Source organism: Culturomica massiliensis, assembly GCF_900091655.1.
GTDB classification, from domain to species: Bacteria; Bacteroidota; Bacteroidia; order Bacteroidales; family Marinifilaceae; genus Culturomica; species Culturomica massiliensis.
Genome location: NZ_LT594621.1, coordinates 3,423,275 through 3,538,617, shown reverse-complemented (window position 1 = coordinate 3,538,617; position 115,343 = coordinate 3,423,275). Strand labels below are relative to the sequence as shown.

The following is a 115,343-nucleotide window of genomic DNA, read 5'->3' as shown; positions in this document are numbered from 1 at the left end:
CGGAGTAGCTTCATGCACAGCACTGCTGCTGATTTTATTCAATCCAAGTGCGGTTAAAGTGCCAACTTGACGTTTATCGCTACCGATTTTACTTTTTACCAATGTAACCTTAATCTTTGCCATAACTCTCATCAAATTAACCATTAAACACTTTATCCATGCTGACATTTCTCTGCCGGGCAACAGCACGCGCATCTCTCATTTCTTTCAATGCAGCAATTGTTGCTTTCACCAGGTTGTGCGGGTTCGATGAACCTTTACTTTTTGCCAGCACATCCCGAACACCGACACTTTCCAGAACGGCACGCATAGCACCTCCGGCCACAAGACCGGTACCGGAAGAAGCCGGTTTCATAAATACTTCGGCTCCGCCAAAACGAGCCACTTGCTCATGAGGAATCGTACCTTTTAAAACAGGCACTTTTATCAGATTTTTCTTAGCAGCTTCAACGCCTTTTGCAATAGCGGTAGTTACTTCATTGGCCTTTCCCAAGCCCCAGCCGACAATACCGTTTTCGTTTCCGACAACAACAATCGCAGCAAAGCTGAAGGTTCTACCTCCCTTAGTAACTTTAGTCACACGGTTAATAGCTACCAATCTGTCTTTCAATTCCAGGTCTGTATTATTTATTTTCTGTTCCATTCCTGCTTACTTTTAAAAATTAAGACCTCCGTTACGGGCAGCATCAGCCAAAGCTTTCACTCTTCCGTGGTATAAATAACCGTTTCTATCGAAAACGACATTTACAATTCCGGCAGTTTTTGCTTTTTCAGCAACAGCAGCACCAACATTGGCAGCTTGTTCCATTTTCGTTCCTTTTTTCTCGGCAATATCCTTACTCAATGAAGACACAGCTAAAATAGTTTTACCTGCGATATCGTCGATCAGCTGAACAGAAATCTGCGCATTTGAACGAAAAACGCTCATACGCGGTCTTTCAGCTGTTCCGGAGACAATCTTACGAATTCTCCTTTTTATTCTTAATCTTCTTTCTTCCTTAGTTAAAGCCATAACTTTTACTTACTTTAGGTGATTAAACTTTAGCTGATTTACCTGCTTTCCGGCGTACTTGTTCACCTACGAAGCGGATACCTTTACCCTTGTAAGGTTCCGGCTTACGGAATGAGCGGATTTTTGCAGCTACCTGACCGATTAATTGTTTATTACAACTTTCCAGTGTAATAATCGGGTTAGCACGTTTCTCTGTTACTGCAGATACTTTTACTTCTTCCGGCAACTGTAAGAAAATGGAGTGAGAATATCCCAGTCCCAATTCCAATACATTACCTTCAGCGTTTGCTCTGTAACCGACACCGACTAATTCCTGTTTAATCGTATAACCTTCAGAAACACCTACTACCATATTGTGAATCAAAGCACGATACAATCCATGCATTGATTTATGTTCCTTATCTTCAGTATGACGTGCTACATGCACATTGTTATCCTCTACTGTTACAGTAAGGTCTGTACTTACCTTCTGAGAAAGTTCTCCTTTCGGGCCCTTTACTGTGACGGTGTTATCCGGGCTTACGGCTACCGTAACCCCTTGTGGTATATGAATGGGTAATTTTCCTATTCGTGACATCTCTTCTTCTCTTTTAAATTAATACACATAACACAATACTTCACCGCCGACATTTTTCTGGCGAGCTTCTTTGTCAGTCATCAATCCCATAGAAGTAGACAAGATGGCTATACCCAAACCGTTCAATACACGAGGCATTTCCTCAACGTTGGTGTAGCGTCTTAAACCCGGTTTAGATACACGTACCAAAGACTTGATCGCTGATACTTTTGTTTCCGGGTTATATTTAAGAGCAATCTTGATATTGCTTTTAGCTCCGTCTTCTTCGAACTTGTAATTTAAAATATATCCTTTTTCTTTCAGGATTTTGGTCATTTCCCGTTTCATCTTGGAACCGGGAACATCTACTACTTTATGACCGGCACTTATCGCATTTCTCAAACGCGTAAGATAATCTGCTATTGGATCTGTCATCTTCGTTTCAATTTTTAATATTACCAACTAGCTTTTTTCACTCCCGGTATCAAACCTGCAGAAGCCATTTCACGGAACTGGATTCTACTGATACCAAATTGTCTCATGTAACCTTTCGGTCTGCCGGTCAACTTGCATCTGTTGTGCAAACGGATAGGATTGGAATTCTTCGGGAGAAGACTCAATCCGGCATAATCACCTTCCGCTTTTAATTTTGCTCGTTTTGCTGCGTACTTTTCTACCAATTTTGCACGCTTCACTTCACGAGCCTTCATTGATTCTTTTGCCATTTTCTCTGGTTTTAGTTCTTTTTAAATGGTAATCCAAATTCTCTCAGAAGAGCAAAACCTTCTTCGTCGGTATTAGCCGAAGTCACAAATGTTATATTCATACCCATGATTTTGTGTACGTTGTCGAGCACAATTTCAGGGAATATGATCTGCTCATCGAGACCTAATGTATAGTTGCCTCTTCCGTCCAGTTTACTGTTGATTCCTTTGAAGTCGCGGATACGCGGCAGAGCTGAAGTAATCAGTCTTTCCAGGAATTCATACATACGTTCTTGACGCAATGTAACCCGAACGCCGATCGGCATGCCTTTACGCAATTTAAAATTAGATACGTCTTTCACTGATTTACAGGTAACCGGTTTCTGTCCGGTAATCGCTGCAATTTCGTTCACCGAAAATTCAAGGATTTTCTTATCCTGGATCGAGGAACCTACGCCCTGATTGATTACTATCTTCTCCAACCGGGGTGCCTGCATAACTGACTTGTATCCGAACTCTTTCATCAAAGTCGGTACAATTTCTTCGTTATACTTTGTTTTTAAACTTGGTACGTATTTCATCTATTTAATCATTGTTTTGCTGTAATCGCACAGCGTTTGCACTTTGCGGCGGCAAAGCTACAAATTTAATTTTTAAGTTGCAAGCTACAGGTTAACAAGTTACAAGTTTCCATCTGCAAACCTGCAACCTGCACCTGTTCATGCCAACATTATTCTTATTTCAAGATTTCTCCTGATTTTTTAGCAAATCTAACCATGTTGCCTTTTTCGTCTTTCTTCCGTCCGATCTTGGTCGGTTTGCCGGTAGAAGGATCTACTACGTTCAGATTTGAAATATGAATCGGAGCTTCTTTCTTAATGATACCTCCCTGCGGATTTTTCGCATTCGGTTTCGTGTGTTTGCTTACCATATTGATGCCTTCGACAATTGCCCGTTCCTCTTCCGGCAGTACTTCGAGTACTTTACCCTGTTTCCCTTTGTCAACACCGGCATTTACGTAAACTAAATCACCTTTCTTTATATGAAACTTTCTGTTCATTACCTATAAAATTTTAGATTTTAGATTTTAGATTTCAGATTGATGAGCATAGAGCAATGTAATCATAAATCATAAATCTAAAACCGTAAATAATTAAAGAACTTCCGGGGCTAACGAAACAATTTTCGTATAACCTTCACGAACTTCACGGGCAACCGGTCCGAAAATACGGGTACCTCTCATTTCTCCGGCATTATTCAACAATACGCAAGCATTGTCATCAAAGCGGATATAAGAGCCGTCCGGACGACGATATTCCTTGGATGTACGCACAACGACTGCCTTACTAACCGTTCCTTTTTTCAAATCACCGCCAGGCAGTGCGCTTTTTACAGACACAACGATCTTATCGCCTACGCGTGCGTATCTTTTCCGGGTTCCTCCCAGAACGCGGATACAAAGCACCTCTTTAGCACCGCTGTTATCTGCTACTGTTAATCTACTTTCCTGTTGTATCATGATTACTTCGCTCTTTCAATGATTTCAACTAATCTCCATCTCTTCATTTTACTCAAGGGACGGGTTTCCATAATTCTCACTTTATCTCCGACGTTACATTCGTTCTTTTCGTCGTGAGCGGTGAACTTCTTGGTCTTGCTTACGAATTTTCCGTAAATCGGGTGTTTTTCTTTAAAATGAACGGCAACCGTGATGGATTTTTCCATCTTATTGCTCACCACGAGACCGATACGTTCTTTTCTAAGATTTCTTTCTTCCATTACTTTACTTCTTTACCGTTAATTCTCTCTTACGTAATTCCGTCATCATGCGAGCAATATCCTTTCTCTTGGCACGAATCTGCATTGTGTTTTCGAGCGGGGTAATCGTATGATTCATGGTCATCTTATTGAGGGCAGCTTTTTCTGCAGCTACTTTTTCTTTAAGATCCTCTGTGGTCATTTCTATAACTTCTGAATTTTTCATCTTTCTGTCAAATTAATTTGGTTTAACAATCAACAGTCGGACGACTATTCGGCATAGTCACGTCTAACCACAAACTTCGTCGTAATAGGTAATTTCTGAGCAGCAAGACGCAAAGCTTCTTTTGCAATTGCATACGGCACACCGTCTGCTTCGAAAAGAATACGTCCCGGAGTAACCGGAGCTACGAAACCTTCGGGAGAACCTTTACCTTTACCCATACGCACTTCAGCGGGCTTTTTGGTAATAGGTTTATCCGGAAATATACGTATCCATATCTGACCCTGACGTTGCATATAACGGGTAACGGCAACACGGGCTGCTTCAATCTGGCGTCCTTCGATCCATTTTTCTTCCAACGCCTTAATTCCAAAAGATCCGAATGCCAGTTGATGCCCTCTCTGAGCATTACCCTTCATTCTTCCTTTCTGACTTCTTCTGTATTTAGTCCTTTTTGGCTGTAACATAACTCACTACTTTTTTCTTTTTTTGAAATTCTTCTTGCCGGCGTTAGCATTGGCAGCGCTACGTGATTCATGTGAACCGAGTACTGAATTCGGTACCAATTCACGTTTTCCGTAAACTTCACCTTTGCAAATCCACACCTTAATACCCAGCAGACCGTAAGTCGTCAGGGCTTCTGCCTGTGCATAGTCAATATCTGCGCGGAAAGTGTGCAACGGAATCCGACCTTCCTTGAAGATTTCTGCACGTGCCATTTCAGCACCGTTCAAACGACCTGATATCAACACTTTGATACCTTCAGCCCCCATTCTCATGGTAGACTGAACAGCCATTTTGATCGCCCGGCGATATGCAACACGTCCTTCCAGCTGACGAGCTATGTTATTACCTACGATAACAGCATCCAATTCCGGACGTTTGATTTCGAAGATATTGATCTGAACTTCTTTATCGGTGATTTTCTTAAGCTCTTCCTTCAATTTATCCACTTCCTGACCACCTTTTCCGATGATAATTCCCGGACGGGCAGTATTGATGGTGATGGTAATCAGCTTAAGGGTCCTCTCGATAACAATTTTCGCGATTCCGGCTTTGGCCAAACGGGCGTTCAGGTATTTTCTGATCTTATAATCTTCTACCAGTTTATCGCCATAGTTTTTGCCGCCGAACCAGTTAGAATCCCATCCACGGATGATTCCTAATCTATTGCTTATTGGATTAACTTTTTGTCCCATGCTAATTATTCTTTTACATTTTCAACTGCAGTCTTGCTACCTAAGACGATAGTCACGTGATTTGATCTTTTGCGGATCCGGTGAGCCCGTCCCTGGGGAGCCGGTCTCAGACGCTTCAAAATACCGGCACCGTCAACGAAAATTTCCTTAACGAATAAAGAAGCATCTTCGATACGTTTACCGTCATTTTTAGCACTCCAGTTAGCAATAGCCGAAAGCAAAAGTTTTTCCACTTTACGGGCAGCTTCACGAGGACAAAATTTCAGTATATCCAAAGCTCTCTGTACGTCTTTTCCACGTACCAGGTCTGCCACCAATCTCATTTTCTGAGGTGACGAAGGACAACCGCGCAGGCTGGCAAAAGCCTTCTCCTTTTTGGCTTCCTTTATCTGATTTGCTCTTAATCTTTTTCTTGCACCCATTTTAATACATCTTCATTGGTTCAACTTTAATCACGCTTATTTCTTGTTAGCGTGACCTCTAAAGGTACGTGTCGGTGCAAATTCTCCCAGCTTATGTCCCACCATATTCTCGGTGATGTATACCGGGATAAATTTATTACCGTTATGTACTGCTACAGTATGGCCTACAAAATCCGGAGAGATCATAGAGTAGCGAGCCCAGGTTTTAACAACCGATTTTTTATTGGACTCATTCATCGCCAACACTTTTTTCTCCAGCTTCACATCTATAAAAGGGCCTTTTTTTAACGAACGACTCATAACATTAAACTATTAATCGGTTATTACTTCCTTCTTTCAACAATATACTTACTTGAAGCTTTCTTCGGAGCTCTTGTTTTATAGCCCTTAGCCAACAAGCCCTTGCGTGATCTCGGGTGACCTCCTGAAGCACGGCCTTCACCACCACCCATCGGGTGATCAACCGGGTTCATTACAACACCACGAACTCTCGGGCGACGGCCTAACCAACGAGAACGACCGGCTTTACCGGAACGTTCCAGTGCATGGTCGGTATTAGATACCGTTCCTACTGTAGCTTTACAAGTTACCAATACCATCCGGATTTCTCCTGAAGGTAATTTGATGGAAGCATATTTGCCATCTCTGGCCACCAATTGAGCATAAGAACCAGCACTACGGGCCATTACAGCTCCTTGTCCCGGTCTCAGTTCAATGTTATGTATGATTGTACCTAATGGAATCTCAGATAAGAAAAGAGCATTTCCAATTTCCGGAGCTACGCCTTGTCCGCTCATTACAGTCTGACCTGCCGTCAGTCCGATAGGAGCGATAATATAACGTTTTTCTCCGTCTGCATACACTAACAAAGCAATACGAGCTGTTCTATTCGGATCGTATTCAATAGAGGCTACTTTAGCCGGAATACTGTCTTTGTTCCGTTTAAAATCAATTACTCTGTATTTTTGCTTATGACCTCCACCTATATATCTCATTGTCATTTTACCGGCATTGTTACGGCCACCGGTTCTTTTGATAGGTCTCAACAATGATTTCTCAGGTCTATCTGTAGTCACCTGTTCAAAAGTATTTACTACTTTATGTCTTTGACCAGGAGTTACAGGATTTAATTTTCTTACAGCCATGTTATTTAAATATTGCTAAAAAAATCAATACTATCACCTTCTGCTAAAGTTACAATTGCTTTCTTGAACGAAGCGGTACGTCCGGTAATTACACCGGCCTTGGTATAACGGGATTTTACCGTTCCCTGGTAACGCTGCGTATTTACAGCCAATACCTTCACTCCGTACATTTCTTCAACTGCTTTCTTTATCTCTATCTTATTCGCATCTTTTGCTACAACAAAGGCCACCTTGTGTTCTTTGTCGGTCAACGCTGACATCTTTTCAGTCAGGACGGGCTTTAAAATAATTTCCATCTCTTCTTTAATTAGTTAAGATTGAACATTTCATTCAGGCCCTTCACAGAACTTTCAACAAGTACAAGATTTCTAGCCTTCATAATGTTGTAAGTTGCCAAATCATTGACTCTCATAATTTCAACATTCTGTAAGTTGCGAGCCGATAACACTATATTTTCGTTTACGTCACTCAAAACTACCAACAAATTGCCCTGATTAACTTTCAAATTATTAATCAATTCTACAAACTGTTTTGTTTTCGGTGCTTCAAAGCTGAAATCTTCAACTACCGTAACCGCATTTGCACTTGCTTTCACAGCCAGAGCCGATTTACGAGCCAGTCTTTTCAGTTTTTTATTCAATTTAAAACTGTAATCTCTGGGAACGGGACCAAATACACGGCCACCGCCTCTGAACAACGGGTTCTTGATACCACCGGCACGTGCACCTCCGGTACCTTTTTGCTTTTTCAGCTTTACAGTACTACCTGACACTTCGTTTCTCTGCTTTGACTTGTGCGTTCCCTGCCGGTTGTTGGCAAGATACTGCTTTACGTCAAGGTAGATTGCGTGTTCGTTAGGCTGAATTCCAAAGATAGCGTCATTTAACTCTATCTTTCTGCCTGTTTCTTTTCCGGCAATGTTTAATACACTTAACTCCATTACTTCTCAATAATTAAGTATGAACCTTTAGTTCCGGGAACAGATCCCTTCACCAACAACAAATTATTTTCAGGAATTACTTTCAAAACCTGCAAGTTAGCAACAGTAATCCTGTCTCCTCCCATTCTTCCGGCCATTCTCATACCTTTAAATACACGAGAAGGGGTAGAACAAGCTCCAATAGAACCCGGAGCTCTCTGGCGGTCATCCTGACCGTGAGTAGCTTCACCGACTCCACCGAATCCGTGACGTTTCACAACGCCCTGAAATCCTTTACCCTTGCTGGTTCCAACTACATCCACAAATGCAGTTCCTTCAAACAAGGTAACATCGATTACATCACCTAACTTGTGCTCGGTCTCAAATCCTGAAAACTCTACGAGTTTCCGTTTCGGAGTTGTGCCTGCCTTTTTAAAGTGTCCACTTAGCGGCTTCGTTGTGTGTTTTTCTTTCTTGTCATCAAAACCCAACTGAAGTGCTGCGTAACCATCGGTCTCATTCGTTTTAACCTGGGTTACAACACATGGACCGCACTCAATCACAGTGCATGGGATACTTTTCCCCTCGGCACTGAATACGGAAGTCATTCCGACTTTTTTTCCAATTAAACCTGGCATTTTCTTTTACTTTTTTTTAATAGGTTTACATTCTTAATAACGACATAAGGTTGTTCGCCGTTATCACACCTTAATCTCTACTTCAACACCACTCGGTAGCTCAAGCTTCATCAGAGCGTCGATAGTTCCAGCCGTTGAGCTGTAGATATCAATCAATCTTTTGAAGGTGCATACCAAAAATTGTTCACGACTCTTCTTGTTTACGAAAGTAGAGCGGTTCACAGTAAAAATTCCTTTGTGGGTCGGAAGCGGAATCGGACCGCTCACTACTGCACCGGTAGCTTTTACCGTTTTAACAATCTTCTCTGCCGACTTGTCTACTAAGTTGTGATCGTAAGATTTCAACTTAATTCTGATTTTTTGGCTCATGTTTTTTGATTATTGTAGATTGTAAATTGTAAATTTTAAATTGATTTCCCAACTTAAAATTTACAATCTAAAATTTTTAAATTAAATCTGCTCTTCCGTTTGCTTTTTCAACAACGTCCTTGGCAATATTCTTCGGAACCTCGGCATAGTGAGAGAATTCCATTGAAGAACTTGCACGTCCGGAAGATAATGTACGCAATACGGTTACATAACCGAACTGCTCAGACAAAGGTACCTTGGCCGTGATTACACGAGCTCCCGTACGAGAGTCCATGCTTTCAACCTGTCCGCGACGACGGTTCAAGTCAGCGATAATATCTCCCATGAAATCTTCCGGAGTAACAACTTCCAATTTCATAATCGGCTCAAGCAACACCGGTTTAGCTTTCTGTGCAGCTTCCTTATAACCGATTTTGGCAGCCATTTCGAAAGACAAAGCATCTGAGTCAACCGGGTGGAAAGAACCGTCAAGCAAAGTTATTTTCAAAGATTCCAATCCGTAACCGGCCAAAACACCGTTCTCCATGGCTTCTTTGAAACCTTTCTCAACAGAAGGAATAAATTCCTTCGGGATATTACCACCTTTCACTTCGTTTACAAAAGTCAGGCCTTCCTTACCTTCTTCTGCAGGTTCCATACGGAAAATAATATCAGCGAATTTACCGCGGCCACCGGTCTGTTTCTTAAATACATGACGATGTTCCACAGTTGCAGTAATAGCTTCTTTGTAAGAAACCTGAGGAGCGCCCTGATTACATTCTACCTTGAATTCACGACGCAGACGGTCGAGGATAATATCCAGGTGAAGTTCACCCATACCACTGATAACAGTCTGGCCGGAATCTTCATCTGTTTTCACACGGAAAGTCGGGTCTTCTTCCGCCAACTTAGCCAAAGCCATACCTAACTTATCAGTATCTTTCTGAGTCAGCGGTTCAACGGCAATACCGATTACCGGTTCCGGGAAAGTCATACTTTCCAGTACGATCGGTTTGTCTTCAGAACATAATGTATCTCCGGTACGGATATCTTTGAAACCTACGCAAGCGCAGATATCTCCGGCTTCCAGAACATCTTTCGGCTGCTGCTTGTTAGAATGCATCTGGAACAAACGGGAAATACGTTCTTTTTTATCGGTACGCGGGTTGTAAACATACGAACCGGCTTCGATTTTACCGGAATAAATACGGGTGTAGCACAAACGTCCTACAAACGGGTCGGTAGCGATCTTAAATGCCAAAGCCGACAGCGGTGCTTCCGGATCAACCGGGAAAAGAATTTCTTCTCCGCTTCTCGGGTCAGTACCTTTGCTGTTCGGAATATCCAATGGATTCGGCAAATAAGCAATAACAGCATCCAACAAATTCTGTACACCTTTATTCTTAAAGGAAGAGCCGCACATCACCGGACAGAAATCCATAGCAATCACAGCCTTACGGATAACAGCTTTCAATTCTTCAGCCGTAATGGAATCCGGATCTTCAAAGAAACGCTCCATCAAAGCTTCATCCTGAACAGCAGCAGCTTCCACTAATTTTTCCCTCCATTCCTGAGCTTCAGCCATCAAATCAGCCGGAATTTCCTTTACAGTTCCTTCCATCGCCCCGTTTTCCCATACATAAGCTTTCATTTCTACCAGGTCAATAACACCCTGATAGTTTTCTTCAGCTCCGATCGGTAATACAAGAGGTACAGGATTAGCACCTAATTTTTCCTTGATTTCACGAACTGCTTTGAAAAAGTCTGCACCAGAACGGTCCATTTTATTCACAAAAGCAATTCTCGGCACACCGTATTTATTTGCCTGACGCCATACGGTTTCAGACTGGGCTTCAACACCACCTACAGCACAAAACAGTGCAACAGCACCGTCCAATACACGCAAAGAACGCTCTACTTCAACCGTGAAGTCAACGTGTCCCGGGGTGTCAATAATATTAATTTTATACTCCTGATCCTGATACTTCCAGAAACAGGTGGTAGCAGCAGAAGTAATGGTAATACCTCTTTCCTGCTCCTGTACCATCCAGTCCATCGTAGCAGTACCATCATGGGTTTCACCGATCTTATGGTTTACTCCGGTAAAATACAGGATACGTTCAGTCGTCGTAGTTTTACCGGCATCGATGTGAGCCATGATACCGATATTTCGCGTATAGTGTAAATCTCTCTTTGCCATTTATCTATCTCTCCTAGTTAAAATCTGAAATGTGCAAAAGCACGGTTGGCTTCAGCCATACGGTGCGTATCTTCTTTCTTTTTGAAGGCAGCACCTTCTTCTTTGTATGCAGCCATAATTTCAGCCGCTAATTTTTCAGCCATGCTATGTCCGCTTCTCTTACGGGAAAACAGAATCATATTTTTTACAGAAATCGCTCTTTTCCGATTCGGATTGATCTCCATCGGTACCTGGAAAGTAGCACCACCTACACGGCGACTCTTTACTTCCACCTGGGGAGTAATGTTCTCCAATGCTTGTTTCCAAATGTCCAAAGCGTTTTTCTCTTCTTTTTTAGCCAATTTTTCATCAACGATGTCTAATGCATCATAAAAAATTTTGAACGCGATAGTTTTCTTTCCGTCAACCATCAGGTCATTCACAAATCTAGTCACCAGTACATCATTGAACTTCGGATCCGGTAACAGGATTCTCTTTTTCGGTTTAGTCTTTCTCATCTCTCTTAGTTTACGAATTGGTTCGATCAGCTGTCCTTTTTTGTCTTCAACGGTTTCACAACCATTTACTCAACTTTCGGGGAACGCTTCATAAACAATTCCTGTTAATCACTTTTTACTTTTTGCCTTTTGCTGCAGCCTGGCCCGGCTTCGGTCTTTTAGTACCGTACTTAGAACGACTTTGTTTCCGTTCTGCAACCCCGGCAGCATCCAATGTTCCGCGAACAAGGTGATAACGTACACCCGGAAGGTCTTTCACACGACCACCACGAATCATTACGATTGAGTGTTCCTGCAAATTGTGACCCTCTCCCGGAATGTAAGCATTCACTTCTTTTCCGTTGGTCAATCTTACACGAGCTACCTTTCTCATTGCTGAGTTCGGTTTTTTCGGAGTCGTTGTGTAAACACGTACACAAACCCCACGTCTTTGCGGACATGCATCCAAAGCCGGAGCCTTGCTCTTGTCCACAATTTTCGTTCTTCCTTTTCTTACTAACTGTTGAATAGTAGGCATTACAATAGTTTTAATTAGTATACTTTTATTCAAATTGGAGTGCAAATGTACGCACCTTTTTCCTAACTACCAAACCTTTATATCTTTTTTTCCAAAAAAAGCATAGATTTTCAAGCGATTATGAAATATACGGCTTCATCGCCCGGCTACGACAATATTTACCCCGTCCAAGCAAAAAGCCAGAATCGGAATCCTTCGTATAAATTGTAAATTTCAGATTGTAAATTTTAAATTATCCGGCAATCCGATTCGTTATCGGATGCTTTTCACCTAAAATTGTAAAAACACAACCCGGAATTCATATACATATTTAAAAGCCAACAATTACCCGGTACCTTGAGACCGAATCGTAAATCTAAAATCATAAATCTAAAATCATAAATCTAAAATCGTAAATCTAAAATTCATTTTATACCTATATATATTAGGTCACATATTTATAAAAACGCCACCACCATCCAATCGGAAAACAATCCCACTTTTTCGACTACATTTCATAATATTAATGGCAAATTGTCAGGAGAAACTGCTATTTTTGCAGAAAGGAATATTCAACTGGTCGAAAAGATGGAGGAATTACAGGCGATCAAGCAAAGATTCGAGATTATCGGGAATAATGAAGGCTTAAACCGGGCTATCGATGTCGCCCGACAAGTAGCACCGACAGATTTATCCGTGTTAATTACCGGCGAAAGCGGTGTTGGAAAAGAAATTTTTCCCCGCATCATTCACAGCTACAGTTCCCGGAAACATGCCCCATACATTGCCGTAAACTGCGGGGCTATTCCGGAGGGTACAATTGATTCCGAATTATTCGGACACGAAAAAGGAGCATTTACAGGAGCATTATCCGACCGGAAAGGCTATTTTGAAGTAACGGACGGAGGCACCCTGTTTTTGGATGAAGTGGGAGAACTCCCGCTCTCTACACAAGCCCGTCTGTTACGGATTCTGGAAACCGGTGAATTTATCCGGGTAGGCTCATCCAAAGTGCAGAAAACAAATGTACGGGTTATTGCAGCCACGAACCTCGATATGTCTACCGCCATTAAAAACGGAAAATTCCGGGAAGACCTTTATTACAGACTGAATACAATTCCGATCTCTATCCCTCCTTTGCGGGAACGGGACGGAGATATTCAACTGTTATTCCGGAAATTCGCGGCCGACTTTGCTGAAAAATACAGAATGCCGGCGATCCGGTTGACAGAAGACGCAATCCGGCTATTAGAAACCTATCGTTGGCCGGGGAATATCCGGCAATTGAAAAACATCACCGAACAAATATCCATTATTGAGCAAGAACGACTTGTCGATGCCATAACATTGAAAAAATATATTCCGGCAGATACTCCGATACTACCGGCGCTCACAGGTACACACGACAATTCTGAAAATAATTTCGCGTCAGAAAGGGAAATTCTATACAAAATTCTTTTTGACATGAAAAAAGACATGAACGACTTGAAACGGCTGGTGTACGGCATTATTGAAAAAGAGGATCTGCCGGAAACACCCGCAACTACCAATACATCTCTAATATTAAGAAATCAATATCCTCCTCAAACATCAGAACTGCTAAAGCATTCGGCCGTTCCGGTCAACACCAAACAAGCCGAAGATCAGATACAGGACACGGAAGCTTTTATCGAAGAGTCTTTTTCTATTGAAGAGAAAGAAAAGGAACTCATCAAAAAAGCATTGGAAAAAAACCACGGAAAGCGCAAACTGGCAGCCAAAGACCTGGGTATATCAGAACGTACACTCTACCGAAAGTTAAAAGAATACGACATCGAAAATTTCTAAAACTAATATTACTATATTTGTCAGAATAATCTCAATACACATGAAATACTTTAAGCCTCTCGTTTTCACGCTATTTATTATCCTCTGTTGCGATTCATGCAAATTAGCAAAGGTGAGTTACAACATGACAGGCGGTTCATTGAACCCTGATATCAAAACATTCTCCGTAGACTATTTCCCCAATAAAGCATTACTCGTAGTACCTTACCTGAGTACCCTATTTACGGAGAAACTACAAACTTACATGCGTACCAAAACGAGTCTCAAAGAGGTCACAGACAACAACGGCGACATCCGCTTTGAAGGTCAGATTGTCGGATATAACCAACGTCCTATAGACATCCAACGGGACGAGGTAGCAACCAACAACCGCCTGACTATTGAAATACAGGTAAAATATACCAATACGAAAGACGATAAATTCGACTTCAATACCCGCTTTTCCAATTACAAGGATTATGGTATTGACGAAGACTTCAATTCCATAGAAGAAAGTCTGATCAATGAAATCCTTGATAAAATCATTGACGATATATATAATAAAGCCATCGTAAACTGGTAACCTCCGGAAAAACATGAAAGCAGACAGGTTGATAGAACTGACATGCCACCCTGAAAAAATGGGGAGCGATGATTTACGGGAATTAGATACTCTCGTGAACCGCTATCCCTATTTCCAGGCCGGCAGAGTACTCTATCTCAAAGCCCTGCACATCTTTGCCAGTGTACGATTCCGCAATGAACTAAAAGCAGGAACCATTCACATTGCCGATCATAAGCAATTATACAAATACCTGAATAATTTATTAGAATTCGATTATCTACAACCGGAAAACAAAAAAGAAAACTCTTCTTTAAGTGATATCGTCACCGACCGGATAAAAGAGATCAACGGTTACATTCCGGTCAACACGGTCGGGATTCCGGCGCAAAAAACACCTCCGGATCGTCTCCAACAAACCGAAGACGAAACGTTGATTGATATCAATTATCAAGCGCAGCAAACGGTTTCACCTCCTGTCAGTACAGTATCCGGCAAGCCGGATACGGAAACCATCTCAAATCCGATCCTGCTGGATGGAATACCGGGGATTGTCAATGATTATGCCCAACCGGAAATTGTCGGACAAAACAAACCGGTATTTGAAAAAGTTGAGTCCCATGAGTATGAAGGTTATATTATCGAAGCCGTTCATCCCGATAAGCCGGTCCAACCGGAGACAAGTCCGGAGTCTGCCACTGATTCCGAAGCCGGAAAAATCACATACACTCCGATAGAATTGATCGAAGAAGAATTTTTCATCCCCGAAAAAGAAGAGCCGGTTGAAAAGGAAACGGTAAAAAACGTAGAGAAACACCGGCAACCGGCTATTACACCGAAAGAATTACCGGAAATAATGGGAGCTTATCTTCTATCTGACGACCCAGAGGAACAAGAAATTCCACTCGGGGAACTGGCAGGAGAATTAAAAAAGAAAAGGAAAAAACAGGAAAAAGAAAATCTGATTGACAAATTTATCAATGAAGAACCTTCCATTCCCAAAGGGCAATTGGATAGTGTAGACGACAAAGATCTATCGGAGGAAAGCAGCGCAGAAAAAGAAGATCTTTTCTCTGAAACACTTGCCAAAATATACATCAAACAAAAGCTATACGAAAAAGCCATAGCAACTTATATAAAATTAAGTTTGAAATTTCCGGAAAAAAGTGTTTACTTTGCAAACCGAATTGAGAAAATAAGGGAAAATATTAATAACAACGAATAATCATGTATACTGCAATTTCAGTTTTAATCGTAATAGTCTGCATTTTACTAATTTTAATCGTATTAGTACAAAATTCAAAAGGCGGTGGTTTAGCCTCTTCTTTTGCTGCCTCCAATCAAATTATGGGTGTAAGAAAAACAACCGATTTTTTGGAAAAGGCAACCTGGACATTAGCTGGTGCGATGTTGCTATTATGTGTAATAGCCGCTTTAGCTATTCCGAGAGACGAAGTAGGAGGTAAATCCGCTATTCAGGAACAAGTTCAAAATGCTCCGGCAAATCAGGTAATTCCTTCTTTTACCACTCAACCGCAAAACAATGATAACGGTACGACCTCCGGAGGTGAAACGACACCGACCGAAGAACCGCAACAATAATTTATAGTTGTCAATGAAAAATAAAAAATGTCAGTATGTCAGTCATACTGACATTTTTTATTTCCTCCCTGTCAGCCTTCTTCAAACCCCACCCCAACCCCATTATTACTCTCATATTAATTTTCAATAAGTTACATTTTTTATTTATTAATCATCCTCTCCTTTCTATTTTTTGGCACAGAATATGATTTAGAAGAGACAGTTGTAACATTACAGACGTTACAACCGTTTCAACGAATATTGGTGTTGGAACCTCTCAAAGAATTTTATATAATTTATAAACTAAAAAAATAGAATCATGACACTGAAGACTGTACTTAACAAAGTAATTGTTGAGCCTGCTGAAGCAGAAACGGTAACCAAAGGGGGAATCATCATTCCCGATACCGCATTGGAAAAACCACAAAAAGGTACGATTATCGCAACCGGCCAGGGTAAAGCAGACGAGCCTATGGAGCTAAAAGCTGGTGACACGGTATTATTCGGAAAATATTCCGGAACGGAAATTCATATCGATGACAAGAAATACCTGGTCATGAACCAATCTGACATCCTGGTAGTTCTATAAGTATAAATTGTAGATTGTAACTGTAAGTTAATCCAAAATTAAAATACATTGAACTCTATAATTTAAAATCTAAAATTTAAAATCTATAATTAAATTGTTATGGCAAAAGAAATAAAATTCAATATCGAAGCCCGGGACCTGATGAAAAAAGGTGTCGACGAATTAGCAGATGCAGTAAAAGTAACTCTCGGCCCGAAAGGACGCAACGTTGTGATTGAAAAAAAATTCGGAGCTCCGCATATCACTAAAGACGGCGTGACTGTTGCCAAAGAAATCGAGTTAGCTGATCCGTATGCAAATATCGGAGCCCAAATGGTAAAAGAAGTTGCCTCCAAAACCGGTGACGATGCCGGAGACGGTACGACAACAGCTACCATCCTGGCTCAATCCATCATCAATGTAGGATTGAAAAACGTTACAGCCGGAGCCAATCCGATGGAATTGAAAAGAGGTATAGAAAAAGCGGTTGCTGCTGTAGTTAAGCATTTGGAGAGCCAAAAAGAAGTTGTAGGCAACAATTTTGAGAAAATCCGTCAGGTAGGCCGTATTTCAGCCAATGGGGACGAAACCATCGGTAATTTAATCGCTGAAGCGATGGAAAAAGTAGGCATCGAAGGTGTTATCACCGTAGAGGAAGCCAAAGGTACCGAGACTGAAGTAAAAACCGTAGGGGGTATGCAATTCGACCGGGGCTATATTTCTCCGTATTTCGTAACCGACAGTGAAAAAATGACGGTTGAATTTGAAAATCCGTATATTTTACTTTACGATAAGAAAATCTCTTCCATGAAGGAATTGCTTCCTGTTCTGGAACCCGTTGCTCAATCCGGCCGTGCTTTATTGATCATCGCTGAAGATGTTGAAAGCGAAGCATTGGCAACCCTGGTTGTCAACCGTTTGAGAGGTTCTTTGAAAATCGCCGCAGTAAAAGCACCGGGATTCGGTGACCGCCGGAAAGAAATGCTGGAAGACATCGCTATTTTAACCGGTGGCGTTGTAACCTCTGAAGACAAAGGTTTAAAGCTGGAAAACCTGACAATAGACATGTTAGGACGTGCCGACAAAATTACAATCGACAAAGAAAATACGACTATCGTAAAAGGGGCCGGTAAAAAAGAATTCATTCAGGAAAGAATTGAACAAATCAAAAAATTGATTGAAAATTCAACTTCTGACTACGATAAAGAAAAACTGAAAGAACGTTTGGCTAAATTGTCAGGAGGTGTAGCCGTACTGTATGTAGGAGCTGCTTCTGAAGTGGAAATGAAAGAAAAGAAAGACCGCATTGACGATGCTTTACATGCCACCCGTGCTGCCAGCGAAGAAGGTATCGTACCGGGAGGTGGTGTAGCTTACATCCGCGCACAGGCTACTTTGGATGGTTTGAAAGGAGAAACGGAAGATGAGCAAACCGGTATTGAAATCATCAAACGTGCTATCGAAGAACCGTTACGCCAGATTGCTTACAATGCCGGAGTAGAAGGTGCTGTTGTCGTACAAAAAGTACGTGAAGGCAAAGGCGATTTCGGATACAACGCCCGCAAGGATGTATACGAAGATCTGAAAAAAGCCGGTGTGATCGATCCGAAGAAAGTAACCCGTGTGGCTTTGGAAAACGCTGCTTCTATCGCCGGAATGTTCCTGACAACGGAATGTGTACTGGTTGAAGAGAAAAAAGACGAACCCGCAGCACCTGCAATGGGTGGCGGAATGCCGGGGATGATGTAATCCTGAATTTTCTATAAATAAAGAGAGCCTCCGAAAAACGGAGGCTTTTTTTATTCCCGAAATTTTTTAAAGCCGCCTGCCGTAATTCCTGTATCTCAAACGGAATATGTTAAAAACATTTGATTTTTATATCAAAAAGTTTATGGTAATATTTTCGTAATTAAATCGAGTTATTTACTTTTACGTCGCGAAAAATCAAATCTAAAAACAGCTCCAATGGATTATGGAATCTTCGAATTGCTGAAGCTGATCGGATCATTAGCATTGTTCCTTTATGGAATGAAGTTGCTGAGCGAATCTCTCCAAAAGCTGGCTGGCAATAAAATGCGCCAGATTTTGACAGCAATGACTTCTAACCGTGTCACAGGTGTCCTTACCGGCTTAATTATCACGGCTCTTATCCAAAGTTCTTCGGCGACCACCGTAATGGTTGTTAGTTTTGTAAATGCCGGCTTGCTTGATTTAGTCGGTTCTATTGGTGTAATTTTAGGTGCGAATGTAGGGACGACCGTAACGAGCTGGATGGTAGCTATCCTGGGGTTGGGCAAATTCAGCATGAGTGATCTGGCATTACCGATTATCGGCTGTACACTGCCGCTGCTGTTTTCAAAGAAGCGCTCCCGAAAAAACTGGGGGGAAATGTTTATCGGCTTCGGTCTGTTATTTCTAGCTCTGCGCTTTTTACAGGAAAGTATGCCGTCGAATATCCACGATTATCCGGGTGTCGGTGAGTTTATCCAACAGATCAGTTTTCTGGGATTCCGGTCGTGGATGATCTTTCTGTTTATCGGAGCTGCCTTAACAACACTTTTCCAGTCCTCCTCTGCAACGGTTGCACTGACACTGGTTATCTGTTCCAAAGGGTGGATCGGGTACGAAGATGCTGCAGCCATGATTATGGGAGAAAATATCGGGACGACAATTACAGCCAATCTGGCGGCAACAGTGGCCAACGTCCAGGCTAAACGGGCAGCCCTCGCTCATTTTATAATCAATGTATTCGGAGTTGTCTGGCTCTTTGTCATTTTCACTCCTTTTCTCCACTTTATCGGCGATTTATGCGTTACCCTCCATATCTCAAAATACAACCCCATCTATTCCGATCCCCGGCTGCTGACCGAAGCATTCTCACCGGAAGCCCGAGCCGGAGTCACCGCCTCCATCAACATGGCTATGCCGCTTGTCCTCTCCCTTTTCAACACATTAGCCAAAGGAATCAATGTCGCTCTGTTAATCTGGTTCACCAAATTCATCGCCCGCCTAGTAAGCCGTATCATACCTCCGAAGACAGGAGAAGATACATTCAAGCTAAAACATATTAAAATCGGAATGCTTTCGACACCGGATGCGTCGTTATTCCAAGCCAAGCAGGAAATATGCCATTACGGACAAAACACCCTGGAAATGTTTCACAAAATGGTACGGGCATTCAGTATGTCCCGTAACGAATATGAAAAAGAATTCGATCAGTTGCTAAAACTGGAAGATGAAAGCGACCAGGTCGAGATCGAAATTGCCGATTACCTGACGATGGTATCGGAATCCAAGCTTTCGACAGAAAACTCACAACGTGTCCGGGCCATGTTCAAAATCGTATCCGAAATCGAAAGTGTGGCCGACTCTATATTAAATGTATCTAAAGCCATATACCGCCGCAATGAGCAAGGCGTTGTCTTTCCGGAGGACTTAAGCAACAAACTGAAGCATATGTTCTCCCTGGTCGATGAATCGATCGTTATCATGTGTCAGAATCTAACGACAGAATATACCCAGGTAAATGCCAAAAAAGCGTATGAAATTGAAGACGCGATCAATAGTTACCGCACAATTCTGAAACAGGAACATTTATTGGCCATCGAAGAAAAACGATACGATTACTCAACGGGTATCTTATATAATGACATGTTTTCCGAATGTGAAAAAATCGGGGATTACACAATAAATGTAACACAATCAATCAAAGAAATTGGGCACGAAGATTAAATCCCAATCTCCTAATTTTTAAATTTTCAAATAAATTATTTATGGATTACGGACTTTTCGATTTTTTAAAGCTAATTGGTTCACTGGGGGTATTCCTCTTTGGAATGAAATTGATGAGTGAGGCCCTACAGAAAGTAGCTGGTAATAAAATGCGCCAAATTCTATCGGCTATGACCTCTAACCGGGTAAAAGGAGTAATCACCGGTATACTGATTACAGCTATTATCCAGAGTAGCTCGGCCACCACTGTTATGGTTGTCAGCTTTGTAAATGCCGGATTATTGAGTTTGATCGAATCGATCGGAGTAATCATGGGTGCCAACGTAGGTACAACTGTAACGGCCTGGCTGATCTCCATTTTAGGTTTTAAAATCAGCATGGCAGAAATATCTTTACCCCTGATCGGTCTTTGCCTGCCTCTATTATTCTCCGGAAAGCGTTCCCGGAAAAGCTGGGGAGAGTTGATTATCGGCTTCGGCTTGCTATTCATCGGCTTGGAATTTTTAAAAAATGCCATGCCCGATCTGCATAAAAATCCGGAAATATTCACATTCTTAAAAGAATATACGGACATGGGCTACGCCTCTTATATTCTTTTCATGTTAATCGGTACGGTACTGACAATCCTGATACAATCTTCTTCCGCAACAATGGCACTGACTTTGGTCATGTGTGCCAATGGCTGGATTAGCTTTGAAATCGCAGCTTCGATGGTATTGGGAGAAAACATCGGTACCACAGTAACAGCTAATCTGGCAGCCGTCGTCGCCAATACGACGGCCAAACGGGCGGCACTTGCCCATTTTGTATTCAATTTCTTCGGAGTCCTTTGGGTATTGGCTATATTCCCCATTTTTTTGAATTGGATCGAACAATTGTGTATATTTCTGGGTATCGGTAACCCGGCCACGAATGCCAGTTCCGTCCCGATGGCACTCTCCCTGTTCCACACCGTATTCAACATCACCAATGTTTTGATTTTAATCTGGTTTACCCGATTTATCGCACGGATCGTAACCAAATTGATTCCCATACGGGAAACCACAGAAGATGCTTTCAGTCTGAAACACATCAAAATCGGATTACTTTCTACCCCGGATGCCTCTTTATTCCAGGCTAAAGAAGAAATCACACTTTACGGTAAAAACACCTTATCCATGTTTCGTAAAGTAATAGAATGTCTCGATCTTCCCGCCAAGGATTTCGCTAAACCATTCGAATATTTGGTAAAACTGGAAGACGAGAGCGATAACATTGAAGTTGAAATTGCCAATTATTTGACAAAAGTTTCCGAATCCAAGCTGACAACCGAAAACTCACAGCGTGTCCGGGCCATGTTTAAAATCGTATCCGAAATCGAAAGCATTGCCGACTCTTCTCTGAACGTAGCCAAAGCCATCAACCGCCGGAATGACCAAAAAGTGACTTTCCCGGAAGAACTGACAGTAAAACTGAAACACATGTTCAGCCTGGTAGATGAAACATTGGTAACCATGTGTAAAAACCTGGCGACGGAATACAGGGACGTAAATGCTAAAAAGGCTTACGAACTGGAACATGCCATCAATGACTACCGGACGATACTGCAACAGGAACATTTGCTTGCAATTGAAGAAAAACGCTATGATTATCCGACAGGGATACTTTACAACGACATTTTCGCCGAATGTGAAAAAATCGGGGATTATGCAATCAATGTTACCCAGGCAATCAAAGAAATCGGACATGAATAAATGGTGACCGAGGATTCAATGAATCTTCGATCGCATGCTTATTTCAGGTAATTATTTCTACTTTTGTAATTCAATTATATAGACTCATAATATTATGGCACAAGAAGACGTTTTTAAAAAATTAGTAGCCCACTGCAAGGAATATGGATTTGTATTTCCGTCATCGGATATTTACGACGGGCTGGGTGCTGTGTATGACTATGGCCAGTACGGTGTGGAACTGAAAAACAATATCAAACGGTATTGGTGGGAATCCATGGTCCGGTTACACGAAAACATTGTAGGAATCGATTCTGCCATTTTTATGCATCCGACAATCTGGAAAGCATCCGGACACGTAGATGCTTTTAATGATCCGTTGATCGACAATAAAGATTCGAAGAAAAGATACCGGGCCGATGTATTGATAGAAGATCAGATAGCCAAATACGAGGATAAAATTGAAAAAGACGTCGAAAAAGCACGGAAACGCTTCGGAGAAAAATTCGACGAAACATTATTCCGCCAAACCAATCCGCAAATATTGGAACATGCAAGGAAAAAAGAGGCACTACACGAGCGGATGGCTGATGCTTTAAATGCGAATGATTTGAATGAACTACGGCAGATCATCCTCGATGAAAAAATTGTCTGCCCGATTTCAGGCACCTGTAACTGGACGGAAGTACGCCAGTTCAACCTGATGTTCTCCACCGAAATGGGTTCGACAGCAGACGGTGCCAGCAAAATATATCTACGTCCGGAAACAGCGCAGGGTATTTTTGTAAATTTCCTGAATGTTCAGAAAACCGGCCGTATGAAAATACCTTTCGGTATTGCACAAATCGGTAAGGCTTTCCGGAATGAAATCGTCGCCCGTCAATTTATATTCCGGATGCGCGAATTCGAACAAATGGAAATGCAATTTTTCGTACGTCCGGGCTCGGAACTCGAATGGTTCAAAAAATGGAAGGAAACACGTATGAAATGGCACCAGCTACTCGGTTTCGGTGCAGAAAACTATCGTTTTCACGACCACGAAAAATTGGCACATTACGCCAATGCGGCTTCGGATATCGAATACCGTTTCCCGTTCGGATTCAAGGAAGTAGAGGGTATCCATTCCCGTACCGATTTCGACTTGTCCCAACATCAAAAATTTTCCGGTAAAAAGATTCAATACTTCGATACCGAACTGAATGAATCTTATGTACCTTACGTTGTCGAAACCTCCATCGGAGTAGACCGTATGTTCTTGCAAATTGTTTCTGCTGCATACTGCGAAGAAGACTTAAGCAAAGACGGCAAACAGGATTCGCGGGTCGTTATGCGCCTTCCGGCAGCTTTGGCACCGGTAAAAATGGCCATCATGCCATTGGTCAAAAAAGACGGTCTGCCGGAAAAGGCACAGCAAATCATGGACTTGTTGAAATACGACTTCAACTGCCAATACGATGAAAAAGACTCCATCGGCAAACGCTACCGCCGTCAGGATGCTATCGGTACGCCATTTTGTATTACCATCGACTACCAAACCGTAGAAGACAATACGGTAACCATCCGCAACCGCGATACCATGGAACAAGATCGTGTAACCATCGACAGCCTATTCGGTATTCTCAAAGAAAAGTGCGACATCCAAACGCTGCTGCGTAAAATCACAGACTAAACCAAACGACATACAAAACCCAAAGAGCCTGTCTATAGATTATTATTTAGACAGGCTCTTTTCATTCTGATTTTCTTTTCTTTCAAAGTCATCTTTTTCCCATCCACTGCAATAAAGATAGTCCGGGAGATATTTATCCCAGAGGAAAGCCGGAGAGGCTACGTATGAATATGACCATTCCGGCCATCTGTTAAAAGATTCGATTCCCGCAGGGCTTTGAAATTTAAGTATAATCTTTTAAATTTGACAGAACGGACGGAGGATTTGTCGGGATTGGAGGTGATCCGCTACGTATATGGCTACGACGGGCTGAAGAATAGAGCGATAAGCGGAGCCGGTATAGAATACGTCTATCTGGGTTCTTTGATATATATGGGCTTTGCGCAATCTCTGAATCCGGAAAGCATTGTTTTTCCGGAGGGTCGTATTGCTTTTTCCGGTCAGGTTCCGCAAACTTATTACCACCTGACGGACCATCTGGGGAGTGTGCGGGCGATTCTGTCTTCCGATGGCAGTGTCAGGGAACGAAACGACTACTACCCCTTCGGTGCCCGTCATTCCCGCAGCGATTATCCCCAACTGGCACAAAACCGCTACAAATACAACGGCAAAGAATCGCAGCAAAACTGGAAACGATAACAAAGAACCGTTGGTGCAATTTTGAGAACTGATTTAGAGGATGGTTATTACAATTATGCACAGATTTTGGAATTTGGAGTAACTTTCTTTGATATTCATGTAAAAGAAGCCAAATTAGAAAGTTTGGATATCTTATTCGAAAAACCAATTTTATTTATTGTAGAAGTATACAATGATATGATTACAAGGGGAAGATGGATAAAAGTCGGAAAATTACCCATCATTGATTTTGAAAACTATGCAAGGCGAGTAATCGGACTTCCTATTCGCCCATACGATTTAAATCACAGTAAAACAATAAGAACCAATTCTACAAAATGAAAACACATATTTATTTGACGCTAATTTATTTGAATATTTTTTTTAATTTAAATGCCCAAACAGGAATTGCAGGGAATGAACAATATAATTCTTATGAGCAATGCATTTATATTGATAATTTGGCACAAAAATTAACTCCTGACATCTTTGTTAGCCTATATTATTCTAAACTTAAAACATCTGATTTTAAAACTTCGCAAGTAATTGACACCATTCACCAAAAAAGAGAAGTGCATACCTACACTAAAAAAGCAAAAGACAGTTATTTATTTGTGAATAAAAGCATTATGGATAAAATTAAAGGTTTAGATTACGATTTGGACAAATTGAAAGTATCCTATGTGTATAACAATAAAGCTGTAACGACAAAGGAAGATGTAATGCGGATTATTAAGTTAAGAAAAAAACATACTCAGATTTTAAAAATTTTACAAGATAAACAGCCGGGAGTAATAACTGTATATATTTTCGACAAATAGTACCGATTGGCGTAAGTTTTCGAACTTGCGCCTCTTTCTTTTCAAAAACGTGATTTTGTGAAAGACTTTCGAAAAGAGAAGTAATCTTTCCTCCGCACTTAGCTATACGCCTTTTCCTACAACAGTCCCGGACGTTTTACGGACAGCCGTCGCTATACCCTGAAAAACGGATCGATGAGTCCGGACAATTATTTCTGTGAAAGGAAACTGACCTATGATTTAAACGCAAATCTATTGACATTGCAGCGTTTTTCCTCCTCAGCGCTTGCGGATAATCTAACGTATGCTTATGAAGGGAACCTTTTAAAGTCCCTGACTGAAAGCTGCAGCGATAGTCCGGGAGATATTTATCCCAGAGGAAAGGCCGGAGAGGCTACGTATGAATATGACCATTCCGGCCATCTGTTAAAAGATTCGATTCCCGCAGGGCTTTGAAATTTAAGTATAATCTTTTAAATTTGACAGAATAGGCGGAGGATTTGTCGGGATTGGAAGTGGTCCGCTACGTATATGGCTACGACGGGCTGAAGAATAGAGCGATAAGCGGAGCCGGTATAGAATACGTCTATCTGGGTTCTTTGACATATATGGGCTTCGCGCAATCTCTGAATCCGGAAAGCATTGTTTTTCCGGAGGGTCGTATTGCTTTTTCCGGTCAGGTTCCGCAAACTTATTACCACCTGACAGACCATCTGGGGAGTGTGCGGACGATTCTGTCTTCCGATGGCAGTGTCAGGGAACGAAACGACTACTACCCCTTCGGTGCCCGTCATTCCCGCAGCGATTATCCCCAACTGGCACAAAACCGCTACAAATACAACGGCAAAGAATCGCAGCAAAACTGGAAACGACAACAAAGAACCGTTGGTGCAATTTTAAGGATTGAGAAGAAGCGAACAGTGTAATATCAACAGTGAGACCCATATTTAATATTGAAAAAAGTACTAAACAATCCCCAAAGGTAAAAACCTGGTGGAATAAGATTCGCATAGAAAATTTTCGAACATTTAATGTAGCAGAAATAACACAATTTGATTAAAGAATTAATTAATCAGAAGTGAAATAATTAGAAAATATACAAGAGAACGAATTTGGTAAATTTTTATCTTAAAAGAGCAATGAAAGGATTAATATTAACAGCAGTAGCAATTTTAGGAGTTTTAGTAGCCTTTAAATTCAAAGGATTGTTTCATAAAATAATTTCCATTGGACTGGCAATTTCTTTTTTATTTAGTTGGTCAAGAAACAAGTATATGATTACAGGCAGCTTTATTGTATTTACTCTTCTATCTATTATAACTTTTATTTACGGACAGACAGTTAAAGAAATTGATATTTTGAAAAAAATTAGCATTATTACAATGGGATTCTTTTTGACTATTAGTTCAATTTCTAAACTGTTTCACTTTCCAGCAACAGAAGTAATAAAGTTTTCAATGATAATTCCAATTATTATTACACTCGTAGTTTTTTTTAGAGAAAGACAATTAACAAAAGAAATGAGTTTTATGATACTTTTTTCAATTTATGCTGTGTCAGAACTTTTATCACTATGGATTTAACAAGACAAAACGGATTAAGGATGAGTTTTAAATCTCAAGTAAATTTTCAGGCAAGAAAATCGTGATAAAACATATTTTTATTGTAATTTTCTTTTAAATTTTTCTGCAGCTTCTTTGTATTTAAAAAATTATCATCTTGTAGCTTCACCACTAAAAAATTTAAACGTATCTGGGGTGAATCATTGAATATTAAATCGTATTGCAAGTTTTTTCAGCCTATCAGAAATTTTTGAATAATCGTATGTATATAACAATAGAGCTATAACGACAAAAGAAGATGTAATGCGGACTATTAAGTTAAGAAAAAACATACCCAGATTTTAAAAATTTTACAAGATAAACAGCCGATAACCCTGAAAAACGGATCGATGAGTCCGGACAATTATTTCTGTGAAAAAATCTCACCTTATGGTTTAAAGTGTCAGACAGGTCTTCTTTATTTCCCATTATTTTTAAACGATAACAAAAACGGGAATATAACATTCAACGAATTTATTTAACACCTCACATCCAATCTTTTAAGTAGACCGACCGTATAACAGCTTGTAATAAATAAAAACACACAAGCTATGAGAAAAATTTTTGCACTGATTTTACTGACATTTATCGCTGTTGCTCTCTGCCGTCCGGTAAAAGCGCAGAAAATAAATGTAGCATCTATCTCTGAAAAAAAGGATCTGCATAATTTTTACAAAATGATGAAAGAAGCTTTTCCTTTAGCCTATAATGATCCGGCAGCTCCCCGTTTTATCTTTTTTGACAACGACAGACGTTTTGTTTTCGGTATTGGAGGTTATGTACAGGCAACCGGAGTATATGATTTCAACGGAGTGGAAGACTACAACTTTTTCACAACTTCGGCCATTGCCCCCAAAGGCCATCAGGCCGGTTCCAGTTTCGGCATGACCGTCAATCAATCCCGGATTTTCTTCAAATTAGTCGGCGATACAGACCGGGGACGTTTGGTGTCTTACATCGAAATGCAGTTTGAAGGACCGTCAAATACACCCAAATTAAACCAGGCCTTCGTTCAGTTTAAAGGTTTTTTGGTAGGGCAAGCCTGGAGTACTTTCTGTGACATGCCCGCCGTTCCGACCACGATCGACCAGGAAGGTCCCTCAAGCAGCATAGAAGTCAGACAACCCCAGGTCCGGTATACTCACAAATTCAACGATAAATGGCAGGCATCCCTGGCTCTGGAATACGCTGTCCCGGATTATACAAATCAGGCAGATAATTATACGGCCAATATACGCCAACGGATTCCGGATATCCCATTGGTAGCCAAATATACCTTCAAAAACGGAGGACATTTACAGGGAGGTGCTATTCTACGGAATATCTACTACAAAGACAATGTCCGGGACAAAGACAAAGTTGTCACCGGATGGGGTACAACTTTAAGCGGAGTCATTCCGATGTGCCAAAAAACAAGTTTTATGTTCCAGGGGGTATACGGTAAAGCCATAGCCAATTACATACAGGACATCAGCGACCTCGGTTACGACCTGATCCCGAATCCGGATAAAAACGGACGTCTGAAAGCGTCCGCCATGTGGGGATTTTTTGCCGCTGTACAACAAAACTGGACACCGGATTTATATTCGACATTGACCTACAGTTATGCACGCATGGAAAACATTGGCGACCTGGCTTCCACCAATTACAAATATGCCCAATATGCCGGCGTGAATTTACTTTGGAATTTTACAGAATACGGAACAACCGGTATCGAATATGTTTTCGGCCGCCGCAACAATTTCGACAAGAACTACGGTAATGCCAATCGTATCAATGCCATGTTGCAATACCGGTTCTAATAGATTCCATTCATAAAAAATGAAAGTCCATAAAACCGAATAGCCGGTCATATTTATACGGCCCCTTCAATTTTAGATTTATGATTCTTCCTTTTTACCGGAGAGGATTGTGTATTCAATCTAAAACCGTAAATCTAAAATCTACAATACAGATGAAGGATTTATTCGGTTTTATGGACTTTCAACCCTCATTTTTCAGCCTTAAAACGGCTTCTTTGTCTTTCTGCAACTGAAGTTGTAACTCGCCGGTATTTTCGAATTTCCGCTCTCCCCGGATCCGTTCCAATACAGTCACCGTAATACCGGCTCCGTAAATATCCCGGTCAAAATCAAAAATATGCACTTCCAGGCGGACAATACCCGAGGTGCTGACTGTCGGGCGGACACCGACATTAAGCATTCCTTCGTATGTTTCCCCGTCTATGTATACATGAGCCGCATATACACCTGCTGCGGGCAATAGTTTCCGATGGTCACTTACATTTATATTCGCTGTGGGGAAGCCCATCTGCCGTCCGATTTTATCACCGTGTACGACAATCCCGCTGATAGGATAGTCATAACCAAGCAAAGCCTTCACCAAACCGACATCCCCCAATTCCAAAGCCGTCCGGATCTTGGTGGAACTGATATTGACTTCCCGGGTAACACAAACCTCTTCCTGTTCTATGTGAAAATGATATTTTCCGGCTAAAATCTTCAATGCCTCAAAATCACCTTCCCGGTCCTTTCCGAAACGATGGTCGTATCCCACAACCAAACCGGCGATACCGATCTTATCCACCAATATATGTTTGACAAAATCATCATACGTCAAATTAGCCAGTTCTTCCGTGAATTTTAAAACGATCAAATGCTGAATGCCGTATTCGGACAATATCTTTATCTTTTCATCCAAGGTCGTCAAAATACCGGGACGCTTTTCTAAAGGGTAAAGAACTTCCCGGGGATGGGGATCAAAACTGATGATTACCGATTCACCCTGCAACTTCCGGGCACAACGTCTCAAACCCTCAATCACCTGCACATGCCCTTTATGTACCCCATCGAAACTTCCGATCGTCACAACCGGTTTCTCGATACGTATATTTTCTAATCCGTAATGAACTTGCATTCTATCCAAATAAAAATGAAAAGTGAAAATAGCTTTTCGGTTGAGGATACAAAAATACGAAATTGTTACAAGTTAACAAGTTGCCAAAGGACAAAGAAAAGAGGGATTTCACATTTCAGATTTATGATTTCTGATTTTCGATTCCTTCTTAATCCGACAGACAACCGTTTATTTAACTATGCATATCATATCCTGCAATTTACAGATCGTATTTCATAAAATTATACCTAAAACATACCCCCGAAGTTTTATCTGACTTCGGGGGTATTTCAGTTTTCATGAGTTGTTATACCTGTTACCCGCATTTAGAAGTTCCGCAGGTTTTACAAATCAGGCAACCTTCCTGATAAACAACAGGAGAGCCGCAATTCTCACAAACCTCTCCGGCAGCCTCCGTGCCATCCGGAACATATTTTTTCAAGGCTCTTTCAACACCGTTTTTCCAGGTATTGATATTCTCGTTATCGAATTCCATTGTACCGATCAGTGCAATAATCTGGTGTATCGGCATTCCATAACGCAATACCCCGGAAATCAATTTTGCATAATTCCAGTATTCTTTATTGAACTTATAAGAAAGTCCTTCAACGGTTGTCTTAAAACCTCTTTTGTTACAGAACTGGAAGTCGTAGCGGGAATTGCCTTCTTCGTCATAATGTTTCACGATTTTTCCGGTTACAACAGACTTCGGCAGCATAATGCCTTCCTCGTCATCGGCAATACCCGTAAATATTTCATAAGGACGTCCCTGATACAAACCGACAAAAGCAATCCATTTCTCTTTATTGTTCTGAAAACGTACCACCTCTGCATCCAATTCGGCCGGTCGTTTGGAAGGCATTTTGAATTCATCCGGTCCTTTTTTCTCTTTTGCAGAAACCAATACGCCGGAACGGGAACCGTCGCGATACACGGTACATCCTTTGCAACCGCTTTTCCAGGCTTCGATATACAACTGTCCGACCAGTTCTTCGGTTACATCAGACGGTAAATTTACAGTCACACTGATAGAATGGTCTACCCATTTTTGAATCATTCCCTGCATTCTGACTTTAGCCACCCAGTCAATATCATTGGAAGTCGCTTTATAATAAGGCGATTCAGCTACCAAACGGTCTATTTCCTCATCCGAATAATGCTTGGTCATATCATAACCGTTAACCTTCATCCACTCGGCAAATTTATGATGAAACACGATAAATTCCTCAAAAGAATCTCCGGATTCATCCACAAAATCCACATGCACATTCACATCATTCGGATTCACCTTTCTTCTTCTCTTATACACCGGCATAAATACAGGCTCTATTCCGGAAGTCGTCTGGGTCATCAAACTGGTCGTGCCCGTAGGTGCAATCGTCAGACAGGCTATATTACGACGTCCGTATTTCACCATCTCTTCGTACATATCCGGAGCGGCTTCCCGTAAACGTTGAATATACGGATTATTCTCTTCCCGCTTGGCATTGAAAATCTTAAAACTACCTCTGTCCTTAGCCAGATTTACCGACGAACGGTAAGCTTCTACAGCCAGGGTTTTCTGGATTTCTACCGCAAAATCAGTAGCTTCGTCACTACCGTAACGCAAACCCAAAGCTGCCAGCATGTCTCCTTCTGCCGTAATGCCGACTCCCGTACGTCTTCCCTCTTTAGCTTTCCGGCGGATTTTCTGCCACAAACGGATCTCGACACCTTTTACTTCCTCATCTTCCGGATCGGTGTCAATCTTTTCCAGAATTGTATCGATCTTCTCTAACTCCAGGTCGATAATATCATCCATGATCCGTTGTGCTATGGCTACATGCTTTTTAAACAAATCAAAGTCAAAGCTGGCATTCTTCGTAAACGGATTCTGCACGTAAGAATACAAATTGATGGCTAACAAACGACAGGAATCATAAGGACACAAAGGAATTTCTCCGCAAGGATTTGTCGATACAGTACGATATCCCAGATCCGCATAACAGTCGGGAACACTTTCCCGGATAATCGTATCCCAGAACAATATGCCCGGTTCTGCCGATTTCCATGCGTTATGGACAATTTTATTCCACAATTGCCGCGCATTGATGTCTTTTACATTTTTAGGCGTATCGGAATAGATCGGATATTTCTGCGTATACTCGTGATCATCAACCACTGCCTGCATAAACTTGTCATCAATTTTTACCGATACATTCGCTCCCGTCACTTTTCCTTCCGTCATCTTTGCATCAATAAAGCTTTCTGAATCCGGATGGTTAATAGACACACTCAGCATCAATGCTCCCCGGCGTCCATCCTGAGCAACTTCGCGGGTAGAATTGGAATAACGTTCCATAAAAGGTACAATACCCGTTGACGTCAAAGCTGAATTCTTTACAGGAGACCCTTTGGGCCGGATATGAGACAAATCATGACCGACTCCCCCCCGGCGTTTCATCAACTGTACCTGTTCCTGATCGATCTTCATAACACCGCCGTAAGAATCCGAAGGTCCGTCATGACCGATGACAAAACAATTGGATAAAGAAGCAATCTGAAAGTCATTACCGATTCCGGTCATCGGCCCCCCTTGCGGTACGATGTATTTAAAATCCCGCAAAACCTCAAAAATCTCATCTTCAGACATCGGATTTTCGTATGTCTTCTCAATACGAGAAATTTCTTTGGCCAATCTCCGATGCATATCATCCGGATTCTTTTCAAAAATATTACCAAAAGAATCTTTCAATGCATACTTATTTACCCAAACCCGAGCCGCAAGCTCGTCTCCTTTAAAGTATTCCAATGAACTTTGAAACGCCTCTTCCTGGGTGTAAGTCCCTTCTTTTACTGATACCTGCTCATTCATTTCTATATATTTTATCGTACTATTTTTTATTGAACTGAATGAAGCAAAGATATGGAAAAAAATCAAAAAAGGCACAACAAAACAGGTATCATTTTTTTAAAAGTTTTCCAATCAAAACAATCAAACAGTTATATATCAAATATATACCAATTTTCAAACACCAAAAAGTTTTCCAAAAAATATTTTATCACCAGAGAAACAATATCAAAAATATTATTTAAGACATTCTTAAAATAACTATAACCTGAAATCGTAGATCAGTCAATTCCAACGACCTATTCCAAGTTTCAGTAAACAATAAAGAAGATGATTTAATAAAGATCGATAATATCCCGGGGGATAGAAGTAATTATTTTTTTATCATCCCAACTTACCTCTTTTATATAATTTTCGGAAAGCGGTAAAAGGATTTCTTTTCCAAAAATATCGATCGAAAAGACAACATTACCGGAATAATCTGCGACATCGGTTATTTTCCCTGTTTCACCCGAAAGCACATCCTCCACGTCGAAACCGTTCAAATCAAAAATATCAAATTCTCCTTCCTCTTCTTCCTCCTCTTTCAATAATTTCTTTTCGAGCAGTATATCATTTCCAAGCAATCGCTCCGCCAAAACCAGGCTATCTACATAATCGAATTTCACGATATAAGAAGTATGATTTCTCGTGACCAATCCGTCCGGTGCTATAAAAAAAGGAACCGGTGCTCCGTCCAAAAGAACGAATACCGGTTCACTTACATACTTTTCAAGAAGATCATTATCGGTCGTTACGACAACCTGCCCATCTAAACTATGGGTTTTTGTTATTGTGCCGATTTTAATACAATCTTCTTTCGCTATCATTTCTGACTTATTCTGCGGCAGGTGTTTCTTCAACAGCAGGAGCAGCTTCTTCTGCAACCGGAGCTTCAGCAGCGGCAGCAGCTTCTTCTTCAGCTTTCTTCGCAGCTTCGGCAGCTTCTAATTCTGCACGTTTTTTAGCCACGATTTCTTCTTTTGCAGCCCGTACTTTTGCTTCAGCCTCTAAACGTGCTTTAGCAGCCTCATCACCTTCCTGAGCCAACTTGCCAATCTTCTCCTGAATCTTAGCATCTTTGGATTTCAACCAGGCTTCGAATTTGCTTTCAGCAGCAGCTTCATCAAAAGCTCCCTTTTTAACACCTTCCAAAAGATGCTTTTTCAACAATACACCTTTGTAAGACAGGATTCTCTTAGCCGTATCCGTAGGCTGCGCCCCGGTCATCAACCAATACAATGCTCTGTCAAAATTGAGATTGATAGTAGCAGGATTCGTATTCGGATCATACGTACCTACTTTTTCAATAAACCGACCATCACGTGGTGCTCTACTATCTGCTATCACTACATGATAGAATGGACGACCCTTGCGTCCGTGTCTCGCTAATCTGATTTTTGTAGCCATTCTTTTAATTTAAAAGATTAATATTTTCCTATACCCGATAGGAGCCGCAAAGATAGAAAAAGAATACGAGAAACAAAAAAAGAAAACACAAGAAATGAGTGAATTATAACAGTTTCCTTTAAAAGTTCCAGATCATGCTTCCCAATAGCATCAGATTCAATACCGTTACAATAATCCCCAAAGTATATAATATCCATTTCGTCGAAAGACGATTCTTGTATTTTCCCATCACTTTTTCAGAAGACGTAAGGTAAACTTGCAGGAAAATCGTAATCGGCAATTGAATACTCAGTATCATTTGAGAATAAATCAATCCCATGAAAGGATTGGATATCAACATAATAATCACCAATGCAATAATCAGGGACAACAAAACTCCCCAACGCGAATGGCTGTCTTTAATATCGTAAGGTTCTTTATAAATACCGGCAAAAATAGAACCGGCAGCCATACCGGAAGTGATGGTAGAAGCAATACCGGCAAACAACAAAGCTACAGCAAAAACGATAGCTGCATTATTACCCAAAAGCGGATGCAATAAAGCACTGGCATCCTGTAACTCGTTTACAGAAGTACCGCTTTTAAAAAAAGTAGCAGCTGCCAGCAAAATCATAGCACTATTGATCGCCCAGCCGATCATCATAGAAAGAAAAGTATCCCAGAATTCATAACGCAATTGCTTACGGATCACTTTATCATCTTCAAGATTCCATTGACGGCTCTGGATCACTTCTGAATGCAAAAAAAGATTATGAGGCATAACGACAGCTCCCAGCACACTCATAATCACCACCATCGAACCGCGGGGAAAAGAAGGGGTAATCCATGCACGCACAGCCTCTCCCCATTCGATATGCACCAACGACAATTCATAAATAAACGAAAGTCCGATAATCGATACAAAAGCGATAATCCAGCGTTCGATCACCCGATAGGAATTCGTAAAAAGCATAATAACGACAAAAACAGTCACCAGGACAGCCCCAATCCGGACCGGTACATCGAACAACATCTCCAAAGCAATAGCACCTCCGAGAATTTCAGCAAGAGAAGTCGACACGGAAGCCCCCATCGCGCTCCAAAGCATCGTTCTGGCATAAGGAGGCTTCAAATAAGTCATTGCTGCTTCCGACAAACAAAGTCCTGTTGCAATACCGAGGTGGGCGACATTATGCTGCAATACGATCAGCATAACCGTAGATAACGACACCATCCACAAAAGAGCATAACCATAGTCGGCACCGGCAGCAAGATTCGAAGCCCAGTTTCCCGGATCGATAAAACCGACAGTAACCAGTAAGCCGGGACCTATATATTTTAATATTTCCAAACCACCTAATTTCGGATGATGTTTGGCTGTTCTCAATGATTTACGAATAAAATCAAACATACCTTACAAATTGCAGATTTACAACTTTAGATTGAACCGACACGCCCCGGCCTGCAAAATTGGCAGTCATCAGTATCCGGGACATGTCTCAATTATTTTACAAAGATAAGTATTACTATCGAATTAAAGACAATAATACCCCACCACCACGAGAGCAACAGTTAAAAAGGTGACACCTTGATTTATTTTTACCGCCCGGCGATAATCACGGTGATTCAAATTCCGGTCATTATTCCCGATATAAGGCTTCTTAACTGATATCCCGTGGTAAATATGTGTTCCTCCGAAACGGCAATTCAAAATGCCGGCCATAGCAGCTTCCGGATAACCGGCATTAGGGCTGGCATGTTTCTGTCCGTATTTCCACACGAAACGCAGTAACCCCCGGCGATAACCGACAAAAACCATCAACAAGGCCGTCAGCCGAGCCGGAATATAATTCAATACATCATCCAGACGGGCAGCGCAACACCCGAAATCCCGGTAACGCTCATCCCGGTAGCCGATCATAGAATCGAGTGTATTCACCATTTTATATACCATCATAGCCGGAAATCCTCCCAAAGCATAATAAAACAAAGGCGCAACAACCCCATCACTCAAATTCTCCGCCATAGTTTCCAGCACGGCTGTATAAATCTGCTTCGGGCTCAAACGGGAAGTATCCCGTCCCACGATCCAGGACAACCGCCGTCGCCCCGCTTCCAATCCCTTTTCATCCAAAGTTCGGATAACAGCCCCTCCCTCCTGAATCAAACTACGGTTTGCCAAGCCGTAAAACACAAAAAGGGTCGCAATCATTCCATAACACCAATTCCCAAGCTCCAAAGCCCAATAAGCCATACCCCGGAAAAAAATACCCGTCAATACCGCCAATCCGACAGCAACGGCACACCCTTTCAATTTACGATGTTTTCCCCGGTTCAATCGTTTTTCCGCAAAAGCAATACTTTTTCCAAAAATGACGACCGGGTGAGGAATCCCTCTCGGATCTCCGAAAAGCCAATCCAAAAGATATCCGCCCGCCAGAGGCAAAGCTATCAAATAAAATTTATCCGGCATAACTCTTCAACGCATCGGTCAACAATCTATTTTTCGCCCCGGTAAGCGTATTAACCCGGAAATAAACAGGCTCAAGTCCCCTGAAATTAGAAGCATCCCGGATAAGAATACCATGCCGCTCCAATAAATAGCATTTCAAAGCACCTACCGGATAATCCGTTTTGACCAGAAAAAAAGAAGTTCCCGACAGTTGGGGATAATAACCGGCCACACGCGATAACTCCATCGAAAAACACCGCTGCCTTTCCAGTAAAGACATCGCATCCGGCAAGAGCTTTTCTCCATGCTCCAAAAGATATTTCCCGATTTCTATCGCCAAAGCATTTACCGTCCAGGGTTGTTTAAAACGGACAATCTTTCTTATCAGTTCAGGCTCTCCCAGCATGTACCCCAAGCGGAGTCCGGGGATGGCATAACTTTTCGTCATAGACCGGATTACCAGCAAATTAGAAAATTTCCCCAACCAGGAACAAACCGTTCGGGCAGCCGGAGCAAAATGAATAAAAGATTCATCCACAACCAAGATCATATCCGGATTAGCAGTCAACAGATTATTAATTTCCTTCTCCGTCCAGATTCTCCCATCCGGATTATTCGGATTACAGATAAACATCAGCCGGGAACCTTCCGGAATAGCCGAAACTTCAGAATGTCCGGGGAATGTCAACCGATGCCCATACAAAGCACATGCATCCTCATATTCGGTAAAAGAAGGAACTGGGATCACCGTAGATACTCCGGCAAAAGCATGGGCCACCAGATAAAACAATTCGGTAGCACCGTTTCCAACAACGACATGTTCCGGCGAAAGTCCGTGATAAGCCGCAACGACTTTCCGAAAAGAAGCCGCATCCGGTTCCGGATAATGCAAAACAACTTCCGCTTTTTCTTCCAACAGTTTCCGCAAAAGCCTTTCATCGGCTCCATACCATACATTAGTAGAAAAATTGGCTATTACCTTTGCCGTTAAATTGTATATATCATCTCCGTGTCCGTAAATCATAATAAAGAATCAAAACATTAAAACCACACCAGTTCAGACAACAATCGTTGAATAGATATAATCCATATCGACAGCCTTACGTACATGGCCGGCCAACAAATCGTATTGCTGCTGTTTAAACTCCGAAAAATTAAAACCAGATTTTTCCGGATTTCCGCAAGCGGCGGCCAAATCGTTTAACACCACCGGATTATCGAGGATTCCGTGCATATATGTTCCCCAACAATAGTCATTCAACCGGCAACCCTCCGTCGTACCGTCGACAAGCACATTCAATCCGGGGAAAAGTGCAGGCCCTTCCGGCCTGGTCTGTCCCATGTGAATCTGATATCCCTCACATATATCATCGTAATCTTTGTACCGGAAGCGGCTCTGACAAACAACTTTTTTATCCTGTATCACCGAAACCAAAGGCAGCAGTCCCAAACCCGCCATCTTTTCCTGTCTCCCTTCAATCCGACCGGGGTCCTCAACCCTTATCCCCAACATTTGATATCCCCCGCATATACCGATCACCCTTTTACCATTCCGATATGCCCGAACCACGGCCTCCGCTATACCGTTGGAATGAAGAATTTGTAAATCTTCGACGGTATTTTTAGTTCCGGGTAAAATAATAATATCCGCCCGCTGTATTTCCGACAGGCTGTCTGTAAAATACAAATGAAAACGCTTGTCATGTTCGAGCACATCAAAATCTGTAAAATTAGACATCCGCCGGAGTAATACCACAGCTACATTTATTTTATCTTCCACGGCAGTAGTAGCCCTTGTTTCCAATGCTACCGAATCTTCTTTTTCAATAAAAATATCCCTGAAATAAGGTATAACTCCGACGACCGGAACTCCGGTAAGTTTCCGAATCAGCTCTTTTCCATCCTCAAACAGAGAAGCATCTCCCCTGAACTTATTAATAATAATCCCTTTCAACAATTTTCGTTCATCTTCCGGCAAAAGCATCACCGAACCGTAAACCGAACCGAATACTCCACCCCGGTCGATATCAGCCACCAAATAAGTTGCAGCTCCGGCCTCCTGTGCCATCCGCATGTTTGTTATATCCCGGTCTCTTAAATTCAATTCAGAAATACTTCCGGCACCCTCCAGAACAATCGGTTCATACCGGGCTTCCAAACGCCGGAAAGCACGTACTACATCTCCCCATAATTCCCGTGTATTTCCCGTGCGGAAATATTCACGGGCAGACATACTCCCGACAGGCTTTCCATTGAGAATTACCTGGGACGTCTGATCGGAAGAAGGCTTCAGCAACACCGGATTCATATCCGTATGAGGCAATAAGCCACATGCTTCTGCTTGTACAGCCTGTGCCCGGCCAATCTCTCCCCCCTCGGGTGTCGCATACGAATTCAATGACATATTTTGAGCCTTAAAAGGAGCAGGCCGGTAACCGTCTTGCCGGAATATCCGGCAAAAAGCCGTATTTAACACACTTTTCCCGGCATCTGAACAGGTACCCACAAACATAATCGGACGAAGAGACATGATTTCAAATTAAATCCTTTAGACAAACTTTTACAATTGAAATCGGATAACCGAAGTATTCTTCATAATCGGCATATCCATCATTTCTGTTACTGTTTTCCCTTCCAGATAAGCAACAATAGCCCGGTCTATCGCCCCATGACCGACAGCCAGAACAACCTGATCCCGGTATTCGGCACACAGCCAGTCGATAAAAGCCCTGGCCCGCACCATCAAACTCTCCAGACTCTCACATCCTTCCGGCAGATGTTTCCAATCGATAGAAGACAAATGTCCCCCGGTATGTTTTCCCCAATCGATCTCCCGTAACAATATTGTTTGCCGGGGCTCCAATCCTTTCCGTTCGCCGACAATCTTTGCCGTATCGTAACTACGGGCCAAATCACTGGAGACAATCGCATCCACCTTCTCGTCTTCCAGCATACCGGCCAACTGTTCGGCCTGACGGATACCCAAAGGAGATAAGGTCCCGGGCATATGCCCCTGCATGATGTCCCTTTTATTTTCCAGCGTCTCACCGTGACGCGTCAATAACAATTCAATCATTTTTCTTCATTCTTAACGCCTGCAAAGTTAACAGAAAATGAATATACCCCGAATATTTCTTATTTCCCATTTCCCTTTCTATCTTTACCCATCGAAAAAACCGATTATGGAAAAAAGAATTATTCTGATCACCGGAGGACAACGTTCCGGTAAGAGTAGTTACGCACAAAGTCTGGCATTGCAATTATCAGACCATCCGGTATACCTGGCCACCTCCCGGATCTGGGACGAAGAATACCGGGAGCGTATCCGCCGCCACCAGCAAGACCGGGGGCCTCAATGGACAAATATCGAAGAAGAAAAACAACTGAGCCGTCATGCGTTGCAAGGCCGGGTTATTGTAATCGACTGCCTGACCCTATGGGCCACTAATTTCTTTTTTGACAACAACTCCGATGTCGGGCAATCATTACAGGAATTAAAACAGGAATTCGATAAATTTACCACTCCAAAGGCTACGTTTATTTTTGTGACCAATGAAATCGGTCTGGGAGGAGTATCCGAAAATCTTATTCAACGACGCTTTACCGACTTGCAAGGATGGATGAACCAATATGTTGCCGGGAAAGCAGATGAAGTCGTATTAATGGTATCGGGAATTGCAACGAAAATCAAACCGGTACAATTTTAAAACAGAAAACGTCCGAAAAGACAGAATGAAAGATAAAAATCAAACTTTTTAAAATAACAGCAACACCCCAGCATATCGGTTTATAACATAATAAAACATGTATACATTCAACATTAAAACTCCGGATAAAAAAATTATTCCGGCTTTGCAGGATAAAATCGACAACCTGACCAAACCCAAAGGCTCTTTAGGGCGCCTGGAGGAACTTGCCGTACAAATCGGTACCATCCAACAAACTCTCTGTCCGGTTTTGAAAAATCCCCAGAATATTGTTTTTGCCGCCGACCATGGCGTCATTGTCGAAGGGGTCAGCTTTTCCGCCCCGGAAGTAACGGCCCAACAAATCTATAATTTTCTGAAAGGCGGAGCCGGCATCAACATGTTCGCCCGGCAGCATCATTTCATGTTGAAAGTGGTCGACTGCGGGGTAAACGCAGATTTCGGACATTTACCCGGACTTTTCGACCGGAAAATCCGGAAAAGTACGACCAATTATCTCCACCAGGCAGCCATGACAAAGGCTGAGATGAACCGGGCCATCGAAATCGGAATAGAAATGGTGGATTTAGCCTGGCAAGACGGCACCAATATTATCAGCTTCGGCGAACTGGGCATGGCGAACACCTCTGCCTCTTCAATCTGGATGTCTTACTTTACAGGAATACCTTTAAAAGAATGCGTCGGTGCAGGCAGCGGCCTCGACAACAAAGGAATTGCTCACAAATACAATGTCCTGCGTCAGGCTATGGCAAACTACAAAGGAGACGGCAGCACGGAAGATATCTTACGCTGGTTCGGCGGTTTCGAAATGGTAGCGGCAGTAGGAGGCATGCTACGGGCAGCGGAACGGGGCATGATCATCATCATCGACGGTTTTATCATGACAAACTGTGTTTTAGCTGCCAGCAAACTATATCCGGAAGTTCTGGAATACTGCATTTTCGGACACCAGGGAGATGAAGCCGGCCATAAACTGGTTCTGGATGTATTGCAAGCCCGGCCTTTACTGAACTTAGGACTGCGGCTGGGCGAAGGCACCGGTGCCATTTGTGCTTATCCCATTATCGAATCGGCCGTACACATGATCAACGAAATCAACTCATTTCAAAAAGCGGCTATCACCAAATATTTCTAAATAAAACACAATGAGAGGATTCCTTGCTGCACTCATGACGCTGACCCGTCTTCCCTTATGGCGTGTCATCACCTTAGACAAAAAATACTTCTGTGATACGTTGCTATATTGGCCCTTAGTCGGCTTCATCACTGGCGGGACAACGGCAGGCGTATTTTGGGCTGCCTCCTATTTTATGCCGGGACTGCCGGCCTGCATACTCGCCATAATAGCCCGGCTTTTATTAACCGGTGCTATGCACGAAGACGGTTTAGCGGATTTTTTCGACGGATTCGGCGGAGGTAGCACAAAAGAAAAAATACTGGCGATCATGAAAGATTCACACATCGGCAGTTACGGAACAATCGGATTGATCGTCTATTTCCTGCTTTACGCCTCCTTTCTTTACAACATAGATCGTACAACCCTGCTACCGCTTATATTCCTGGCCGATGTATCTTCCAAGCTGTGCAGCTCTATTCTTATCAACAGCCTGCCTTATGCAAGAAAAGAAGAAGAAAGTAAAACAAAGTTGGTTTACAGGAAAAATCATTTTTTCAAAATTCTCACGATAAGCATTATCGCCCTTGTTCCCTTTTTGCATATTACAGAAATCATATATATCTTAGCCATCATTCCGGCAATATTGACCGCCATCCTACTCCGGTATTATTTAAAAAAGAAGATAGGCGGATATACCGGAGATTGCTGCGGCGCCTGCGTTCTAATCATCGAGCAGGTTATTTACTGCGGATACTGCATCATTTATTTTTTACCTTAGACGACGAAACACAATGGAGATTACGCTCATTCGCCATACCCGTGTCGCTATTCCGCCGGGTATCGTTTACGGGGCGACGGATGTCAACGTCGCTTCAACTTTTGAGGAAGAAGCACAAATCGTTGCTTCGCATATAAGAGACAAAAAATTCGATGCTGTATTCTGTAGTCCACTTACACGCTGCCGGAAATTAGCCGCATTTTGTGGCTATCCCGCCCCCATCATCGACGAGCGGCTTAAAGAATTAAATTTCGGGAAATGGGAAATGCAAGCCTGGAATAAAATAGAAGATCCGCTCATTGAGAAATGGTATGCCGACTGGGTTAATATCCCCGCCGGCGGGGGAGAATCTTTTCATCAGCAATATCTGCGTGTCGCCGGCTTTTTAAGCGAAATCAAACGGGAAACATTCGACAAGGTATGCCTGTTCGCTCACAGTGGAACAATCCGTTGTGCAAGGATCTATATCGGGAAAACCGATTTCAAAAGCGCCTTTTCCGACGAGATTCCTTTCGGCGATATATTGACAATACATATATAATCGCAGATTTACGATTTTAAATCAGGGGCACAATCACATCTCCCGCAAAAGAGAGAAGTCTAAAATCGTAAATATTAAGATTCCATAGCAGGCAGGACGAAAGACAGCCATTTTTCGATACGGGCATCCGTTTTACCCGTCTCGTTATCTTCATCCAGCGGTAATCCGGCAAACACCCCGTCTTTCACCGCCCTCGACATATTAAAAATATAACCGTCGGCCTCCGTTTTTCCGATTAAAACCCCGCCAAGTTCTTCTATCAAATCCGCCAAATCCGCCAAGCCGTCGACAAAATTATTCGGATATAACACATGATTTCCCAAACCTACTAATGCAACACGCCTGCCGTCTAAATCCAATTTTCTCAACTCAGGCAGAAAAGCAGCCCATTCATCCGTTTCATTATTATTCCATGCATCTTTCCCCAACGTAGAAGACACCAATATAATATTCCGGTAATTTAAAAACTGCTGTGGCCGGATATTCCGGATATACAACATATCAATTTTACGACCTTTCACCTTTTGTTTTATCCGTTTAGCAACTTTATGCACACTTCCCCCCGAAGGAGCATAAAACAATCCGATCGCTCTTTCTCCGACACTTTCCTTATCAATCAGATAATTACCTTCCAAATCTGCCGTAAGCTGAGGTTGTTCCTTATTTTCCATAAACCGTATTTTTTATATTGTATACCTCATTCATACGGCAAATAAAAGAAAAAGTTAAAGAAGGAAATATAAAAAGGATATCCACATCAAAACGGATAATCTGACAATACCGGCTTTTTTACGACCCGGTATTTTTTTCACCCATCCGGGCCCCGACCGCCAACAATACCCCCAACACCACTCCGAGTAAAGCGGCAAACAACACCCGCATATTTCCAGGCAGCAGGAAAGTAATCGTATGGGCAGGATACCAAAACAAAGGAATCGTCTTTTTAAAAACAAATCCCCACAATACCCCCCAATTCAGATTTATTAATATCTCACGTATATGTATCGGAGTAAAAAAACCGCGAAGAGTACCCCCCTGCGTTAAAATATGGATATCCGTTACCTTGTGTAAAGTCATAAATACCGGAGCAAACAGAGTGTTCATACTGACCGATACGGCGAAGGCAACACCGGCCTTTTTCCAGGATAGCGTTTCATGCATAACCTGTACCGCATCCTGCATTCCCAAATATTGCAACACCACCGGAGTACCGTTGGAAAAGATAATCATAGCGATATTGATTCCCATTCCCAAAACACCCCACACCAACATCCGGGGCAAAATACCGAACCCCCGGCGATTATATACCCCGGAACTGATACGCAATCCGATCATTTCTCCCAACGTTGACAAAACGGCAAATTTCAGAAAACTCATTATCATGCCATGGGAAGCATTAAAAGCATAATACCATTCGGACACCGGCTTGCAGATGAAGAAAGGGAGCAACAAAACGGTTACTCCCAAAATAAAAATCAAATCCTGTTTTTTCATTCGTACCAGCCTGAATTATTTCTCCTGAACGGTATCCGCCGGGGTGGAAAAGAAATGACTGAAACCATTGCGTACACCTTGATTAACCCGGCCAAAAGTCAATACAATCAATATGACCAAGACCCCGAGAACAATAATCATTCGTTTTTCCGAACCACTAAACTCATTCCATTTCTTCATAAACAAACATGAAATTAATTTCAGATTTACGATTTTAGATTTTAGATTAAACCAACGCTCCTCCCCTGTAAAAAAGAAAAATCGTAAATCTACAATTCAAAATCTTTCCAGCCCTTATTTTTCTATTCTGATACGGGCATCCACAGCGACCACATTTTCCTTATTTCCCAACAAGGGATTGAGGTCCATCTCAAAAATTTCCGGAGCAACTTTAACTAAAACAGATACCCGGGCAACAGCCTCCGCAAATTTAATTTCATTTACAGGCTCCTGTCCTCTTACACCCTGAATAATTTTATACGATTTCAAACCCTTTATCATGTCCAGAGCTTCATGACAGGACACAGGAGCCAATCCGGCTTTTACATCCTTCAACACTTCGATAAAAATACCGCCTAAACCGCACAGCACCATATGCCCGAATTTATCTTCCCGTTTAGCTCCGATAAATACTTCAGTTCCTTTTAACTGCTGAGCCAACATGACGGCATAGGTATCTTTGATTTGCATCATTCTGCGGAATTCCTTACGCACAGTTTCTTCGTCCGATACATTCAACACTACGCCCCCGACATCTGATTTATGAACAGGACCGACGACTTTCATAACCAAGGGATAGCCGATTTCATTTGCCAGAGACACGATCCGGTCCTCTGTATCTGCAACGCCTTCCTTAGCACGGGCAATTCCTGCAGCATCCAGCAATTCATGAATCTGCACAGGTGTCAGATAACCGTTCTCTGCTCCGTTGATAACTTTCCGGATCCGGGCCTCATCCACCGCGGGCAATTCCGGTTTTTCCGGCTGAGGCTGCGGTGTACTGCAAACCTTAACCAGTGCATTTCCGAAAATCACTTCATCCGGAAAATATACCCGCCCTTTGTTTACGAAATCAGCAATTTCCTCTTTAACAATCGTATAAGAAGGGAAGATCGGGAAAATCGGCTTATGCACTTCCCGCATTTTACGATCCAGCATGTCATAAACATCGAAAACGGGGAATAATCCGGGATTTCCAAAAATCACAGCAATACCATCGATTTTATCGAAATCTTTATCACAAGCATCCAAAATGAACCCCAAATGTTCAGCCGTACCGGTAGCCAGAAAATCAATCGGATTTCCGACCGATGAACCGTTAAACAGTTTCGCCAACAACTCCTCTGCCTTCGGTCCCTCCAAATGAGGTACTTCCATTCCCCCGTTTGACAACGCATCCGTCAGCATAACGGCAGGTCCGCCGGCATGAGTTACTACCGCCATATTTTTGCCTTTTAAAGCCGGATACATAAAAATACCGGCAACCGTCGCTAATTCATCCCGTCCATGACATCTTACTATACCCGCCTTCCGAAACAAAGCTTCCACTGCAATGTCGGGACTTGCCAAAGCTCCGGTATGCGAAGAAGCAGCCCGGCTTCCTGCCGCAGAACCTCCCGATTTGATCGCAGCAATCCGGCAACCTTTACGGATCAAAGAAGAAGCATGCTTCAATAATTTCGCCGGCTTCGCTATACTCTCTACATACAATAATTTCACCCGGGAACTTTTTTCGGGATCGAAAGATTCGTCCAAATATTCCAACACTTCTTCCACGCCCAATTGAGCCGAATTACCGACAGAAAAAACACTGGAAAATTTCACCCCCTTCTGCATGCCGGTATCCATAATAAACAAGGCCGTAGCCCCCGATCCGGAAATCAAATCCACCCCATGAGCATCCAACTCGGGTATCGGTGTCGTAAACACACCCTGATAATGAGTCGTCAACACGCCAATGCAATTCGGTCCGATCAATGCCCCGCCCACTTCATTCACTACATCTACAATCTGTTTCTCCAAAGCAGCCCCTTCCGCATTTTCTTCACTGAATCCAGCCGAAAGGATAATAAAAGCACGGGTTCCTTTCTGCCGTGCCAACACCTCTACTGCTGCCGGACAATATTTAGCCGCAATTGCCAAAATAGCACAATCAACTTGAGGCAATTGCTCTACCTGTTGAAAAGTTTCCACCCCCTGAACAGCCTCTGCTTTCGGATTTACAACATATAAATTCCCGGAAAACCGACCGTCAATCAGATTTTTCAACACCTTCCCTCCCGGTTTCTGAATATCGTCCGAACCTCCGACAACCACAATGCCGGATGGATTCAATAATTGATCGTTAATCATATTCTTGTTAGATAAGGTTTTATTTTATTAGAAAAAGCAAATATATAATTACGAATTATAATCTGCAAACGTTTGTTACTAAAAGAATGATAGATTTACTTGTAGCTTTACGAATTTTAATTTACACATTTACCGTTCCCCGAAAGAAAAGCACTTACCTGTCAGATAAATCTAACATAAAAAATGTCCGTAAAGACGGATCAAGAGGCAAAATACAACGTCTAAAATAATTTCCGTCGTTACTCCTTTCATCTGAAAAATACAATCGTCCGGTCGAATATACCCATTTTCCTTCCGGCTTATATCAGAATTTAAAAACTACGATCTGAAATTTACAATTTAATCCTTATTTTTGTCGGCAAATTTTGAACAATATGAACATTTTCAAGTTCGGTGGTGCTTCTGTATGTAATGCGGAAAGCATCAGAAATTTACTTAAGATTCTCAATACACAAAAGACGAATCTGATCATTGTCGTTTCCGCCATGGGAAAAATGACCGATGCACTGGAGCAGGTGTGCAATGATTATTTCCACAAAACCGAAAGTTTCGGACAGTCATTCGACAAGGTCAGAGTATTTCACCAAAACATCGTACACGATCTGTTCGGAGACAACGATGAGGAAGTAAACGGCAAAATCAATGCTCTATTCGAAGAATTGCAAGAAATTCTGGACAGCGAACCGTCTTTGTGTTACGATTATGAATACGACCGTATTGTATCTTTCGGAGAATTGCTTTCCACAACGATTGTATCCGCTTATCTGAATAAGCAAGGACGTAAAATTAAACTGATCGACATCCGGAAATGTCTGAAAACTGACGAAACCTACCGGGATGCCAACATAGATGTGGATTTATCGACACAACTGTGCCGGAAAATTTTCACGTTCCAGGATACATTTATGTATCTTACACAAGGCTTTATAGCCGGAACCCCGACCAACCAAACCACGACATTAGGCCGGGAAGGCTCGGATTATACGGCGGCAATTCTTGCTAATTTACTGGAAGCCGAAAATGTAACGATCTGGAAAGATGTTCCCGGTATTATGAGCGCCGATCCGAAATTATACGACGATCTGGAGATCATACCCAAACTATCCTATCGGGAAGCGATCGAATTATCGAATTTCGGGGCGAAAGTCATTCATCCCAAAACAATAAAACCGTTACAAAATAAAAGAATACCTTTATTTGTCAAGTCGTTCCTCCATCCGGAAGAACACGGGTCGGTCATCCGGGATCTGGAAGAAAAACTGAAACTACCGCCGATATACATCAATAAAGACAATCAGTTATTACTGACCCTGACACCCAGGGACTTCTCGTTTATTGCAGAAGCCAAGCTAAGCCAGATTTTCGGAACTTTGGCCAAATACCGCCTACGCCTCAATCTCATGCAGAATTCGGCAATCAGCTTTTCATTCTGTATCGACAACAACGAAGCGGTTTTTGACAGCTTCATTCTCGAAATGAAAGACGATTTCGAGGTATTATATAATAAAGATGTCCGTTTGATTACGATCCGTCATTATACGGAAGCAATCATCGACAAACTGATCGGAGACACCGAAGCTTTGGTCGAACAACGTAGCCGGCTAACGGCCAGGTTTGTCGTAAGAAAAAGCTAAGTCGTTATCTATCTTCAATTAAAAATCATATATTTGCACCTTAGTTTTTGAAAATAAAATATAACTTAGGTTTTAATTTTAGATTTACGATTTTAGATTGAAAGGATCTGATAACGAAGCAGATTGCCAAACAATTTAAAATTTAAAATCTAAAATTTACAATTTTAAAGTATTATAACAATGGACAAAAAATTCCCTGAATACAAAGGTTTAAATCTTTCACAAGTAAACAAAGACATTTTAAAAATCTGGGAAGAAAATAATACATTCGAGATGAGTCTGAAAACACGGGAAGGCCATCCTTCTTTTGTTTTTTATGAAGGCCCTCCCTCTGCCAATGGTATGCCTGGTATTCACCATGTCATGGCCAGAACTCTTAAAGATGTCATCTGCCGGTACAAAACGCTTCAGGGATTTTATGTCGAACGTAAAGCCGGTTGGGATACCCACGGACTTCCTGTCGAACTGGGTGTTGAAAAAAAATTAGGAATAACCAAAGAAGCCATCGGTAAAACAATCAGTGTTGTCGATTATAACAAAGAATGCCGGGCTGATGTGATGAAATTCACAAAAGAATGGGAAGACCTGACAAAAAAAATGGGGTATTGGGTGGATATGGAAAACCCATATATCACCTATGACAACCGTTATATCGAAACGTTATGGTATTTATTGAAAAAATTATACGATAAAGGTTTTTTATACAAGGGATATACGATTCAGCCGTATTCTCCTGCTGCCGGAACCGGACTGAGTACCCACGAGCTGAATCAGCCGGGATGCTACCGGGACGTAAAAGACACGACTTGTGTGGCGCAATTTAAAGTTATCCGGGACGAAAAATCGGAAAAACTATTTGCAAACAACGATGTCGTTTATTTCCTGGCCTGGACCACAACACCGTGGACATTGCCCTCGAATACGGCTTTAGCAGTCGGTCCCAACATATCTTATTATGTGGTTAAAACCTATAACCCTTATACCTATTTGCCGATAACCGTTGTATTGGCAAAGGACCGTTTCAACGCTTATTTCAATCCGAAAGCCGAAGGCCTGGCTTTAGAAGATTACAAAGAAGGCGATAAACTGATTCCTTACCAAAAGGTAGGTGAATTTAAAGGCGCCGAATTGGAAGGTATCCGTTACGAACAACTGATGCCCTGGATGCGCCCCGAAGGTGATGCTTTCCGGGTAATCACCGGTGATTTTGTAACGACCGAAGATGGTACCGGCATCGTGCATATCGCCCCGACCTTCGGTGCTGACGACGACCGGGTAGCCAAAACAGCGGGCATAGCACCGATGTTGCTTGTCGATAAGGACGGCAACAAACAGCCGATGGTCGACAAACGCGGCCGGCTTTTCGTGATCGGAGAAATCGATCCGCAATTTGTAGAAAACAATGTAAATACAGAATTATACGGCGAATATGCCGGCCGTTTTGTAAAAAACGCCTATGATCCGAGCCTAACCGAAAACGATGCGACACTGGACATTGACATTGCCGTCATGTTGAAAAAAGAAAACAAAGCGTTTAAAGTTGAAAAGCACGAACACAGTTACCCGCATTGCTGGCGCACCGACAAACCGGTATTGTACTATCCGCTGGATTCCTGGTTTATCAAGACAACAGCCGTACGCGAACGCATGATCGAACTGAATAAAACGATCAACTGGAAACCGGCCAGCACCGGAGAAGGACGTTTCGGAAAATGGTTGGAAAATCTGGTAGATTGGAACCTGTCCCGTTCCCGTTATTGGGGAACTCCGCTACCGATCTGGATCAGCGAAGACGGCAATGAACAAAAATGCATCGGTTCTGTCGAAGAATTAATCCAAGAGATCGAAGCTTCCATCAAAGCCGGATTCATGACTGAAAATCCCTACGCAGGATTCGTTGCAGGAGATAATTCCAAGGCAAACTATGACAAAATAGATTTACATCGTCCCTATGTAGACGACATTATCCTGGTGTCTTCCAGCGGTCAAAAAATGTTCCGTGAAAAAGACCTGATCGACGTATGGTTTGACTCGGGTGCCATGCCTTATGCTCAACTGCATTATCCGTTCGAACACAAAGAGGATATCGACAAGCATTTGCGCTTTCCGGCAGATTTCATTGCAGAAGGAGTCGATCAAACACGCGGCTGGTTCTTCACATTACATGCCATCGCTACAATGGCTTTCGACTCCGTTGCCTTTAAAAATATCATCTCGAACGGTTTGGTACTGGATGCCAAAGGCAACAAAATGTCTAAACGTCTGGGGAATGCAGTCGATCCGTTCGAAACCATCGAAACATTCGGTTCCGACCCATTGCGCTGGTATATGATCACAAACGCTCAGCCCTGGGATAATCTGAAATTTGATATAGCGGGAGTCGACGAAGTAAAACGTAAATTTTTCGGAACATTATACAACACCTACGGGTTCTTTGCTTTATACGCAAATGTCGATAAATTTTCATACAACGAACCGGAAGTACCGGTACAGGAACGACCGGAAATCGACCGGTGGATACTTTCTCTGCTCAATTCTTTGATAAAAGAAGTAACAGAAGCTTATGAGAAATATGAACCCACACGAGCAGGCCGGGCCATACAAGATTTCGTAATTGAAAATCTATCCAACTGGTATGTACGGTTATCCCGGAAAAGATATTGGGGCGGAGAATATTCCACCGACAAAATCTCTGCTTATCAGACATTGTACACATGTCTTGAAACAGTAGCACTTTTGGCCGCTCCGATCGCTCCGTTTTATACGGAACAAATATTCCACGATTTAAATACCGTTACCGGAAGATTTGCTGGCAGCGTACATTTAGCCAAATTCCCGACAGCAGATGAGACACTGATCAACAAGCAGCTGGAAGAACGTATGCAATTGGCTCAACAAATTTCATCCATGGTGTTGGGATTGAGACGCAAAGTGCAGATCAGGGTTCGCCAACCGTTATCTAAACTGATGATTCCGATCCTGAACGAAGACATGAAACTCCAACTGGAAGCGGTAAAAAATATCATATTATCGGAAGTCAATGTCAAAGAGATCGAATACATCACCGATACCACAGGCGTATTGATCAAAAAAATCAAGCCGAATTTCAAAACCCTGGGACCGAAATACGGTAAATACATGAAACAGATTTCAGCAACTGTCGCAGCAATGACTCAAAGCGATATCTTTGAATTTGAGAAAAAAAGCGAATATCGGTTGCAAATCGGCGACGAAATACTAACTTTGGGATTGGAAGATGTGGAAATTCTTTCAGAAGATATTCCCGGCTGGCTGGTGGCCAACGAAGGACGTGTTACAGTCGCTTTGGATATCAACATCACCAAAGAACTGAAAGAAGAAGGTATAGCACGTGAATTTATCAACCGGATCCAAAACTTACGCAAAGAGAGCGATTTCGATGTCACTGATAAAATCCGTTTATACATAAAGAAAAACGAACAGATCAACGAGGCTGTAGAAAATTTTTCAACTTATATTGCCAGTCAGGTTCTGGCCGAAAGCATTGAATTGGTTGATTCTATCCCGGGTGAAGCAAAAGAAGTTGAAATCGACGACATGAGCACAAGTATTAAGATCGAAAAAAATGTAACCTCCGAATAATAAGAAAAGTATAAGATCACATTTTAGACTACTTTTTTATTATCTTGGATAAAAATTAAAAGCTATGGCAGAAAAAACCAGATATTCGGACGCGGAGCTACAGGAATTCAAAGAAATTATTCTTGAAAAGCTCGAAAAAGCAAAGAGAGATTATGAGACTTTAAAAGCCGTTATCTCGGGAAGTGACGGGAATGATATTGCAGACACCTCACCTACGTTCAAAGTACTTGAGGAAGGGGCTTCTGTATTATCTAAAGAAGAAGCAGGCAGACTGGCGCAAAGACAGGCCAAATTTATTGCACACCTGGAAGCAGCCCTAATCAGAATTGAGAACAAGACATACGGCATTTGCCGGGTTACGGGCAAGTTGATTTCCAAGGAAAGACTGCGTGCCGTACCTCATGCCACTTTAAGTATTGAAGCAAAAGAAGGACAGGAGTCCTGATAAAAACGAAAAACTAAGGACCTGTAAAACGGTTCTTAGTTTTATTTTTCGATAATATACATGAGTCTGAAAAATAAGCTTTTCATTTTTGTAATCGCTTTGCTGGTCATAGATCAGGCCGCAAAAATATGGATAAAAACCCATTTTATGATCGGGGATGAATTCAATGTGCTGGGTGACTGGTTCAAAATTCATTTCATCGAAAATAACGGTATGGCTTTCGGCATGGCATCGGAAAGCGGGAAAACCGGCAAAACCATCCTCAGCCTTTTCCGCATTGTCGCTGTCGTTGGAATTGCCTGGTATACGTTGAGATTACTCAAAGAAAAAGCCCCCATAGGCGTTATCTTTTCTTTCGGGATGATTTTTTGCGGAGCTTTGGGAAACATCATCGACAGTATGTTTTACGGACTCATTTTCAACGATAGTTATAGCCAAGTAGCCACATTTTTACCGGAAAGCGGAGGTTATGCTCCGTTTCTACACGGGCGGGTGGTAGACATGCTCTACTTCCCTATTTATGAAGATTTCCTACCTTCCTGGATTCCGATCTGGGGCGGAGATTATCTGGTCTTCTTCCGGCCTGTATTCAATCTGGCGGATTCCTATATTACAATAGGAGTTTTAATATTGATCCTGTTCCACCGAAAATTTTTTTCCGGGAAAAACAACAAGAAAAATGAGGTAAAAACAGATAAAGGCAACACAGCTAAAGTATAAAACTTTTTATTTTCAAAATTCTACTTTCAATTTTCCATTATTTTTTCGTAGGTTTGCAGCCGAATTAAAATTTATAACTTCGGCACAGTCCATATGCAATTATTTTAAGTCCATCGACTTATTTAATGTTAGTTTCTTTTAGAGACTAGCAAAGTTTTTGTGTCATTAATTATTTTAGATTAGGTATATAAGGCATGATTGAGAATTTGGTTATAGTGGAGTCCCCGGCAAAAGCCAAAACCATAGAACGATTTTTAGGTAGTAATTATACGGTAAAATCCAGCTTCGGTCACATTAGAGACCTAGAGAAAAAAGATCTCGGAATTGACATTGAGCACAATTTCCAACCGAAATACGAAATATCAGCAGATAAAAAAGCTGTTGTAAAAGAATTAAAGGCATTGGCCAAAGAAGCGAAAACGGTATGGCTCGCTTCCGATGAGGACCGTGAAGGAGAAGCAATTGCCTGGCATCTTTTCGAAGTGTTGAAATTAAAACCGGAAAATACCAAGCGGATTGTTTTCCATGAAATTACAAAAGATGCCATTTTACATGCCATTCAAAATCCGCGGGATATAGACCGCAACCTGGTAAATGCCCAGCAAGCCAGAAGGGTATTGGATCGTTTAGTCGGTTTCGAGGTATCTCCTGTATTATGGAAAAAAGTAAAACCTTCACTTTCTGCCGGACGTGTACAATCTGTTGCAGTCAAACTGATCGTTGAACGGGAAAGGGAAATAAATGCCTTCCGGGAACAACGGTATTTCAAAATCACCGGAACCTTTGAAACCACAGAAAAAGCTGAACTGAAAGCTGAAGTATCGGAACGCTTTGAAACGCCCGAACTCACGGTTCAGTTTCTGGAAGCCTGCAAACAATCGGTATTTAAGGTCTCCGACATAGAAACCAAACCTTCTATCCGGAAGCCCGCACCTCCTTTCACGACATCGACATTGCAACAGGAAGCCTCCCGTAAACTCGGTTTCTCTGTTTCACAAACCATGGCCGTAGCCCAAAAGCTTTATGAACACGGATGGATCACCTATATGAGAACAGACTCAGTCAACCTATCCGATCTTGCTATTCGTAGTGCAAAAGCCGTCATTTGTCAAACTTTAGGAGAACGGTATTCCCACAGTAGAAAATACACCACCCACAGCAAAGGAGCACAGGAAGCGCATGAGGCTATTCGTCCGACCTATATGGACAAACCCCATATCGAGGGAGATCATAACGAGCAATCTCTATACGAATTGATATATAAAAGAACGATTGCTTCACAGATGGCTGACGCCGAACTGGAAAAAACCAATATTACGATCGAAGCTTCAGAAAGCAAAATTCCCTTTGTAGCTTCCGGGGAAGTCATCATATTCGACGGTTTTCTACGTGTTTACCGGGAGTCCAATGACGATGAACACGATGACGAAAAATCGGCACTCTTACCTCCGATTAACGAAGGTGACAAACTCGGCCGGAAACAAATTATCGCTACGGAACAATATACATTACATCCGCCCCGTTACACGGAAGCCAGCCTTGTAAAAAAGATGGAGGCTCTGGGAATCGGACGCCCGTCAACCTATGCACCGACCATAACAACCATACAAAACAGGGGATATATCATCAAAGAATCCCGGGAAGGAGCTGAAAGAGAAATTATCCAGTATGAGCTGAAAAAAGACGATATCACAACGACGAAATCCAAAAAGAATTTCGGGGCGGAAAAGAAAAAACTCTTTCCTTCCGACATGGGAATGGTGGTAACGGATTTTCTGGCTGCCAATTTCCCCAATATTATGAATTACAACTTCACCGCCCAGGCAGAAGAAGCCTTGGATAATATTGCAGAAGGAGATATTGAATGGCAAAAAATGATCGGACAATTTTACAGTCCTTTTCACGAAAATGTCGAAAAAACACTGAAAAATTCTGAACGGAACACCGGGGCCAGAGTATTGGGCAGCGACCCTACTACAGGGGAAACGGTCAGTGTGAGGATCGGCAGATTCGGACCGATGGCACAAATCGGAGAAGGTGATACAGTTCGTTATGCCGGTCTGCGCAAAGGACAGTTGATGGAAACCATTTCACTGGAAGAAGCCTTGGAACTTTTCAAATTTCCAAGGAAGCTCGGCAACTTTGAAGACAAAGAAATCAGTATCGGCATCGGCAGATTCGGACCCTATATCAAGCACAACAACAACTTTGTATCCCTGAAAAAAGGAGAAGACGATCCCGGAACCATCACATTGGATACGGCTATTCAACGCATCCTGGAAAAACGGGAGAGTGACAAAAACAAACAAATCAAGGTATTTGATAACGGTGTGATGATATTAAACGGAAGATTCGGACCCTATATCAACTACGAAAAGAAAAATTTCAAGATTCCCAAAAGTCGGAATGCGGCCGAATTAACACTGGAGGAATGTATGGAAATCATTGAAAAAGAAGGTTCAAAAAAAGCAACCGGAAAAAAGAGCACTGCAAAAAAAACTTCCGGAAGTACGAAAAAAACAAAGAAGTAACGACAAAATCATCACAAAATAAGCCGGAAGAGAGAGGAATACAAAAATCCGCCGGCACAGAGAATTTGGATTAAATATTTGCACAACAGTAGGCTTTTATCTATATTCGTAGCTTCAAAAAAACGAGATAAACGATAAGAAAATTTAAAAATTCGAAAATAAATGGCAACATTACAAAACATCAGAAATCGTGGTGGACTCCTTGTAAGTATTATCATCGGTCTGGCACTCGTTGCATTCATCGTCGGTGATGCTTTAAGCTCGGGCGCAAGTGTGTTCAACCGTTCCCGCAACCAAATCGGAGAAATTGCAGGAAAAGGTATTTCCATTCAGGAATACCAAAACAAAGTAACAAAGAATGAAGAGGTAGTGAAAATGATGAACGGTCTTACCGCTTTAAATGATGAACAACAAACCATGTTACGGGAAAATACCTGGCAACAGATGGTGATGCAGGACATCATGAACCGGGAATACGAAGAACTGGGAATCAATGTAAGCGGAGACGAACTGTACGACATGCTGTTGGGTGAAAATATTAGTCCGATCATCCGTCAGATGTTTACTGATCCGAATACCGGGATACTGGATTTAAATCAAGCCCGCACAGTCATTAAAAATTTGATTGATTCTCCGGGAAATTCACAACAGAAAGCGTATTGGCTGAACATAGAAGAACAAGTTTCAGATACCCGTAAACAATCAAAATACAACAATCTCCTGGCGAAAGCATTGTTTACAACAGATGCTCAGGCAGAGGAAGCAGTTGAAGGCAATGCCGTAAAATCGGACATCAGTTACATCGTAAAAAATTATTCCAGCATTGACGATTCCACAATACAGGTTTCTGACAGTGAAATCAAAGCTTATTACGATTCCAGAAAGAAACTGTTCGAACAGCCGGAATCCCGGAAAATCGTATATGTAAATTTTGATATCGAAGCTTCTTCTGACGACTATAATGAAACAGAAAAATTGGTTGCCGATCTCGTTGATGAATTTACAGAAGCTCAAAATCCGGCTGAATTCGTTAGCTTATCTTCCGATAAAAAGTTCGACGGAACCTATTACAAAAAAAGCGAAATCACCAATGATAGTCTGGCCGAATTCCTTTTCAAGAATCCGAAAGCCGTTTTCGGCCCCTATCTGGAAAACAATTCATTCCGGATCAGCCGCGTAGCAGACCGCCGGATGCTTCCGGACTCTGTCAGAGCACGCCACATCCTGATCACTCCCCAGAACAATGATTATGCTCATGCGAAGAATATGGCAGACAGCTTGGCTAATGTATTGAAAAAAGGAGGAGATTTTGAAACAATAGCACGCCAATATTCGACAGATCAGAATTCTGCAGTAAACGGAGGAGATTTGGGATGGTTTGGACAGAAAGATATGATACAGCCTTTCAGCGATACCGTATTTTTCGCTAAACCGAAAGATATAAAAGTCGTACTGACACAATACGGTGCTCATATCGTACAAGTTACAGCTCAAGCGAAGCCGGTGGAAAAAATCCAGATTGCAACCGTAGAAAAAGAAATTGTAGCTTCACCTAAAACAACGAACAAAATTTATAACGAAGCACGTAACTTTGCCAATGCTGTCAACACACTGGAAGACTTCAACAAAAAAGTAGAAGAAACAGGAATGACCAAACGTATCGCAACTTTGAGCAAAAATGACAAAGGCATTGCAGGTATGGAAAATGCCAGAGACTTGGTACGTCAGAGTTATTTGTCCGACAAATTAAACGGAGTTGTACTCACCGGAGAAGGTGCCAATATTTTCGAGTCGGACAATAAATTTACAATTGCTATTCTGACCGAAATCAATGAAGAAGGCATTGCTCCTCTTCAATCCGTTGCTTCTAATATAAAAAGAGAATTGATCCGCAAAAAGAAAGCGGAAATATTGTCAAAAGAATTAGCAAATGCGACCAGCGGAAGTGAAAGTTTATTGTCTGTAGCACAAAAAGCCGGACTTGAAGTAAAAGAGGCTCCGGAAGTTACTTTCAATTCATTCCAAATCGCGGGAGCCGGCATTGAACCCAAGGTTATCGCAACGGCAACCTTATTGGAACAAGGAAAAATCTCCGCTCCGATTGAAGGAAACCAGGGCGTATACGTAATCATGGTAAACAACCGCACCGAGGAAGAAGTAACTCCGGATATGGTTGAACAAACCAAAAACGGTTTGACACAGTCCAACATGTACCGTGCCAACTACCAGGCCATGCAGGCTTTGATCAAAAACGCTGAAGTAAAAGACACTCGTTACAAATTTTACTAATATCCCAACCCACAAACTTATGTTTGAACAGGAGGGTTAATTCCCTCCTGTTTTTTTTAACATAATCCTTGTGTAATTTGTATATCTAGTAATTTTGTAATACGTTTGTACAATCATTTGTTTGCCAAGGGCAAAAGCATCAAGGGGAAGATGAATTTTGTATGAAAAAACGTATTTTAGTTACAGGCGGTGCCGGATTTATAGGCTCTCATTTATGTAAAAGGCTTTTAGCTGAAAACAACAGAGTCATATGTCTGGACAATTTTTTTACGGGAAATAAAACGAACATCTCTCCGTTTTTATCCAATCCTGATTTCCAATTAATTGAACACGATATTACGGTTCCTTTCGAAGTCGAAGTCGACGAGATATACAATCTAGCCTGCCCAGCCTCTCCCATTCATTACCAATACGATCCGGTCAAGACCATAAAAGCTTCCGTTTTGGGAGCAAACAATGTACTGGAATTGGCCCAGCGCACCAAAGCAAAAGTACTCCAGGCTTCAACGAGTGAAGTTTACGGCGACCCCATCATACATCCGCAACAGGAAAACTATTGGGGTAATGTCAATCCCATCGGCCTCCGCTCATGCTATGACGAAGGAAAAAGATGTGCGGAGACCCTATTTATGGATTTTCACCGATATTACGGCGTAAATATTAAAATCATCCGCATTTTCAATACATACGGTCCCAACATGCAAAAACACGACGGACGCGTAATTTCGAACTTTATCGTACAGGCATTACAAGGCAGAGACATCACGATTTACGGTGTCGGAGGACAAACACGAAGCTTTCAATACATCAGCGATCTGCTGGACGGAATGATTAAAATGATGGCAACGGAATCTTCTTTTACCGGTCCGATAAATCTGGGAAACCCCTGTGAGATAACCATAACGGATATTGCCAAAACAATACTGAAACTCACCGGCTCTCAATCCCAGCTTATACATGCAGCGCTACCTCCCGATGATCCGGCACAACGGCGACCGGATATCTCTCTGGCCAAAACAAAATTGAATTGGGAACCCCACATTTCATTAGAAGAGGGCCTGAAGGAAACAATTGCCTATTTCCGGACAATTCTATAAATCGTCACTGATCAGCCAAAAACTGGAGGTACAAAAAAAGTTCCTCAAATAAGGGATAGCCACAATTACCTTTGATAACTTACGCGGTTTGAGCTTGAATTTCACTTCATAATGAGGATTTATAAAATAAAATTCCCGTTTGTGAATCTTATAATTAAAGCGGTTAATATACTTTTTACAGCCTTCAATCGTAAGTCCGCAATCTTTTATAGACAGTAATTCGTCTATTGTATTTTCAGCTTCGCCGAAAAGCTTCAACATCCCTTTATACATAAAACGAGGCAATAAATGATAAAAAGGCAGATGTGACAAAAATTTACTCTTACAAATCTGTTGGTGTCCGCCAAAAGGCATTTGCCAGGCCGGAAAAGCTAAAAATACCAACCCCTGCGGACGAAGAAATTCCCGGATCAACCGGAAAAACCGGACTTTATCCGGAATATGCTCAATGACATCATGCACAATAATCAAATCGAAACAGCCTTTCAAATGTTCTACGGTAAAAATATCCGCGCTGATCAGCTCAATACCGGGCCGGTGAGCGGCGTCCAACATGCGGGCAGCATTCTCTATACGGTCTTGGCCCAGATCGACTCCGGTCACCCGGCATCCTCTCTGTACAAAAGGCTGTAAATTTCCTCCCATTCCACATCCGATTTCCAATACCTGCATACCGGAAGTCACCTCCTTCACCGATTCAATAAAAGGAAGCAAATATTTTTCAGAAGTATATGCCAATTCATTGAAATAGCGTTCCCCGTCGGCATGTCTTTCTTGCATATTCTCAATTATTTTTCAATTCGTCATAAATTTCAAAAATATTCCGGGTCAAATTCGTCCAGGAAAATTTCTGTTTCAACTTCCGGGTCTCCGTACGATAACTCTCTGCCCGTTCATTCACATAAAAATCGATAATCGCATCGGCAATCGCCCGGCTTTGCGGCTCCACGACATATCCGGATTTTCCATCCGCGACAATCTCTGCCAGTCCACCCACATTACTGACCAACATCGGTTTATCAAAATGATAACCGACTTGAGTCACGCCGCTCTGAGTCGCAGAGCGATAAGGCTGTACAACCAGGTCTGCCCCACAAAAATAATCATTCATTACCTCGGATGGAATATAATCGGTATGCATAACCAACAAATCTTCTATCCCGTATTGTTCAATCAGCTTCTGATAAAAATCGGCATTTCCATAAAATTCTCCCGCCACAATCAATCTGATATGCTGCTCTCTGATCCGCTGATCCGCCATCGCCTCCAATAAAATATCCAGCCCTTTATATTCCCGGATGAAACCGAAAAACAATAAATAGCGGAATTTTGCATCCAGCTTGAGATGCGCCAGAGCAACCTCCCGGGGAATGATCTCGCCATAATGATCGTAAACCGGATGGGGGGCAAAACGCCGGACCGGATGAGGCACAAATTTTTCCAAATCTTTAAACACTTCCTGTGACATGGCGATAAATCCGTCAACTCCTTTCACAAAGTAAGAGGTAAAAGGGACGTCCCCGATCCGCTTTTCATGAGGAATGATATTGTCTGCAATACAGATAACTTTGGTATACTTATTCCGGCGGGCAATCCGGCAAACCGTTCCCAAAGCCGGTCCCATAAAAGGCAACCAAAAACGGACGATAATCAACTCCGGGCGTAAACGCCGCAATTCCCGCCCGACTTTCCACCAGTTAAGAGGGTTTACCGCATTGACCTTGCGAAGAATAGTAACATTTCGGGGAGCCGGATCATCCGTATACTGCGTTTTACCGGGAAAAAGGAACTTCGGATACTGCAAACTGAAATTGAATACCGTCACCTCATGCCCCTCTTTTATTAACTCTACTGCCAGACGATCATTCAAAGCTGCAATTCCTCCCCGATAAGGATGTGCCGGACCTAAAATTACAATTTTCATAAAATAGTCGATAAATCTTTCAAAATTATGAAATAATCCGGATTATCCATACCAAACCAGTCCTTAAGAATGCTATTTTTGTAAAGATAAAATATGCTGGAAATGAAAACACAAATTTCAATCATCGTCTGTACTTATAACCGGGACAAATACATATATAAAACCCTGGAACATATTGCACAAAATGATTTTCCCAAACAGCATTATGAAATCATTCTGGTCGATAACAACAGCACAGACCGGACCGTTCCGGAGTGTGCACGATTTCGCCAAAATTATCCGGACATTCCTTTTTTCTATTTTCTTGAAGCCAATCAAGGGCTTTCCTTTGCACGTAACCGGGGAATTGCAGAAGCCCGAGGGGATATTCTGGTCTTTTTAGACGACGATGCTTTTATGCATAAAAACTATTTACACAACCTGAAAAACAACCTGAAAAATCATCCGGCTTCGGCTTTCGGAGGAAAAATCATCCCGGAATACGAAACCGGACAACCACCCGTCTGGATGAGTAAATGGAGTTACATCTGGGTATCGGCTCTCGATAAAGGAGACAAAATATGTCTGTTCGAAGGCAAATCTTTCCCCATCGGTGCCAATATGGGATTCCGACGGACAGAAATACCTGCCGACGGATTTAACACCACCTTAGGGAGAAAAAAAGGCAATCTGATGGGAGGGGAAGAAAAAGATATTTTCAACCGGATGAAAGCCCGGGAAGCCAAAATATATTATTTTCCCGATGTCGAGGTACGGCATATTATCCCGGAAAAACGTACAACCCGGGCATACATCCGTCAGCTCGCTCTGGGAGTCGGCATGAGCGAACGCCTCAGAACCCGGAAAATATCCGGAACGGCTTACCTGAAACGTATCCTGTCTGAAATCATCAAATGGGGTGCTTCCTGTACATTATGCTTAGGCTATCTGTTAAAATGCACTCCGCAAAAAGGAACCATCCTGATTTATTTCCGGTGGTACGTCACCCGCGGACTATTATCTGCCGACAATAAAATTCCCCGTTAAATCCGGTATCCGGATATATCTTTCCTTATTTTACAGTCGTTTTCTTCCAATAACCGAAATAAAAGGCAACTCCCGCCAACAAAATCAACAGTACGGAAGAAATCAGGGAGATCATCATGGATGTCGATACCACCGAAGGCTCGAAACGGAACTCAACTTCATACCGGCCGGCCTTCAACGGCATGGCACGCAACAGATAGTTCGCCCGGAAATAGGGTACTTTCTGCCCGTTCACATAAGCATTCCAACCATCCTTATAATAAATTTCCGAAAATACGGCAACCTGATCACTTTGAGTATTTACATCATATACCAACCGGTTCGGGGCATAACTTTTTAAAAGAATCGTAGCTGTCGTATCCCGGTCCTGAATCGACGGGATTTCTGCAGCAAATTGCTTATCGGCAACAAATTCACGTTTAGTGTCGATCTCTCCCAACACTTGTATCTCCTCATCGGCATTATCGGCCAAACGATAGCTATCCACAAACCAGGCATTCCCATTCGCCTCAGGATTGACCAAAGGCTGGGCATTGGGATTATAAATCAGATATTTCATATTCAGCATATCCAAAACCCCCAACTGCTTCATCAAAGCAGGAAATTCCTCAAACTTTCCGTTTTTCAGACTTGCCAGCAACATCTGAATTTCCCCCTCCAGATGATAATCGATCAGCTCCTGATAACGGCTCAATTTAGCCGCATGATATCCCCCGATGCTTTTATGAAAATAAGCAGGACGGGCATCATTGAAAATATTCACGGTCGCATCCAATACCCGGTAATACGATTTATCGTTTAAAATATACTGATCGGCAGCAGAAGGCTGAACCTGTTGCCGGGTCTTTTTTTGTATTGTAAAATCCTTATCACTCAAATAACGTTTATTGATCGCCCACATATCCGCCAAAACCAAAACAAAGAGCAAAGCATAAACCATATTCAGTTTCAGTTTCGAAACCAGATACATCCAGAGTACACCGAATGTCAAAACGATAAAAATCAAAGACCGTAAGGCATCATGCCGCAACAAAGCCATACGGTCAGCCGGCAATGTATCCCTCAAAAAACTATACTCTCCTCCCAACTGACGATCGCTCTGCGCGACGAAACTACCGGATAAGGAAGGTACAATCCAAAACAACAAAGCCAGACCACCCGTAATATACAAAGCATACTTCAAACTCCTCTTCGCCTTCTCCCGACTCAATTCCGGATCGAAAAAAGCTTTCAACCCCAGCACTCCCAATAATCCCATACACAAACAGGTAGCCACTAAAATCATAGATACCGTCCGGAATTTATTGTACATCGGTACATAATCGATAAAGAAATCCGTCAAAGACATAAAATTATGTCCCCAAGCCAGCATCAATGTCAAAACGGTAACCGACACCAACCACCATTTCGTCCGTTTCTCCACCAAAAACAGGCCCAGCACAAAAAGGAAACAGACAATAGCCCCCAAATATACCGGTCCCGAAGTAAACGGTTGGGTACCCCAATATAATGGCAATTGAAAATCTTTCATCGTCTCCTCAATGTTGGGAACCCCCATCGCTTTCAATTTTTGCGCCGTCTCGCTATTTGCCGATAGAGTACCGCCACTGGCACCACCCTTAAAATCGGGAACCAAGAGGGTCATCGACTCGTCCACCCCATAACTCCAGGCCGTAATATAATCTTTATCCAAACCGTGTCCGGCTGCACTCTTATTTTCGTTTGACAAACCGTTGGATTCTCCGCGCATCGTCGCTTTACTGTACTGATACGTCGATGCCAGCCCCGGAGCATTCAATCCTACTGCAATCAATAGAGCACATATCCCCAGTCCCACCGAAGTCATATAATTCCGCAATTGTTTTCCCCGGATGGCATAAACCAATTCGATAAGGCCGAATATCAATACGATAAAAAGCGTATAATACAAAATCTGAACATGGTTGGCCATAATAGCCAACGCCAGAAAAAGAGCCGTCAGTATAGCACCGGCCCATTTATTGCCCCGGAAAAGCAAATATACACTCCCCACCAAAGGCATCATATAACCGATAACATTTGCTTTTGTGACATGCCCTGCCACCAGAATAATAAAATTATAAGACACGAAACCCAAAGCAACTGCCCCGATAGCCGCAATCCATTTATTGATCCGGAAACAAAGCAACAGGATGTAAGCACCCAGCAAATACATGAAAATCGTACTTACAGGAAAAGGGAAGGCCCCCAAAGCATTCCGCACATACGACAACACATTGTATTGTCCCATCGGAGCCGCAATCTGATAATTAGGCATTCCACCGAACATGCTGTTGGTCCAAAAAGTCTGACCTTCTCCCCTGGCATTATAATCCATGGTCTCTTTAGCCATATAATTCCAACTTTCCAGGTCATGGCCTAACAAAGTCTTGCCTTGCATAACCGGAGCACAATAGATAAATGCCAAAGCTAAAAAAGACAATACAATTATCACCTGTACACCGACAGCACGTTTATTCATCTTCATTTCCATAAAATACGTTGTGTTCTCATTTAACCTTGCAAAAATAATGTATTTTTGTGAAATTAAAGGCTGAAAGTCAAAACAAAACGGAATACAGTCAAAACCACTCAAATATATATTATGCAAGCAATCATATTGGCGGCAGGTATGGGAAAACGCCTGAAAGAACTCACCCGTGATAATACAAAGTGTATGATTAAAGTGAACGGTGTCACTCTGATCGAAAGAATGTTGCAACAAATCGACACCCATCACCTGGAACGCATTATCATTGTTGTCGGATATGAAGGAGAAAAATTAAAAGAATACATAAATACCTTATCCATAGCCACTCCGATTGTATTTGTAGAGAACCCGTATTTTGACCAAACCAACAATATCTATTCGTTATATTTAGCCAAAGACTATCTGACAGAAAAAGACACACTTCTATTCGAATCCGATTTGATTTTTGAAGATGCCGTTATCGACAGGCTGATCGAAAACCCTTACCCCAGTCTGGCGCTGGTTGCTAAATTCGAAAGCTGGATGGACGGAACTGTCGTTACATTGGATGAAAATAACAACATCAAACGTTTCATCTCACCGAAACAATTCTCGTTTGAAGAAATTCCGGGTTATTACAAAACAGTAAACATTTACAAATTCAGTAAAAAATTTTCTTCTTCACATTACGTTCCCTTCCTGGAAGCCTACTGCAAAGCATTGGGAAATAATGAATACTACGAACAGGTACTGCGTGTCATTACCTTACTGGAAAAACCGGAATTAAAGGCCCTGCCTCTCCGTCACGAGTTGTGGTACGAAATCGACGACATCCAGGACCTTGACATTGCAGAATCCATTTTTGCAGAAGACACAATAACCCCCATTGCTTCCCGCTATGGCGGTTATTGGCGTTACCCTCATATTTTGGATTATTGTTATCTGGTAAACCCTTACTTTCCTAATTCAAGACTATTAGCGGAAATAAAAGCCAACTTCGAACGTTTGATCTGTCAGTATCCTTCAGGGGTAAGGGTAAACAGCCTGCTGGCCGGAAAAAATTTCAATATAAAACCGGAATACGTTGTCGTGGGAAACGGTGCCGCCGAATTGATTAAAAGCATCATGGAAAATATGGAAGGAAAGATAGGCATTACCTTACCGACCTTCGAGGAATACCCCAATCGCCGGGACAAAACAACTGTCGTCTCATTTATCCCTTCCAATCCCGATTTTTCATACACGGCACAGGATTTAAAAACACATTTTGCCGATAAGGACATTTCCGCCTTATTACTGATCAATCCTGATAATCCTTCGGGAAATTTTATCGGTTTCAACGAGGTTCTGGATCTATGTGAATGGACACAAAAAAAAGGTATCCGGTTTATATTAGACGAATCATTCGTTGATTTTACAGATGAATCCGTCCACAACACGTTGTTAAGAAACGACATTTTGGAAAAATACAACCATCTGATCATTCTAAAGTCCATTTCCAAATCGTATGGTGTTCCGGGACTACGTTTAGGCATTCTGGCCACATCCGACCCGCTTGTTATCGGCCGGACGAAACAGGACATCGCCATCTGGAATATCAATTCCTTTGCTGAATTTTATATGCAGATATACGGTAAATACGAAACCGATTACCAAAAAGCATGTCTGCGTTTTATCGAAGAAAGGGACTATTTAAAAAAACAATTAGAAGCGATTCCATGGCTTCGGGTAATCCCTTCTCAAGCCAATTACTTCCTGTGCGAGATAACCTCAAAATATACGGCTACAGAATTAACGCAGGCCTTATTGAAACACAATATCTTAATCAAAGACTGTTCCCGTAAAGCAGCATTTAAAGGCAGAAATTACATCCGGATTGCCATACGGGATACGGCAGACAACAATCAACTCGTTCAAACCCTGAAACAATTATGAATACCTCCCCTCTGACCATTTGCATCTGCGGAGGCGGCAATCTCGGCCATACGGTTGCAGGATATGTCGCTGCCAAAAAACAATTTTCAGTGAATTTGCTGACCAGCCACCCCGAAAGATGGCAACGGGGAATCACCGTAAAAGATGGCAACGGACATACTTTTTGCGGGGAACTGGCCGTCATATCCAATCAAGCGGAACTGACCGTTCCTCAAAGTGATATTATTTTACTTTGTTTACCCGGCTTTGCCATACAGGATGAATTATTAAAAATCAAACCTTTTTTAAAAGAAGGACAGATTATCGGTTCTATTGTTTCAAGTACCGGTTTTTTCTTTATTGCCAAACAACTTCTTTCACCCGGGATAGGCTTATTCGGATTCCAGCGGGTTCCTTTTATCTCCCGGATAAATGAATACGGCCGGTCGGCCTCACTTCTGGGATATAAGAAACAATTGAAAATTGCCATTGAAAATTATCCGGAAAAAGAAAAATTGCAACAGATGCTGTTTCAATTATTGGATACTCCTATCGAGGTTGTGCCCCATTACCTTGAAGTGTCTTTATCCAATAGCAACCCACTATTACACACCAGCCGTCTATATAATTTATTTCAAAATTACCGGGAAGGGATTTATTACGAAAAAGTACCTCTTTTCTATGAAGACTGGACAGACGAAGATGCAGAATTACTTATCCGGTGCGACAATGAATTTTTCCGGATACTGGATCGATTACCGGTCAATATCCGGGAAATACAGCCCATACTCAAATATTATGAGAGCCGGGATGCCCACTCTCTGGCATTGAAAATCCGCAGTATAGAAGCCTTCAAAGGCCTGCCCAGCCCTATGAAAAAAATAGCAGAAAACAAATATATACCTGATTTTACAAACCGGTATTTTCAGGAGGATTTCTCATTCGGATTGTCGTTTATCAAAAATATCGGAGATCAATTGGAAGTCGACATGCCCCATATCACGAAAATTTACAACTGGGCTTCCCGGTTTATATCGATAAAACAACCCGACTTTAAAATCGAATTCTAAATCCTTAAACATGGTCAGACAATTTTTTATCTTATCGGCCGGCATCCTGCTGTTCCCTTTTGTCTTTCTACTTTACATCCTCATAGGCAGAAAGAAAAAATTGTGGATTTTCGGATCGTGGAGAGGACAAAAATATTCGGACAACAGCAAAGCCCTGTTTGAATATGTATTGCAAAACGAAAAAGATATAAAAGCAGTCTGGATAACGAAAAACAAAACGGTCTATCATGAATTAAAATCCAAACAGTTCCCGGTGGTGATGAATCATTCTCCCAAGGCCGTGTACTACATGCTCCGGGCAGGATTCTCCACAGGTTCGTTAAGTGCCACAACAGATACCTTTGGATCCAAATGGTTTCTCGCTTATAAAATCACTTGCCTGTATCTCACACATGGCATGCCATCCAAATACGCCGGATATGATGAACCCAAACTGGCACATAAAAAGAAACTCATCACAGAGAAAAAATCCATAGGACTCAAACTCTATTTTTCCGTATTTCCTCAAAAAAATCCCCGCAATCTATATTCTGTCAGTACATCCGATTTTTTTGTACCCTTTTTGGAATCTGCTTTACTGATTCCTTCAAACCGGATATTCGTTACAGGCACTCCCCGGTTAGACACATTATTCTCAACAAAAAAGAACGATTATATCACCGATATCCGGAAAAAATTTCCGACAGCCAAAATTATTATTTATATGCCCACCTTCCGGGCTTCCTTTGACGGCGGACCTTCATTCAAACCATTCGGGCAATTCGGATTCAATGCTGAAAAATTCATCCGGATTCTGGAAAAACACGACTATGTTTTCCTGAACAAAGGCCATTTTTGGGATGGAAGACTGTCAGAACGGGAATTTTCCGAACGTTTCATCAATGTCATCGATAACCCGCTGCTGGATGTCTATGATTTAATCAAAGACACAGACATACTCATGACAGATTATTCCAGTATTTATTTTGACTTCCTGCCCCTTTTGAAACCGGTTATCCTAACTCCTTTTGATTTTGATTCCTATACTCAAAATTACCGGGGACAATATTATGACTACCGGCAAGAACTACCCAGTATCAAAGCCTTCAACTGGAATGAAGTCTGTGATATACTGGAGAAAAAAAGCTATTTCCCCCTCACCGAAGCACAGACCCTAAAATACCACAAATACATCGACGGTAACAGTTCCGCCAGATTGACTGAAGAAATCCGGAAAATCCTGTCTATCTGACTTTATTCCGGGGCATATAAAACCAACGGAGAAAAAGAAAGAAACACCTCATCGGAAAAGAAATCCCGGACTTATGTTTCTGAAAATTCTGTAAAGCCTTTTGTAAGACGGTGCTATGTTTTATTCCACCCAAAATCCGGCAGGCATAACACAAAGATTTATAACGAATCTCCGGTAAAAAACTATAATACAATCTTTTTACAACCTCCCGGCTATAATCCGCCTCATACTTATCTGCATATTCAGGATATTGTTCAAAAAAACGAGCGACATACTCCAAATGGCCGATCATCGGTTGTAAACTTTTAAATTCATAACTGTGCTGTGTACTTTCGGGATATAATACATGGTACAAATAGACACCGGAAGAATAAACGACTTTCCGGGCATAATGATATGCATAAAGATTAAAACCCCGATCCTCCAAACTGATTTTCCGGGTATCCGCAAAAACCAGCCGATACGTCATCAAAAACTCCCGCCTGTACAAATGATTTAAAACAGAAAAATAAAAACCTTCTCCTTTCAAAAGCCCCGATAACATGGTATCCCGGGCCGATTTTACTGCCGTAGGAAAATAATTCTTCCTTTTCAACTCTCCATTGAAGGCCACCTGATACATATCGGAAAATACGATATCGGCATCGCTCCCGACAGCTATGTTATACAAAGCTTCATACATATTCTCCTCACAATAATCGTCGTGATCAGCAAAAGCGACATACTCCCCGCCGGCCACCGACAATCCGGCATTACGGCTCTCTCCCACATGACAATTTTCTTTATTGCGGATAATCATTATACGCCCGTCGGCCGCAGCATATTTCTCAGCCAATTGCCCGCTTCCGTCCGTCGGACAATCCAATACCAGAATAATCTCGATATCGGACAGCGTCTGGGCAATCAAAGATTCCATACGTTTTTCAAAATACGGACCGGCATTATAAACCGGGACAATAACAGACACCTTGGCCATAACCTATAATTATTTAATAATCAACTATTTTTAAGACAGAATAAACGTCCTTTAAAATTAGCCACTCCGTGATCTCCGGTTTTCGAAAACCGGAAAAGGTAATATTTTGAGACAGAATATTTTGTATATATAAATGATTGGCTACTTTTGCAGAAAAGAACAAAATAATACACTTAATTTTAAGGGACGATTTAATTGTAGATTTACAATTTTAGATTAAATGAATCTGCCAACCGCCAGCTTGTTAAATAATTTAAAATTTACGTAAACGATCAATTCAACAGTTACCGCAAATTTTATTCAGTACCGCAATATGAATATCCTATATTTTGCAGACTCGGATATCACAATTAACAAGGGAGGAGTCAACCGGGTAACTCATTTTCTATCCAGAGAATTTATGAACATGCCCGGTTGGAAATGTTACCTGGCTTATCTCAACGAAAGCAAAGTGTTACCGGTAAGTGAATTTAACGGGAAAATACACGTCTCCGCCGATAAAGCAAACGAACAAATCAAGGAATTCATTGAAACCCGGCAAATCACGCAAATCATTGTCAATCTGACCACTAAAAAAAATATCTATTTTTCGCTCCCGATTCTTTATGCATTAAAATCAGAATTTTCCAACCTGCATATCATTTTTTGTTATCACACCTATCCGGGATGTGAGCTTTTTGGCATTCCCCCCGGGATCGGCTTACGACGCCTGCTTCACCTACCGGACCGGATGAACACCCTAAAGTCTATAATACAGTATATCGTCGGTAAAACACCGTTCAGCGGCATATCGAAAGCCTGCATACGACACAAATACCGCTTTATATACGATCATTGTGACCGCCTTGTCCTTTTATCTCCTCATTATATTCCCCGTTATGCCGAACTGGCGGATATTAAAGGTGCCAACCACATCATTGCCATTCCCAATCCATTGTCGCTGCCTGAAATTCTCTCCCCGGATCAACTAATCCGGAAACACAAAGAAGTACTGATCGTCGCACGCCTTACAGAGCCGGTCAAACGCCTCTCATTGGCCCTTAAAATCTGGCAGATCATTGAAAAAACAGAATCATACAACGACTGGAAATTGGTTATCTTAGGGAATGGTGAAGACGAGCTATATTATAAAACTCTGGCCCATAAGCTGGGTTTAAAAAATATTTCGTTCGAAGGCAGAAAGGAACCCTTGGAATACTACCGCCGCGCATCCATTTTTATGATGACTTCCCTTTATGAAGGTTGGGGACTGACCTTAGTCGAAGCACAGCAAATGGGGGTAGTCCCGATTGCTTTTGAATCTTACGAAGCTCTACAGGACATGATCCGGAATCACGACAACGGCATCCTGATTCCCGACCGGCATATCCACGAATATGCCGCCCAATTAAAAGAACTTATGACAGACTTCTGCAAACGGGAGGAAATAGCCGTAAATGCTTTAGCCAGTTGCCGGCAATTCAGCATCGGTCACATTGTTCAAAAGTGGTGCCGTTTATTTAGTAATCTCTAAAAGTCCGGTATCCGGATTTGGAAATGACGATTCAAATAAATATCTTTTTTATATATATATTTGTCGGCACAATATATAAACAAAAAGATATCCTTATAAAATGCATACGCCTAAAATCAGTGTTATTATACCGGTTTATAATGCAGGTATCTATCTTCCCGAAAGAATAGAATCCATATTAAATCAAACGTTAAAGGATATTGAAATTATCATCGTACTGGACTGTCCGACGGACGGAAGCGATAAAGTAGCAGAATCCTATTCCCGGAAAGATGAACGGATCAAGCTGATTTATAACCCTGCCAATTTACACATCGGACTCAGCCGGAATCAAGGCTTGAAAGCAGCCACCGGAGAATACATCAGCCTGGTGGACCACGACGACTATTGTACTCCGGATATGTACGAAAAAATGTACTCCAAAGCACAGCAAAACCAGGCCGACATCGTTGTCAGCAATTTTTACGGTATAACAAGCACAGGAAAAACCCAGCGTTTCGGTTTCCCTCAAAACTATTCCGACGAAGTATTTCAAAAAAAATCATTCGCATTTTTAATCAGCGGCCCCTGTAATCACAATCCGGCCTGCTCCATTACATCGAATTTCAGTGTCTGGACACAACTCTTCAAACGACAATTTCTCGAAAAGCATCACATCGTTTTTCAGGATAACCGGGAAATAACATTCGAAGATCGTTTGTTTTTGATAGAGGCTTATTTCTTCGCACAAAAGGTAAATGTCATTCACGAAGCTTTCACCTATCATCGCTATCACCAGAGTAATTCCGGCTCAAATTACAGTTACAGATCCATCGAACTGATCACCAATTACCTGATGTACGTCCACGACTTCTTAAACAGGCAGCATATTTTGAAAAAAGAGTACATCCATTTTGCAGACAACATTCTCCTTTCACTGTACTCGGGTTTCCGCAATGAAGTGAAACACAAATCGCTGTTCAAAGCCTTACGGACTTTAACACCCATTCGCAAAAACCCGGCCTTCCAGCAGGCTCTCCGGTATCTGTACAAAAAAGAGAACCTGAAATACCTGAAAAAATACCCGGTAACCAAACTCTCATTCTTACTGCTGATAACACTATTCGGAAAAAAGACAGATTAATTTTTGATTTACGATTTATGATTTACGATTTACGATTCTTCTTTGAGGGTGGGGAGGATTAAGGATATTATCTAAAATCATAAACCTACAATTTAAAATCCAGATTAATCCGGCGCCAAATCCCTTGGTCAACCAATCTAAAATCTAAAATCTAAAATCTACAATTTATACGTAGCATGCAACAGCCCTTTCCGGAAATCATAGGGTGGTTGTGCCTGGTAGCCCTCTGTTAAAAACAGCATATATCCCTGTGAAAAAGCGATTGTGTAATTGAAGCATTCCAATTTTGCAGACAGACGTTCAGGATCTCCTTTTTTGTGATAAGTACACACCAACAAATCAGAAATACGTCCCTCCTTCAAAAAAGCTGCCGCACCTTCCAGAACAGCAACTTCCGCACCCTCCACATCCAATTTCAAGATGTGGGGAACACTTTTATCTCTGAAAAAATCGTCCAATCGGACTGTATCGGACGAAGTCGTATCCGAAACGAAACGATTGACAATATGCACTTTATCCTTCCAGGGCTCAAAAGTGGCCTCCAAAGCCTCGATCCATCCGGCATCACATTCGAACAAATACAACTCCTTAACCCGGTCCACAATCTTCAATCCGAAATTCCCTTCCGCCACACCGATATCGGCAACGACACTATTTTCGGAAAGAGTCAGCCCATCGAAAAAATAATAATGCGGAGAATGCAAATCCTGCTCCTCTTCCAGAGAACGATAAGTCCGGACGGCTTCCTTACGGCTCATTCCTCTTTTGAAATACAATTTCTTTCCTTCCGGGGTATATACAAACCACAAATCCTTTTCCCGGTCCCGCAACACATTATACCCTCTGAAATTATACAAATGCACGAACGGATCATTAAAAACACCGACCAAATTCCAGCGAAGAAATTTCCGGATTCTTTCTGCCTCACCGACAGGCATATTCAAATCTCTACCCTGTTCCAGAAATAATCTCACACGTTGTGTCAACAAATACCTCGGACTACGCATGATTCTTTGCTTATTGTATTTACAAAAGCTCAACCATTTTCCTTTTATCTTTCTCAAACATTGACACGCCATTACTTCTCGTTTTTATTTCCAAAAAAATGAAACACATATTTATCCGCCAATGCACAAAACTCTGCGGATATTTTAAAATAATAAGTCAGGAAAAACCAAACGGAAACGATAATGACCGTCCGATACACTCCGTCTGCATAAGGATTACCGGCATACGGCAGCAACTCATTCAATCCCCACAAAAACAGAATCAAGCCTATCTGCTTAAAGATACCTGCCGAATAGGGATTCCCTTTTATTTTTTTCAAAACAATCCATTGCTGAAATGAATAACTCAACAAACAAGTAATCAAAGTTGCCATAGCAGCTCCGTTTATACCAAAATGAGGGATCAATAAATAATTAAAACCGATCGTCAGGGCCGTCAGGAAAAAAGTAAAATACAACCCCCAGTAATAATAACGCGAAAATGAAATCAATGAACCTCCGAAACTCAATGTCAAACTCACCAAACGGGACATTGCCAGAAAAAAAACGACCCATTTACCCGCCCGATAAACCTCTCCGTTCGGAATAACGGAAAAAATAGTATCGATATTGATCCAAATCAGTAAAAACAACGTACTTCCGGCGATAAACTGATGCAAAGCCACTTTTTTATACAATAGGTTCGCTTCATTCAGATGCCCGTCTTTCAATGCGGAAGCAGCTAAAGGAGAAGCGATAGCCGTAATCGAACGCGCCGGTATTTCAATCACCGTCGCCATATAAAAAGAAATGGTATATATACCGGCATAATTCAATCCCAATTCTGAACTCACCATAAAAAGATCCAACTGACCTATTATATTCCCACTTAAGGCAGCCGCCACCAGAAACAACGTGTATTTGCCGATCTTAACCAATAAATCCCTATCAATGTATGTCGTATCGTGCTTCAAAGAAACAGAAGCAATACGGGAAACATAAACGAGACTTGCTACCATAGCCATGCCGTAAGCCAGGACAACACCGGTTACCAAACCGTTCAAATTCAAAAATTGAAAAGCATAGAGCAAATACACAGTCAGTAAAACGACACGTACTCCGATTTCCCGGATAAATTTAGGAATGACGATACGCAACAAAACATTGGCGTAAGTTTCCAGAACCGCCCAAAACACCAGAAAAATAACCAAAGGAATAATCCAATTGTAATAATCCACCAGTAGGGCAGATTTACTCTCGAAAAACTCAATCACCGGTGCTTTAAGAAGCCAAAACAGCGTAACAAATATCAAAGAACCGATGCAGGGCATAAGCATCAGATAAAAGAAAAAACCATTGTGATTTTTCTCCGGATTTTTGAAATAAGGGAAAAAACGCATCGCAGAAGCCGATGTCCCCAATTGCGCAAACCCTGCCACAAGAGCCGCAACCTCATAAATGACCTTCGTCAAGCCTATTTCTTCCGGTTTCAAAAAACGTGTCATGACAAACACTGTCGTTACAAACCCCAAAAAAGCCCCGACATAATTTACAATAGTCGCTTTTATACTCTGTCGGATAACAATACCCATAAGTTATCTCTTATTGCATCAAATCAGGTGTAGTTTCAACCCATTTATAGATTTTATCTCCTCTCCGGACTTTTTCCGGTACCGGCATCGAAAAAAGAATACCCTTTTTAACCTTCTCCACAGGCTGCAAATCGACCCGGATTTCCGGCACCCTCATTTCAATAACACCCGTCGTCTCCCCGACAATCAATACTTCATCTCCTACAGAAAGATCGAAAGATTCCAGCTTAAATTCCCCGACCTGAAGATTCGAAAAATAGTTCGTCACCTTGCCCAATGCTATCTTCTTCCGGGTCGCTTTCGAACCGTACACTTCACTCCACTCTCCCAAACGCTGTCCCAGGTAATAACCGTCCCAAAAGCCCCGGTTAAACACAGTCGCTAACCGTTGTTTCCAAATTTCAATTTTTTCAGCAGAATACGTACGATCCAAAATGGCTTTTAAAGCCTCATCGTAACAACGACAGACAGTCAATACATATTCAGCGGGACGGGCACGTCCTTCCAATTTAAACACCCTCACTCCGGCATCGATCATCTTATTCAGAAAACCGATCGTACAAAGATCTTTGGGAGACATGATATATTCGTTTTCAATATCCAGTTCGACCTCACCTTCCCGGTCCTTTACCGTATAGGCCCGCCGGCAGATCTGAAAGCAGGCTCCCCGGTTAGCCGACGCATTTTTTTCATGTAAACTAAGATAGCATTTCCCCGACACAGCCATACACAAAGCTCCGTGGGCAAACATTTCAATACGTATCAATTCTCCTTTCGGTCCACGTAATTGCTCTTCCTGTATCCGGCGGTAAATATCAGCCACCTGATTCATATCCATTTCCCTGGCCAATACCATCACATCCGCGTATTGGGCATAAAAACGTACCGTCTCGTAATTCGTAATATTACACTGCGTACTGATATGTATCTCAACTCCCCGGGAATGTGCATACAGAATAGCAGCCAAATCAGATGCAATAATGGCGGATACCCCGGCTTCTTTCGCACAATCGATCACCTCATGCATCTTCTGTAACTCATTGTTGTAAATAATGGTATTTACAGTCAAATAAGTCTTTACTCCTTTTTCCTCACAAATCCCCACTATATTTCTAAGATCGTCCAAAGTAAAATTAGCCGACGAACGGGCCCGCATATTTAAACCCTCCACGCCGAAATACACCGAATCCGCTCCCCCTTGCAAGGCCGCCGACAAAGATTCGTAAGACCCGACCGGTGCCATTATTTCAAAATCTTTTCTCTCCATACCGTAAATCAATTCATTTCCTGTTTTATCCTTCCCTTAAACCCAAAGAATTAAAACCTCCAATGCATCTTTAACTATTTCAAATTACATATTTCAGAACCCTGATTATTTTACTGACCTACAAAGGTATACTTTAATCGGTAATAAAAAAACAACTTCAAATTTTGAACCTGTACTTCCTATTTATCAATCCGGCAAATACAACTATAATAATGTATCTGTTTTATCATTATCAATGGAAAAAATTAGACAACAACAATTCGTTTTATTCAAATTCCGATTTTAAACGACTATTTTTTACTAAATTAGACTCGCTAAAAAGCATTGTAAGTTTTAACCTTAACACAAAATAGCTTTCTTTGGAGGCGTCGGTCCCGCCAAAAATCAGTCCAAACAATAAAACTATTTCTGAAAACGGACAACACAAGTTCATTGATATGCTGAAAACAAACACCTTAACCCAAGTCGTCAAAGGTCAGGGAAAATAAAAGAACGAAAGGTCGACTGCAAACAATCCTAAAAACAAAACACACACAACCAATAAATATCTATATATCATATATATACCACAAACCACTTAACGGATTTTAATAGAACTGGAGTAGAATTGAAATCATTATCACATTTTATTCTTTAATATTCCTGATTTGATTTTAATAGAACTGGAGTAGAATTGAAATATAACCCCGCAAAACCTGGGATAATAAAAATGGGTAATTTTAATAGAACTGGAGTAGAATTGAAATCCTTTTCCTTAGTACGTACCATTAAGTGCCGGCATAATTTTAATAGAACTGGAGTAGAATTGAAATAGTCCGGACGGTTAAGAAGAAGTATACGGGCGACTTATTTTAATAGAACTGGAGTAGAATTGAAATTGGAAGCAATTAACACAATTAAATCAGACAAGCCTGATTTTAATAGAACTGGAGTAGAATTGAAATCAGATAGCTGTGGGGATTTTATTCAGGTCAATTTGTTTTTTAATAGAACTAAATAGAATTTCCGTCCGTTTTTATAGACAGCCGGAGAAAATCCATACCCGGGAATCCATTTTCCGGTCTGACGATTTTTAAACAAATACTAAAAAATACACAATCCGGGAAATCTGTATATTTTTGATTATCGAATCATTAGCGTTAGTATTTCTTTTATTTTTGTATCCTCATTGAGTCGAAACGACAAAAGCTGTAAGTAAAACACATCGGTCTGGCAACTCCAGGCTCAAACAAAAATAAATAACGACAGCAGCCGGAGGATTGATGTATAAAAACATATCCCGGTAAACTTTCGGCCAGATTTATCGGTACAATAATGTTATAATTTAATTTGTTTATCCATGACTGAAAGTAAAAGCCCTTCGTTTATACAATCCCTGCTTCCCGTGCTGATTTTGATCGTTCTGCTATTTCTTAATGTAAAATACTTTGAAGATCCGATCGGTGGAGCCAACCAAATTGCCTTGTTTATTGCAGCTATAATAGGAGGACTGATCGGATGGCACAATAAAGTGAAATGGGAAAACATGCAACGCAAAATCGTTCAGACCATTCATTCGGCTATGACATCTATTCTGATCCTGCTGCTGATCGGGGCATTAAGCGGCGCCTGGATGATCAGTGGAGTGATCCCGATGATGATATATTATGGCGTCGATATTATGCATCCTTCCTACTTTCTATTGGCAACAGTCATCCTATGCAGCATTGTTTCTCTGGCAACGGGAAGTTCCTGGTCTACGATTGCAACCGTCGGGGTCGCCATCATCGGTATCGGGAATGCTTTCGGGCTCAATCCGGGACTAGTTGCCGGAGCGATCATATCCGGCGCATATTTCGGAGACAAAATGTCTCCGCTTTCCGACACCACCAACCTGGCTCCGGCAATCGCCGGTACCGATCTGTTCACGCACATCCGCTATATGATCTACACGACCGGTCCTACTATGATTCTGACCCTCGTTATTTTTGCCGTCATCGGCCTCTTTCATTGGAGCGACAACACAACCGTCAGCACAGAATTTATTAAGGAAGGAATAGCTCAAACCTTCCACATTTCGCCTTTCCTGCTCATTGTTCCCCTGGCTTTAATCATCATCATCATCAAAAAAGTACCCCCCATTCCGGCAATGATCTGTGGAACGACATTCGGCATACTCTTTGCCCTTCTGTTTCAAGGCGAACTACTGAACCAACTGATCACGGCGGAAGGATTAGAAAACAAATATCAACTATTGACCCAATCGGTATTTCAGGGAGTCTCGTTAACGACAGGAGTTACCGAAGTGGACAACCTCCTGACGACAAACGGGATGGCAGGCATGCTGAACACCGTATGGCTGATTATGGCAGCCCTTACATTCGGAGGAGTTATGGAAGCCTGCGGTTTTTTGAAAAAAGTAACCCAAACCTTCCTTCTATTCATTACCAACCAAACTTCACTGGTCGGTACAACTATCGGCACGTGCATATTTTTCAATATCACGGCCTGTGACCAATATCTGGCTATTGTCATTCCCGGAAAAATGCTTCAAAAATCTTATCAGGAAAAAAAGCTGAAACCCGAAGTACTCAGCCGGGCCCTCGAAGATTCGGCTACCATGACTTCGGTGCTCGTTCCCTGGAATAGTTGCGGAGCAACACACTCCAAAGTATTGGGAGTCGCCACGCTGGAATACCTCCCTTTCTGTTTTTTCAACCTGATTTCTCCGCTCATGAATATCTTTATCACCGCTATCAATTATAAAATCCGGAAATTAAAATAAAAAACGTCAGTAAAGATTAACGTCAGTAAAGATTAACATCCCTAATACCGGGACGAAAAGTGGAAAATAGAGCCTGGAAATAAAAAAAACTAAGGAATTAGTTTTGTAACTAAAAAATTAGTTATATATTTGTCCTATAAATAAGGGAGAAAATGAAAGAACTGACAAAAGCTGAAGAACAAATCATGCAAGTGCTATGGGAACTGAACCGGGCATTCGTAAAAGAAATTGTAGACAAGCTACCGGAACCCAAACCGGCTTATAACACGGTTTCAACAATCGTGCGCATATTACAGGACAAAGGGTTCGTAAGTCACGAAAGTTTTGGCAAAAGCCATTGTTACTATCCTTTAATGGATAAAGAAACATATACCCGTAAATTTCTCCGGCATTTTATTGGCAATTATTTCAATAATTCATTTCCGCAAATGGTATCTTTTTTTGCCCGCCAGGAAAAAATCGACATTCGGGAACTGGAAGAAATTCTCAAACAACTGAAAGCCAACCAAAACTAAAACGATATGTTATTTTTGACCTACATATTGAAATCCGCAACCATTTTAGGAATAATGCTTTTGTATTATCAAATGGTATTGAAAAAACAAACTTTTTTCAACCTCAACCGGATTTATTTGTTGGGATCAGTCATTTTTGCGGTTTGCATACCCTTTATACAAATTACTTTAACGGTGAACGAAAACGTTTCCCCACTTCCGGTATTACCGGCAAACTTCTTACAGGAAATCGAAACCGCCTCCCAACCGGAGCATATCCAGGCCCATGGAAATAGTCTTTACGACTATCTAAAATACATCTATTGGGCGGGCGTATTTTTATTCGGTTTACATTATCTGTCTTTTTGGAATAAATTATTCTGGTTAAGCCACGAACACCCGCATAAAAAATTCAGAGGCTTGTATTTTATATTATTACAAAACAAAAACCATTCAACCTTCTCGGTATTCAACCGTCTTTATATAAACACCCAAGGACTTGACAAAGAAAACAAACACAAGATATTCGAACACGAAAAGATTCATATCCGGCAATTACACAGTCTGGACCTTCATCTTCTCAGTATCCTTTGTATTTTCAATTGGTTCAATCCTCTCATCTGGATATTCAAAAAGGCTATAGTCCAAAACCATGAATATATAGCAGATCGGCAAGTTGTCAGGAGATTTCAAACCGGTAGTTATCTTCGGCTGCTCGTCAATCAGACACTGAAAGGAGACCTTTCTTTCAGCAATGGTTTTTCATGTTCAAATCTTAAAAAACGTATGATTATGATGACACAAAAACAAACACCCAGGTATAGGATATGGTATTACATTCCTGCTTTTATTCTTAGCGGAGTATTATTCCTATCTTTCAGTTGCATCGTTACCGGTAAACCGGCAATTGCCAAACCGGCAGAATTTTTTTCCGAAACAATTAAAACTCTGGCTGTCCAATCCCAGGATACGGCAAAATCAGAAGTTTTCCAAGTGGTAGAAGAGATGCCTCAATTCAGCGAAGGCAGCCCCACAGCATGGATAAACAAACATATTAAATACCCGGTCGAAGCTATCGAAAAAGGTATCGGTGGTAAAGTTTATGTCAGCTTTATTATCACCAAAACCGGAAAAATCAGGGATGCGAAAATAGCCAAAGGTGCTAATCCGCTATTGGATGCAGAAGCGCTTCGGGTAATCAGATCTATGCCAGCGTGGACTCCCGGAAAGCAAAAAGGACAAGCGGTAGATGTCCAGTATACATTACCTATCAATTTTGGAATAAGCAAACCGGCAGCACCCAAGCAGCAAACGGATACACCGGCTCCGAAAGCGGATGACATTTTTCAGGTAGTAGAAACAATGCCCCGGTTTAACGGCAATCAAAAAGCATGGTTGCAGGAAAACCTCCGGATTCCGGCAGGAGTAGATGTAAAAGCGCCAGTCAGAACTTACGTGCAATACGTTATTTTTGAAGACGGAACAATCCACAATGCAAAAATTTCCAAAAGCAGCGGCAATACGGCTCTTGATAACGAAGCTTTACGGGTCATCAACGCCATGCCGGCATGGACACCCGGAAAACAAAGGGGACAAGCTGTAAAAGTAGCTTATACGCTTCCAATCGTATTCGAGCCGACAACAGCAAAATAAGTCAACATATAAATTGCAGATTTTTGATTTACGAATTTTTAATTATACGCACAAATCAATCCCATCTTTGGGGGAAAATCAAAAATTAATGCAGGTTCAGGTATTTTTATCCGAATAATATAATACCGTATAATTATCCACAGCACTTACGATTGCAAAGTGCTGTGGATTTTTTAAATCCTGAAAAATTTTTCTACCTTTGTTTTATCCGATATTCGATACTGTTTTATTTAACTGTTACAGATGTAATTTATTTAAAGGCAGTGACAATATAGAGGAGGTCCGTTTAAATCATTCAAAAAATAAAATATGAACGAGGAAGTAAAATTATTTATGGACGATGCTAAAGAGCAAATGCAAAATGCCCTGACCCATCTCGAAAATGAACTGGCAAAAATCAGAGCCGGGAGAGCCAATCCTAAAATTTTAAACGATGTACTGGTAGATTACTACGGTACACCGACCCCGTTATCTCAGGTGGCCAATATCACAGCTCCCGATCCCCGTACAATTGCAGTACAGCCGTGGGAAAAAAATATGCTGGCCCCCATTCAAAAAGCAATCATGAACGCCAACTTAGGTTTCAATCCGGACAACAACGGAGAAATCATCCGCATTAACGTACCGCCTTTGACAGAAGAACGCAGAAAAGAATTGGTGAAACAAGCAAAAGGCATAGGAGAAACAGCAAAGATCAGTATCCGGAATGCACGCCGCGATGCAATCGATGAATTCAAAAAACTGGTCAAGGAAGGCCTGCCGGAAGATGTAGCCAAAGATGCCGAAACCGAAGCTCAGAAAATGACAGATACCTTCAGCAAAAAAATAGAAGACATGCTGATCGCCAAAGAAAAAGATATTATGACGATATAAGAAAAGCCGCATTTGCGGCTTTCTTTATATCAATGCATTGGCTCTTTCCAAATCCTCGGGCGTATCGATACCGATAGATTCGTGATCGGTGATACGAACAGCTATTTGATAGCCGTTTTCCAACCACCTCAATTGCTCCAACGACTCTGCTTTTTCCAAGCTGCCTTGAGACAAGGCCGTGATCTCTTTCAGTACTTCCGGACGATAAGCATACATCCCGATATGTTTATAAAAAGCCGCTGTTTTTATCCATTCTTCCTGATCGACACCTCTGCAAAAAGGCATCGGAGAACGGGAAAAATAAAGAGCTTGTCCCAAAGCGGAAAAAACCACTTTTACTTTATTCGGATCAAAAACATCCGCATTACACTCGAACCTTTTAGCCAAAGTTGCAATTTGAACCGCCGGATTTTCAAAACAGGCAGCCAAAGCACGAATCTGTTCCGGAATTATAAAAGGCTCGTCCCCCTGAATATTCACGACGACATCGTATTCTTCCTGCCGTAAAGCCATCACATTACAATAAGCCTCATAACACCTGTCCGTACCGCTGCAATGTGTCGCAGCCGTCATGACGGCTTTTCCTCCGAATGCCACGACCCGGTCATAAATCCGCCGATCATCCGTAGCCACATAAACACAATCGGAAACAGCTACGGCCTTTTCCACCACATGCTGTATCACCGGTTTTCCGCCGATTTCCGCTAACGGCTTGCCGGGGAAACGGGTAGAAGCATAACGCGCCGGAATAAGAATCAATACTCGCATCCGGAACCTATTTAATGACTTCCTTTGTTTCCTTCGGTTCCTTCTTGATCATCTGGCAATTTCCATTGAAGAATACCCCCTGATCTATCGACAACACCGAAGACACGATATTTCCGATCACCTTGGCCGGAGCTTTTAAAGAAACCGTATTACTGGCTGTTATATTGCCGAGTATCACTCCCATCACATCGACATTTACACAGTCGATATCCCCTTCAATCTTGGCCGTATTTCCGACAACAAGCCGTCCTGAAGTGACAATCTTACCTTTGATGATGCCATCTATCCGGATATCATTCTTTGTTTTTATATCTCCGACAATAACAGTTCCTTCACACAACAAATTGACAGCATTACTATTCGTTTCTTTGCCCATACGCTTATTTATTTATTTTATCTTGCAATCTTAATCCTTTCTCTATCACTGACGATGTATACAACTTCAGACAGGAGGTAATCAGATGCCCCTTTATTACGGCATGTTCTTCTAAAAAAGCTTTATGTACAACCTCCACATTTCCTTTTATCACACCGCTGATATATAAATTATCACAATACACATCTCCGTCAACTTCTGCACCCTCCGCAAGTATCAAATCCGATTTACAATGGATATCGCCCGATACCCGTCCCTCCAGATAAATACTGTTCTCCGAGCGGATATTCCCATTTACCACAGTATCTTTCAATACCCGTGACCCTTTATTATTTACATCCCAATTATAAGACTCCATATTCACATGTAAAATCAAAGACGAATATAGATAAAAATGTTGGTCGAGCCAAATAAAAAACTGGTGACATCCTTCCGGATATCACCAGTTTTCCCCTTGGAATCACATTCCTACTATTTCGTATCGTATGCCCATTTTAAATAAACAGATCCCCATGTAAAACCGGCTCCAAAAGCCGAAAGAATCAGATTATCTCCTTTGTGCAATTGTTTTTCCCATTCATAAAGGCAAAGCGGAATTGTCGCAGAAGTGGTATTCCCGTACCTTTGAATATTGATCATCACTTTAGAGGGATCGAGTCCCATCCGATGACCTGTCGCATCGATAATTCGCAGATTAGCCTGGTGAGGCACCAACCAAGCGACATCTTCTGCCTTCAGATTATTTCTTTCCATAATCTCAACGGATACGTCCGCCATCTTGGATACCGCATGTTTAAATACATATTGCCCATCCTGAATGATATAATGTTCGCGGTTCGTTACTGTCTCTAATGAAGGCGGATTTAAAGAGCCGCCGGATTTCATATATAAATGAGACCGTCCACTTCCGTCAGAACGTAAAATATGATCGATCACACCCAAATTCTCCGTCGTCGGTTCAAGCAAAACAGCGGCAGATGCATCCCCAAACAACGGACAGGTTTTCCGATCCGTATAATCGGTAATAACAGACATTTTTTCTGCTCCGACAAAAACAACCTTTTTATAGCGACCGCTCTCCACATATTGTGTAGCCGTCACCAATCCGTATATAAATCCGGAACAACCGGCATTCAAATCAAATCCGAAAGCATTTCGGATTCCGACCATGTCTGCGATAATCTGGGCGTTAGCCGGAAAATGCATATCCGGAGTAACTGTCGCACAAATCAATAAATCCACCTCATCCGGACTTGTTCCTGTCTTTTTCAATAAATCTTCTACGGCCCGGGCTCCCAGATAAGCACTTCCTTTGTCTTTATCCTTCAGGATATGCCGTTCTTTGATACCGACTCTGGTCATAATCCATTCGTCAGTAGTATCTACCATCCGACTCAATTCCTCATTATTCAGAATATAATCGGGAATATAGGCTCCAACTCCTGTTATTATTGCTTTTGGTCTTTCCATAACATGTATTTAATATACTTTGATTTATTTCTTCCCTGGCTTTTGTTCGAAAATTCCGGTCATCTGACAACAATTTCCGACATAAAAAGTCAGAAGTACACTAACGGGATTTAAATAAACAGGCATAGCCCCCTATACTATAGGAGGCTGTGTATGATAAGAACAATCCCGTATAGTATAAATCAGGCAACTACTGTTTTCTCAATAGCTAATTTTCCCCTGTAATATCCACATTCAGGACATACGGTATGATACTGTACAGCAGCACCACAATTAGAACACTTTGCAATTGCCTTCACGGTAAGTGCATCGTGAGTTCTTCTTTTATTCCTTCTCTGCTTAGAGATTTTGTGTTTAGGATGTGCCATTTCTCTTTACTTTATTTAGTTATTAATTAATTTTTTCAATTCATCCCATCTGGGATCCGTAGGTTTATCTTTTTCTTCCTTTAAATACTTACCCAACATTTCCTCCATCTCACCGTCACACTCACCGTCTTCATGCACAACCCGAATCGGATAATTCAACATATAGACCTCATACAAGCAAGTGCTCAAATCCAGGAAGTCATCTTCCGGTGCCAAAACGATAAAATCGTCATCATTTCCGGACTCCCGCTCACTCTGTTTTACATACATCTCCATTTCTCCCTCCACCTTCAAATCCAATTCTCCCAGACAACGATCGCATGCCGATTTTACAGAGCCGTCAATTTTTATTCTTACTTCCATAAGTAACGAACTCTTCAAAATCTCGACCCTGGCATTCACAGCACCCTGGGTTCCTTTTGTCGCATCAAAACAATTAAAAAAATTGTCATCCAAAACAAAATCGAACACGTGACGTCCCTCTCCCAAACCCCGGTGAGCTATTTTATATTCTGCCAGTCTGTCCACAATTCTAGAAGTAAAACGGCGCAAAGATAGAACAAAAAGTAAAAAGTAAAAAACAAACAATGAAAAAAATGATTAATGCCAGACGATTTACCTCCGTTTCCTTTAGCAACTTAAATCCGCAGAACAACAACAGAGCTTATTTCCGGCCAAGTTCCGGATTCAAAAAACTGACGTTTTAATTTTAGATTTCAGATTGACGATTTTCGATTATACCCACAGTCCTTCCTTGCAAAATGAAGAATCGTAAATCAAAAATAAACGGATGATTTATCACCGGGCGGCATCCGGAAGGCAATGAACCGCCCGGTTCCCGGAAGCATCGGCTACGATTCTTAAGAACCAAATCCTTTGATTATAAGAATATTTTATATACCTTTGTCCCTCATTTTGAAGTGGTCTGTGCTTTAAACTGTAAGGCTGAACCTTAGCCATTTACCTTACAGGCACATTCTGGGATAAAGGATTTATCAGTCTGCCCGGCTGTCGCGTTTCCCTTAATCCAAAGAACTGCAAGCACTTATCTTTTCAAAATACAAACAGATGTTTAATATTAAATTAAAAACAAGTGGATCAAATTAGTTACAAAACGACTTACGTCAACAAAGCCACGGTAAAAAAAGAATGGCTCTTGATTGACGCAGAAAACGAAGTTTTGGGACGTCTTGCCGCTAAAGTTGCGAAACTCCTGAGAGGCAAATACAAACCGTCCTACACTCCTCACGTAGACTGCGGTGATAACATCGTTATCATCAATGCCGAAAAAATCGTGTTAACCGGAAATAAGTTAACCGAAAAACAGTATACCCGTCACACCGGTTATCCGGGTGGACAGAGACACACCAATCCGGCCGCCGTATTAGCGACACATCCGGAAAGAGTTATCGAACATGCTGTTAAAGGAATGCTTCCCAAAAGCCGTCTTGGAAGAGCCGTGCTGAAAAACCTTTTTGTATATGCCGGTTCAGAGCACAAACAAGAGGCTCAACAACCGAAAAAAATCGATTTAAATTTATTTAAATAATAAGGTATGGAAGTAATTAACGCTATCGGTAGAAGAAAAGCAGCAGTAGCTCGCGTTTATGTAAACGAAGGAAAAGGTAATATCACGATCAATAAAAAGAATCTGGAAGAATACTTCACATTACCGACACTTCAGTATGTTGTAAAACAACCTCTTGAATTATTAGGCGTAACCGGTCAGTACGATATCCGGGTAAACCTTGACGGAGGTGGTTTCAAAGGGCAGGCAGAAGCATTACGCTTAGGTATTGCCAGAGCCTTGGTAGAAATTAATGCAGAGAACAAACCTCAGTTGAAAGCCGCCGGCTTCCTGACCCGTGACCCACGTGAAGTTGAACGTAAAAAACCGGGTCAACCGAAAGCTCGTAAGAGATTCCAGTTCTCTAAACGTTAATAGCAGTTTAGTATCTAAATTGACGGGACTTCTGATCAGGACTACCCGACAATTGCTTAAATTAAGAATGTAAACTTTTAGAAAAATTATTTATGTCTGTAAATTTTGACGAATTATTAAATGCAGGTTGTCACTTCGGACACCTCACCCGTAAATGGAATCCTAAAATGGCTCCGTATATTTTCATGGAGCGTAATGATATCCACATCATCGACCTGAACAAAACAGCTATCCAGTTAGACAAAGCTACTGCAGCTTTAAAACAGATCGCTAAATCAGGACGGAAAATTCTGTTTGTTGCAACAAAGAAACAGGCTAAGGACATTGTTGCAGAAAAAATTTCTAATATCAATATGCCGTATGTAACGGAAAGATGGCCGGGCGGTATGCTTACCAACTTCCCGACAATCCGTAAGGCTGTTAAAAAAATGACTACCATCGATAAGATGGAAAAAGACGGTACATTCGATCACCTTTCTAAGAGAGAAAAACTCCAGATTGCCCGCCAACGTGCAAAACTGGACAAGAACTTAGGAAGTATCGCTGATTTGACCCGTCTTCCTGCAGCCCTTTTCATTGTTGATGTTATGAAAGAATACATCGCAGTAAAAGAAGCCCGGGCATTGGGAATTCCGGTGTTTGCTATGGTTGATACCAACTCTGATCCGGACACGGTAGATTTCGTTATTCCGTGCAACGACGATGCATCTACTTCTATCTCTTTGATTATGGACACGGTTTGTGACGCTATCAAAGAAGGCTTGAACGAAAGAAAAGCTGAAAAAGATAAAGAAGGAGACAAAAAGCCTGTCGGCAAAAAAGCTGAAAAGGTAAACGCTGAAGCAGGAGCCGAAGAAACCGTTGAAGTAGAAGAGGTTGAAGAAACCCAAGAAGCAACAGAAGAATAAATCGATTTCAGATTTACGATTTCAGATTTACGATTATAATACTCTGAGTAAAACAATCTGAATCCGGAATCGTAAATCGTAAATCTTAAATCAAAAATCAAGTTATGGAAATAAAAGCAGCTGAAGTAATGAAGTTGCGTCATGCAACGAATGCAGGGATGATGGACTGTAAAAATGCGCTTATCGAAGCCGAAGGAGACTTTGATAAAGCAGTAGACATTATCCGTAAAAAAGGTCTTGTAGTTGCCAGCAAACGTGCCGACAGAGAAGCCAAAGAAGGCTGTGTATTGGCTGTTGCCGAAGGCAAAAAAGGCGTTATGGTTAGCTTGAATTGCGAAACCGACTTCGTAGCTAAAAACGAAAACTTTATCAACTTCACCCGTCAAATCCTCGACTGTGCATTAGCAAATATGCCGGCTGATAAAGAAGCTCTGCTGGCTTTGAATATCGAAGGTCGTTCTATCGCTGATCAGATTGCAGAACAGACCGGTGTTATCGGTGAAAAACTGGAGTTGGCATACTACGGCAAAGTAGAAGCTGAAGCTACAGTCGCTTATATCCACCCGGGTAATAAACTGGCCACGGTCATCGGATTCAATAAAGAAGCCGACAACCAGGTCAAGAGAGATGTTGCTATGCAAGCAGCAGCTATGGCTCCGGTATCAATCGATAAAGACGATGTTCCGGCAGATATCGTAGCTCACGAGTTGGAAATCGGTAAAGAAAAAGCCCGCGAAGAAGGTAAACCTGAAAACATGCTTGAGAAAATTGCTCAAGGACGTTTGAACAAATTCTTCCAGGAAGCAACTTTATTGAACCAGGCATTCGTAAAAGAACCGAAAGAAACAGTTAAAACTTACATACAAAGTCATGATAAGGATTTAACCGTTACCTCTTTCATCAGATTTACACTGAATGACTAAAAATAAAAGCGCCTTTCGGGGCGCTTTTTTTACAATCAGACCAACTTATCTCTCTTTCTCTTTTACCAATGTCACGTATTTGATAAAAATATCGGAATACCAGCGGGAACCTTTAGGACGATGATTATCATCATATACATCTATCAACTCCAATTCCACTTTATCCAGAACACTTTCCGGTAATGTCTCCTCCGCATTCCGGGTGGAAACCAATACAAAAGGCAATCCAGCGGGTAAAGAATCTTTCTGCATATCCCAGGGCAATATTCTGCGCCCGGCCTCATACACCAATTCAATACGCAAATTTTCCCCTTCGGGATAATAAAACGGGACCCCTGACAATTTTTCTATTTTCCGGACACCGTGTATGCTTTTCCATTCCACATTATTGAATAAATTAGCCACAGAGGGCATCAGGAATATCTCAACAATAAAAAACAGGAATACCACGCCCCAAAGCATTAAATAAGGCCGGATTCTGACAATAGAACGAACCAGCAACCAGAATACAAGCAAAAATAAACAGGCAATAAAAATAAAACGCCCCAATCCCATCTTATCTTCTGCATAGAAAAGTACATACACAGCCACCGGTAAAACCAATCCCACCAAAGCAATTACCCCGGCATTGATACGGAATATAATTTTATCCGGATTCAGCAAACCTTTTCTACGGATCTGATGTGACCAATAAACAAACAAATGAGCGACAACCAAAGCTGCCGGAATCAGTATCGGCAATAAATAACGCGTTTTTTTCTCCGGAAGCAGAGACAACAGGATCAGGACGGCAAAAGTCCAGGCTACAGTCAGCAAATATTCCTTTTTTAAAGTCACCCTCTTTTTCCAGTAAGGCCAGATCAAAGCTGTAATCAGAAATAGCGACCAGATACCTGACTCCAGGAAAAATTTCCAATAATAATACCAGGGCCGGACATTATGTGACAACCAGGCCGTAGATTCCTTATCAGCCGCAAAAAGTGCCATATCCCGATGATACAAAAGAAGGTATACGGGCCACCAGCAACTGATAGCCAGGCAAATCAACACCATGACCAGCAAAGGAAAACCTTTCTTTTTAAACGACGGCCGGTAAAGGATAAAATAAGACAACAGGAAAGGCAACAATAAAGCATAAAAGGATACAGGACCTTTCCCTAAAAAAGAGAGGCCCATCAAGACCCCGGCCATACCGAAATTCTTCCACTGCCGGCCCTCCTGTTCAAAAGCTTTATAAAAGAAATAAATGGCCCCGAGCATAAAACTGTGGCAATAAATATCCCAGGTCGCCGTTCGTCCCATCAATATAATATTGAAGGAAGTACACAACACCAGGGCCGCAACCAAACCGTAACGCCGGTTATTCGTCAGTCTGGAGGCAAAAGCATATAAAAAAAACACCAGCAATGTCGCTGCAATCCCGGCAACAGCCCTTTGCAGGGAAAGATTATCCGGAGATATCAACTCAACTCCGGCCGCCAGCCAGGTGGGGAGAGGCGGTTTTTCCAAGCGAAGCACACCATTCATTGTCGGCACCAGCCAATTGTCGTACTCAACCATTTCATGGGCCGTAATCAGGTTACGGGACTCCATTATATCCGGATAAACTACCTTATTATGAATAAAAAAGGTAAAAAAGCAGACAATCCCTAACAATAAAAAATGGAAATTCTTTTTGTCATACATAGCCGAAAAATTAGAATTTATCACCAATCATCAGACAAATGTAATATTTTAATTGTAGGATTTAAATTTTAGATTTTAGATTTATAGACCGAATAAGTGATCACGTATCCGCTTGAGACAGCATCCAAAATCGTAAATACATAAAAATCAATAAGGCGAACTGTATCCGTCTTTAACACATCTTACACTTCGGGGGGTTTCCAAATTAACATATTCTGAACTCAAACTGGAAGCATTGATATGCCAAATCGATGCCGTACCGTCATTTGCCGGAGAACCGGACCACCATCCACCTCCCACAGAAGCCGATCCGAACGCGGAAACATCGAAATTACCGTTCAGATTACTCCAGTCCTCGTTTGTAGGAATACGCCATCCCTGGGGACATATATTCGTCAATTCATTGTAAGTATACCCGTTTGCTTTCGTATATTTCAGATCTTCCGTCATCCACAACTTATCACCGAAACGATAAATCGTATACGTACGCTCATCCCGGGTGTCAACAAACGGATCACCCACACCCCAAGTCGTCTCTACCGTCAGAGAAGAAGTCCACACCCGTCCTTTTTGATCTGTCAATAACAGCACAACTTTATTATGATCCCATGCCCCGGGCGCTTGAATCGTCAACGTACCGGAACCAACGGCTTCGTCATAATACTGCAATACCTTCCAATTACCACCGACAATTGTCGTCAATGATAAATTCTTAGCATAGGAACCACTAACCGAAAAATTGACATTTTCACTGGAATTCTTCCGTACGGAAAGTGTACCGCTGACATTAAACGCAATAGTTATCTCTATGTATTTGGCTACTTTGAAAGTAGTGCCGTCAGCCATGCTAAACAGGACATATTCGTCAGAAGATACGGCATCCACGCTTTCAATCAGAGAATCCCCTTTATCGCCCTTTTCTCCGCTCACCTTATACCACAATGTCCCTCCATCGACAGACAAATAATACGCAGACATAACAATCGCATTCCCCGCAGCATCTTGAGTTACCGTTACCGGTAATGTCGCACCGGCAGCAACCTGAGGCGTCGGAGCATCTTTTCCGGATACCGGAACATAACTACCGTCCGGAGTTGTCATAAACGCATCGTTCACCGTCCAATATAAGGTTTCATCTCCAGGTGTCGCGGGGTCTTTTTTCATTCCGATCACCGGAGAACTGCCTTCCGGGCCTTCCGCTCCGGGATCGCCTTTTTGCCCGTCCACTCCGTTATAAATCTTGTACGAAGGAGATATTTCCTGTCCGGCAATATCCATCAGCTTAATCTCCCAGCCGGTTTTTCCCCCCTCAGCAACCGGATCCAAAACGTCGATGCTCTTGATATATTTCGTTTTATCCAATACGTTTTTTAAAGCTTCAAAATTAGTATTCAAAGCGTCCAGTTTATCTTTGATCTCCGTTACCCATTTTTTCGTCGGCACATCCACGACAGTACCATCCGTAAACGTAAAACGGATCCAATATTCATCGGGTTTTACCAACTCTGCCGTAAAACCGGCATCGGCAGGGTCTCCCGGTTTACCATCCTCACCCGGCGTACCCTTCTCACCGGATACCCGTACCCATGCAATACCTCCATCCACCGACAGATAAACCGCCGCAATATCGATGGTATTTCCGGAAGCGTCTTGAGTAATGTGCAAATCATTCTGCAACTCTTGTCCGCTCTTCAATTGCGGCAGAGGCGCATCCTTACCGTCCTGTCCCGGATCTCCCGGAGTCCCGCTGTCGCCTTTATCCCCCTTGGCCGGGAAACGGTTCCCCCCTTCATCCATGATATATTCCCCATCCTTCGTCCAATAATAACCGCCGTCCGCCGGATCCTGCTTTATGGAAATTACCGGAGTTGCAGCATTTTGCCCATTGTAAATCTTTATCGTTTCACGAACACCGTTTTTCGTATAAATCAATTCATAACCGCTTTTTCCATCCTCATCGAAAGGAGTTACAGAGGTTATGATAATCCCGTTATTGAGAATCTGATCGATAGCATCGATACGGTCATTCATATCCTGAATAGTCTGCTGAATCGTATTCATCCATTTTTGAGTCGGGACAACAACAGGATCCGCCACATTTTTCAACGTAAGGGTCAACCAATATCCGTCCGCCGATAAAGACACATTTTCAAAAAAGGAATCGCCGGTATTACCATCTTCTCCCGGTTTTCCGGGTTGACCTTCCGGACCGGACACTTTTGCCCATGTCACACCGTCATCGACAGAAAGGTAAAAGGCAAAACCGTCGATCGGATTGCCCTCCATATCGGTAGCGACAGACAACATACTCCCTAGTTTCAACTGCGGAGCCGGTGCACTCTGTCCGGGAACACCAGCCTCTCCCTGCTGACCGTTGACCGGAATCGGATTGCCGGATGCATCTTTCAAAAGCTCGCCGTTGACGACCCAATAATAATTTTTATCGTCACCCGTACCTGCCTGAACACTAATTGTCGGAGTCAATCCTGCCAATCCGTCTGCACCGTCCCGGATGATAATCGTCCGGTCTCTTCCGCCGAATGTGCGGCATAACAATTCATAAACCTTCTTTCCGTTCTCCGTTTTTTCCGTTACACTCCTTATAATCATTCCCCCTTGTAAAAACTCTTTGACGGCGAGTACGTCCGCACTTAAACGAGTCAATTGCTCGGCCATATTATCGATATACAACTTCGTCGGGACAACAATATCCTCACTTCCGTCACCTAATTTAAACGTCACATAAAAACCGTCGGGATCTCTCACAACTTCTACAATCAGCCCACTTTGCCCCGGATCTCCCTGTTCCCCTTTATCCCCGGGGATACCCTGATCTCCGGTAAGCCTTACCCATTGAGAACCGCCGTCCACAGAAAGGTAATTAGCAGCCGGAATAATATTCTCTCCACCGATTGCCGTTGAAATGCCGGCATTTATCAGCTCCGTACCGGTTTTTATCTGCGGAGCTCCCAGTGCATCCTGCGCATTCGCTTTAATCGGCTGCCCGTTATACAATAAATCGACACCGTTGATCGTCCAGTAAAGATCGGACTGGTCCCCTCCATCTGCCGGGGTTGCGCTCCGTATACCAATCACCGTATTACCGAGCAATATTTCTGTACCGTCACTAAATGCAATTTTATATTGCTGCACATATCTGCCGTCCTCACTCCGTATTTCCGTTACTGCAGTTATATATTTGCGGTCCGCAACCTGATTCAGTAAATTCCACACATCCGTAAACTCCGTATTGATCTCATCAAACTTCGACTTTACCCAATCATACAAAGCGACCTTTATTTCTGTACCATCGCTCAATGTAAAAATCACCCAACCGTTCGTCGCATCTATCTCAGGCGCCTTTTTAAAAAAAGCATCTCCGGTATCTCCTTTATCTCCGCTATCGCCTTTCTCTCCCGAAACCCGGGCCCACGTCACTCCGTCCACAGACAAATACCACACCCCGGCAATAACAGGTTGCCCCTGAACATCCGCCGGCACCGACAATGCTTCCCCCAATTGCAACTGAGGCGTAATTGCACTCGCTTTTACAGGTTGTCCGTCAATCAATAACTTCTCTCCGTCGACTGTCCAATAATAATCATCGCCCTCTTTTACCACACGTATCTCCGGAGTAGCCCCGGCCGCTCCGGCAGGACCGGTAACCCCATCCTTACCGTTATAAACATCGGAATAAGTCGCATCATTATAACTGATCCGCCAGCCGATCTCCTTTCCCTCTGCATCTTTCAAAGGAGCAACGTCCGTAATGTATTTGGCATTCGTAATCCAGGTATTCAATGTGATAGCTAAATCATTTACCTGCTGCACCAAAGCTTCCGCCCAAGCCCAGCTCGGCACCCGGATCTCCTGACCGTTAGACAACAGAATAATCACCGTCATTCCATCCGCAGATAAGCTTATCGATTCGATCAGACAGCCGTCTCCTCCGGTATTTCCACCACTTCCTCCCGTATTCGCTCCATCTTTCCCCGATACACGTACCCATGTCTGACCTCCATCAACCGACAGATACCATGCAGTATTCACAATCGTTGCTCCGGTCTTATCCTGCAAAACAGCATTATCGATCAAATCGGCCCCTATCTTCAGAGCAGGCTCTGTCACAGAAGCCTTTATCGCCGTAACCTCCCCGTTAATAACCCAATATCCGTCAGCATTGATCTCGACAGTAGGTGTAGAGCCGGATGCTTTTATATTCGTCACAACCCCATCGATTACCCAATACCCATCGGCATTGATCGTAGGAGTTATACCGTCTTTTCCATTCATCCGGAGCGGATTTCCTGCTGCATCCATTAACTTCTCTCCATTCAAAGTCCAGTACCATTCTTCATTCTCCTGTACGACACTGATGACGGGAGTCTCCCCGTCTTTTCCATTATATACCCGGAAAGAGGTATTATCCGTAAAAACAATTTCCCAACCGGATGCCCCGGTCTCTGCATCCTCGAAAGGACGGGTCTCCTTAATCATCGAACCGTTGATCAAGGTCTGCAACAACTCAACCGTCTTATTGATCTGTTCACATCGCTCCTGCAACTCCAAAATCATCGCCTCTAATTTCGTCTGTTCGGAATATAAGCGATCGATATCTTCCTTATAGCATCCGGCAAAAAATAAAACCGACAACAATAACACACAAAGCTTCTTCATAACCTTCTCTTTTGAACACACTATCTTTTCTCAACCTTAGCAGGATTTGCCGAATAATCCAATATCAAGGCGTTCTTTATCATGTAATCGTCAAATTCACGAATAAAAGCATCCCAATATTTTTTCTGTACTTCCGGCAAAAAAGCCCGCGCTTCTTCCTTACTGTCGTAAACGGCATACAGGTAACGGTAGAGCCTGTCCTTCACCAAACGCACCACCCGGATGCCGGGTGTATCTTTGAAGAAAGCAACAGGAAAAGGATTCGTCATGGCATAAATCTGTATCGCATACTTAGGCGTTGCATTCTGCCGAATTTCCGCCGGAACATTATCATCCGTAAAATATCCGGCATATTCCTCCCGGGCCTGAATAGCCTGACGTACCAGCGTATCGAACCCTACTTCCTCGATAATATCGGGTTGCTCCGTACGGATCTTATTCATCAGGCGCATCACCCATTCTTCATGGTCATCCGGACTGCCGGCGGGCAGTACCGGAGGGGCTTCTTTCTGTACAATATACAATGTATCGACAACCCGCTCGACTTTGACAACCGTCGTCGTGTCCCGGTTTTGTTTCTCCAGCAGAACAATCAACCGGGCCATCAATTCCTTCTCATTCTTTTCCCGTTCTTCTGCTTTTGCCAACAACACGGAAAGCTCTGCCGAAGCAACGGCAGAACGACGAACCGGAGCATAAAGAATATTATCTTTTTCCCGTTTCGACTTCCGGTTGATTTTATAAATCAATGAAATTTTCGTACTCCATAAGAAATCATCTTTGGCCTTCGACAGATTATCGACACCGTCAAAAGTATTGTTCGTCGTCCAGATAATACCTGAACTCAACTGCATATCGAAACGGGAATTGATCCGTCCCCGCAAAGCCAAATCCGCTCCCAAACCAAAATCCGGACCTCCGTTCAAAGAACCGTCGGTTACTTTTCGTTTCTGCTGATTGTAAACCGTCGCACGAAAATGCTGCATATAAACAGCCGGCTGCAACAATACTGTAAACCGTTGTGGATTCTCCGGCTGAAAAAGGATACGATTCAAATTAAAAGCCGTCTGGATTCCGATATTGAAAAAACGAACCTGGGAATAAATTTCCGAAAAAGGCGTCCCGGGTAACGTCGGCAAATAATAGGTCGTACCGTCCGGTCCCAATTTACGGTCCAAGGCGTAAGAATGAGCCCCCGCTTTATTCATACCGTAATCTAAAGAAAGAGAAATTCCCAAAACCGGATTGAACTGGTAACCGCCGAATGCTCCGAAAGAAACGCCCCAATAGGTTTTACGGGCTGCAAATGAAGTTAAATTACAAAATACAAAAGGCTCTCCTATAGAAATCCCTGCAGTCCAGTGTGAATATTTATCGGCACCATCTTCTTCTCCGGATTTCTCAACAGACTGAGCATAACCGACAGAACACACCTCTAGCAGTACCCAAAAAAGGATTAATACATACTTGCACATTACAACTTACAACTATTGAGAGTTTTAGTAGTGCAAGTTTTATAAAATTATAATCATTTGCAAATTTTAATTAATTTTATTTACAATTCAACAATAAAACACCTGTATTCCGAATGCTTCGCCCATACTTCCCACATACAGAAATATCCCCCATCTTACCATCCGAATGATAAGAAACAGATCATAAAAAGGTGTAACTCATCCCTGCGGATTTCGTTAAGATTCAATAAAACAAAACCGAATTACGATGAAAGCCTGGAAATACGTTCTGCTCCTCATTGCTTTTATACCTCTCCTCTATTTCAGGGATTTCACCCCGAACAACGAACTAAAATACCTGAGTATTGCCGACGAAGCAATCCAAAACAAAACCTTTCTGACATTTTACAACCACGGACAGATCTATGCGGATAAACCACCCTTGTATTTTTGGATCATCATGGCAGGCAAATCACTACTCGGTTTTCACAGTATGTTATTCATCAGTCTATTTTCCCTGCTTCCCGCATTGTTAATCCTTTATATACTCAACCGGTGGCTCTCACCGTATACCGATAAAAAAAATTTACAGACATGCAATCTCATGCTGATCACCTCCGGCCTTTTCATGGGATCGGCCATGGTATTACGTATGGATATGCTGATGTGCCTTTTTATATTGCTCGCACTCCATACATTCTACAAAATTTACATCGGCCAGGCATCCCCCCGGGATAAGACGCTATTACCCGTATACATATTCATGGCCTTGTTTACGAAAGGCCCTGTCGGTCTATTGCTGCCTCTGGTTTCCATATCAGTCTTTTTACTTTTACAAAAAAAAATCAGCACATTCGGACATTATCTGGGCTGGAAACAATGGGGTATATTATGTATGCTATGTCTGATCTGGTTTTTAGGGGTATACGCCGAAGGAGGAAAAACCTATTTGAATAACCTTCTGTTCAGGCAAACCGTCCACCGCGCAGTCGATGCCTTTCACCACAAACAACCTTTCTGGTATTATTTCAAAACCATCTGGCATTCACTGGCCCCTTGGGTACTATTTTACCTCACCGTCATTCTGATCGGTTTCCGGGATAAGCTATACCGCAGAGACATCGAAAAATTTTTTCTCACAGTTATCGTTTCTGCATTCGTCATGCTATCGCTGTTCAGCAGTAAACTGGATATCTATCTGCTTCCGGTATTTCCCTTAATTGCCGGACTCTCTTTCTTACTATTACCACGCATTCCGCTGAAAACAATCAATTTCAGCATCATCGTACCGGCCATTCTGCTGATACTGGCTTTTCCAGCCTCCTACCTTCTTTCCGATAAAACCGGCTATACCTACCCTTTCCTGCTTCAATGCAGTTTATTTCTTTTTGCCGGTGGAGCCGCATTTTGCCTTTATGCCTTGCATCAAAAAAAATTCTACCAAGCCGTAAACGGCTTGGCCGTCGGTTTGCTCTGCGGCCTATTTGTCATGGGATTTGCCATTCCTCAACTTAACAAACACATCGGATTCAGGGAATTATGCGAAAAAGCGGTACAAATTGCCAGTGATCAACACATCTGTCAATACTACTATTACAACATCAGAAGCGGGGAAAACATGGATATTTACCTGCAACAGAAAATCCGGAAAATAGATATAAAACAACTCGAACAATCAGACGGACAAGAAGACTTCGTATTATTTATCCGCCGAAAAGACATACTGCGGACACCCGGACTAAAAGAACTGATCAGTAATAAAATCAGATATCCGTTCACAAAATACGACATCGTCATCTTCCAAAGAAAATGACGATGTCCCGATAGCTCTTGCAGTAAAACAAGGAAATCTCAATACATATCCGTAATGTCCCAGACAAAAGCACGGATACCGTTTTCTTTATTTACCTCATCTAACTTTTTAACGTATTTCAGGATCAAAGGAACCATCTCTTCTTCTACGATTGTAATCGTAGCAGAATTCATTTCCGGCCAGGTATGGGATCCCATTCTGGGCTCTCCGCCCTCTGTCCCGGCGCCGTTTACCATAGGCCATTGGGTAAAGCCTTTTATCCGTAATTGCTCCAGGATATACGCGACACGCTCGGTCAAAGCCTGATTGTATGTAATAAATACCGCTTTCTTCATCTGATTCTTGATTTTAGATTTACAATTTGCGATTTCGGTTACCTTCTGTAATCCAAAACCGCAAATCCAAATCGTACATTATTTTTTAGGTAAATCTCTTTCGGGATCGAAATCACTCATAAACTTAAACTGTTTGCTAAGCATCTTTTTCTTGTCCCGGCTACCGCTCTTATCCATAGAAGCATATACCGCCGGAACGATAATCATTGTGATAATGGTCGAAAAAACCATACCACCGATAACCGCAACACCCATCGGACGCCATGTTTCAGACCCCTCACCGATACTCATTGCCATCGGCACCATACCCAGAATTGTCGTCAACGAAGTCATCAACACCGGGCGTAAACGTGAACGGCAAGCCAACGCAATAGCATCGTACAGGCGAATACCGCGCTCCCGCATCAAATTGATAAAGTCGATCAACACAATACCGTTTTTGGTTACGATACCCACCAACATAATAGCACCCAAGGCCGCTACGATACTTAACGTCGTATTGGTTATCAACAAGGCTAAAATTACACCGGTAAAAGCAAACGGAATAGCAAGCATGATAATGAAAGGCATCTTAAACGATTCAAACTGTGCCGCCATCACAATATATACCAACATCAACGACAACAACAACAACAATATCAACGAACTGAAAGATTCCTGCTGATCTTCATAGCTACCCCCGATATACATGGACACATCCTGAGGGATATTTTCCAGATTGTCAATAATTTGTTGTGAAGCCAAAGCAATATCTCCTAAAGCGACTCCGGCAGCCGGCGTAATGGATACCTTCAGAATACGCTGTTTACTCTTACGTTCGATATTCGGCGGAGAGAAATACTCTTTAATTTCCCCTAATTCTTTCAACCGGACTCTTTCTCCGTGTCCGTCCGTAATCAATATATTCTCTATTTCCGTAATGGAAGAGCGATATTTCTCATCAAGACGTACAATAATATCGTATTCTTCTCCGTTTTCTTTGAATTTACTGTTCCTAAAACCATAAACACGGTTACGTAAAAAAGAACCGACCTCGGAAGTTGTCAACCCATGACGGGCCAGCTTATCCTGGTCCAGAATCACCTGTAACTCGGATTTGTCATCGTCACGGCTGATCTTGATATCCTCTGCTCCCGGAATCTGACGGGCTTTCACTGCAATCTCATTTGCCAGTCTGGTAGTGGTATTAAAATCATGTCCCATAATTTCGATATCCACAGAGTTACCCCCCATTGAACCACCGCTACTTGAGGTACTTACCGTATATTGCAACACATCCGGGAATCGCTTCAAAATATTACGGACCTGATCGGCAATAACAAAAATATCCCGGTCCCTGTCCTTAATGTCCACCGTACGCAAACGCATATTCAGGATATTGTTACCGGTACTGTTCATCATGGAGGCAAACGAAGCTTCTTCCTCGCTACCGTAAGATAAGTTGATAATTGTTATCTCCGGTATTTCCGCACGAATGACAGAGTCGATCTGTAAAGCCACTTCCTTGGTAACCTCTACCCGCTGCCCGGACTGCATCTTCACATATACACTCATCGAACTTTGGTCATTCTGCGGCATAAAGTCGGTTTTTATAAAACGTGTTAAACTACACGAACCGAGGAAAATAGCAAACATCGATGAAATAATAAAGGTCTTATGACAAAGCACCCACCGTATGAGTTTCTCATAGCCGGCATCCAACCGGTCCAACTGCTTAGAAACGAAATGATAGAAACTAAAGCGGCTTTTTTCCGTTTTATCCTGTATCTTCATCAACTGAGAACAAAGCATCGGCGTCAAGGAGATTGCCGTAACAGTAGAAGTACATACCGTAATACAAACGATCCATCCCAATTGCTTGAATAAGATACCGGTCATACCGCTTACCAATGTCAAAGGGAAGAACACGGCTACCGTTACCAGAGTTGTCACGATGACCGACAGCCACACCTCATTCGTCCCGTATTTAGCAGCTTCACGCGGACGGCTCCCCCTATCGATGTGCTTTGTTACATTTTCCAATACCACAATCGCATCATCCACAACCATACCGATGGCGATCGAAAGCGAAGACAGGGAAATGACATTCAAAGACTCTCCGGTGGCAAACAAATAGATAAAAGCAACAATCAATGAAATAGGAATGGTCAATGCAATGATAAAAGTCGCCCGCCACCGGCCCAAAAACAAGAACACCACCAAAACCACAAAAATCAATGCATACATCAACGAACTCTGCAAATTGTTGATCGATTTTACAATAAAATCCGAGTTATCCGAAATAATCTGGAACTTGATATCGGAAGGCAATTCCTTTTGTGCTATCTCCAATTGCTTTTTAGCTTCCTTTGCAACCGCCACCGCATTTGCATCCGTCTGTTTCGTTATCAGCAGAACGCCGCCCCGTCCCCGGTTTATCGTCTGCTCCAGGGTAATATCCTTAATCGTATCCCGAACAGAAGCCACGTCGTGCATATAAATGGTCTTATCGTTTTGGGTACCCAAAACAATATTCTTGATTTGATCGCTTTCTTCAAACTCCCCTTCAACGCGCAACGTATAATCCATATCCCCCATCTTCACATTTCCCGAAGAAATATCTTTATTTTCCGCCAGAATCTTATTAGCAATCTGTTCCAGTGTCAGATTATAGGCTTCCAACTGATTGGGATTGAGATCGACATAAACGACACGTTCAGGCGCACCGGCAACGATAACCGAAGCCACTCCATCCACCCGGTTTAAACGGGTAATCAATTTATCATCCAAAATTTTGTCGATACCCGGATAAGATTCATTTGCCGTAACAGCATAAATCAAAATCGGCATCATAGATGTATTGAATCGCATAATTGTCGGACGGTCGATATCATCGGGCAGATTCTGCATCGATTTATCCACTGCATCACGCACATCGTTTGACGCTTCATCCAGATTCACTTCCCACTCAAACTCCAATGAAATAACAGCCAGGTTATCATACGAAGTAGAAGTCATCTCTTTCAGATTATCTACCGAGTTCAACTGGTCCTCCAAAATCTTAGTTACATTTTCCTCAATATCCGAGGCATTAGCTCCCGGATAAGTCGCCATAACCGTAATATAGGGTGGATCCATCTTCGGATACTGATCTACAGGCAACTGTATATAAGAGGCAATACCCAACACCATAATAGCCACAAAAACCATCAAGGTAGAAATAGGTTTATTTACCGCTGAATTATATATACTCATCTTCTTAAAATTTAATACTTAAAATTTAGCGTAAAGTCAAAGGTCAAACCGTCGAAAGTCTGTACACAAAAAGACCTCTGACTTTAAACATGCTATCTTATGGCTATTATTTTGCAACATTCAAAGGCGAGCCGTCTACAAGACGTCCCTGGCCCACAATGATGATTTCATCCCCCTCATGGATTTCACTACTGATGATTTCCAGCTGATCCTCAAAACGGCGTCCCATCCGGACATCCACCCGTTTGGCTTTTCCATCCTTATTCAAAAAAACGTAGCGGTCGTTTGCTCCCTGCAACTTCAATACGGCAATAGCCGGAACAACCAAAGTTTCGGTTTCACCGATAAAGAAATTAACCGTTCCGTACATACCGGGACGCAAGGCCTCGTCCTGATTCGGAATACGCAACTCCACGGTAAATGTACGTGAAGCCGGATCTATCGTCGGATATACTATATTTACAGTACCTTCAAATACTCTGTCCGGGAAAATATTGCTTCTAAGTTCCACTTTCGTACCTTTTTTCACAGACAAGAAATACTGCTCCGAAAGATTTACATAGGCTTTTAAAGGATTGATCTTTTCGATGGCGATAACCGAAGGTTTTGAAGCGCCCCCCATTGCAGCTCCGGTATAAACCTCTCCGTTTTCAAAAAACTTTCCGGTCACAATACCGTCGAAAGGAGCCAGCATTTTCGTATTTTCATTCAAAAAATCATAATTCGACTTCGCAACCTCATAATTCGTAACCGCTGCATCATAAGCCTGTTTCGAAATACTTCCCGTTTCATTCAATTTTACAGCCCGGTTATACTCCGTTTCCAAATTCTTCAACTGAACCTCTGCCTGCCGCAAATTTGTCGGATCCATTTCCACCAACAACTGTCCCTTTTTAATGCGATCTCCGACTTCCACATATATTTTACCGATACGACCGGTTGCCGCCGGAGCATAATACACTTGCTCATCAGCCTGTAACGTAGCCGTATAGTCCAATGTTTTGGCAATATTCTGCTTCTGCAGTTTCAATACCTTCACCGGAATAGCTTCAGTCTCCGTACTTTTAGTATCTTCTTTTTTCGACGAACAACCGATAAGAAGAGCGATTGTCAGCACCGTTAAAACGATATTCTTTATCATAACTGTATTAAATTGTTTTTAATAGGATAATTCATTATATAATCTTTCCAACTGGAGTTCTGCCTGCAATAAAGTCAGACAAGCGTTCGTATAATTATTTTCCGCTTCCAGATAATTGTTATTCGCCTGTGTCAAATCCAGACTGGAAACGGCACCATATTCGTATTTACGCTGCATATTTTCCAATACCCGCTTAGCCACCTGAATATTGTCCCTTTGCAGAAAAAAATTGTCGGTAGCATTTTTCAACTCATATTTATATTGCTTCTCATTCACATACAACTGATCTTCCAGTAAACTTTTATTCAGACTCGATTGCTCCAGTTCGATTTTTGCCTGCTCCAGCAAAGCTTTACGCTGTAAACCGGAAAAAATGGGAATATCCATCGTCAAACCCGCAGAATGTTTCGGACTCATATCGAAATCCGGCTTCAAAAGCTTATAATTATAAGAATAGGTTCCGGAAATCGTCGGGGCATACGTCCATTTCTGCAAACCGACCATTTTCTTACTCAGATCTTCCTGGGTCTGGCTCAACTGATATTCAGGATTATTATCGATTTCAAATTTCTTTACTCCCAGCTTGACAAAATCTTCCTGTTTCAGAAAATAATCCAAACTTTCGGTCAGCTTCACCGGGCTTTCAGCTTGTAACCCCAACTGCAACCGCAAAAGATTATAACTGACTTCCACATTACGTTCTATGGAAGACAGACTGTTCTTTAACTGGCCCACCGTAATCCGGATCTGATCGACATCGGTAATTTCCACCGTACCCGCATTATACATATTCTGTGTATGCTCATATATCTGATCCATATTTTCCAGATTCTGCCGGACGATATCCCTCAGACGTTCACTCACCAATATCGCATAATACGTATTACATATATTTTCCTTTATATCCAACTCCGTAATCCCTACCTGCTGGCTCGCCAATCTTTCAGCGATCTTGCTGGTCTGAATACCCAATATCCACTGTCCACTGAAAATCAATTGGGAAGCCGTCACCTTGGCATTGGACTGATCCTTCATTTTGATCGTCCCTCCCTGACCGAAACTCATCTTATACCCGAAATTCGTACTGTAATCCAACTTACCGTTAATCTGCGGCAATCCTTGAGACACCGACTCACGCACTTTCTGCCTGTAAAGATCAATGTCCTTTCGGGAAGACTGCAACTGCTTATTATGCTCCACTGCATACTCGATTGCTTTTTTCAATGACAACTCCTGTACATCCTGCGCTCGGACAAACAAAGGAAGAATCACCGTCAGCAATATCAACACTAAAATTTTTCTCATCACTTTTACTTTATTTTCGTCAAATCCACACAATAAAAACATTCAAAAAACGTTACAAAATTCATGCCAACCTTAATAAGACAGGGATTCGGCACAATCGGCACGCCCGATCCGTTCCAACTCTTCTATGCCTTTAGGAGTAGCAATTGCCCGAATAAAATTATCGACAATCTCGGATACCAATAAGGGTACCGGATATTTTAAATCGTCCGGCATCTCTTGTTCTTCAAGAAAACTCATCTGCCGTGAAAAAATATAAACCTGCAATTCCATATCCACATCTTGCCGAAAAACACCTTTCTCAACACCCATCGATAAAATTTCATTCAACACCGATTTCATAATCTGATCTTTTTCCGCCTCAATCCGTCTGTTTACTTCCGGATGATATTTTTTCAAATCAAAATAATTAGCCGGTAAACGGGTATTTAAATTATCGATAATATGCCTTTTGATTTCATATAAAAAACGAACCGGCCCGATTTTCTGTAATTCCTCCGGACTCGTTTCTTTCCGTAAATTCTCGAGCCGGTAATACATAACCTGCTCCACCACATCTTCTTTATTCTCGAAAATCTGGTATAACGTCTTTTTAGACACTTTCAGATGATTGGCCATATCATCCATAGAAGTACTACGCAAACCGTATTTCAGAAACAAATCCGAAATACAGCCGACCAATTCCTCCTTCAAATGATTTCCCTCACATGCCATAACTTTTATCGAAAACGTTTTACACATGGAAACGTTTCTCTTTTATTTCGTTTCCATCGTGCCGCAAAGATATACAAAAGAAATAAAATGCAAAAACAATGACAGGAAAATTTCTCCCACTTCAGAATTATCCCGTAAAACACTCGACATCAAAAAATTCAGATTACTTTATACGGTATTTCAAGTTATCGAATAATCTCTCAATCAGTCTTCTTTTTTTGACAACAATTTCAGCCGTCCCCTTTATCTCATATTTAAAATAAAGAGATTCCCCATAATTAGTAGTTAAACCGTCAGGTAAACTAACAATAACCAAATAAGTCTCTATATTCGACGTTTCTGTTTTCAGTTTTTTAGTCACAAGAGAAATTGATTTTACTTTTCCTTTAATCGATCCGAATTCAATATAAGGATAATTATCCAATTTAATTATAACATAATTCCCGACATCAACCTTACCGGCACCAGAAGCAGGGAGTAAAACCTGCCCGATTATATCTTCCTGAAATGGAACGATCGAAAAAACTTCTTCACTACGTTTATGTATCATTTTTACCTATAATATCATTGACTTCTTATTGAAAATTATATTCTGTTGGAATCAGAATCATATACAGCAATATTCCTGATTATAAAGCGATCAACATATAAATCACAGATTTACAATTAAATAAATTCGATAAAATTTCAGAATAACATTTTAAAATAAGGCCACACAACCGTCAATACTGCTATAAGAAAAGATATCGGTAAGTATAAAAATTTCTGTTTTAAAGAAAACTTAAAATAATCGAGAATGATTTTACGATTATATAAAATCGGAGCTATAATTATCAACACTAAAAAAGTTTGCCAATTAGCAATTAAATAATCAGGAAATGGTTTAGTTGTAAAGAAAAAGGAGTATACTAACTGACAAAATATATGAAATGGAACAATCATTGGCAGAACATATCCTATATGCCCAAGCAAAAACAAGCCGATAGGATCCACTTAATAATACTACTAAATAAGCAAACATATTAAAATCATTCATCACGATTAAAGAGCTCCATTCAAAAGAAAAAATGTCCATATATTTACCCATATCAAAATAATTTCATTACATAATTGAGAAAAGAGTATCATACCCATAAAAAAACAAGATGATAAATACACATTCTTTTCTATGCTGTCGAATAGACAAAAAAAGAGTATAAATATAAAATAGCAATCCAATTAAAAACAGTACCAAATAAGAGTAAACGAACTCCTTCACTTCCGGATACGGATTTACTACATTACAAAATACATGAAAACATTGAAGCATCAATACACCTAAACTCACTGGATAAAAAACAACAAATTTCGGTTGCATAAAAATTGTCTTTTGTTTTAACGTATAAAACATTCATCTTCCCTAGCCAGGTTACCCTGAATACTACATGTAATATTTGTATATATTAATCCACACGACAGACACAAAGGTTAGCAGGAAGGCTGCTGCCGTAAAAAAGAGTTGTTGCCTGCATTTTTGTATGCCAAAATATGACAATACCTTCGGATGATTCAAAAAAATCGGTACAAGAAATACAAAAATAAATAGTACCGGCAGAGCGCCTTTTGCATAGTAATATATAAATTCTCTATCAAAAATAAATTCACGTACCAATAAGGAAAGCCACATAAGGGGATACAACATGGAAAGAAAATAACCGGATTTTCCCGGTATCCAGATGCCGATGCNCGAAAATCTGGTATAACGTCTTTTTAGACACTTTCAGATGATTGGCCATATCATCCATAGAAGTACTACGCAAACCGTATTTCAGAAACAAATCCGAAATACAGCCGACCAATTCCTCCTTCAAATGATTTCCCTCACATGCCATAACTTTTATCGAAAACGTTTTACACATGGAAACGTTTCTCTTTTATTTCGTTTCCATCGTGCCGCAAAGATATACAAAAGAAATAAAATGCAAAAACAATGACAGGAAAATTTCTCCCACTTCAGAATTATCCCGTAAAACACTCGACATCAAAAAATTCAGATTACTTTATACGGTATTTCAAGTTATCGAATAATCTCTCAATCAGTCTTCTTTTTTTGACAACAATTTCAGCCGTCCCCTTTATCTCATATTTAAAATAAAGAGATTCCCCATAATTAGTAGTTAAACCGTCAGGTAAACTAACAATAACCAAATAAGTCTCTATATTCGACGTTTCTGTTTTCAGTTTTTTAGTCACAAGAGAAATTGATTTTACTTTTCCTTTAATCGATCCGAATTCAATATAAGGATAATTATCCAATTTAATTATAACATAATTCCCGACATCAACCTTACCGGCACCAGAAGCAGGGAGTAAAACCTGCCCGATTATATCTTCCTGAAATGGAACGATCGAAAAAACTTCTTCACTACGTTTATGTATCATTTTTACCTATAATATCATTGACTTCTTATTGAAAATTATATTCTGTTGGAATCAGAATCATATACAGCAATATTCCTGATTATAAAGCGATCAACATATAAATCACAGATTTACAATTAAATAAATTCGATAAAATTTCAGAATAACATTTTAAAATAAGGCCACACAACCGTCAATACTGCTATAAGAAAAGATATCGGTAAGTATAAAAATTTCTGTTTTAAAGAAAACTTAAAATAATCGAGAATGATTTTACGATTATATAAAATCGGAGCTATAATTATCAACACTAAAAAAGTTTGCCAATTAGCAATTAAATAATCAGGAAATGGTTTAGTTGTAAAGAAAAAGGAGTATACTAACTGACAAAATATATGAAATGGAACAATCATTGGCAGAACATATCCTATATGCCCAAGCAAAAACAAGCCGATAGGATCCACTTAATAATACTACTAAATAAGCAAACATATTAAAATCATTCATCACGATTAAAGAGCTCCATTCAAAAGAAAAAATGTCCATATATTTACCCATATCAAAATAATTTCATTACATAATTGAGAAAAGAGTATCATACCCATAAAAAAACAAGATGATAAATACACATTCTTTTCTATGCTGTCGAATAGACAAAAAAAGAGTATAAATATAAAATAGCAATCCAATTAAAAACAGTACCAAATAAGAGTAAACGAACTCCTTCACTTCCGGATACGGATTTACTACATTACAAAATACATGAAAACATTGAAGCATCAATACACCTAAACTCACTGGATAAAAAACAACAAATTTCGGTTGCATAAAAATTGTCTTTTGTTTTAACGTATAAAATATTCATCTTCTCTAGCCAGGTTACCTTGAATACTACATGTAATATTTGTATATATAAATCCACACGACAGACACAAAGGTTAGCAGGAAGGCTGCTGCCGTAAAAAAGAGTTGTTGCCTGCATTTTTGTATGCCAAAATATGACAATACCTTCGGATGATTCAAAAAAATCGGTACAAGAAATACAAAAATAAATAGTACCGGCAGAGCGCCTTTTGCATAGTAATATATAAATTCTCTATCAAAAATAAATTCACGTACCAATAAGGAAAGCCACATAAGGGGATACAACATGGAAAGAAAATAACCGGATTTTCCCGGTATCCAGATGCCGATGCCACTTAAAAGCGCAGCAAGCGATACAGTAAAGCCATTCTCTTTAAACATGGTTAATAATGATGCCCAACCGGGACCGTACCAACCGTATACAAAAGATATCGAGGTTATTATTTCTACAAACAAACCGGAACCGAAGGCCAGTATCAATAACACCATCACCGGATGCGACCTAGACCTGAGAAATGCCGATTTTTTTACAGGCAAAGAAAAAAAGCAAATACAAACAGCCCAAATTATACCCGAAATCAAAAACAAAGCATACAAAATTGCAATTATCTTCCACAAAAGAAGCGGATGATAAAAATAATATTTCTTGACAATATAAATATACAATATCAAATATGCAAGAAGGCTGACAATAGTAATGATTGCTGATTTTATAGTTAAAGATGAAGTTTTCATTACAATGGATTCTATAGTCCGACAATATTAATAAGTTTCAAATAAGTGCTTTTACCCCAACACCTGATTCTGATTACAGCAGCATTACGCATCTCGATTACATACACCGGATTGGTTTCGGTTCCTTCATTCTTCGCCGTAATGTATTCTATTAACTTTTTCATACGATTTCAGAATAACATTTTACATCTAAATCTCCAGCATATGTATTCTCAAAATATTGTTCTATATTGGTCAAAAATCTAGAATTTATCTTTTGGAAAATTCGCGCAGGAAGAAATTTTCCAGTCATATGTAAATAAAAATACAAACCTAAAGTTTCGCCAAACTTGTGACAACCAACATTATAATGTGAAATTACTTCTATGATTTTCTGATGAGACTTTCCAAATATTTCCAAATATTCAGCCTCAACTCGCTTTTTTTCAATAAGATATAACAATATAAAACCAATTCCTGCAAGCCCATCTGAAAAATAAATTATCTTTATTTTTGTAATCAAAGCTTCTTGTAAAAGTTTAAAGGCATGATATTCCAAATAATCATTTCGATAAAACAGGGCCAATTCAGATAAGATCAAAGATAAGCCTGCTTTCCCATAATACAAACCGGAAGCATTACAAGAACATCCATTAATCAAAATAAAATCAATCCACCTTAGATAATCAACATTTCAAATTATAAACAATGGAAAAATATACCAAAATTAAGGCAATTTAAACTACATTATAAGGAATTATTTACTTCATTATAACAAACAACATATCAAATATACAATTTTATTTCAAAAATCAAAACAATATTAAAAGTTATTATCAAATATAATATATGATTTTCACCACATATCATCATAATTACTTTATACTATATTTCATTTTTATAAAATATAGTATAAATAATGCAAATTTAATAAAATACTGCACACACAATTTCATTCAATGTATCTCAATATTCTCAATTAATAATAGATATATCTTTAGATTCACCTTCCGATATAGCATTTAGATACAAAGAAGTCCAAATATCGATTATAAGTACTTTCCCCCTTGTCGCAACAAGACCACCCTAAAAGACATAGTTTTACAAGCCATTTCATTTATTGTTAATAGCAGTCATATCATCCGTCGTAATTAATGATATAAACCAAATAATATATTCATTGTACATTTTAGGTTAATATATAAAACCAAATTACCGGAAATTTATATTTCAAAATTTCCGGTAATAACATTCCCCAAAAGTTCTATATAAAATATACGCTGATATCTACAATCAGTTTCCGGTAACCACCGTTATCCTCGTACCGTTGGCCTGGACTGCGTAGATTTTATCCATTTTATCCAGGACGGAAGAAGATACTTCGAAATTCAGGAAATTAGAAAACCAGATCAGTTTGTCTTGAGCATCCCGGAGTTCGAAAGCCACGGCTTCTTCTCCGTTCGTGATCCGAATGGCTGTACCCGATAATTTATAAGTTACGTTTTTCGTAATTCTCTGGTTATCCCGGAATTGCGTCCAATAACCGACATCCCCCACCTCATCAACATTACCGGTATCGTTTTGTTTACGGTCTTCGATATATTGAATGACATGCGCCGGCTTACGGTACCTTTTGGCGGCAATCCGGGCCTTGGTCTCTGCAATCATTGCCGGAGTCACATTCAATGTCCAGTTCCCATATTGTTCGTAAGGAACATTATCTACAGGAACAAAGAATCCCCACATCTCAAAAAAGTCCGTCAGGTCGAGATTGGCAGCTGCACACGCCTGTTCGGCAAAATTCAATTGTGACCAACCCGGATTGCTTTCAACCGGAGGAGTCTGGCGCAACAATTTGAAAAGACGGGGCCAAAATTGTTCGTCACCCAAAACCCGGTGAAAATAAACAAACAACTGCCAATTCATACGCATATGAAGCTCGGTGTTTTCACCCTGATGTGTCGCACCGCTTATCAATGTAAAAGGTTGATCCTGCACTACCCGGTAATTGTTCAATTCGGAAAGGGCAGTTCCCCGGGAACAGAATTTACCGAATTTGAAAATGACATAATTCGAAAACAAATTGTTTGAAGATTCCGAACATCCGGGCCAGTTGATGGCGAACTGGTTGATATGCCCGATTTCGTGCGCCGGCCCCCACATATTGTCCTTATCTTCCATCATTGTTTCGGGCACCAGTATTTTATACAGGGTATTCTCATGAAATCCGGTACGATAATTTGTCGCCCACATATACCCTTCACCTTCAAAAGAACTGGCAAACAAGCGGTTGTTCCAAAGCTGTCCCCGTTCATTCTCAATGCCCATCAAACTAAGTTGCCAGGCAATGACATTATCCCACATCTCGATTGTCGGAATAATGGAATTCGGCACATATTGCCGTAACCGGTTCGTATGGAACGTCATCATAATATTACGGCCTTTGATCGTAAAATACTTATAGGTCGATTTAGTCAATAGTTCGGCATATTTGGCATCGGTTTTATGTTCTTCCAGGTCAAAATAACCGTTCACCCGGCCGCTTCCCATAGGAATATGTACACGTATCGGTAAAGCCCTGGGTGAAGAAAGGTCCGTATGATACATCACATAAAGCAAACCGGCATTACGAATAGCCAATTTATTGACACCTTCCGACAGAAAATAGCTATCTCCTGAAACATCACCGTCGGCAATACTCAGCAACGAAATTTCCTGTCCATGGGTATCTCCGACCAGAACGATAATCTCATCCCCGGCATTTGCATAAATACCGGTCGTATTATCGAGTATACCGTATTCTTTGGTTAAAAGCCTGTCCGCCCAATCTTCGGCAACACTATAAGCGGGATAATCATGAACACGGAATTCCGTTTCATATTCTCCCCTTTTCATCTTCAAAGCAATTTCCGAAAAATAACCGGGTAATGCGTCTATCTGAGCGTCAGTCACTCCGGTTTTCAATTGAGAACAAGTAATATCGGTAAATACCGTCAGCAACTGATCTTCCAAAGCTCCTCCCGTCTTCTTCGCATAAAATTCCATTTCGTCACAACTGGCAAAACCGCCGGCACCGGTCTTCACCACAAATTTAATTTTCTTAGGTCGTACCAAACCATCTGTGAAAACAACCTTTGAAGGACTGTTTTTCATCTGGAAATCGTAATCTCCGTATTTGGTATACTCCGGTTGTGCTTCTGTCGACACCCAGATTTCCACTTCCCCGAAATTACCGTTTCCGGAACGGGTATAATAAATCAAATAATCGATTTGTTCGGGTAAAGTTTCCCCGCCATCGAAAAAGTATTCCAACACAACCGGAAAAACCGTTTCGTCCCCATAGGGAGCACCCCAGGGCGAATGGTACGGAGCACCTCCGTCGGCAGCAAATTTACCGTCCCAGGTATTTTCGATATTTTGCCCGGGTTGATATTGATTAGCCAATCCTCCCGTCGGTATGATATGGGGGTCTCCCTCTACTTCAACTTCTCCGGGAGAAGAAGTCTTGGCTTTCTGCATCACCGGCAATTTCACTTCCAGTTGCGGTGCCGCCGCATCGGTCGAACGGAAAACAATCGTATCGAACCGGGCTTCATAACGGCTATTTTCGTCCATATTAAACGTATAGGTCATTGTGGTTACCCTTCCCCGGGGAGCCTCTGTAATCCAACCGTTATCAGACAGTTTCACGTCATAAGTAATATTCGCCGTCGCGGTAATCTGACGCGTTGCTCCCGCAGCATCTACTAATAATGTATCTTTTGTTAGCAATATACCCGGAGCTGAGCCCAATTGCTCTACTTTTATTTCGTGCTTAAAGGAGCCGCCTTCAATAAAAACAGAAGCTTTACGAAGATCGGTATCTTTATTTTCACTGACATAAATCTGAACCCGGTTGCCGGAAGTCATTAACCTGGCAGCAATACACCATTTCTCATCGGTAGAAGTCACGTCCCAGTCGTCAATATTCGTATTGACATCAATTGTTGTTTGTTGGGTTTTTTCATCCAACTGCAACAAAGTCTCTTCAACGTTCAAATAAGGCTCTGCTTTTGTCTCATCGTCCTTGCAAGCCGAAAAAGAAAAAACGGAGATAAACAGGATTATTCCTAATAAATATCGTATCATCTTTATTTTTTAAAATTTGATTTTCATCTTTCATTCCGTCTTTACAGACATCTTCTATATTAAATCAAAAAGAGCATTACGGTCAGGTTGCCCATACCGTAATGCTCCCAAGAACTATTTTAGTTTAGCAATTACTCGACGGTTCCCCGAACATACATCTCACCCATTGCCACACTATCGTTATTTTTCTCCGTAATATTCATCTTCACATAACGAGCCTGCACCGGCTGCGCACCGACCACTTTTTGAGCCGTAATAACCGACTTAAAGTCCAGCGTTCCGAAAAGCTCGAATGTCACGCCGTCCATACTGGTCAGAATTTCCACGGTCTTCGGACCCGAAGCATTGTTCTGACGGGCATACAGTTCTATCTGACTGATCGTAGCCGTCTTCGCCAAATCGACCAATTTAATGGTAATCCAGCTCGGAAGCTGCGATCCGGTACTCCATTGCGCATGCCAATAGGTATCGATATTATCATCGATCAAAGCATCCGGTCCGTCACCGTCACCGTTTTCATAATCCCGGTAATCACTGACCGTCCAATTGGATTGAGCTATAATCGGATCGACATATTCAATGACAATGTACTGGATAGCTCTGTCCGGATTAATCTCAAATTTAGAAACAGCAGCCAATTGTACCGGCAATAAATATTTGGAACCGATCTTCAATTTGGATTTGTCGATGTTGTATTTCAAAATCAGGTTTTGTACTCCCGATTTCAGGACAGGACTTGCAGGATCCAATGTATACGAACCCGAAGGAAGAGCCAGATAATCGGTACCGTTACTTTCATTATAAGCAGTCACCAAATCGTCCGTATTGGAGATCGTCAGACTGATATCCCATTTATTCGGGAAATCGGCAGAAACCAGGATTTCATCCGTACTAAAAATCGTTTCACCTCCGGAAGCAACCGTCAAATCCTCAACAGTTCCGTTTCCCAGGCTAATCATCGCTTTTACAATCTCCGGTTTTAACATCGCAACCGATTTATCCGGATTAATTGTCGCAGAAGATGTCAGTACCATGGGTAATACATATTCCGAAGTCGCTAAATCAGTTAACTGAGCGATCGTTTCTGTCTCAAACGTAACATCGATATATTGGTTGTTTTGGCCGGAGCCGAAATTCACCTTACTTCCCGATACAGAATAGCAATTTTGCGGCAACATTTTATAAGAAGTACCGTTTTCCGCATTGTACAACTGCAAATTGGCAGCATCCATAACATTTACTTCTGCAGATGCTTTCGTATCATTGAAAGCACCGGCTTTATAAATACCCAGACGGTAAAGAGTAGATTCTCCCGTTCTATAAAGAGTGATATCCGATTCTCCGCTGTTGGTAATGTATAAGGTAGTGGCATAGGGATCCATATAATCTTCCCGTTTATCTTCACAGGCGATCAGACTACCCAGTAACAAAACACCGGCAATTATCTTATTTATTTTCATAATTCTATATTTAATCGTTTCTGTAAAAACTTACCATCCATAATTTTGAGTAAGCAGCTTATTGCGGTCCAGTTCCCGTTGAGAGAAAGGATACAGGTAGTGTTTAGAGGTAAAGATCCGGGTTTCGAAAGCCGTTCTTTTCCAGAAATCTTCAGGTGTTGTGCTTACATTCGGACAAACGGCACTGGTATTCATTCCCCACATCTGTCCGCCATCCGTCTCTTCTGCAATCATCCAGGTACGGGTATCGAAATAACGCTGTCCTTCAAATGCCAATTCTACCCGTCTCTCTTTTCTGATCAATTCACGCATCAGAGTCTGACTGGTTTTACAATCCGGATATACGGTTTCCAGATCAGGCACTCCCGCTCTTTTCCGAATCTTATTGATATAAGTCAAAATATCGGGATGAGAAGGTCCATAATATTCATTCAAGGCTTCCGCATAATTCAGATAGGTTTCAGCCAAACGATAGATCGGGAAAGTCAGATTACCCCAATATCCGGCATTGGTATTCTTTGTATGATCGTAAAAGCGATGACACATATAACCGGATTTCGGATAGTCATGACTGGCTCCCGGGCCGGAGTTTCCGTTAAACCCAAATACAGGGTTCACCCAGTTCCCGGTACCATATCCCCACCAATCGGAACTCCAGAATACAGTTGCATAAAAACGGGGTTCCCGGTTTTTGAACATATTACGGTTAGATCCGTTAGGTACGTCATAACCATGTACCGGATTTACAAAAGCAGAAGTTCCCGTTTCAATATAACCGGAAGCGGCATCAACAACCGGAGTTCCGTCGGCATTGTAACCGGTAATCGGATAACGGCCGTTTGACATGGCATAAGCATCCACTAACTGCTGTGTCGGGGCTATACCACCGTAAGAAGTACCGCCGACAACACGCGGAGTGACATGTACCCGGTTGTAATAACCGCCTTCCCAACGGGCAAAGATAATTTCAGAATTCCATTCCACGAGTCCAACACCCCGGTAAGATTCTACAGGATCGCCGGTATCATATAGTTCATACTGTCCTAATTTGATCACCTCATAATTTGCATCG

At 41.6% G+C, this 115,343-nt stretch carries 107 protein-coding genes and 1 CRISPR repeat array (2 of these 108 running past the window's edge); of the genes, 42 read left to right on the top strand and 65 right to left on the bottom strand.

Annotated elements, in window-relative coordinates; all coding sequences use genetic code 11:
- The 23 genes from rpmD to rpsL form a co-directional block, all read right to left on the bottom strand.
- A protein-coding gene (gene rpmD / locus BN8908_RS15775) for a 50S ribosomal protein L30 (RefSeq protein WP_068692375.1) crosses the window boundary here: on the bottom strand, positions 1-123 show its 5' portion. The gene continues 60 nt to the left of window position 1, outside the view; the window shows 123 of its 183 coding nt (coding positions 1-123); the start codon lies at positions 121-123; its stop codon lies beyond the left edge, outside the window.
- A 13-nt stretch (positions 124-136) separates the two neighbouring features.
- On the bottom strand, positions 137-643 hold the full coding sequence (rpsE, locus tag BN8908_RS15770) for a 30S ribosomal protein S5 (protein ID WP_021987965.1): 507 nt from the start codon (positions 641-643) through the stop codon (positions 137-139).
- Positions 644-655: 12 nt separating this feature from the next.
- Positions 656-1,012 (bottom strand): 50S ribosomal protein L18, encoded by a 357-nt coding sequence (gene rplR / locus BN8908_RS15765; RefSeq protein ID WP_021987964.1) that lies wholly within the window; start codon positions 1,010-1,012, stop codon positions 656-658.
- Between the two features lie 22 nt (positions 1,013-1,034).
- The gene (gene rplF / locus BN8908_RS15760; protein WP_021987963.1) at positions 1,035-1,589 is read right to left on the bottom strand and encodes a 50S ribosomal protein L6; all 555 of its coding nucleotides are present in this window, start codon (positions 1,587-1,589) and stop codon (positions 1,035-1,037) included.
- Positions 1,590-1,607: 18 nt separating this feature from the next.
- Positions 1,608-2,003: a 30S ribosomal protein S8 gene (gene rpsH, locus BN8908_RS15755; protein WP_021987962.1), complete on the bottom strand. Its 396-nt coding sequence runs from the start codon at positions 2,001-2,003 to the stop codon at positions 1,608-1,610.
- Between the two features lie 20 nt (positions 2,004-2,023).
- Positions 2,024-2,293 (bottom strand): 30S ribosomal protein S14, encoded by a 270-nt coding sequence (gene rpsN / locus BN8908_RS15750; protein WP_021987961.1) that lies wholly within the window; start codon positions 2,291-2,293, stop codon positions 2,024-2,026.
- An 11-nt stretch (positions 2,294-2,304) separates the two neighbouring features.
- Positions 2,305-2,853: a 50S ribosomal protein L5 gene (gene rplE, locus BN8908_RS15745; protein ID WP_021987960.1), complete on the bottom strand. Its 549-nt coding sequence runs from the start codon at positions 2,851-2,853 to the stop codon at positions 2,305-2,307.
- 155 nt (positions 2,854-3,008) lie between these two features.
- Complete coding sequence (gene rplX, locus BN8908_RS15740) at positions 3,009-3,332, bottom strand: 50S ribosomal protein L24 (protein WP_021987959.1); 324 nt, start codon at positions 3,330-3,332, stop codon at positions 3,009-3,011.
- 93 nt (positions 3,333-3,425) lie between these two features.
- Positions 3,426-3,791, bottom strand: a complete 366-nt coding sequence (rplN, locus tag BN8908_RS15735) for a 50S ribosomal protein L14 (protein ID WP_021987958.1) — start codon at positions 3,789-3,791, stop codon at positions 3,426-3,428.
- A 2-nt stretch (positions 3,792-3,793) separates the two neighbouring features.
- The gene (gene rpsQ, locus BN8908_RS15730) at positions 3,794-4,051 is read right to left on the bottom strand and encodes a 30S ribosomal protein S17 (protein ID WP_021987957.1); all 258 of its coding nucleotides are present in this window, start codon (positions 4,049-4,051) and stop codon (positions 3,794-3,796) included.
- 4 nt (positions 4,052-4,055) lie between these two features.
- On the bottom strand, positions 4,056-4,256 hold the full coding sequence (gene rpmC, locus BN8908_RS15725; protein WP_021987956.1) for a 50S ribosomal protein L29: 201 nt from the start codon (positions 4,254-4,256) through the stop codon (positions 4,056-4,058).
- Between the two features lie 44 nt (positions 4,257-4,300).
- Complete coding sequence (gene rplP / locus BN8908_RS15720) at positions 4,301-4,720, bottom strand: 50S ribosomal protein L16 (RefSeq protein WP_021987955.1); 420 nt, start codon at positions 4,718-4,720, stop codon at positions 4,301-4,303.
- Positions 4,721-4,726: 6 nt separating this feature from the next.
- Complete coding sequence (gene rpsC / locus BN8908_RS15715) at positions 4,727-5,452, bottom strand: 30S ribosomal protein S3 (protein WP_068691573.1); 726 nt, start codon at positions 5,450-5,452, stop codon at positions 4,727-4,729.
- Positions 5,453-5,457: 5 nt separating this feature from the next.
- Positions 5,458-5,874, bottom strand: a complete 417-nt coding sequence (rplV, locus tag BN8908_RS15710) for a 50S ribosomal protein L22 (RefSeq protein ID WP_021987953.1) — start codon at positions 5,872-5,874, stop codon at positions 5,458-5,460.
- A 36-nt stretch (positions 5,875-5,910) separates the two neighbouring features.
- Complete coding sequence (gene rpsS, locus BN8908_RS15705) at positions 5,911-6,174, bottom strand: 30S ribosomal protein S19 (protein ID WP_021987952.1); 264 nt, start codon at positions 6,172-6,174, stop codon at positions 5,911-5,913.
- Positions 6,175-6,197: 23 nt separating this feature from the next.
- On the bottom strand, positions 6,198-7,019 hold the full coding sequence (gene rplB / locus BN8908_RS15700) for a 50S ribosomal protein L2 (protein WP_021987951.1): 822 nt from the start codon (positions 7,017-7,019) through the stop codon (positions 6,198-6,200).
- 5 nt (positions 7,020-7,024) lie between these two features.
- A complete protein-coding gene (gene rplW / locus BN8908_RS15695) occupies positions 7,025-7,315 on the bottom strand; it encodes a 50S ribosomal protein L23 (protein WP_021987950.1) in 291 nt (96 codons plus the stop codon).
- Positions 7,316-7,326: 11 nt separating this feature from the next.
- Positions 7,327-7,959 (bottom strand): 50S ribosomal protein L4, encoded by a 633-nt coding sequence (gene rplD, locus BN8908_RS15690; RefSeq protein ID WP_021987949.1) that lies wholly within the window; start codon positions 7,957-7,959, stop codon positions 7,327-7,329.
- Entirely contained in the window at positions 7,959-8,576 is a 618-nt protein-coding gene (gene rplC / locus BN8908_RS15685; RefSeq protein ID WP_021987948.1) for a 50S ribosomal protein L3, read from the bottom strand. Before rplC ends, rplD begins: the two co-directional genes overlap by 1 nt.
- Positions 8,577-8,639: 63 nt before the next feature.
- A complete protein-coding gene (gene rpsJ / locus BN8908_RS15680) occupies positions 8,640-8,945 on the bottom strand; it encodes a 30S ribosomal protein S10 (RefSeq protein ID WP_009137840.1) in 306 nt (101 codons plus the stop codon).
- A 76-nt stretch (positions 8,946-9,021) separates the two neighbouring features.
- Positions 9,022-11,124, bottom strand: a complete 2,103-nt coding sequence (fusA, locus tag BN8908_RS15675; protein ID WP_068691571.1) for an elongation factor G — start codon at positions 11,122-11,124, stop codon at positions 9,022-9,024.
- 17 nt (positions 11,125-11,141) lie between these two features.
- Positions 11,142-11,621, bottom strand: a complete 480-nt coding sequence (gene rpsG / locus BN8908_RS15670) for a 30S ribosomal protein S7 (RefSeq protein ID WP_021987947.1) — start codon at positions 11,619-11,621, stop codon at positions 11,142-11,144.
- Between the two features lie 115 nt (positions 11,622-11,736).
- Positions 11,737-12,138 carry a 30S ribosomal protein S12 gene (rpsL, locus tag BN8908_RS15665; RefSeq protein WP_021987946.1) on the bottom strand — a complete coding sequence of 134 codons (402 nt, stop codon included), beginning with the start codon at positions 12,136-12,138 and terminating at the stop codon, positions 11,737-11,739.
- A 567-nt stretch (positions 12,139-12,705) separates the two neighbouring features.
- Here rpsL and BN8908_RS15660 point away from each other — a divergent pair.
- The 16 genes from BN8908_RS15660 to BN8908_RS15585 all read left to right on the top strand — a co-directional run bounded on the left by BN8908_RS15660 (position 12,706) and on the right by BN8908_RS15585 (position 28,568).
- Entirely contained in the window at positions 12,706-13,944 is a 1,239-nt protein-coding gene (locus BN8908_RS15660; RefSeq protein ID WP_021987945.1) for a sigma-54 interaction domain-containing protein, read from the top strand.
- 40 nt (positions 13,945-13,984) lie between these two features.
- Positions 13,985-14,506: an LptE family protein gene (locus BN8908_RS15655; protein WP_068691569.1), complete on the top strand. Its 522-nt coding sequence runs from the start codon at positions 13,985-13,987 to the stop codon at positions 14,504-14,506.
- Between the two features lie 13 nt (positions 14,507-14,519).
- Positions 14,520-15,710, top strand: a complete 1,191-nt coding sequence (locus tag BN8908_RS15650; RefSeq protein ID WP_068691567.1) for a hypothetical protein — start codon at positions 14,520-14,522, stop codon at positions 15,708-15,710.
- A gap of 2 nt (positions 15,711-15,712) precedes the next feature.
- Positions 15,713-16,087 (top strand): preprotein translocase subunit SecG, encoded by a 375-nt coding sequence (gene secG / locus BN8908_RS15645; protein ID WP_021987942.1) that lies wholly within the window; start codon positions 15,713-15,715, stop codon positions 16,085-16,087.
- Between the two features lie 298 nt (positions 16,088-16,385).
- Positions 16,386-16,655 (top strand): co-chaperone GroES, encoded by a 270-nt coding sequence (locus BN8908_RS15640; protein ID WP_021987940.1) that lies wholly within the window; start codon positions 16,386-16,388, stop codon positions 16,653-16,655.
- Positions 16,656-16,754: 99 nt separating this feature from the next.
- Positions 16,755-18,383, top strand: coding sequence for a chaperonin GroEL (groL, locus tag BN8908_RS15635; protein ID WP_021987939.1), 1,629 nt, complete (start codon positions 16,755-16,757; stop codon positions 18,381-18,383).
- 216 nt (positions 18,384-18,599) lie between these two features.
- On the top strand, positions 18,600-20,366 hold the full coding sequence (locus BN8908_RS15630) for a Na/Pi cotransporter family protein (protein ID WP_068691565.1): 1,767 nt from the start codon (positions 18,600-18,602) through the stop codon (positions 20,364-20,366).
- A gap of 41 nt (positions 20,367-20,407) precedes the next feature.
- The gene (locus BN8908_RS15625; protein WP_021987937.1) at positions 20,408-22,099 is read left to right on the top strand and encodes a Na/Pi cotransporter family protein; all 1,692 of its coding nucleotides are present in this window, start codon (positions 20,408-20,410) and stop codon (positions 22,097-22,099) included.
- A gap of 94 nt (positions 22,100-22,193) precedes the next feature.
- Positions 22,194-23,747, top strand: a complete 1,554-nt coding sequence (locus BN8908_RS15620) for a glycine--tRNA ligase (RefSeq protein WP_021987936.1) — start codon at positions 22,194-22,196, stop codon at positions 23,745-23,747.
- Positions 23,748-23,990: 243 nt separating this feature from the next.
- On the top strand, positions 23,991-24,386 hold the full coding sequence (locus BN8908_RS15615) for a hypothetical protein (RefSeq protein ID WP_148453381.1): 396 nt from the start codon (positions 23,991-23,993) through the stop codon (positions 24,384-24,386).
- 21 nt (positions 24,387-24,407) lie between these two features.
- Positions 24,408-24,707, top strand: coding sequence for an Imm26 family immunity protein (locus tag BN8908_RS15610; protein ID WP_068691561.1), 300 nt, complete (start codon positions 24,408-24,410; stop codon positions 24,705-24,707).
- On the top strand, positions 24,704-25,186 hold the full coding sequence (locus BN8908_RS15605; RefSeq protein ID WP_068691559.1) for a hypothetical protein: 483 nt from the start codon (positions 24,704-24,706) through the stop codon (positions 25,184-25,186). Before BN8908_RS15610 ends, BN8908_RS15605 begins: the two co-directional genes overlap by 4 nt.
- A gap of 174 nt (positions 25,187-25,360) precedes the next feature.
- Positions 25,361-25,621, top strand: a complete 261-nt coding sequence (locus tag BN8908_RS15600) for a hypothetical protein (protein ID WP_068691557.1) — start codon at positions 25,361-25,363, stop codon at positions 25,619-25,621.
- Between the two features lie 44 nt (positions 25,622-25,665).
- The gene (locus tag BN8908_RS15595; protein ID WP_068691555.1) at positions 25,666-26,091 is read left to right on the top strand and encodes a hypothetical protein; all 426 of its coding nucleotides are present in this window, start codon (positions 25,666-25,668) and stop codon (positions 26,089-26,091) included.
- 213 nt (positions 26,092-26,304) lie between these two features.
- Entirely contained in the window at positions 26,305-26,748 is a 444-nt protein-coding gene (locus BN8908_RS15590) for a hypothetical protein (protein WP_068691553.1), read from the top strand.
- Positions 26,749-27,317: 569 nt separating this feature from the next.
- The gene (locus tag BN8908_RS15585; protein WP_068691551.1) at positions 27,318-28,568 is read left to right on the top strand and encodes a DcaP family trimeric outer membrane transporter; all 1,251 of its coding nucleotides are present in this window, start codon (positions 27,318-27,320) and stop codon (positions 28,566-28,568) included.
- A gap of 181 nt (positions 28,569-28,749) precedes the next feature.
- Here the strand turns inward: BN8908_RS15585 and BN8908_RS15580 are convergent, their stop codons facing one another.
- The 9 genes from BN8908_RS15580 to BN8908_RS15535 all read right to left on the bottom strand — a co-directional run bounded on the left by BN8908_RS15580 (position 28,750) and on the right by BN8908_RS15535 (position 39,447).
- Positions 28,750-29,682 (bottom strand): bifunctional riboflavin kinase/FAD synthetase, encoded by a 933-nt coding sequence (locus BN8908_RS15580; RefSeq protein WP_068691549.1) that lies wholly within the window; start codon positions 29,680-29,682, stop codon positions 28,750-28,752.
- 295 nt (positions 29,683-29,977) lie between these two features.
- Positions 29,978-32,515 carry an adenosylcobalamin-dependent ribonucleoside-diphosphate reductase gene (locus BN8908_RS15575; RefSeq protein WP_021987931.1) on the bottom strand — a complete coding sequence of 846 codons (2,538 nt, stop codon included), beginning with the start codon at positions 32,513-32,515 and terminating at the stop codon, positions 29,978-29,980.
- 311 nt (positions 32,516-32,826) lie between these two features.
- A complete protein-coding gene (rimM, locus tag BN8908_RS15565; protein ID WP_021987930.1) occupies positions 32,827-33,360 on the bottom strand; it encodes a ribosome maturation factor RimM in 534 nt (177 codons plus the stop codon).
- Positions 33,361-33,367: 7 nt separating this feature from the next.
- Positions 33,368-33,940: a 30S ribosomal protein S16 gene (locus BN8908_RS15560; protein ID WP_021987929.1), complete on the bottom strand. Its 573-nt coding sequence runs from the start codon at positions 33,938-33,940 to the stop codon at positions 33,368-33,370.
- Positions 33,941-34,058: 118 nt separating this feature from the next.
- Positions 34,059-35,330, bottom strand: a complete 1,272-nt coding sequence (locus BN8908_RS15555) for an Nramp family divalent metal transporter (protein ID WP_021987928.1) — start codon at positions 35,328-35,330, stop codon at positions 34,059-34,061.
- 123 nt (positions 35,331-35,453) lie between these two features.
- Positions 35,454-36,392: an adenosylcobinamide-phosphate synthase CbiB gene (cbiB, locus tag BN8908_RS15550; protein WP_021987926.1), complete on the bottom strand. Its 939-nt coding sequence runs from the start codon at positions 36,390-36,392 to the stop codon at positions 35,454-35,456.
- Positions 36,382-37,395 carry a pyridoxal phosphate-dependent aminotransferase gene (locus BN8908_RS15545; RefSeq protein ID WP_021987925.1) on the bottom strand — a complete coding sequence of 338 codons (1,014 nt, stop codon included), beginning with the start codon at positions 37,393-37,395 and terminating at the stop codon, positions 36,382-36,384. Before BN8908_RS15545 ends, cbiB begins: the two co-directional genes overlap by 11 nt.
- Before the next feature lie 33 nt (positions 37,396-37,428).
- Positions 37,429-38,901, bottom strand: coding sequence for a cobyric acid synthase (locus BN8908_RS15540; protein WP_068691545.1), 1,473 nt, complete (start codon positions 38,899-38,901; stop codon positions 37,429-37,431).
- 30 nt (positions 38,902-38,931) lie between these two features.
- Positions 38,932-39,447: a histidine phosphatase family protein gene (locus BN8908_RS15535; RefSeq protein ID WP_068691543.1), complete on the bottom strand. Its 516-nt coding sequence runs from the start codon at positions 39,445-39,447 to the stop codon at positions 38,932-38,934.
- Positions 39,448-39,553: 106 nt separating this feature from the next.
- On the opposite strand from BN8908_RS15535, the gene cobU reads away from it, so the two are divergent.
- The 4 genes from cobU to cobC all read left to right on the top strand — a co-directional run bounded on the left by cobU (position 39,554) and on the right by cobC (position 42,514).
- Positions 39,554-40,078, top strand: a complete 525-nt coding sequence (cobU, locus tag BN8908_RS15530; RefSeq protein WP_082989287.1) for a bifunctional adenosylcobinamide kinase/adenosylcobinamide-phosphate guanylyltransferase — start codon at positions 39,554-39,556, stop codon at positions 40,076-40,078.
- 97 nt (positions 40,079-40,175) lie between these two features.
- A complete protein-coding gene (gene cobT, locus BN8908_RS15525) occupies positions 40,176-41,213 on the top strand; it encodes a nicotinate-nucleotide--dimethylbenzimidazole phosphoribosyltransferase (RefSeq protein WP_068691541.1) in 1,038 nt (345 codons plus the stop codon).
- Positions 41,214-41,223: 10 nt separating this feature from the next.
- Complete coding sequence (gene cobS, locus BN8908_RS15520; RefSeq protein WP_021987920.1) at positions 41,224-41,973, top strand: adenosylcobinamide-GDP ribazoletransferase; 750 nt, start codon at positions 41,224-41,226, stop codon at positions 41,971-41,973.
- Between the two features lie 13 nt (positions 41,974-41,986).
- A complete protein-coding gene (gene cobC, locus BN8908_RS15515; protein ID WP_021987919.1) occupies positions 41,987-42,514 on the top strand; it encodes an alpha-ribazole phosphatase in 528 nt (175 codons plus the stop codon).
- Positions 42,515-42,588: 74 nt separating this feature from the next.
- On the opposite strand, the gene BN8908_RS15510 is transcribed toward cobC, so the two are convergent.
- From BN8908_RS15510 to BN8908_RS15500, 4 genes are all read right to left on the bottom strand, one after another.
- Entirely contained in the window at positions 42,589-43,185 is a 597-nt protein-coding gene (locus BN8908_RS15510) for a flavodoxin domain-containing protein (protein ID WP_021987918.1), read from the bottom strand.
- A 118-nt stretch (positions 43,186-43,303) separates the two neighbouring features.
- On the bottom strand, positions 43,304-44,008 hold the full coding sequence (locus BN8908_RS15505) for a hypothetical protein (RefSeq protein ID WP_068691539.1): 705 nt from the start codon (positions 44,006-44,008) through the stop codon (positions 43,304-43,306).
- 15 nt (positions 44,009-44,023) lie between these two features.
- Positions 44,024-44,188 carry a hypothetical protein gene (locus BN8908_RS18630; RefSeq protein ID WP_021987916.1) on the bottom strand — a complete coding sequence of 55 codons (165 nt, stop codon included), beginning with the start codon at positions 44,186-44,188 and terminating at the stop codon, positions 44,024-44,026.
- Positions 44,189-44,302: 114 nt separating this feature from the next.
- The gene (locus BN8908_RS15500) at positions 44,303-46,360 is read right to left on the bottom strand and encodes an acetate--CoA ligase family protein (protein WP_068691537.1); all 2,058 of its coding nucleotides are present in this window, start codon (positions 46,358-46,360) and stop codon (positions 44,303-44,305) included.
- A gap of 374 nt (positions 46,361-46,734) precedes the next feature.
- Here BN8908_RS15500 and BN8908_RS15495 point away from each other — a divergent pair, with 374 nt between their 5' ends.
- The 7 genes from BN8908_RS15495 (at position 46,735) to BN8908_RS15465 (ending at position 58,697) form a co-directional block, all read left to right on the top strand.
- Entirely contained in the window at positions 46,735-47,994 is a 1,260-nt protein-coding gene (locus tag BN8908_RS15495; RefSeq protein WP_021987914.1) for an aspartate kinase, read from the top strand.
- A gap of 180 nt (positions 47,995-48,174) precedes the next feature.
- Positions 48,175-51,615: an isoleucine--tRNA ligase gene (gene ileS / locus BN8908_RS15490; protein ID WP_068691535.1), complete on the top strand. Its 3,441-nt coding sequence runs from the start codon at positions 48,175-48,177 to the stop codon at positions 51,613-51,615.
- A 64-nt stretch (positions 51,616-51,679) separates the two neighbouring features.
- A complete protein-coding gene (locus BN8908_RS15485; RefSeq protein WP_021987912.1) occupies positions 51,680-52,060 on the top strand; it encodes a TraR/DksA family transcriptional regulator in 381 nt (126 codons plus the stop codon).
- 60 nt (positions 52,061-52,120) lie between these two features.
- Complete coding sequence (locus BN8908_RS15480; protein WP_021987911.1) at positions 52,121-52,780, top strand: lipoprotein signal peptidase; 660 nt, start codon at positions 52,121-52,123, stop codon at positions 52,778-52,780.
- A 194-nt stretch (positions 52,781-52,974) separates the two neighbouring features.
- Complete coding sequence (topA, locus tag BN8908_RS15475) at positions 52,975-55,311, top strand: type I DNA topoisomerase (protein WP_068691533.1); 2,337 nt, start codon at positions 52,975-52,977, stop codon at positions 55,309-55,311.
- A gap of 162 nt (positions 55,312-55,473) precedes the next feature.
- Positions 55,474-57,600 carry a peptidylprolyl isomerase gene (locus tag BN8908_RS15470; RefSeq protein ID WP_021987909.1) on the top strand — a complete coding sequence of 709 codons (2,127 nt, stop codon included), beginning with the start codon at positions 55,474-55,476 and terminating at the stop codon, positions 57,598-57,600.
- 161 nt (positions 57,601-57,761) lie between these two features.
- A complete protein-coding gene (locus BN8908_RS15465; protein WP_021987908.1) occupies positions 57,762-58,697 on the top strand; it encodes a UDP-glucuronic acid decarboxylase family protein in 936 nt (311 codons plus the stop codon).
- Here BN8908_RS15465 and BN8908_RS15460 read toward each other — a convergent pair.
- Positions 58,692-59,477: a class I SAM-dependent methyltransferase gene (locus BN8908_RS15460; protein ID WP_021987907.1), complete on the bottom strand. Its 786-nt coding sequence runs from the start codon at positions 59,475-59,477 to the stop codon at positions 58,692-58,694. The two genes, BN8908_RS15465 and BN8908_RS15460, sit on opposite strands and share 6 nt — an antisense overlap.
- Positions 59,478-59,481: 4 nt before the next feature.
- Positions 59,482-60,621: a glycosyltransferase gene (locus tag BN8908_RS15455; RefSeq protein ID WP_021987906.1), complete on the bottom strand. Its 1,140-nt coding sequence runs from the start codon at positions 60,619-60,621 to the stop codon at positions 59,482-59,484.
- Between the two features lie 102 nt (positions 60,622-60,723).
- Here BN8908_RS15455 and BN8908_RS15450 point away from each other — a divergent pair, with 102 nt between their 5' ends.
- On the top strand, positions 60,724-61,647 hold the full coding sequence (locus BN8908_RS15450; protein ID WP_068692371.1) for a glycosyltransferase: 924 nt from the start codon (positions 60,724-60,726) through the stop codon (positions 61,645-61,647).
- 25 nt (positions 61,648-61,672) lie between these two features.
- On the opposite strand, the gene BN8908_RS15445 is transcribed toward BN8908_RS15450, so the two are convergent.
- Complete coding sequence (locus tag BN8908_RS15445; protein WP_222860030.1) at positions 61,673-64,147, bottom strand: YfhO family protein; 2,475 nt, start codon at positions 64,145-64,147, stop codon at positions 61,673-61,675.
- A gap of 123 nt (positions 64,148-64,270) precedes the next feature.
- Between BN8908_RS15445 and BN8908_RS15440 the strand changes: the two genes are divergently transcribed.
- Genes BN8908_RS15440 through BN8908_RS15430 form a run of 3 tightly spaced genes read left to right on the top strand, consistent with a single transcriptional unit; the run spans position 64,271 to position 68,350 of the window.
- The gene (locus tag BN8908_RS15440; RefSeq protein ID WP_068691531.1) at positions 64,271-66,070 is read left to right on the top strand and encodes an aminotransferase class I/II-fold pyridoxal phosphate-dependent enzyme; all 1,800 of its coding nucleotides are present in this window, start codon (positions 64,271-64,273) and stop codon (positions 66,068-66,070) included.
- Complete coding sequence (locus tag BN8908_RS15435; protein WP_235837448.1) at positions 66,067-67,119, top strand: NAD/NADP octopine/nopaline dehydrogenase family protein; 1,053 nt, start codon at positions 66,067-66,069, stop codon at positions 67,117-67,119. The genes BN8908_RS15440 and BN8908_RS15435 overlap by 4 nt, the downstream gene beginning before the upstream one ends.
- Before the next feature lie 10 nt (positions 67,120-67,129).
- Positions 67,130-68,350, top strand: coding sequence for a CDP-glycerol glycerophosphotransferase family protein (locus BN8908_RS15430; RefSeq protein ID WP_021987901.1), 1,221 nt, complete (start codon positions 67,130-67,132; stop codon positions 68,348-68,350).
- Here BN8908_RS15430 and BN8908_RS15425 read toward each other — a convergent pair.
- Positions 68,343-69,326, bottom strand: a complete 984-nt coding sequence (locus BN8908_RS15425; RefSeq protein WP_068691529.1) for a glycosyltransferase family 2 protein — start codon at positions 69,324-69,326, stop codon at positions 68,343-68,345. The two genes, BN8908_RS15430 and BN8908_RS15425, sit on opposite strands and share 8 nt — an antisense overlap.
- Positions 69,327-69,639: 313 nt before the next feature.
- Between BN8908_RS15425 and BN8908_RS15420 the strand changes: the two genes are divergently transcribed.
- Complete coding sequence (locus BN8908_RS15420; protein ID WP_068691527.1) at positions 69,640-70,839, top strand: glycosyltransferase; 1,200 nt, start codon at positions 69,640-69,642, stop codon at positions 70,837-70,839.
- Positions 70,840-70,939: 100 nt separating this feature from the next.
- Positions 70,940-71,962 (top strand): glycosyltransferase family 2 protein, encoded by a 1,023-nt coding sequence (locus BN8908_RS15415; protein WP_068691525.1) that lies wholly within the window; start codon positions 70,940-70,942, stop codon positions 71,960-71,962.
- A gap of 158 nt (positions 71,963-72,120) precedes the next feature.
- Here BN8908_RS15415 and BN8908_RS15410 read toward each other — a convergent pair whose 3' ends face one another.
- The 3 genes from BN8908_RS15410 to BN8908_RS15400 are packed head-to-tail and all read right to left on the bottom strand — an operon-like array spanning position 72,121 to position 75,807.
- Positions 72,121-73,041, bottom strand: coding sequence for an FkbM family methyltransferase (locus BN8908_RS15410; RefSeq protein ID WP_068691523.1), 921 nt, complete (start codon positions 73,039-73,041; stop codon positions 72,121-72,123).
- On the bottom strand, positions 73,041-74,540 hold the full coding sequence (locus BN8908_RS15405; RefSeq protein ID WP_021987895.1) for a lipopolysaccharide biosynthesis protein: 1,500 nt from the start codon (positions 74,538-74,540) through the stop codon (positions 73,041-73,043). The genes BN8908_RS15410 and BN8908_RS15405 overlap by 1 nt, the downstream gene beginning before the upstream one ends.
- A gap of 10 nt (positions 74,541-74,550) precedes the next feature.
- Positions 74,551-75,807, bottom strand: coding sequence for a peptidase U32 family protein (locus BN8908_RS15400; protein ID WP_068691521.1), 1,257 nt, complete (start codon positions 75,805-75,807; stop codon positions 74,551-74,553).
- Between the two features lie 584 nt (positions 75,808-76,391).
- Positions 76,392-76,751: direct repeats of the CRISPR family, unit length 30 nt; unit sequence ATTTTAATAGAACTGGAGTAGAATTGAAAT.
- 395 nt (positions 76,752-77,146) lie between these two features.
- On the opposite strand from BN8908_RS15400, the gene nhaC reads away from it, so the two are divergent.
- The 4 genes from nhaC to frr all read left to right on the top strand — a co-directional run bounded on the left by nhaC (position 77,147) and on the right by frr (position 81,591).
- Entirely contained in the window at positions 77,147-78,571 is a 1,425-nt protein-coding gene (gene nhaC, locus BN8908_RS15395; protein WP_068691519.1) for a Na+/H+ antiporter NhaC, read from the top strand.
- A 152-nt stretch (positions 78,572-78,723) separates the two neighbouring features.
- A complete protein-coding gene (locus BN8908_RS15390) occupies positions 78,724-79,086 on the top strand; it encodes a BlaI/MecI/CopY family transcriptional regulator (protein WP_021987891.1) in 363 nt (120 codons plus the stop codon).
- 6 nt (positions 79,087-79,092) lie between these two features.
- Positions 79,093-80,718 (top strand): M56 family metallopeptidase, encoded by a 1,626-nt coding sequence (locus BN8908_RS15385; protein ID WP_021987890.1) that lies wholly within the window; start codon positions 79,093-79,095, stop codon positions 80,716-80,718.
- Positions 80,719-81,027: 309 nt separating this feature from the next.
- On the top strand, positions 81,028-81,591 hold the full coding sequence (gene frr, locus BN8908_RS15380; protein WP_021987889.1) for a ribosome recycling factor: 564 nt from the start codon (positions 81,028-81,030) through the stop codon (positions 81,589-81,591).
- A gap of 24 nt (positions 81,592-81,615) precedes the next feature.
- Here the strand turns inward: frr and kdsB are convergent, their stop codons facing one another.
- The 6 genes from kdsB to BN8908_RS15350 form a co-directional block, all read right to left on the bottom strand.
- On the bottom strand, positions 81,616-82,359 hold the full coding sequence (gene kdsB, locus BN8908_RS15375) for a 3-deoxy-manno-octulosonate cytidylyltransferase (RefSeq protein ID WP_068691517.1): 744 nt from the start codon (positions 82,357-82,359) through the stop codon (positions 81,616-81,618).
- A gap of 7 nt (positions 82,360-82,366) precedes the next feature.
- The gene (locus BN8908_RS15370; protein ID WP_021987887.1) at positions 82,367-82,735 is read right to left on the bottom strand and encodes a bactofilin family protein; all 369 of its coding nucleotides are present in this window, start codon (positions 82,733-82,735) and stop codon (positions 82,367-82,369) included.
- A 4-nt stretch (positions 82,736-82,739) separates the two neighbouring features.
- Positions 82,740-83,093, bottom strand: coding sequence for a bactofilin family protein (locus BN8908_RS15365; RefSeq protein WP_021987886.1), 354 nt, complete (start codon positions 83,091-83,093; stop codon positions 82,740-82,742).
- Positions 83,094-83,206: 113 nt separating this feature from the next.
- Entirely contained in the window at positions 83,207-84,205 is a 999-nt protein-coding gene (locus BN8908_RS15360; protein ID WP_021987885.1) for a beta-ketoacyl-ACP synthase III, read from the bottom strand.
- Between the two features lie 182 nt (positions 84,206-84,387).
- Positions 84,388-84,573: a 50S ribosomal protein L32 gene (gene rpmF / locus BN8908_RS15355; protein WP_021987884.1), complete on the bottom strand. Its 186-nt coding sequence runs from the start codon at positions 84,571-84,573 to the stop codon at positions 84,388-84,390.
- A gap of 15 nt (positions 84,574-84,588) precedes the next feature.
- Positions 84,589-85,101, bottom strand: a complete 513-nt coding sequence (locus tag BN8908_RS15350; RefSeq protein ID WP_068692365.1) for a YceD family protein — start codon at positions 85,099-85,101, stop codon at positions 84,589-84,591.
- A 565-nt stretch (positions 85,102-85,666) separates the two neighbouring features.
- Between BN8908_RS15350 and rplM the strand changes: the two genes are divergently transcribed.
- The 4 genes from rplM (at position 85,667) to tsf (ending at position 88,346) form a co-directional block, all read left to right on the top strand.
- On the top strand, positions 85,667-86,122 hold the full coding sequence (gene rplM / locus BN8908_RS15345; RefSeq protein ID WP_021987882.1) for a 50S ribosomal protein L13: 456 nt from the start codon (positions 85,667-85,669) through the stop codon (positions 86,120-86,122).
- A gap of 6 nt (positions 86,123-86,128) precedes the next feature.
- Positions 86,129-86,515, top strand: coding sequence for a 30S ribosomal protein S9 (gene rpsI, locus BN8908_RS15340; protein ID WP_021987881.1), 387 nt, complete (start codon positions 86,129-86,131; stop codon positions 86,513-86,515).
- A gap of 92 nt (positions 86,516-86,607) precedes the next feature.
- Positions 86,608-87,423: a 30S ribosomal protein S2 gene (gene rpsB, locus BN8908_RS15335; RefSeq protein WP_068691515.1), complete on the top strand. Its 816-nt coding sequence runs from the start codon at positions 86,608-86,610 to the stop codon at positions 87,421-87,423.
- Between the two features lie 104 nt (positions 87,424-87,527).
- Complete coding sequence (gene tsf / locus BN8908_RS15330; protein WP_021987879.1) at positions 87,528-88,346, top strand: translation elongation factor Ts; 819 nt, start codon at positions 87,528-87,530, stop codon at positions 88,344-88,346.
- A gap of 45 nt (positions 88,347-88,391) precedes the next feature.
- On the opposite strand, the gene BN8908_RS15325 is transcribed toward tsf, so the two are convergent.
- From BN8908_RS15325 to BN8908_RS15315, 3 genes are all read right to left on the bottom strand, one after another.
- Complete coding sequence (locus BN8908_RS15325) at positions 88,392-90,032, bottom strand: ArnT family glycosyltransferase (RefSeq protein WP_068691513.1); 1,641 nt, start codon at positions 90,030-90,032, stop codon at positions 88,392-88,394.
- A gap of 147 nt (positions 90,033-90,179) precedes the next feature.
- On the bottom strand, positions 90,180-94,709 hold the full coding sequence (locus BN8908_RS15320; RefSeq protein WP_068691511.1) for a PL29 family lyase N-terminal domain-containing protein: 4,530 nt from the start codon (positions 94,707-94,709) through the stop codon (positions 90,180-90,182).
- Between the two features lie 20 nt (positions 94,710-94,729).
- Complete coding sequence (locus BN8908_RS15315) at positions 94,730-96,184, bottom strand: porin family protein (protein ID WP_068691509.1); 1,455 nt, start codon at positions 96,182-96,184, stop codon at positions 94,730-94,732.
- Positions 96,185-96,431: 247 nt separating this feature from the next.
- On the opposite strand from BN8908_RS15315, the gene BN8908_RS15310 reads away from it, so the two are divergent.
- Positions 96,432-97,976: an ArnT family glycosyltransferase gene (locus BN8908_RS15310; protein WP_068691506.1), complete on the top strand. Its 1,545-nt coding sequence runs from the start codon at positions 96,432-96,434 to the stop codon at positions 97,974-97,976.
- A 38-nt stretch (positions 97,977-98,014) separates the two neighbouring features.
- Here BN8908_RS15310 and BN8908_RS15305 read toward each other — a convergent pair whose 3' ends face one another.
- The 13 genes from BN8908_RS15305 to BN8908_RS15225 all read right to left on the bottom strand — a co-directional run.
- On the bottom strand, positions 98,015-98,311 hold the full coding sequence (locus tag BN8908_RS15305) for a PG0541 family transporter-associated protein (protein WP_021987874.1): 297 nt from the start codon (positions 98,309-98,311) through the stop codon (positions 98,015-98,017).
- A 78-nt stretch (positions 98,312-98,389) separates the two neighbouring features.
- Positions 98,390-101,545 carry an efflux RND transporter permease subunit gene (locus BN8908_RS15300; protein WP_021987873.1) on the bottom strand — a complete coding sequence of 1,052 codons (3,156 nt, stop codon included), beginning with the start codon at positions 101,543-101,545 and terminating at the stop codon, positions 98,390-98,392.
- A 106-nt stretch (positions 101,546-101,651) separates the two neighbouring features.
- Complete coding sequence (locus BN8908_RS15295) at positions 101,652-102,686, bottom strand: efflux RND transporter periplasmic adaptor subunit (RefSeq protein ID WP_021987872.1); 1,035 nt, start codon at positions 102,684-102,686, stop codon at positions 101,652-101,654.
- Positions 102,687-102,704: 18 nt separating this feature from the next.
- On the bottom strand, positions 102,705-103,991 hold the full coding sequence (locus BN8908_RS15290) for a TolC family protein (RefSeq protein WP_068692363.1): 1,287 nt from the start codon (positions 103,989-103,991) through the stop codon (positions 102,705-102,707).
- A gap of 72 nt (positions 103,992-104,063) precedes the next feature.
- Positions 104,064-104,732: a TetR/AcrR family transcriptional regulator gene (locus tag BN8908_RS15285; protein WP_021987870.1), complete on the bottom strand. Its 669-nt coding sequence runs from the start codon at positions 104,730-104,732 to the stop codon at positions 104,064-104,066.
- Positions 104,733-104,868: 136 nt separating this feature from the next.
- Positions 104,869-105,255 carry a putative HlyD family type I secretion protein gene (locus BN8908_RS15280; protein WP_068691499.1) on the bottom strand — a complete coding sequence of 129 codons (387 nt, stop codon included), beginning with the start codon at positions 105,253-105,255 and terminating at the stop codon, positions 104,869-104,871.
- 1,484 nt (positions 105,256-106,739) lie between these two features.
- Positions 106,740-107,126: a putative HlyD family type I secretion protein gene (locus tag BN8908_RS15260; protein WP_068691499.1), complete on the bottom strand. Its 387-nt coding sequence runs from the start codon at positions 107,124-107,126 to the stop codon at positions 106,740-106,742.
- 870 nt (positions 107,127-107,996) lie between these two features.
- Positions 107,997-108,458, bottom strand: coding sequence for a hypothetical protein (locus tag BN8908_RS15250; RefSeq protein ID WP_148453378.1), 462 nt, complete (start codon positions 108,456-108,458; stop codon positions 107,997-107,999).
- A gap of 257 nt (positions 108,459-108,715) precedes the next feature.
- Positions 108,716-108,868 (bottom strand): hypothetical protein, encoded by a 153-nt coding sequence (locus tag BN8908_RS18625; RefSeq protein WP_021987864.1) that lies wholly within the window; start codon positions 108,866-108,868, stop codon positions 108,716-108,718.
- On the bottom strand, positions 108,865-109,311 hold the full coding sequence (locus tag BN8908_RS15240; protein ID WP_148453375.1) for a hypothetical protein: 447 nt from the start codon (positions 109,309-109,311) through the stop codon (positions 108,865-108,867). Before BN8908_RS15240 ends, BN8908_RS18625 begins: the two co-directional genes overlap by 4 nt.
- A gap of 665 nt (positions 109,312-109,976) precedes the next feature.
- Positions 109,977-112,811: a M60 family metallopeptidase gene (locus tag BN8908_RS15235; protein WP_068691489.1), complete on the bottom strand. Its 2,835-nt coding sequence runs from the start codon at positions 112,809-112,811 to the stop codon at positions 109,977-109,979.
- A 131-nt stretch (positions 112,812-112,942) separates the two neighbouring features.
- Positions 112,943-114,271, bottom strand: coding sequence for a BT_3987 domain-containing protein (locus BN8908_RS15230; protein ID WP_068691487.1), 1,329 nt, complete (start codon positions 114,269-114,271; stop codon positions 112,943-112,945).
- Positions 114,272-114,301: 30 nt separating this feature from the next.
- Positions 114,302-115,343, bottom strand: partial view of a RagB/SusD family nutrient uptake outer membrane protein gene (locus BN8908_RS15225; RefSeq protein ID WP_021987860.1) — the 3' portion only. 791 nt of this gene lie beyond the right edge of the window; the window shows 1,042 of its 1,833 coding nt (coding positions 792-1,833); its start codon lies off the right edge, out of view; the stop codon is at positions 114,302-114,304.

Coding starts and splice junctions, on each gene's coding strand:
- rpsE (WP_021987965.1), bottom strand. CDS start 643: ATGGAACAGAAAATAAATAATACAGACCTGGAATTGAAAGACAGATTG.
- rplR (WP_021987964.1), bottom strand. CDS start 1,012: ATGGCTTTAACTAAGGAAGAAAGAAGATTAAGAATAAAAAGGAGAATT.
- rplF (WP_021987963.1), bottom strand. CDS start 1,589: ATGTCACGAATAGGAAAATTACCCATTCATATACCACAAGGGGTTACG.
- rpsH (WP_021987962.1), bottom strand. CDS start 2,003: ATGACAGATCCAATAGCAGATTATCTTACGCGTTTGAGAAATGCGATA.
- rpsN (WP_021987961.1), bottom strand. CDS start 2,293: ATGGCAAAAGAATCAATGAAGGCTCGTGAAGTGAAGCGTGCAAAATTG.
- rplE (WP_021987960.1), bottom strand. CDS start 2,853: ATGAAATACGTACCAAGTTTAAAAACAAAGTATAACGAAGAAATTGTA.
- rplX (WP_021987959.1), bottom strand. CDS start 3,332: ATGAACAGAAAGTTTCATATAAAGAAAGGTGATTTAGTTTACGTAAAT.
- rplN (WP_021987958.1), bottom strand. CDS start 3,791: ATGATACAACAGGAAAGTAGATTAACAGTAGCAGATAACAGCGGTGCT.
- rpsQ (WP_021987957.1), bottom strand. CDS start 4,051: ATGGAAGAAAGAAATCTTAGAAAAGAACGTATCGGTCTCGTGGTGAGC.
- rpmC (WP_021987956.1), bottom strand. CDS start 4,256: ATGAAAAATTCAGAAGTTATAGAAATGACCACAGAGGATCTTAAAGAA.
- rplP (WP_021987955.1), bottom strand. CDS start 4,720: ATGTTACAGCCAAAAAGGACTAAATACAGAAGAAGTCAGAAAGGAAGA.
- rpsC (WP_068691573.1), bottom strand. CDS start 5,452: ATGGGACAAAAAGTTAATCCAATAAGCAATAGATTAGGAATCATCCGT.
- rplV (WP_021987953.1), bottom strand. CDS start 5,874: ATGGGTGCAAGAAAAAGATTAAGAGCAAATCAGATAAAGGAAGCCAAA.
- rpsS (WP_021987952.1), bottom strand. CDS start 6,174: ATGAGTCGTTCGTTAAAAAAAGGCCCTTTTATAGATGTGAAGCTGGAG.
- rplB (WP_021987951.1), bottom strand. CDS start 7,019: ATGGCTGTAAGAAAATTAAATCCTGTAACTCCTGGTCAAAGACATAAA.
- rplW (WP_021987950.1), bottom strand. CDS start 7,315: ATGGAAATTATTTTAAAGCCCGTCCTGACTGAAAAGATGTCAGCGTTG.
- rplD (WP_021987949.1), bottom strand. CDS start 7,959: ATGGAGTTAAGTGTATTAAACATTGCCGGAAAAGAAACAGGCAGAAAG.
- rplC (WP_021987948.1), bottom strand. CDS start 8,576: ATGCCAGGTTTAATTGGAAAAAAAGTCGGAATGACTTCCGTATTCAGT.
- rpsJ (WP_009137840.1), bottom strand. CDS start 8,945: ATGAGCCAAAAAATCAGAATTAAGTTGAAATCTTACGATCACAACTTA.
- fusA (WP_068691571.1), bottom strand. CDS start 11,124: ATGGCAAAGAGAGATTTACACTATACGCGAAATATCGGTATCATGGCT.
- rpsG (WP_021987947.1), bottom strand. CDS start 11,621: ATGAGAAAGACTAAACCGAAAAAGAGAATCCTGTTACCGGATCCGAAG.
- rpsL (WP_021987946.1), bottom strand. CDS start 12,138: ATGCCTACTATTCAACAGTTAGTAAGAAAAGGAAGAACGAAAATTGTG.
- BN8908_RS15660 (WP_021987945.1), top strand. CDS start 12,706: ATGGAGGAATTACAGGCGATCAAGCAAAGATTCGAGATTATCGGGAAT.
- BN8908_RS15655 (WP_068691569.1), top strand. CDS start 13,985: ATGAAATACTTTAAGCCTCTCGTTTTCACGCTATTTATTATCCTCTGT.
- BN8908_RS15650 (WP_068691567.1), top strand. CDS start 14,520: ATGAAAGCAGACAGGTTGATAGAACTGACATGCCACCCTGAAAAAATG.
- secG (WP_021987942.1), top strand. CDS start 15,713: ATGTATACTGCAATTTCAGTTTTAATCGTAATAGTCTGCATTTTACTA.
- BN8908_RS15640 (WP_021987940.1), top strand. CDS start 16,386: ATGACACTGAAGACTGTACTTAACAAAGTAATTGTTGAGCCTGCTGAA.
- groL (WP_021987939.1), top strand. CDS start 16,755: ATGGCAAAAGAAATAAAATTCAATATCGAAGCCCGGGACCTGATGAAA.
- BN8908_RS15630 (WP_068691565.1), top strand. CDS start 18,600: ATGGATTATGGAATCTTCGAATTGCTGAAGCTGATCGGATCATTAGCA.
- BN8908_RS15625 (WP_021987937.1), top strand. CDS start 20,408: ATGGATTACGGACTTTTCGATTTTTTAAAGCTAATTGGTTCACTGGGG.
- BN8908_RS15620 (WP_021987936.1), top strand. CDS start 22,194: ATGGCACAAGAAGACGTTTTTAAAAAATTAGTAGCCCACTGCAAGGAA.
- BN8908_RS15605 (WP_068691559.1), top strand. CDS start 24,704: ATGAAAACACATATTTATTTGACGCTAATTTATTTGAATATTTTTTTT.
- BN8908_RS15600 (WP_068691557.1), top strand. CDS start 25,361: ATGAGTCCGGACAATTATTTCTGTGAAAGGAAACTGACCTATGATTTA.
- BN8908_RS15590 (WP_068691553.1), top strand. CDS start 26,305: ATGAAAGGATTAATATTAACAGCAGTAGCAATTTTAGGAGTTTTAGTA.
- BN8908_RS15585 (WP_068691551.1), top strand. CDS start 27,318: ATGAGAAAAATTTTTGCACTGATTTTACTGACATTTATCGCTGTTGCT.
- BN8908_RS15580 (WP_068691549.1), bottom strand. CDS start 29,682: ATGCAAGTTCATTACGGATTAGAAAATATACGTATCGAGAAACCGGTT.
- BN8908_RS15575 (WP_021987931.1), bottom strand. CDS start 32,515: ATGAATGAGCAGGTATCAGTAAAAGAAGGGACTTACACCCAGGAAGAG.
- rimM (WP_021987930.1), bottom strand. CDS start 33,360: ATGATAGCGAAAGAAGATTGTATTAAAATCGGCACAATAACAAAAACC.
- BN8908_RS15560 (WP_021987929.1), bottom strand. CDS start 33,940: ATGGCTACAAAAATCAGATTAGCGAGACACGGACGCAAGGGTCGTCCA.
- BN8908_RS15555 (WP_021987928.1), bottom strand. CDS start 35,330: ATGTTTGATTTTATTCGTAAATCATTGAGAACAGCCAAACATCATCCG.
- cbiB (WP_021987926.1), bottom strand. CDS start 36,392: ATGCCGGATAAATTTTATTTGATAGCTTTGCCTCTGGCGGGCGGATAT.
- BN8908_RS15545 (WP_021987925.1), bottom strand. CDS start 37,395: ATGATTTACGGACACGGAGATGATATATACAATTTAACGGCAAAGGTA.
- BN8908_RS15540 (WP_068691545.1), bottom strand. CDS start 38,901: ATGTCTCTTCGTCCGATTATGTTTGTGGGTACCTGTTCAGATGCCGGG.
- BN8908_RS15535 (WP_068691543.1), bottom strand. CDS start 39,447: ATGATTGAATTGTTATTGACGCGTCACGGTGAGACGCTGGAAAATAAA.
- cobU (WP_082989287.1), top strand. CDS start 39,554: ATGGAAAAAAGAATTATTCTGATCACCGGAGGACAACGTTCCGGTAAG.
- cobT (WP_068691541.1), top strand. CDS start 40,176: ATGTATACATTCAACATTAAAACTCCGGATAAAAAAATTATTCCGGCT.
- cobS (WP_021987920.1), top strand. CDS start 41,224: ATGAGAGGATTCCTTGCTGCACTCATGACGCTGACCCGTCTTCCCTTA.
- cobC (WP_021987919.1), top strand. CDS start 41,987: ATGGAGATTACGCTCATTCGCCATACCCGTGTCGCTATTCCGCCGGGT.
- BN8908_RS15510 (WP_021987918.1), bottom strand. CDS start 43,185: ATGGAAAATAAGGAACAACCTCAGCTTACGGCAGATTTGGAAGGTAAT.
- BN8908_RS15505 (WP_068691539.1), bottom strand. CDS start 44,008: ATGAAAAAACAGGATTTGATTTTTATTTTGGGAGTAACCGTTTTGTTG.
- BN8908_RS18630 (WP_021987916.1), bottom strand. CDS start 44,188: ATGAAGAAATGGAATGAGTTTAGTGGTTCGGAAAAACGAATGATTATT.
- BN8908_RS15500 (WP_068691537.1), bottom strand. CDS start 46,360: ATGATTAACGATCAATTATTGAATCCATCCGGCATTGTGGTTGTCGGA.
- BN8908_RS15495 (WP_021987914.1), top strand. CDS start 46,735: ATGAACATTTTCAAGTTCGGTGGTGCTTCTGTATGTAATGCGGAAAGC.
- ileS (WP_068691535.1), top strand. CDS start 48,175: ATGGACAAAAAATTCCCTGAATACAAAGGTTTAAATCTTTCACAAGTA.
- BN8908_RS15485 (WP_021987912.1), top strand. CDS start 51,680: ATGGCAGAAAAAACCAGATATTCGGACGCGGAGCTACAGGAATTCAAA.
- BN8908_RS15480 (WP_021987911.1), top strand. CDS start 52,121: ATGAGTCTGAAAAATAAGCTTTTCATTTTTGTAATCGCTTTGCTGGTC.
- topA (WP_068691533.1), top strand. CDS start 52,975: ATGATTGAGAATTTGGTTATAGTGGAGTCCCCGGCAAAAGCCAAAACC.
- BN8908_RS15470 (WP_021987909.1), top strand. CDS start 55,474: ATGGCAACATTACAAAACATCAGAAATCGTGGTGGACTCCTTGTAAGT.
- BN8908_RS15465 (WP_021987908.1), top strand. CDS start 57,762: ATGAAAAAACGTATTTTAGTTACAGGCGGTGCCGGATTTATAGGCTCT.
- BN8908_RS15460 (WP_021987907.1), bottom strand. CDS start 59,477: ATGCAAGAAAGACATGCCGACGGGGAACGCTATTTCAATGAATTGGCA.
- BN8908_RS15455 (WP_021987906.1), bottom strand. CDS start 60,621: ATGAAAATTGTAATTTTAGGTCCGGCACATCCTTATCGGGGAGGAATT.
- BN8908_RS15450 (WP_068692371.1), top strand. CDS start 60,724: ATGAAAACACAAATTTCAATCATCGTCTGTACTTATAACCGGGACAAA.
- BN8908_RS15445 (WP_222860030.1), bottom strand. CDS start 64,147: ATGAATAAACGTGCTGTCGGTGTACAGGTGATAATTGTATTGTCTTTT.
- BN8908_RS15440 (WP_068691531.1), top strand. CDS start 64,271: ATGCAAGCAATCATATTGGCGGCAGGTATGGGAAAACGCCTGAAAGAA.
- BN8908_RS15435 (WP_235837448.1), top strand. CDS start 66,067: ATGAATACCTCCCCTCTGACCATTTGCATCTGCGGAGGCGGCAATCTC.
- BN8908_RS15430 (WP_021987901.1), top strand. CDS start 67,130: ATGGTCAGACAATTTTTTATCTTATCGGCCGGCATCCTGCTGTTCCCT.
- BN8908_RS15425 (WP_068691529.1), bottom strand. CDS start 69,326: ATGGCCAAGGTGTCTGTTATTGTCCCGGTTTATAATGCCGGTCCGTAT.
- BN8908_RS15420 (WP_068691527.1), top strand. CDS start 69,640: ATGAATATCCTATATTTTGCAGACTCGGATATCACAATTAACAAGGGA.
- BN8908_RS15415 (WP_068691525.1), top strand. CDS start 70,940: ATGCATACGCCTAAAATCAGTGTTATTATACCGGTTTATAATGCAGGT.
- BN8908_RS15410 (WP_068691523.1), bottom strand. CDS start 73,041: ATGGCGTGTCAATGTTTGAGAAAGATAAAAGGAAAATGGTTGAGCTTT.
- BN8908_RS15405 (WP_021987895.1), bottom strand. CDS start 74,540: ATGGGTATTGTTATCCGACAGAGTATAAAAGCGACTATTGTAAATTAT.
- BN8908_RS15400 (WP_068691521.1), bottom strand. CDS start 75,807: ATGGAGAGAAAAGATTTTGAAATAATGGCACCGGTCGGGTCTTACGAA.
- nhaC (WP_068691519.1), top strand. CDS start 77,147: ATGACTGAAAGTAAAAGCCCTTCGTTTATACAATCCCTGCTTCCCGTG.
- BN8908_RS15390 (WP_021987891.1), top strand. CDS start 78,724: ATGAAAGAACTGACAAAAGCTGAAGAACAAATCATGCAAGTGCTATGG.
- BN8908_RS15385 (WP_021987890.1), top strand. CDS start 79,093: ATGTTATTTTTGACCTACATATTGAAATCCGCAACCATTTTAGGAATA.
- frr (WP_021987889.1), top strand. CDS start 81,028: ATGAACGAGGAAGTAAAATTATTTATGGACGATGCTAAAGAGCAAATG.
- kdsB (WP_068691517.1), bottom strand. CDS start 82,359: ATGCGAGTATTGATTCTTATTCCGGCGCGTTATGCTTCTACCCGTTTC.
- BN8908_RS15370 (WP_021987887.1), bottom strand. CDS start 82,735: ATGGGCAAAGAAACGAATAGTAATGCTGTCAATTTGTTGTGTGAAGGA.
- BN8908_RS15365 (WP_021987886.1), bottom strand. CDS start 83,093: ATGGAGTCTTATAATTGGGATGTAAATAATAAAGGGTCACGGGTATTG.
- BN8908_RS15360 (WP_021987885.1), bottom strand. CDS start 84,205: ATGGAAAGACCAAAAGCAATAATAACAGGAGTTGGAGCCTATATTCCC.
- rpmF (WP_021987884.1), bottom strand. CDS start 84,573: ATGGCACATCCTAAACACAAAATCTCTAAGCAGAGAAGGAATAAAAGA.
- rpsI (WP_021987881.1), top strand. CDS start 86,129: ATGGAAGTAATTAACGCTATCGGTAGAAGAAAAGCAGCAGTAGCTCGC.
- rpsB (WP_068691515.1), top strand. CDS start 86,608: ATGTCTGTAAATTTTGACGAATTATTAAATGCAGGTTGTCACTTCGGA.
- tsf (WP_021987879.1), top strand. CDS start 87,528: ATGGAAATAAAAGCAGCTGAAGTAATGAAGTTGCGTCATGCAACGAAT.
- BN8908_RS15325 (WP_068691513.1), bottom strand. CDS start 90,032: ATGTATGACAAAAAGAATTTCCATTTTTTATTGTTAGGGATTGTCTGC.
- BN8908_RS15320 (WP_068691511.1), bottom strand. CDS start 94,709: ATGAAGAAGCTTTGTGTGTTATTGTTGTCGGTTTTATTTTTTGCCGGA.
- BN8908_RS15315 (WP_068691509.1), bottom strand. CDS start 96,184: ATGTGCAAGTATGTATTAATCCTTTTTTGGGTACTGCTAGAGGTGTGT.
- BN8908_RS15310 (WP_068691506.1), top strand. CDS start 96,432: ATGAAAGCCTGGAAATACGTTCTGCTCCTCATTGCTTTTATACCTCTC.
- BN8908_RS15305 (WP_021987874.1), bottom strand. CDS start 98,311: ATGAAGAAAGCGGTATTTATTACATACAATCAGGCTTTGACCGAGCGT.
- BN8908_RS15300 (WP_021987873.1), bottom strand. CDS start 101,545: ATGAGTATATATAATTCAGCGGTAAATAAACCTATTTCTACCTTGATG.
- BN8908_RS15295 (WP_021987872.1), bottom strand. CDS start 102,686: ATGATAAAGAATATCGTTTTAACGGTGCTGACAATCGCTCTTCTTATC.
- BN8908_RS15290 (WP_068692363.1), bottom strand. CDS start 103,991: ATGAGAAAAATTTTAGTGTTGATATTGCTGACGGTGATTCTTCCTTTG.
- BN8908_RS15285 (WP_021987870.1), bottom strand. CDS start 104,732: ATGTGTAAAACGTTTTCGATAAAAGTTATGGCATGTGAGGGAAATCAT.
- BN8908_RS15280 (WP_068691499.1), bottom strand. CDS start 105,255: ATGATACATAAACGTAGTGAAGAAGTTTTTTCGATCGTTCCATTTCAG.
- BN8908_RS15260 (WP_068691499.1), bottom strand. CDS start 107,126: ATGATACATAAACGTAGTGAAGAAGTTTTTTCGATCGTTCCATTTCAG.
- BN8908_RS15250 (WP_148453378.1), bottom strand. CDS start 108,458: ATGGTGTTATTGATACTGGCCTTCGGTTCCGGTTTGTTTGTAGAAATA.
- BN8908_RS18625 (WP_021987864.1), bottom strand. CDS start 108,868: ATGAAAAAGTTAATAGAATACATTACGGCGAAGAATGAAGGAACCGAA.
- BN8908_RS15235 (WP_068691489.1), bottom strand. CDS start 112,811: ATGATACGATATTTATTAGGAATAATCCTGTTTATCTCCGTTTTTTCT.
- BN8908_RS15230 (WP_068691487.1), bottom strand. CDS start 114,271: ATGAAAATAAATAAGATAATTGCCGGTGTTTTGTTACTGGGTAGTCTG.